The 99,010-nt window shown below is 65.4% G+C and carries 87 protein-coding genes and 4 pseudogenes; 38 read left to right on the top strand and 53 right to left on the bottom strand.

Annotated elements, in window-relative coordinates; genetic code table 11:
- The coding region (locus A5651_RS19120) for a DUF222 domain-containing protein (RefSeq protein WP_156663068.1) at positions 1–212 on the bottom strand (212 nt) is incomplete at its 3' end.
- 623 nt (positions 213–835) lie between these two features.
- Here A5651_RS19120 and A5651_RS19115 point away from each other — a divergent pair.
- Positions 836–1,705, top strand: a complete 870-nt coding sequence (locus A5651_RS19115) for a DUF3592 domain-containing protein (RefSeq protein ID WP_197496680.1) — start codon at positions 836–838, stop codon at positions 1,703–1,705.
- 651 nt (positions 1,706–2,356) lie between these two features.
- Here A5651_RS19115 and A5651_RS19110 read toward each other — a convergent pair.
- Positions 2,357–2,839, bottom strand: a complete 483-nt coding sequence (locus A5651_RS19110) for a DinB family protein (RefSeq protein WP_082943856.1) — start codon at positions 2,837–2,839, stop codon at positions 2,357–2,359.
- Between the two features lie 346 nt (positions 2,840–3,185).
- A complete protein-coding gene (locus tag A5651_RS19105) occupies positions 3,186–4,601 on the bottom strand; it encodes an NAD(P)/FAD-dependent oxidoreductase (RefSeq protein ID WP_066984378.1) in 1,416 nt (471 codons plus the stop codon).
- 198 nt (positions 4,602–4,799) lie between these two features.
- Here A5651_RS19105 and A5651_RS19100 point away from each other — a divergent pair, with 198 nt between their 5' ends.
- Positions 4,800–5,984: a YbfB/YjiJ family MFS transporter gene (locus A5651_RS19100; protein WP_231988745.1), complete on the top strand. Its 1,185-nt coding sequence runs from the start codon at positions 4,800–4,802 to the stop codon at positions 5,982–5,984.
- Here the strand turns inward: A5651_RS19100 and A5651_RS19095 are convergent.
- Positions 5,923–6,849, bottom strand: coding sequence for a LysR family transcriptional regulator (locus tag A5651_RS19095; RefSeq protein WP_082943850.1), 927 nt, complete (start codon positions 6,847–6,849; stop codon positions 5,923–5,925). The genes A5651_RS19100 and A5651_RS19095 overlap by 62 nt on opposite strands.
- 139 nt (positions 6,850–6,988) lie before the next feature.
- On the opposite strand from A5651_RS19095, the gene A5651_RS19090 reads away from it, so the two are divergent.
- Positions 6,989–7,702 carry an SDR family NAD(P)-dependent oxidoreductase gene (locus A5651_RS19090; RefSeq protein ID WP_066984372.1) on the top strand — a complete coding sequence of 238 codons (714 nt, stop codon included), beginning with the start codon at positions 6,989–6,991 and terminating at the stop codon, positions 7,700–7,702.
- Positions 7,689–8,075 carry a nuclear transport factor 2 family protein gene (locus tag A5651_RS19085; protein ID WP_231988744.1) on the top strand — a complete coding sequence of 129 codons (387 nt, stop codon included), beginning with the start codon at positions 7,689–7,691 and terminating at the stop codon, positions 8,073–8,075. Before A5651_RS19090 ends, A5651_RS19085 begins: the two co-directional genes overlap by 14 nt.
- A gap of 11 nt (positions 8,076–8,086) precedes the next feature.
- On the opposite strand, the gene A5651_RS19080 is transcribed toward A5651_RS19085, so the two are convergent.
- Positions 8,087–8,974 (bottom strand): MBL fold metallo-hydrolase, encoded by an 888-nt coding sequence (locus tag A5651_RS19080; protein ID WP_231988743.1) that lies wholly within the window; start codon positions 8,972–8,974, stop codon positions 8,087–8,089.
- 182 nt (positions 8,975–9,156) lie between these two features.
- Here A5651_RS19080 and A5651_RS19075 point away from each other — a divergent pair, with 182 nt between their 5' ends.
- The 5 genes from A5651_RS19075 to A5651_RS19055 all read left to right on the top strand — a co-directional run bounded on the left by A5651_RS19075 (position 9,157) and on the right by A5651_RS19055 (position 13,973).
- Positions 9,157–9,834: an SDR family oxidoreductase gene (locus tag A5651_RS19075; protein WP_066984368.1), complete on the top strand. Its 678-nt coding sequence runs from the start codon at positions 9,157–9,159 to the stop codon at positions 9,832–9,834.
- A gap of 78 nt (positions 9,835–9,912) precedes the next feature.
- Positions 9,913–10,491, top strand: coding sequence for a dihydrofolate reductase family protein (locus tag A5651_RS19070; RefSeq protein WP_066984365.1), 579 nt, complete (start codon positions 9,913–9,915; stop codon positions 10,489–10,491).
- Positions 10,492–10,595: 104 nt separating this feature from the next.
- A complete protein-coding gene (locus A5651_RS19065; protein ID WP_066984362.1) occupies positions 10,596–11,669 on the top strand; it encodes a S1C family serine protease in 1,074 nt (357 codons plus the stop codon).
- Between the two features lie 253 nt (positions 11,670–11,922).
- Positions 11,923–12,570 (top strand): FKBP-type peptidyl-prolyl cis-trans isomerase, encoded by a 648-nt coding sequence (locus A5651_RS19060; RefSeq protein ID WP_197496679.1) that lies wholly within the window; start codon positions 11,923–11,925, stop codon positions 12,568–12,570.
- A gap of 269 nt (positions 12,571–12,839) precedes the next feature.
- A complete protein-coding gene (locus A5651_RS19055; protein ID WP_066984442.1) occupies positions 12,840–13,973 on the top strand; it encodes an NAD(P)/FAD-dependent oxidoreductase in 1,134 nt (377 codons plus the stop codon).
- Positions 13,974–14,029: 56 nt separating this feature from the next.
- Here A5651_RS19055 and A5651_RS19050 read toward each other — a convergent pair whose 3' ends face one another.
- From A5651_RS19050 to A5651_RS18955, 20 genes are all read right to left on the bottom strand, one after another.
- A complete protein-coding gene (locus A5651_RS19050; RefSeq protein WP_197496681.1) occupies positions 14,030–14,803 on the bottom strand; it encodes a transporter substrate-binding domain-containing protein in 774 nt (257 codons plus the stop codon).
- Positions 14,804–15,013: 210 nt separating this feature from the next.
- A complete protein-coding gene (locus A5651_RS19045) occupies positions 15,014–16,678 on the bottom strand; it encodes an ATP-binding protein (protein ID WP_231988742.1) in 1,665 nt (554 codons plus the stop codon).
- A 94-nt stretch (positions 16,679–16,772) separates the two neighbouring features.
- A complete protein-coding gene (locus tag A5651_RS19040) occupies positions 16,773–17,567 on the bottom strand; it encodes an alpha/beta fold hydrolase (protein WP_231988741.1) in 795 nt (264 codons plus the stop codon).
- Positions 17,564–18,814, bottom strand: coding sequence for a cytochrome P450 (locus A5651_RS19035; RefSeq protein ID WP_066984353.1), 1,251 nt, complete (start codon positions 18,812–18,814; stop codon positions 17,564–17,566). Before A5651_RS19035 ends, A5651_RS19040 begins: the two co-directional genes overlap by 4 nt.
- Positions 18,815–18,904: 90 nt before the next feature.
- Positions 18,905–19,855, bottom strand: a complete 951-nt coding sequence (locus tag A5651_RS19030) for a VOC family protein (RefSeq protein WP_066984350.1) — start codon at positions 19,853–19,855, stop codon at positions 18,905–18,907.
- Positions 19,856–19,868: 13 nt separating this feature from the next.
- A complete protein-coding gene (locus A5651_RS19025) occupies positions 19,869–21,107 on the bottom strand; it encodes an FAD-binding oxidoreductase (protein WP_197496678.1) in 1,239 nt (412 codons plus the stop codon).
- A gap of 849 nt (positions 21,108–21,956) precedes the next feature.
- Positions 21,957–22,643 carry a helix-turn-helix domain-containing protein gene (locus tag A5651_RS19020; RefSeq protein ID WP_066984344.1) on the bottom strand — a complete coding sequence of 229 codons (687 nt, stop codon included), beginning with the start codon at positions 22,641–22,643 and terminating at the stop codon, positions 21,957–21,959.
- A 262-nt stretch (positions 22,644–22,905) separates the two neighbouring features.
- Complete coding sequence (locus A5651_RS19015; protein ID WP_066984341.1) at positions 22,906–25,593, bottom strand: fumarate reductase/succinate dehydrogenase flavoprotein subunit; 2,688 nt, start codon at positions 25,591–25,593, stop codon at positions 22,906–22,908.
- The gene (locus A5651_RS19010; RefSeq protein ID WP_066984338.1) at positions 25,593–26,339 is read right to left on the bottom strand and encodes an ABC transporter ATP-binding protein; all 747 of its coding nucleotides are present in this window, start codon (positions 26,337–26,339) and stop codon (positions 25,593–25,595) included. The genes A5651_RS19015 and A5651_RS19010 overlap by 1 nt, the downstream gene beginning before the upstream one ends.
- Complete coding sequence (locus A5651_RS19005; protein ID WP_066984335.1) at positions 26,336–27,199, bottom strand: ABC transporter permease; 864 nt, start codon at positions 27,197–27,199, stop codon at positions 26,336–26,338. Before A5651_RS19005 ends, A5651_RS19010 begins: the two co-directional genes overlap by 4 nt.
- Positions 27,196–28,611, bottom strand: coding sequence for an ABC transporter substrate-binding protein (locus A5651_RS19000; protein ID WP_066984332.1), 1,416 nt, complete (start codon positions 28,609–28,611; stop codon positions 27,196–27,198). Before A5651_RS19000 ends, A5651_RS19005 begins: the two co-directional genes overlap by 4 nt.
- Before the next feature lie 14 nt (positions 28,612–28,625).
- Entirely contained in the window at positions 28,626–28,853 is a 228-nt protein-coding gene (locus A5651_RS18995) for a ferredoxin family protein (protein WP_066984329.1), read from the bottom strand.
- Positions 28,853–29,701, bottom strand: a complete 849-nt coding sequence (locus A5651_RS18990) for a GntR family transcriptional regulator (RefSeq protein WP_082943849.1) — start codon at positions 29,699–29,701, stop codon at positions 28,853–28,855. The genes A5651_RS18995 and A5651_RS18990 overlap by 1 nt, the downstream gene beginning before the upstream one ends.
- Positions 29,702–29,827: 126 nt before the next feature.
- Positions 29,828–30,151 (bottom strand): DUF1330 domain-containing protein, encoded by a 324-nt coding sequence (locus A5651_RS18985; protein ID WP_066984326.1) that lies wholly within the window; start codon positions 30,149–30,151, stop codon positions 29,828–29,830.
- Between the two features lie 20 nt (positions 30,152–30,171).
- Positions 30,172–30,621 carry a hypothetical protein gene (locus A5651_RS18980; protein ID WP_066984433.1) on the bottom strand — a complete coding sequence of 150 codons (450 nt, stop codon included), beginning with the start codon at positions 30,619–30,621 and terminating at the stop codon, positions 30,172–30,174.
- A 351-nt stretch (positions 30,622–30,972) separates the two neighbouring features.
- Complete coding sequence (locus A5651_RS18975) at positions 30,973–31,266, bottom strand: hypothetical protein (protein WP_066984323.1); 294 nt, start codon at positions 31,264–31,266, stop codon at positions 30,973–30,975.
- Positions 31,267–31,290: 24 nt separating this feature from the next.
- Positions 31,291–31,704, bottom strand: coding sequence for a hypothetical protein (locus A5651_RS18970; RefSeq protein WP_066984320.1), 414 nt, complete (start codon positions 31,702–31,704; stop codon positions 31,291–31,293).
- A gap of 112 nt (positions 31,705–31,816) precedes the next feature.
- Entirely contained in the window at positions 31,817–35,749 is a 3,933-nt protein-coding gene (gene hrpA / locus A5651_RS18965) for an ATP-dependent RNA helicase HrpA (protein WP_066984317.1), read from the bottom strand.
- A gap of 21 nt (positions 35,750–35,770) precedes the next feature.
- Positions 35,771–36,652 carry a TIGR03854 family LLM class F420-dependent oxidoreductase gene (locus A5651_RS18960; protein ID WP_066984314.1) on the bottom strand — a complete coding sequence of 294 codons (882 nt, stop codon included), beginning with the start codon at positions 36,650–36,652 and terminating at the stop codon, positions 35,771–35,773.
- Between the two features lie 73 nt (positions 36,653–36,725).
- Positions 36,726–37,199, bottom strand: coding sequence for a peroxidase-related enzyme (locus A5651_RS18955; protein ID WP_066984311.1), 474 nt, complete (start codon positions 37,197–37,199; stop codon positions 36,726–36,728).
- Positions 37,200–37,320: 121 nt separating this feature from the next.
- Between A5651_RS18955 and A5651_RS18950 the strand changes: the two genes are divergently transcribed.
- Positions 37,321–37,968 (top strand): MOSC domain-containing protein, encoded by a 648-nt coding sequence (locus A5651_RS18950; protein WP_066984430.1) that lies wholly within the window; start codon positions 37,321–37,323, stop codon positions 37,966–37,968.
- Between the two features lie 4 nt (positions 37,969–37,972).
- Here the strand turns inward: A5651_RS18950 and A5651_RS18945 are convergent, their stop codons facing one another.
- The gene (locus A5651_RS18945) at positions 37,973–38,422 is read right to left on the bottom strand and encodes a DUF4383 domain-containing protein (protein ID WP_066984426.1); all 450 of its coding nucleotides are present in this window, start codon (positions 38,420–38,422) and stop codon (positions 37,973–37,975) included.
- A gap of 142 nt (positions 38,423–38,564) precedes the next feature.
- On the opposite strand from A5651_RS18945, the gene A5651_RS18940 reads away from it, so the two are divergent.
- Positions 38,565–38,876 carry a hypothetical protein gene (locus A5651_RS18940; protein WP_066984308.1) on the top strand — a complete coding sequence of 104 codons (312 nt, stop codon included), beginning with the start codon at positions 38,565–38,567 and terminating at the stop codon, positions 38,874–38,876.
- A gap of 202 nt (positions 38,877–39,078) precedes the next feature.
- Here A5651_RS18940 and A5651_RS18935 read toward each other — a convergent pair whose 3' ends face one another.
- From A5651_RS18935 to A5651_RS18925, 3 genes are read right to left on the bottom strand one after another with little or no spacing between them, the layout of a single operon-like run.
- The gene (locus A5651_RS18935; protein WP_066984424.1) at positions 39,079–39,435 is read right to left on the bottom strand and encodes an NYN domain-containing protein; all 357 of its coding nucleotides are present in this window, start codon (positions 39,433–39,435) and stop codon (positions 39,079–39,081) included.
- Between the two features lie 23 nt (positions 39,436–39,458).
- Positions 39,459–39,896, bottom strand: coding sequence for an SRPBCC domain-containing protein (locus A5651_RS18930; protein ID WP_066984305.1), 438 nt, complete (start codon positions 39,894–39,896; stop codon positions 39,459–39,461).
- Positions 39,893–40,225, bottom strand: coding sequence for a helix-turn-helix transcriptional regulator (locus tag A5651_RS18925; protein ID WP_066984302.1), 333 nt, complete (start codon positions 40,223–40,225; stop codon positions 39,893–39,895). The genes A5651_RS18930 and A5651_RS18925 overlap by 4 nt, the downstream gene beginning before the upstream one ends.
- Positions 40,226–40,315: 90 nt before the next feature.
- On the opposite strand from A5651_RS18925, the gene A5651_RS18920 reads away from it, so the two are divergent.
- The 3 genes from A5651_RS18920 to A5651_RS18910 are packed head-to-tail and all read left to right on the top strand — an operon-like array spanning position 40,316 to position 42,461.
- A complete protein-coding gene (locus tag A5651_RS18920; RefSeq protein ID WP_066984420.1) occupies positions 40,316–41,014 on the top strand; it encodes a DUF899 domain-containing protein in 699 nt (232 codons plus the stop codon).
- A 5-nt stretch (positions 41,015–41,019) separates the two neighbouring features.
- Positions 41,020–41,688, top strand: a complete 669-nt coding sequence (locus A5651_RS18915; protein WP_231988740.1) for a maleylpyruvate isomerase family mycothiol-dependent enzyme — start codon at positions 41,020–41,022, stop codon at positions 41,686–41,688.
- A 17-nt stretch (positions 41,689–41,705) separates the two neighbouring features.
- A complete protein-coding gene (locus A5651_RS18910) occupies positions 41,706–42,461 on the top strand; it encodes a DUF899 family protein (protein ID WP_066984299.1) in 756 nt (251 codons plus the stop codon).
- 6 nt (positions 42,462–42,467) lie between these two features.
- On the opposite strand, the gene A5651_RS18905 is transcribed toward A5651_RS18910, so the two are convergent.
- Together A5651_RS18905 and A5651_RS18900 are read right to left on the bottom strand one after the other, a co-directional pair.
- On the bottom strand, positions 42,468–43,385 hold the full coding sequence (locus A5651_RS18905) for an NADP-dependent oxidoreductase (protein ID WP_066984413.1): 918 nt from the start codon (positions 43,383–43,385) through the stop codon (positions 42,468–42,470).
- Between the two features lie 19 nt (positions 43,386–43,404).
- Complete coding sequence (locus A5651_RS18900; RefSeq protein ID WP_066984296.1) at positions 43,405–45,165, bottom strand: amidohydrolase family protein; 1,761 nt, start codon at positions 45,163–45,165, stop codon at positions 43,405–43,407.
- A gap of 110 nt (positions 45,166–45,275) precedes the next feature.
- On the opposite strand from A5651_RS18900, the gene A5651_RS18895 reads away from it, so the two are divergent.
- A complete protein-coding gene (locus A5651_RS18895; RefSeq protein WP_231988739.1) occupies positions 45,276–46,622 on the top strand; it encodes an SRPBCC family protein in 1,347 nt (448 codons plus the stop codon).
- Entirely contained in the window at positions 46,619–47,236 is a 618-nt protein-coding gene (locus tag A5651_RS18890; protein ID WP_066984293.1) for a TetR/AcrR family transcriptional regulator, read from the top strand. Before A5651_RS18895 ends, A5651_RS18890 begins: the two co-directional genes overlap by 4 nt.
- A gap of 257 nt (positions 47,237–47,493) precedes the next feature.
- On the opposite strand, the gene A5651_RS18885 is transcribed toward A5651_RS18890, so the two are convergent.
- The 4 genes from A5651_RS18885 to A5651_RS18870 form a co-directional block, all read right to left on the bottom strand.
- Complete coding sequence (locus A5651_RS18885) at positions 47,494–47,823, bottom strand: hypothetical protein (protein WP_066984290.1); 330 nt, start codon at positions 47,821–47,823, stop codon at positions 47,494–47,496.
- Between the two features lie 194 nt (positions 47,824–48,017).
- Positions 48,018–49,403 (bottom strand): pyridoxal-dependent decarboxylase, encoded by a 1,386-nt coding sequence (locus A5651_RS18880; RefSeq protein WP_066984288.1) that lies wholly within the window; start codon positions 49,401–49,403, stop codon positions 48,018–48,020.
- Positions 49,404–49,706: 303 nt separating this feature from the next.
- The gene (locus A5651_RS18875) at positions 49,707–50,891 is read right to left on the bottom strand and encodes an acyl-CoA dehydrogenase family protein (RefSeq protein ID WP_066984285.1); all 1,185 of its coding nucleotides are present in this window, start codon (positions 50,889–50,891) and stop codon (positions 49,707–49,709) included.
- Between the two features lie 51 nt (positions 50,892–50,942).
- Positions 50,943–52,775: a fatty acyl-AMP ligase gene (locus tag A5651_RS18870; protein WP_066984282.1), complete on the bottom strand. Its 1,833-nt coding sequence runs from the start codon at positions 52,773–52,775 to the stop codon at positions 50,943–50,945.
- Positions 52,776–52,860: 85 nt separating this feature from the next.
- On the opposite strand from A5651_RS18870, the gene A5651_RS18865 reads away from it, so the two are divergent.
- A complete protein-coding gene (locus A5651_RS18865) occupies positions 52,861–54,423 on the top strand; it encodes a class I adenylate-forming enzyme family protein (RefSeq protein ID WP_082943846.1) in 1,563 nt (520 codons plus the stop codon).
- 9 nt (positions 54,424–54,432) lie between these two features.
- On the opposite strand, the gene ripD is transcribed toward A5651_RS18865, so the two are convergent.
- Positions 54,433–54,972, bottom strand: coding sequence for an NlpC/P60 family peptidoglycan-binding protein RipD (gene ripD / locus A5651_RS18860; protein WP_066984279.1), 540 nt, complete (start codon positions 54,970–54,972; stop codon positions 54,433–54,435).
- A 229-nt stretch (positions 54,973–55,201) separates the two neighbouring features.
- Between ripD and aceA the strand changes: the two genes are divergently transcribed.
- The 3 genes from aceA to A5651_RS18845 all read left to right on the top strand — a co-directional run bounded on the left by aceA (position 55,202) and on the right by A5651_RS18845 (position 59,037).
- The gene (gene aceA, locus A5651_RS18855; protein WP_066984276.1) at positions 55,202–57,496 is read left to right on the top strand and encodes an isocitrate lyase ICL2; all 2,295 of its coding nucleotides are present in this window, start codon (positions 55,202–55,204) and stop codon (positions 57,494–57,496) included.
- A 69-nt stretch (positions 57,497–57,565) separates the two neighbouring features.
- Positions 57,566–58,273: a hypothetical protein gene (locus A5651_RS18850; RefSeq protein ID WP_156663066.1), complete on the top strand. Its 708-nt coding sequence runs from the start codon at positions 57,566–57,568 to the stop codon at positions 58,271–58,273.
- An 11-nt stretch (positions 58,274–58,284) separates the two neighbouring features.
- Positions 58,285–59,037, top strand: a complete 753-nt coding sequence (locus tag A5651_RS18845; protein ID WP_066984270.1) for a glutamine amidotransferase — start codon at positions 58,285–58,287, stop codon at positions 59,035–59,037.
- A gap of 8 nt (positions 59,038–59,045) precedes the next feature.
- Here the strand turns inward: A5651_RS18845 and A5651_RS18840 are convergent, their stop codons facing one another.
- Positions 59,046–60,701, bottom strand: a complete 1,656-nt coding sequence (locus A5651_RS18840) for an NAD-dependent malic enzyme (protein ID WP_066984267.1) — start codon at positions 60,699–60,701, stop codon at positions 59,046–59,048.
- Positions 60,702–60,802: 101 nt separating this feature from the next.
- Between A5651_RS18840 and A5651_RS18835 the strand changes: the two genes are divergently transcribed.
- Positions 60,803–61,468 (top strand): alpha/beta hydrolase, encoded by a 666-nt coding sequence (locus A5651_RS18835; protein ID WP_066984264.1) that lies wholly within the window; start codon positions 60,803–60,805, stop codon positions 61,466–61,468.
- Position 61,469: 1 nt separating this feature from the next.
- On the opposite strand, the gene A5651_RS18830 is transcribed toward A5651_RS18835, so the two are convergent.
- Positions 61,470–62,024, bottom strand: a complete 555-nt coding sequence (locus A5651_RS18830; RefSeq protein WP_082943845.1) for a M15 family metallopeptidase — start codon at positions 62,022–62,024, stop codon at positions 61,470–61,472.
- 28 nt (positions 62,025–62,052) lie between these two features.
- On the opposite strand from A5651_RS18830, the pseudogene A5651_RS18825 reads away from it, so the two are divergent.
- A pseudogene (locus A5651_RS18825) lies at positions 62,053–63,184 on the top strand (alkaline phosphatase family protein).
- On the opposite strand, the pseudogene A5651_RS18820 reads toward A5651_RS18825, so the two are convergent.
- A pseudogene (locus tag A5651_RS18820) lies at positions 63,176–63,451 on the bottom strand (ArsR/SmtB family transcription factor); the annotation flags it as partial. The pseudogenes A5651_RS18825 and A5651_RS18820 sit on opposite strands and share 9 nt — an antisense overlap.
- A gap of 381 nt (positions 63,452–63,832) precedes the next feature.
- On the opposite strand from A5651_RS18820, the gene A5651_RS18815 reads away from it, so the two are divergent.
- Complete coding sequence (locus A5651_RS18815) at positions 63,833–64,441, top strand: glycoside hydrolase (RefSeq protein ID WP_066984403.1); 609 nt, start codon at positions 63,833–63,835, stop codon at positions 64,439–64,441.
- A gap of 82 nt (positions 64,442–64,523) precedes the next feature.
- Here A5651_RS18815 and A5651_RS18810 read toward each other — a convergent pair whose 3' ends face one another.
- Positions 64,524–64,814: a DUF4333 domain-containing protein gene (locus tag A5651_RS18810; RefSeq protein WP_066984400.1), complete on the bottom strand. Its 291-nt coding sequence runs from the start codon at positions 64,812–64,814 to the stop codon at positions 64,524–64,526.
- Between the two features lie 127 nt (positions 64,815–64,941).
- Between A5651_RS18810 and A5651_RS18805 the strand changes: the two genes are divergently transcribed.
- Positions 64,942–65,316: an amino acid-binding protein gene (locus tag A5651_RS18805; RefSeq protein ID WP_066984258.1), complete on the top strand. Its 375-nt coding sequence runs from the start codon at positions 64,942–64,944 to the stop codon at positions 65,314–65,316.
- On the opposite strand, the gene A5651_RS18800 is transcribed toward A5651_RS18805, so the two are convergent.
- Positions 65,317–66,198 carry a hypothetical protein gene (locus tag A5651_RS18800; RefSeq protein ID WP_066984397.1) on the bottom strand — a complete coding sequence of 294 codons (882 nt, stop codon included), beginning with the start codon at positions 66,196–66,198 and terminating at the stop codon, positions 65,317–65,319.
- 70 nt (positions 66,199–66,268) lie between these two features.
- On the opposite strand from A5651_RS18800, the gene A5651_RS18795 reads away from it, so the two are divergent.
- Together A5651_RS18795 and A5651_RS18790 are read left to right on the top strand one after the other, a co-directional pair.
- Positions 66,269–67,186, top strand: coding sequence for an alpha/beta fold hydrolase (locus A5651_RS18795; RefSeq protein WP_066984255.1), 918 nt, complete (start codon positions 66,269–66,271; stop codon positions 67,184–67,186).
- Between the two features lie 4 nt (positions 67,187–67,190).
- Positions 67,191–67,589, top strand: coding sequence for a hypothetical protein (locus A5651_RS18790; protein ID WP_066984253.1), 399 nt, complete (start codon positions 67,191–67,193; stop codon positions 67,587–67,589).
- A 5-nt stretch (positions 67,590–67,594) separates the two neighbouring features.
- Here A5651_RS18790 and A5651_RS18785 read toward each other — a convergent pair whose 3' ends face one another.
- The 4 genes from A5651_RS18785 to A5651_RS18770 are packed head-to-tail and all read right to left on the bottom strand — an operon-like array spanning position 67,595 to position 71,513.
- A complete protein-coding gene (locus A5651_RS18785) occupies positions 67,595–68,884 on the bottom strand; it encodes a competence/damage-inducible protein A (RefSeq protein ID WP_066984250.1) in 1,290 nt (429 codons plus the stop codon).
- The gene (locus A5651_RS18780; protein WP_066984244.1) at positions 68,881–70,275 is read right to left on the bottom strand and encodes a cytochrome P450; all 1,395 of its coding nucleotides are present in this window, start codon (positions 70,273–70,275) and stop codon (positions 68,881–68,883) included. Before A5651_RS18780 ends, A5651_RS18785 begins: the two co-directional genes overlap by 4 nt.
- 49 nt (positions 70,276–70,324) lie before the next feature.
- Positions 70,325–70,804, bottom strand: a complete 480-nt coding sequence (locus tag A5651_RS18775) for an MSMEG_6728 family protein (protein WP_066984240.1) — start codon at positions 70,802–70,804, stop codon at positions 70,325–70,327.
- A gap of 7 nt (positions 70,805–70,811) precedes the next feature.
- Positions 70,812–71,513, bottom strand: coding sequence for a 2OG-Fe dioxygenase family protein (locus A5651_RS18770; protein ID WP_066984237.1), 702 nt, complete (start codon positions 71,511–71,513; stop codon positions 70,812–70,814).
- A gap of 36 nt (positions 71,514–71,549) precedes the next feature.
- Here A5651_RS18770 and A5651_RS18765 point away from each other — a divergent pair, with 36 nt between their 5' ends.
- Together A5651_RS18765 and A5651_RS18760 are read left to right on the top strand one after the other, a co-directional pair.
- On the top strand, positions 71,550–71,942 hold the full coding sequence (locus tag A5651_RS18765) for a PaaI family thioesterase (protein WP_066984234.1): 393 nt from the start codon (positions 71,550–71,552) through the stop codon (positions 71,940–71,942).
- Positions 71,943–71,962: 20 nt separating this feature from the next.
- Positions 71,963–72,826, top strand: a complete 864-nt coding sequence (locus tag A5651_RS18760) for an LLM class F420-dependent oxidoreductase (protein WP_066984230.1) — start codon at positions 71,963–71,965, stop codon at positions 72,824–72,826.
- 3 nt (positions 72,827–72,829) lie between these two features.
- Here the strand turns inward: A5651_RS18760 and A5651_RS18755 are convergent, their stop codons facing one another.
- The gene (locus tag A5651_RS18755) at positions 72,830–75,487 is read right to left on the bottom strand and encodes a glycoside hydrolase (protein ID WP_066984395.1); all 2,658 of its coding nucleotides are present in this window, start codon (positions 75,485–75,487) and stop codon (positions 72,830–72,832) included.
- Positions 75,488–75,708: 221 nt separating this feature from the next.
- Between A5651_RS18755 and A5651_RS18750 the strand changes: the two genes are divergently transcribed.
- From A5651_RS18750 to A5651_RS18735, 4 genes are all read left to right on the top strand, one after another.
- A complete protein-coding gene (locus A5651_RS18750; protein ID WP_066984227.1) occupies positions 75,709–76,443 on the top strand; it encodes an HAD family phosphatase in 735 nt (244 codons plus the stop codon).
- 87 nt (positions 76,444–76,530) lie between these two features.
- Positions 76,531–76,863, top strand: coding sequence for an aminopeptidase (locus A5651_RS18745; protein ID WP_066984223.1), 333 nt, complete (start codon positions 76,531–76,533; stop codon positions 76,861–76,863).
- 64 nt (positions 76,864–76,927) lie between these two features.
- On the top strand, positions 76,928–77,512 hold the full coding sequence (locus A5651_RS26085; protein WP_066984220.1) for a hypothetical protein: 585 nt from the start codon (positions 76,928–76,930) through the stop codon (positions 77,510–77,512).
- An 81-nt stretch (positions 77,513–77,593) separates the two neighbouring features.
- Positions 77,594–78,727, top strand: a complete 1,134-nt coding sequence (locus A5651_RS18735) for a nitronate monooxygenase (RefSeq protein WP_066984216.1) — start codon at positions 77,594–77,596, stop codon at positions 78,725–78,727.
- A 27-nt stretch (positions 78,728–78,754) separates the two neighbouring features.
- Here A5651_RS18735 and A5651_RS26080 read toward each other — a convergent pair whose 3' ends face one another.
- A complete protein-coding gene (locus A5651_RS26080) occupies positions 78,755–79,234 on the bottom strand; it encodes a hypothetical protein (RefSeq protein WP_066984213.1) in 480 nt (159 codons plus the stop codon).
- A gap of 225 nt (positions 79,235–79,459) precedes the next feature.
- Here A5651_RS26080 and A5651_RS18725 point away from each other — a divergent pair, with 225 nt between their 5' ends.
- Genes A5651_RS18725 through A5651_RS18715 form a run of 3 tightly spaced genes read left to right on the top strand, consistent with a single transcriptional unit; the run spans position 79,460 to position 82,152 of the window.
- Complete coding sequence (locus tag A5651_RS18725) at positions 79,460–80,725, top strand: cytochrome P450 (RefSeq protein WP_066984210.1); 1,266 nt, start codon at positions 79,460–79,462, stop codon at positions 80,723–80,725.
- A gap of 39 nt (positions 80,726–80,764) precedes the next feature.
- The gene (locus A5651_RS18720) at positions 80,765–81,487 is read left to right on the top strand and encodes a FadR/GntR family transcriptional regulator (protein WP_066984208.1); all 723 of its coding nucleotides are present in this window, start codon (positions 80,765–80,767) and stop codon (positions 81,485–81,487) included.
- Positions 81,484–82,152, top strand: a complete 669-nt coding sequence (locus tag A5651_RS18715; protein WP_066984205.1) for a sterol desaturase family protein — start codon at positions 81,484–81,486, stop codon at positions 82,150–82,152. Before A5651_RS18720 ends, A5651_RS18715 begins: the two co-directional genes overlap by 4 nt.
- 10 nt (positions 82,153–82,162) lie before the next feature.
- Here the strand turns inward: A5651_RS18715 and A5651_RS18710 are convergent, their stop codons facing one another.
- Genes A5651_RS18710 through A5651_RS18700 form a run of 3 tightly spaced genes read right to left on the bottom strand, consistent with a single transcriptional unit; the run spans position 82,163 to position 86,541 of the window.
- Positions 82,163–83,902, bottom strand: a complete 1,740-nt coding sequence (locus A5651_RS18710) for an AMP-binding protein (protein WP_066984392.1) — start codon at positions 83,900–83,902, stop codon at positions 82,163–82,165.
- Between the two features lie 5 nt (positions 83,903–83,907).
- Entirely contained in the window at positions 83,908–84,774 is an 867-nt protein-coding gene (locus tag A5651_RS18705; protein WP_066984204.1) for a cyclopropane-fatty-acyl-phospholipid synthase family protein, read from the bottom strand.
- 30 nt (positions 84,775–84,804) lie between these two features.
- Positions 84,805–86,541 (bottom strand): AMP-binding protein, encoded by a 1,737-nt coding sequence (locus tag A5651_RS18700; protein ID WP_066984389.1) that lies wholly within the window; start codon positions 86,539–86,541, stop codon positions 84,805–84,807.
- A 631-nt stretch (positions 86,542–87,172) separates the two neighbouring features.
- Between A5651_RS18700 and pks2 the strand changes: the two genes are divergently transcribed.
- Entirely contained in the window at positions 87,173–93,526 is a 6,354-nt protein-coding gene (pks2, locus tag A5651_RS18695; RefSeq protein ID WP_066984201.1) for a type I polyketide synthase, read from the top strand.
- 286 nt (positions 93,527–93,812) lie between these two features.
- On the opposite strand, the pseudogene A5651_RS26075 reads toward pks2, so the two are convergent.
- Positions 93,813–94,161: pseudogene (locus A5651_RS26075) on the bottom strand (MFS transporter); the annotation flags it as partial.
- Positions 94,162–94,613: 452 nt separating this feature from the next.
- Here A5651_RS26075 and A5651_RS18685 point away from each other — a divergent pair.
- Together A5651_RS18685 and A5651_RS26455 are read left to right on the top strand one after the other, a co-directional pair.
- A complete protein-coding gene (locus tag A5651_RS18685; RefSeq protein ID WP_066984196.1) occupies positions 94,614–95,618 on the top strand; it encodes a bifunctional 2-polyprenyl-6-hydroxyphenol methylase/3-demethylubiquinol 3-O-methyltransferase UbiG in 1,005 nt (334 codons plus the stop codon).
- Between the two features lie 58 nt (positions 95,619–95,676).
- Positions 95,677–95,862 (top strand): annotated as a pseudogene (locus tag A5651_RS26455) (hypothetical protein); the annotation flags it as partial.
- Positions 95,863–95,959: 97 nt separating this feature from the next.
- Here A5651_RS26455 and A5651_RS18680 read toward each other — a convergent pair.
- The gene (locus tag A5651_RS18680; RefSeq protein ID WP_066984193.1) at positions 95,960–97,435 is read right to left on the bottom strand and encodes an MFS transporter; all 1,476 of its coding nucleotides are present in this window, start codon (positions 97,433–97,435) and stop codon (positions 95,960–95,962) included.
- A gap of 147 nt (positions 97,436–97,582) precedes the next feature.
- Positions 97,583–99,010: thioesterase domain-containing protein (locus tag A5651_RS18675; protein ID WP_156663064.1), on the bottom strand; the 1,428-nt coding region annotated here is incomplete at its 5' end.

Genomic DNA, 99,010 nt, shown 5'->3' with positions numbered 1-99,010 from the left:
ATGGAGGCGCCCAGCTTCCAGGCCACCATCGCCGCCACCGACCGCGTCCCGGTGATGCTCCACAACCCATCGCGGTCAATCTCGGCGATGATCTCCACGATGCGGCCATCGATCGCGTTGCGCTGACCGCACAACTCCGCCAACTCCTCGAACAACACCTCCAGACGGTCGATCGGACGCACCGCCACCGCGGCACCTTCGGAGTCGAACATACATTCGATACTGCCACAGCACACCGACAAGAATGCCGGCCCATCCGGCGAGGGAGACGTCACACCTGAAAGGCCAACCAATAGGCGGCTGGGATCATCGCGAGGTAGACGGCAATGCCGACCGGTAGACCCAGCAGTGGCGTTTTGCGGAAGTCGTCACCTTTCGAATGGCCGGTGTGCCGGAAGCGTCAAAGTGTCTGTCGTACAGAAATTTCCGTTCCCGCCGCTCTCTGGCAAACGCAACAGTCACGTAATAGGCCTGTCAGGCCCGGGCTCATGAGCAGATGTCGCCAGCGCTCACCCTTGTCCGGGTTTCGGTGCCCAAGTCTGTACCTGGATGAGCAATCGCGCTGCAAGGATGACAACCGGCTGCACGCATAACCAGATTCGTTGCGCATCGATTGTTCGGATGTTCAGGCCAATGCCAGATTAAGCTTTGCCGCAGGCGTTGTTGCATGTCGGCAATCCACCGACGGCAAGCGGGCAGGCGGATAGAGGTCGCACGGATGAGTACGACGATGTTCGTCGTTGCGCTGGTTGCAGGAATTCTGGCGGCACAGCTGTTGGCATGGGGTTTGGTCTTCCTGTGGTTTCGCCGGCGCCGACGTGTCATCGCCCGGCGGTTGGATTCGCAGATCGCGGCCGAGGCGATAGTCCGTTCACCTGAGCCGGGCACCTACCGGGGAGCGACCGTCGCCGGATACCCGATCGTCAACAACGACGGGATGATTGCACTGACGCGGCGGGGACTGTTCTTTCACTCGTTGACCGGCAAGGTAATCGAGGTGCCCGTGGGCGACATCACCGGTGTACGGGAAGCCACGACCTTCAACCGGGCGATCAAGTCCGGGCGGCAACACCTGGTCGTCCAGACACCTTCCGGCGAAATCGCGTTCTACGTCCGCGACAATGCCGCCTGGATCGCAAGCCTCCTCACTGTCTGCGCGCCAACGAATGGTGCGGAGGGGTCGGCGGATGGATTTGTGGGGCAACCAGACTTGGACGCACCCGATTTCATTCGGAGGCGCCGCGGCTCCAAGGCGGTCTTGGCGGTGGTGTTCACGTCGATCGGGCTGGTGTTCGCGTTGACCGCCGGTATCAGCGCTGCAGTGGTCGCTAAGTCGATTTCAGCGGACCATTTCGCCGCTGGTACGGTCGTCGACCTCTCTCATGCCGGCAAGGGTTACCGTCCGGTCGTCGAATTCGTGCCGCCGGGTAGCGGCCCGGTCCGGTTCACCAACTGGCTGGGTTCCAACCCGCCGTCGTTCTACGTGGGAGACCATGTACCTGTCCGCTACAGCCCGGATAACCCGCAGGATGCAGTAATCGACCGATTCTGGCATATCTGGTTTCTGCCAACACTTTTCGGTCTTTTTGCCGCCCCTTTTCTCCTTCTCGGTATCACATTCGGCGCAACGAAGTTAGCGGCTCGTCGGCAGATTCATCGAGAATCCGAGAGCGGGGAAGCCAGCGGGAAAGACATACCCGTCTAATCGTCGTAGCTTTGGTATGCGCGCTCGGGCATTGCGGCGGCGGAGCTGGAGGGCGTTGCGGCTTGCCGACGAACGCTCAACACGTGCCGCCAGCGGAAGTCTGGACAAGGACATTACGTCACTGTGACGAAGTGGATCGGGGAGCACCGGGCTTCGCGACGCAATGCTCCACACATCAAAAGCACGACAGGTTGGACGAAACTGACGCGAAATCCACCGCGAGTGTAACTATTCGCTACGGCGCCCCTGCTTTCGGCCCGAATCCCTCCGATGCGCGCCGACCGTCAGATGTGCATAAGCCCTGCGGCCCAGAGCAATTCATCACTGTGACGTATCTAGGGAGCGCCGTGGGATGGAGGAGGGCTCGGAAAGAGGGGCCCACGATGTTGGCTGCGGTTATGAGACTGCGGCGTGAAGAGTGCCGAAATAAATGCGTCCGAACGTGTTTCCTGTCTCCGGCCTCCATGCATCTCTTCGAACGCTGGACGCATGAATGAGTGATGCGCAAATTTCAGGCACCCACGAGGGGCGGATACTTCATTCCGCGAAACCCGCGCTACTTCGCAATGCCGATAAGCCACATTATGTCAAGTTGAGCTTCATGCGCTGCCCCGCGATGCTACTGCTCCGATCGCCACCTCGTATGAGGTGTCAGACTCCGGTTGCGCCGTCGATACGTTCACGGATCAGATCAGCATGTCCGCAGTGGCGGGCATATTCGGCGATCATGTGGGTGTAGATCCAGCGCAGACTCACCCGGCCGCCCATGAACTCGCTGGTGTCATCGAGCCCACGCTCAGCACAATTGGCGCGTGCATGCGTGATTTCGTTCTGCCAGACCTCAATTGCGGCCCGATAGGACGAGGGCTCGGATACCTCGAAACCGCCGTCATGACCTTCGGGATGATTTCTCGGCCCGAAAATCGGTGGCGCCGCCTCGCCGGCAAGGACCCGGCGAAACCAATTCCGCTCCACCTCCGCCGCGTGCTGCATCAGTCCCATCAACGTCAAAGTTGACGGCGGTACCGATGCAACGCGTAGCTGTTCGTCGTGAAGACCTTCACACTTCAGCGCCAATGTCGCGCGATAGAAGTCCAGCCAATTCTCCAGCGTCGTGCGCTCATCACCAACCATCGGCGGCATCGGCCGCTCTATCGAAGCCACGCTTATCGATGCTGCCATCCCACCCCGACGCCAGCTCACCGCAGCCCGCGCGGCAGACGCCGGCCACTTTGCGCCTTCACTCTGCGAGGGAACACTGGGCGCAGCCGGGGCCTTCTCTGCCTACGACCTAGCACGCTTGCGCGGTGTGAGAGACGCGTTAGATCCCAGACGCCTCTTTCGATTTCAACGCGATCCGGAACGGCCGAGCCGCGACCCCTAAGCCGCGGGTGCCTGAATCTAGAGTTGTCCGAGGTCCTTCGAATCAGTCACGGCTTGTTCGCCGACTGCAGGCTTGAAGACTGATATCGCCGTCTCGCTACGCCGATTGGTCGCGCGGTGAATCCTCTTCGCGCGAATGGTAACTCTGATGCACAGGCGACTCCCACGTGTAGGGCTCCTCGGGATGTCCCGACCCGCCCAAGATGAACGCGCGGTCCCCGCGGTTGGCCCGCGCGATAGTCGCCAACCACGTCGCGACCGTGCTGAATCGGTTGCGCACCCCGGTGAGAAAGGCGATATGAATGAACCCCCACCCCAGCCATCCGAGCAGTCCGCTGAGATTGACCGGACCCGCCTGCAACAGCGCGTGGCCGCGACTGATGTAGGCCGCTGAGCCGAGATCGCGATATCGGTAGTCCTTGCGCTTGGCACCGGTCACGTCCCGCCGGATACAGGCCGCGGCATGTAGGCCGCCCTGCATGGCGTTCTCAGCGACACCCGGCAGGCCCTCGCGTCCGGCCAGGTCACCCACGACGAACACCTCGGGATGCCCCGGCACCGTCAGATCGGGGTTCACCGCGATACGACCCGATCGATCGGTGTTCCCGTCCAACATCTCTGCGGCGTGGCGAGCAAAGGGCACGGCCTCCACTCCGGCCGTCCACAGCACCGTGCGGGTGGGGTAAACCTCGGCGTCACCGCCGCGCTTGGGCGTGACGGTCACACCGTCGCGCCGGACGTCGGTGACGTGCACGCCGAAGTGAAGTTCGACACCCAGGTCCTCGAGTGTGCGCTGCGCCCGTTGGGCCAGCTCTGGCGAAAACGCTTTGAGAACGCGATCGCCGCCGTCGAACAGCAAGACCCGCGCGTCCTCGGGCCGAATGCTGTGGAACTCGTTAGCTAAAGCACGCGTTGCCAATTCGCGGATCTGGCCGGCCAGCTCGACGCCGGTCGGGCCAGCGCCGGTCACAGCGAACGTCAGCCACTCGTTTCGCTCGGGACCCGGCGGGAGTGACTCGGCGACCTCAAACGCGGCAAAGATTCGGCGACGGATGCTCAGCGCGTCATCGAGCGTCTTCATCCCGGGAGCCCAAACGGCGAATTCTTCGTTGCCGAAATAGGATTGGCGCATCCCAGCTGCAATGACGAGATAATCGTATTCCAGCTCGAAGGTCGACTCGTCGGGGCGACGAGCCGTCACGCGACGGTGGTCGGCATCCAGGCGAATCGCCTCACCGAGCAGAGTCTTCACGTTGCGGTGCTGCGCCAGTTCCTCACGCAACGACCGGCTGATCTGGCCGATGCTCAACGTCCCCGTCGCGCACTGGTACAGCAACGGTTGAAAGACGTGGCAGGCGGCCCGGTCCAGCAGTGTCACGTCGACGTCGACCCGTCCGAGACGCCGAGCACAGAACAAACCCCCGAAACCTCCGCCGATGATCAGCACCTTTGGCCGGTCATCGCGGTCGGCCCGGTCGGATGTGGCCTGCGCCGGTCGAGAGTCGTCAGTCACCCGACTTCACCCCCTAAATTGAAGTTCGGAATCCGCGGCCTTTCGGTAGAAAATCGAACGGGCGTCGATACAGCACCGGTACCCGTTACGGCGGCTTTTCTCACCCAGACCGGGGTCGCATGCCTGTGAGGCAACGCCTTCCAGCTGCGAGTAATCGCGTCCTGGCGCCTGTTATGGAATTCCGCCGACGATGGTCGAATGGCCTGGCATCGATCGCACCTCCACATCGCCCGCGGCGCAGCAGCGCTCGCGGCGGCCATGGGAATCGGCCGGTTCGTCTATACCCCGATCCTTCCGCTGATGACATCGCAGACGGGGTTGACTCCGGTAGGCGCGGGTGGTCTCGCGACTGCCAATTACGTCGGCTACCTCGGCGGCGCACTCGTAGGCGCGGCGGCACCGCGTGTCGTCCGGACGACCGCGACATGGCGGCTGTCGCTGGTTGCCGTAGTCGTCGGTCTGGCGCTGATGCCCCTGACGCGCAACGACTTTGCTTGGATAGCGATTCGCGCAGTCACCGGATTTGCGAGCGCTGTGCTGTTCGTCATCGCGGTCGACTGGATACTCGACCATTCCAGGGGCGGATCGGTGCAATTGTCCGGCTGGGGCTTCGGTGGCGTGGGCATCGGTATCGCCTTGTCGGGACTCGTCGTGGCAGTTCTCCCGGCCACCGGGTGGCGTGGGCTGTGGTGGGCGTCGGCCGCACTTGCCGCCGTGCTGGCGATGGCCGCATGGCATATGCGGGGCAGCGACGAGTTGTCCGTTGACACGAGGACCGCAGGCACCGGTTCACGGCGTTGGTTTGTGGTCCTACTGGCTTGCTACTCGTTGGAAGGCGTCGGCTACATCATCGCCGGTACGTTCCTGGTCGCCGCCATCGGCGAAGCTTCGCCCGGTTGGTTGTGCAGCGGCGCGTGGGTGATGGTCGGGCTGGCCGCCGCACCCTCGGCGGCGCTGTGGGCGAGGTTCAGCGCCAGGAGGTCACGTCCGGCACTGCTCATCGTGGCATTGCTGGCGCAAGCCGTCGGAATCGCGCTGCCTGCCCTCGTCGACGGCGTCGCACCGGCGTTGATCGGTGCAGTGTTGTTCGGAGGGACCTTCATCGGCATCAGCAACGTCGCGTTGGCGGCAGGACGGGAGCTTTCCGTCCCCGGTGCCGTCGCCGTGCTGACCGCCGGTTATTCGGTGGGCCAGATCGCCGGTCCGATCGTCGTGACACCCCTTCTGCACCACGGTTTCCGCAATGCATTGCTGACCGCGGCGCTAGTGGTCGCCGCGTCGGCGGCCACGGCAGCCTGGCTTCGCGTGGGCTGCCGAGAACTCAGCCCGCCGCCGCAGCGCGGTGCGGATCGTCCCGCGGCAGCCAGAAGCCTGGCTGGCTGACGTCTGGCCGATCGATTCCGGCCACGACGGCACCGGCGACTGCGCGGACCAACGGGTTGGGATCATCCCGACGCCACACGAGCGACCAAGTCCACATCGGAACCGGGCGCTCCACCGGGCGCCGTGTCATGTCCGGCGGCGACGCGTCGTTTTGGCCTTTCGGATTGTTCAGGACCGGCCGGCGGAGCCGGCGGACGTGGTCGAAGAAGGTCGCACCCGTCACTCCCCCGTCCTCGACACGAACTAGTCGCGCGCCCGACTCCCGGGCGAACTGCTCGGCGTACCGGTTCCACGACGACCAGGTTGACTCGTCGGAGTCCACCAGTACCGTCAGATCGCCCGCATCGACGGGCGACGCGTCCGGTCCGACATTCAACGCATACAGCCGGTCGGCGCCGATCAACTGTGCTTCGAGAGATAACGCCCGCAGATCTTTTCGCTCGACCCAACAAATCGCGAGATCCAAGCTGCCGTCCGCGACGCGAGCCGCCTGCGCATGCGAGGGCATCACCCACGTGTCCATGCGTACTTTCGCGACCGCAGCGGCCCGCTCTGCCCAGTTCGTCGGACACCATTGCACATACCCGATACGGATGGGCTCGGATGACGACAGGCCCAGGGCCTGCCGCCGCAGTTCGTCGGCCTGTCCGATGAGCGCGCGTGCCTGCGGAAGCAGCGCCGAGCCTGCCGCCGTCAGCGCGACCGACCGCCTGTCCCGGTCGAACAATTGCACCTTCAGATCGCGCTCGAGTGCCTTGATCTGCTGTGAGAGCGACGGACCCGCGATGCGAAGCCTTTGGGCGGCCCGGCCGAAGTTCAACTCGTCAGCCACTGTCACGAAGTAGCGCAGCTGTCGCAGCTCCACACGGTGCAGCGTAGTGCAGTAAGAGCCTGGGGCTACCAGTTGCGAGCGAAGCGGTCCCTTGTCCTGGGACTACTAACGGCTGGGCGGCGCGTTGCCGAGAGCAGCACCAAGAGCAGCCTTCACTGAAGGGAACACCACCATGACAACCACCCCCCGCGTCGCGGTCATCACAGGCGCATCGCAAGGAATCGGTGCCGGCCTGGTGGCCGGGTACCGCAAGCTCGGCTACGCCGTCGTGGCGAACTCTCGTACCATCACCGACAGCGATGACCCGATGGTGCTCGCCGTCCCCGGTGACATCGGTCAGCCCGGTGTCGGCGCACGCGTCATCGATGCCGCCATCGAACATTTCGGGCGCGTCGACACTGTGGTCAACAACGCGGGCATCTTCATCGCCAAGCCGCTGACCGAATACACCGACGGTGACTACGACGCCATCACCGGCGTTAACCTCCGCGGTTTCTTCGAGGTCTCCCGTGCGGCCGTGGCCCGAATGATCGAGCAAGGTGAGGGTGGTCATCTCGTCACGATCTCGACCTCGCTGGTCGATCACGCCAACTCCGCCGTCCCATCCGCTTTGGCGTCGCTGACCAAAGGCGGCTTGAACGCGGCCACGCGCGCCCTGGCGGTTGAGTACGCCTCTCACGGAATCCGCTCCAACGCAGTTGCTTTGGGCATTATCAAGACGCCGATGCATCAGCCCTCGGACATCGATGCTCTGGCGGCACTACACCCCGTCGGACGCATCGGTGAAGTGGGCGATGTCGTGGACGCCGTGCTCTATCTGGAGAATGCGCCGTTCGTCACCGGCGATATTATTCACGTCGACGGTGGTCAGAGTGCAGGCCACTGACGTGGACGCTGCGCAGGTCGTTGCCTCGGCCATGGACGAATGGAAGGCCGGAATCGACACCCACGATCCCGGCCGGGTTTCGGCGGTGTTCACCGAGGACGCGGTGTTCCAGGGTCTGCGGCCCTACGGGGTGGGCCGGCAAACGGTGGCCGAATATTACGACTCGCAGCCTATCGGGATGACGGTCACCTACCGTGTGCTTCAAAGTCGCTCTCTTGCAGGCGAAGTCGTGCTCGGATATCTGGCCGCGGTGTTTGGTTATGTCGATCGGCCTGCGGTGAAGTTGGCCATCGGCGTGGTGCTCACACGTTCCGACGACACGTGGCAGATAGCCCAATACCAGGCATCGCCTCTTGCCGAGAACGACGGATGAGGAAACAGACTTCAGTCTCGGGGAGGACCGGGATCGCCGACCGGCCGCAGTGCCGACCAGAACCCTGCCTCTGCAGTCACGAGTCGCGCACCGATTCCGGCCTCCTCGAACGCATGCCGCACAACAGAGATGTCCTCGCTGTAGATCGACCACCCCGTGATATGGGCGATCACCACTTGCGGCACTCCCAGCACCACAGCCACATCGGCGGCGCGGGGTCCGGTCAGGGTCAGGGGTCGCCCTTGGTTCTTGGTCGACAGCCGGGAAGCTCCGGCGAACAGCACGCCGACGTCGAGGTCGGGAAATCGCTGCATGATCTGAGCCGCCGGCTCCAGCGAGGCGTTGTCGCCGCTGATGTATACCGTGGGTAGGTCCGCCGATTGCAGGACGAATCCGGTGACCTCTGCGTTGACGTGCCCCGAAGCGTCACGGGTGCCGTCCAGCGGGCCGTGGATAGCAGGCACCGCAGTGACAGTGATCGGCGAGGAGCCATCGCCGCGGGCTACCTCGGTGTGCGCCCACGTCGGCAGTCCGACCGCGGGTGGGCCCAAGCGTGACGCAGCGCCGGGCCCGGTCAGCAGCAGTGGTACCGCGATGCGTGCCCATGTGCGGCCCGCGACATCGAAATTGTCGTAATGGTCGTCGTGGCTCAGCAGAACCACGTCGACGGGGCCCAGGTCGTCGGCGCTGACAGCAGGCGGCAGCACTTTGGTCATGGTGCCGTAGTCGCGTGGTTCGTCGAAGGTGGGGTCGGTGACGAAACGCGTTCCGCCGTAATCGATCACCACAGTGGGACCCCCCACGACGCCGATGGCGAATCGCTGGCGCGCCGCACCGATCGCTCTGCTCATCGGGAAGTGTCCCCCGAGTCCGGCACCGCCCCTTGTCGCGGTTGGCATACCTGCTCCTTCGTGGTCGTGCTGGCGAGAGACTATCCGGCGCCGTTTACCGTTCTACCCAACGAAGCCACTCCATTTAGGGAATTCCACTGCGCTGATTAGGGTTAACGCAAAGACACCGGTGAACCGCCGGTCGACAACCGAGCCGTCACAGCTCGAACATCTGAGACCAAGGAATAATCATGAACGCCGAACACGTCACCGCACTGGTCACCGGGGCAAACCGGGGCCTGGGACGGCGATTTGCCATCGAGCTGATCGCACGCGGTGCCAAGGTCTACGCCGCGGCCCGCAACCCGAACTCCGTTGACATCCCCGGCGCCGTCGCGGTCCAACTCGACATCACCGACCCCGACTCGATCCGACGCGCCGCCGAACAGGCAGCCGACGTCAACGTGCTCATCAACAACGCTGGAATCTCTACCCGCGCAGGCCTCCTGGAAGGGTCAATGGAAGATATCCGAGCCGAGATGGAGGCCCACTACTTCGGCACCCTGCAGGTGACCCGAGCGTTCACACCGGTGCTTGAGCGCGATGGCGGCGGAGCGATCCTGAATGTGCTGTCGGTCCTTTCCTGGTTGCATCCGGCAACCAGCGGTGCTTACTCGTCGGCCAAGGCCGCCGCGTGGGCGATGACCGACGCGATACGGGACGAGCTCGCCCCGAAAGGCATCAATGTCACCGCCCTGCATGTCGGCTACATGGACACCGACATGGTGAGCTACGTTCCCGACGATCAGAAGGCCGATCCGGCAGCAGTGGCCAGGACGGCACTCGACGGCCTGTTCAGCGGCGAACGTGAGGTGCTGGCCGACGCTTCGTCACGCGACGCCAAAGCCAAGTTGTCGATGTCTGCCTAGCCGCGTCCGACGGTCGATGAGTTTCGTCGCGATTGCTGGTCTGTATCTCCAACACGCCATCAATACGAGGAGGGCCCGATGACCGCCACCTACACCTTCGACGTCTTTTCCAGCCTCGACGGTTTCGGTGGTGTCAGCGGTGGCGACTGGGGAGGATATTGGGGCAAGCAGGGCCCCGAGCTGCTCGACCACCGCCTCGCCCTGTACGACGAGCAGCAGCGGATGGTGTTCGGCGCCAACACGTATCGGTTATTTGCGCAGATGTTGGCCGAGAGCACCGAGCAGTCGGAGGTGCGCGACCCGTGGGTTACCCGGATGCGGCACCTGCCAGCGACGGTCGTGTCGACGACGCTGGAGGGGCCCCTCGACTGGCCTGACGCGACCATCGCCAGCGGCGACGCCGTCGACGTCGTCGCCGGCTTGAAGAAGGAATCCGACGTGCCGCTGCGCTCGCACGGCAGCTTGTCGATGAACCGGGCGCTGATGGCCGCCGGCCTGGTCGACCGTCTCCAGGTGACGCTCTTCCCCGTGATCACCGGTCAGACCGGCGATGACCCGATCTTCCAGGGGGCGGCCGACTTCGACCTCGAGTTGATCGAGAGCCGAACACTCGACGGCAATATCCAAGAGCTCATCTTCCGTCCGAGCCTGCACTGACAGGCAACAACGACCTTGATCGGCGGAACTCGTCCGCAAAACGCACCGTGTTCTCCTAACGTGTAGGCATCAACCAAAGCCCGAGTGAGCTGACCAACACGACGGTGCCGCGGCGCAAACCGTCACGCGCCGGACGCCTGCTACTCGTAGTCCTGGCCGTTGCGGCGGTTTCGGGCGGAGTGGGCACCGCTGTTCTGATGCGGATACACCATTCCCGCTCCGACAGCGATCCAGCCGGGCCCGCGCCGGGCTCAATCGAATACGTCGCCCAGCATGTCCTGCCCAGCGTGGTGAGACTGAACACGAGCATCGGGCGGCAGGGTCAAGACGGCTCCGGCGTAGTACTGACGGCCGACGGGACGATCATCACCAACGCTCACGTTGTTGCGACGCCCGTCAATATCCCGCCCGGCTCGCCCCGGCCCACCACCCGCGTCACGTTCTTCGACGGGCGCACGGCGCAATTCCGCGTCGTGGGCACCGATCCCAGCAGCGACATCGCCGTCGTCCGTGCCGAAGGTGTCTCCGATCTCTCCCCCATCACCGTCGGCGCATCGTCGAATCTTCGGGTCGGCCAGCCCGTGGTCGCGGTCGGATCGCCACTCGGGCTGGAGGGCACGGTCACCACGGGCATCATCAGCGCGTTGAATCGGCCGGTGTTCGCCGAAGGCGATGTCGCCAACCAGAACACGGTGCTGGATGCGATCCAAACGGATGCCGCCATGAATCCCGGGAATTCCGGTGGTGCGCTGGTCGATATGGACGGCCACCTGATCGGCGTCAATGCCGCGATCGCGACGATCGGTCTGGGACCGTGGGGCCCATCGGCCGGTTCCATCGGACTCGGTTTCGCCATTCCGATCGATCAGGCCAAGCGCATAGCCGACGAGCTGATGGCGACCGGCAGCGCATCGCACGGGTCCATCGGCGCGCAGGCCGTTGACGATCCCGCGGGCGGAGGCGCCAGGCTCATCGCCGTGGCGCGTGGCGGTCCGGTCGCGGCGGCCGGTATTCCCGTCGGCGCGTTGGTCACCCGGCTCGACGATCGTGTGATCGGCGGTGCGAACGCCCTTGTTGCCGGTGTGCGGTCCCGGTCGCCCGGCGACCACGTGACCCTGACCTATGTCGATCCAACGGGTGAGACAAAGAGCGCGAACGTCGTTCTCGGCCGCGCATAACGTCGGAAGGCACTCGGTGATCGACCGCCTGACCGACGCGCAGATGGTCGGCCTCGCGCTGGTGATCCTCGCACCAGCACCGCCGATGACTACGGCTACAAGCAGCTTGCCTACGAGCCCCTCCTCGGCGGCGGCCTCATCAAGCGCTGTCGGTGCCGCTGATCACGGCATTCGGGTTGCCCGCATTCACCGCCGCCAGCTTCGTCCTTCTCGTCGTGGTCGGCGTCTGGGGTGTGCCCCGTCGGGCTGTAGCGTGACGGCCGTGAAATTCTCCCGCAAGACCTCGGCCGCGCTCGCGGTGTCCGCCGCGCCGATCGCCGTTCTGCTCACCGGTTGCGGCTCCGACGCCGGCTCGTCGGCGACCACCACGTCGGCGACGACCACAGCGGCTGCCAGCGACGTCTTTACCGCCCCGTCGGTCGCCGACACGCCGGCAGCGGCAGCCATGTGCCCGACGGCAGCCCCGGCGGGCGGTACACCCGAATGGACCCAGCGCGGCGCTACCGGCAGCGTCTCGGTCACCGGATCGACGGACACGGCCGCACCGCGAATCGACGTCGAGGCGCCGTTCAGCGTGACCGAGACCCAGGTGCACACACTGCGGCCTGGCGACGGTCCCGTGGTCGCCGACAGGGCCAGCGTCTCGGTCTGCTACATGGGCGTCAACGGGCGCGACGGTGCGGTGTTCGACAGCAGCTACGAGCGGGGCGCGCCGGTCGATTTCCGGCTCGACGCAGTTGTGCCGGGATTCCAGAAGGCCATCGCCGGACAGAAGGTCGGGTCGACGGTCGCCGTCGCGATGACATCCACCGACGGCTACCCCGAGGGGCAGCCCAGCGCTGGAATCCAGAAGGGCGACAGCCTCGTTTTCGCGATCAAGATCCTCAGGGCTACAACCTGAGCCTCACCGCCCGAGCCGTGAGCGGCTCCCCGAAACGGTGGGCCGGCAAAAGACGCTCACTCAGTGGGCGCAAGTTCGCAGCCGGCCCGGCCGCTTCCTAGTGTCACACGCGTGACGGGAATTCGACCCGCACATGACGTCACACGCAGCGCGGTCGGCACTACGGCGATCGAGTCATCCGCGCAGCCCGGGCGGGGGCGACGGAATGAGAGCTAATGAGAAGCCGAAAGTAGTTGATCACAACGATGGTCGATGGTCGGGATCATCAGATGACCACGGTGCAAGTCGCAGTGGTCGGTGCGGGGACTGCCGGCGTCGCAATAGCCGTGAGCCTGCGCGACCGGGGTCTACGTCCGCTCGTAATCGAGAAGGCGGAGGTCGCGGCGTCCTGGCGTGGTCGGTACGACCGCCTCAAGCTCAACACCGGTAGGCGGTTTTCACAGTTGCCGAATCGCCCCTACCCCAAGGGAACCCCGACGTTCCCGCACCGCGACCAGGTGGTGGCTTATCTCGACCGGCACGCCCGCGAGGCGGGCATCGACCTGTTGTTGGGCACCGAAATACGGCGCATCGACTGGTTGGAGGGCGCGTGGCTGCTTCAGACGTCGACCGGTCGCATCGCCGCCCACCAGGTGGTGGTGGCAACGGGTCAACAACACACACCGCGAATTCCGGCCTGGCTAGGCAGCGACGACTTCAGCGGCGAGCTGCTGCACTCCTCGCAATATCGAAATCCCGAGCTGTTCCGCGGAAAGAAGGTCCTCGTCGTCGGCGCGGGCTCGTCGGGGATGGAGATCGCGCACGACCTGGCGACAGGTGGTGCCCAAAAAGTGTGGCTAGCGGTGCGGACACCGCCGAACATCATGTTGAGGTCGATGCCCGGGGGGCTGCCTGCCGACTGGATCGCGTTGCCGCTCTACCGTGCGCCGGTCCGCGTCGCCGATGCGATCGCCCGTGCGGCGCGCCGGGCCAGCCTGGGTGACCTGAGCCGGTTCGGGCTGCCCATTCCGCATGAGGGTGTGTTCGCCCGCGATCGCCGTCTGAGTCAATCCCCGACGCTTGTCGACATGGAGATTGTGGATGCCATCAAGGACGGTTCAATCGAAGTAGTGGGTGCCGTTGAGTCGTTCGACGCCGACAAGGTTGTGCTCCTTAACGGCTCCAGGCTGGACGCGGATGTCGTCATCGCCGCGACGGGCTACCACAGCGCTCTGGCGCCGCTCGTCGGCCACCTCGAGGTCCTCGACGGCGGCGGTAGGCCCCGCGTCATGGGCGAGACGGCGGCTGCTCCCGGGCTGCGGTTCGTCGGCTATCTCAGTCGGCCTTCGCTAATCGGCTATCTCGGCAGACAGGCACCGCGGGTGGCCAAGCGGATCGCCGATGAGTTGGCCGCAACGCGGTAGCGTCGCCCGCCGGGAGGAAGTGAGACCGGCCAAGAGACTTGATCGGCCGACAACTATTACGGCCCGAATACCCCGCCAAGATATTTCCGGCTCAGCGCTGCATACGTTCCGTCGTGCTGTGCGATGTTGAGCCACTGGTTGATCCACTGCTGCACGTCCGCTGCGGTTCGCGTGATGAGATAGGCCTTCTGCTCAAACGTGAATGGATGGTCAAGGCTCTGACCGCAGAGCCTCGGATTCTGACTGCTTTCCCAGCGGATCTCGCTGACGTCGGTGATCATGACGTCGGCCGCATTGCCGTCGATTTGCTCAAAGATCGTGTTGTTGTCCGGGTAGTTCAGCACCTGCGCCTTATGGATCTGGGCGTTGTCGAATTCTCTATTCGTACCACCGGGGTTGACCACCACACGGACACCGGGGCGGTCGATATCGCTGAGGGCCTGAAACTTCCACGTGTCGGTACAACGGACGATTGCCGCTTTGCCATCACGTAGGTAGGGGTCGCTGTAGATGGCATGCTTGGCGCGATCGAGCGTGATGCTGATTCCTCCCATGGCCACATCGCACTTGTTGTCCAAATCGCTGACCAGATCTGCCCACGCGGTTGACACCATGTCCACTCGCACTCCCAGTCGACCGGCCATGTCGTTGGCCATGTCGATGTCGAGTCCACTCCAATCGCCTTGCGGGTCGCGATACGTGAACGGTCGGTAGTCCCCGGTACTGCACACGCGGACGGTGCCGCGTTGCAATATTTGCGGCAGTCCGGCGGACGCCCGCGTCGCCGTCGATGTCGTTGTTGAGTCACATCCCGCCGTTAGTGCCAGCATCGCGACCAACCAAACCGCGATGAGCCACCCCGGCGTTCGCCGAGCGCCGGCGCCTCTAGCCATTCGCCTACCAAAACTGTTCGTCATCGACTCTCCTCGACAGGCTGGACGAAGAATTTTCTCGCGCCGTTCGTCGCCCGGATTTGCGGCGGACATGCCCACGACGTTAGGAAGCCACGAGATTGCCAAACTGCAGTGAAGCCATGATCCTCAACGCGATTCGAACGACGATCGTTGGCGACGATCGCTTGTAGGTAGCAGTGACGTATCAGGACCTGTGGCCAGGACTGCCGATTTGACGTCGAGTGGGATGACCACCACTAACGTCGTCCCGCTACCTGCCGGACTGGAGATGTCCAGGCGACCACCGAGCGCCTCGACGCGATCCTTGAGACCAATCAGTCCAGAGCCTTTGCCAACGACGGCGCCCCCGATCCCGTCATCACAGATCACGAGGCGGAGTTGGTCGTTCCCGGCGGTTACCCGGATGCTGACCTCGGATGCCTGGGAATGCTTGGCGGCGTTCGTCAGCACCTCCGCAACAACGTAATACGCGGCGACTTCAACCGCTTCCGGCATCCGGCGATCGACGTCGAGACCGAGATCGAGGGTGACGGGAATGGCGGATTGACGGGCGAGCGACTTGATCGCGCGGCCAAGACCGCCTTTCGACACGATGGCCGGATGGATGCCTCGCGAAAACTCCTGCAATTCTGTTGAAACAAGGCGTATCTCGGCGATCAGATGAGCAATTCGGTCGCGGAGATTTCGCTGCTCGGGGGGTATCGACGCCTCGAAATCGCGCAGTTGCAGCCCAAGCGACACTACCCGCTGTTGTGCGCCGTCGTGCAGGTCTCGCTCGAAGCGGCGTCGTGCTTGGTCGCCAGCAGTCACGATGCGGGCGCGCGAGGCGGTGAGTTCGGCGCGAGTTTGGGCGTTGGAGATGGCGATGGCCACCAGGTCGGCGAAATCGCCGATACGCGCTTCGATCTCCGGCGGCATGGGTTCCGACTGCGCCGAGCCGATCACTAGCGCACCCCATAGCCGGCGGTCCACGACGATCGGCGCACCGGCCGCCGACCGTATTCCGAGCTGGTTCATCCGCTCGGCGACGGACCCTGTGACGTGCTCGTAACTGTCCAGCCGCGCCGATTTTTCGGTGTGCCGGATGATCGTTGCGACGTTCTCACCGTCGAACGGAATCCGCTCGCCGACAAGCATCCTCGGCACTCGGTGCTCGCCGCGGCTGGCCAGGAGCACCGAGGCGCCGTCGCTGACATACCGCAGCAACACGACGTTGGCTACCCCTCCGAGAAATCGGGAAAGTTCGGCGACGGCGGTCGAATACACCTCGGTGGAGTCGACGCCGCGTGCGACCAACGTCGCGACTCGACGCAGCGCGGCCTGTTGCTCGGCGAGAGCAGCGACTTCCAGGAGGCGTCGCTCGGATTCTGCGGCACGCAGGCGGGCCTCGCGCGCGAGAACATTGGCCAGCAGCGCGATGGGCAGGAACACGAAGACCGCCACTACGTCGTTGATTTTCAACGGCGCCAGCCCGGCCGTGGCCACCAGGTGGAAGTAGCCATACACCAGGGCGCTCGCCAGCGATGTTGCTACCGCGATCGGAAAACCCCATCCAGCTGAGACGACCAGCACGCCGAGCAGGAACAGCGCTCCGAACGCGGTGTTCGATGCAACCTCTCGGAGAACATGAACCATCAGCGTCTCGGCGATGATGAACGCCGCAGCCACAATGATCCCTAGCCACAGGGGTGGCGCCGACGGCCGCACCACCATCGCCAACAGCCGGCGGCTGAGCCGCCGCTGGCCACTCACCGCTTTTACTGGCAGCGCGCAGTCATGGTTCTTACTCATCGACATCCAGCTGACGCGGCTCCGATGAGGCTGAACGGCGAAGCGGTTGAGACGAGGCGGCCCCTGGCGGCGCGATGCCGCGGTTCTCCCCCGCTCAAGCAGTGAGGATTGCATTGGCCACATCGTCAGGGTGGGTCAGCATACTGCTGTGCGTTCCAGGAACGACGATGGGTTCGACACCCACCCGGGCGGCAAATTCAGCCGCTGGCCGCGGCAGCGCGCAATCGTTGTCGCTGGCGATGTAGGTGGCGGGAATGCTCAGACTCTCCGCATCAACGTCGAGAGCATCGAGGAAGTAACCGCCGGATTGTGTGGTCAACAGGTCGGCCACCAACCGTTGCAGCTCCGGGACTTCGCCTTGCATAAGTAGCTGCTCGACGAGGTCCAGGCTCGGCGCCATGGCGCGGCACGGCGATTCGCTGATCAACCGCAGCATCAACTCACGCGTGTTGGGCGGATACTCCTCGACGAGGGATCTGCCGCGAAGCGGCGCAAATGCGTTGTAGTAGACGATCTTGGCGACCTGGTCAGCGAGCATATGAGCGGCGCCAGTGGCGGGATAGCCGCCCCAACTGTGCGCAACCAAGATGACGTCGTCGAGGTCGAGCCGACGCACCTCGTTGACGACGTAATCAACCGCGTCTTTGAGCTTGTAACCTGACGGATCATCGCCGTCGCCCAGACCGGGAAGTGTCAGGGTGACCGCCCGATGGCTCGCCGCCCGAAGCCGTTTCGCAACCGGTCGCCAGGACCAGGCCCCATGCCAGCCGCCCGGAACCAGTACATAAGTCAATACTTGCGTCACGGTTTGCCTTTCGGTGTCGAGAAGCGGAAAGGGTGCACGGCAATGGGCCCGCGCGAGCCCCGGCGGTTTTCGGGCCGAAATCACTTCAGGGAATAGCGGATCGGCAGGTGTTTAAGGCCACCGACGAGTGTCGTCGCGGACAATTCGGCCTCGCCGGCGAGCTCGATCGATTCCAGCCTGGGGAGCAGTTCGCGGTAGAGACTGCTGATCTCCATCCGCGCCAGCGCGGCGCCGAGGCAGAAGTGTGCACCGTACCCGAAGGCCAGGTGTTTGTTGGGATCGCGGCTGATGTCGAAGCGGAACGGATCGTCGAAGACCTCCTCGTCGCGGTTGCCGGACACGTAGGCCAGATACACCGACTCTCCTTCGGCGATGTCGACCCCCCGAACCGTGGTGGCGGCGGTGGCTGTGCGCATGAATTCCTTCACTGGGGTGGTCCACCGGATCATCTCCTCCACCGCCGTCGGCATCAGCATGAGGTCCTGTTTCAATCGCCCTAGCTCACTGGGGTTTTCGATGAGCGCACGCAGCCCACCGGAGATGGCGTCCTTGGTGGTGTCATGGCCGGCGCTGGCGATGATCACGTAATAGGAGGCGGTGTCCACATCCGAGAGCGGTTCGCCGTCGATGCGCCCGTTGGCGATGGCTGAGGCGAGGTCACCCGTGGGCCGGTGGCGGCGCGACGCGGTCAGCGTAGCGAAGTAGTTGAGGAAGTCCTGCATCACCGCGAGTACAGCCTCGGGCTCTTGACTTCGCTGGTATTCGGGGTCATCGCGGCCAAACATCTCCTGGGTCAGTAACTGCATCCGAGGAAAGTCCGATTCGGGAAGACCTAGCAAGGACAGGATTACGTAGAGCGGAAAGTCGGCTGCGATATCGGTGACGAAGTCGCACTCAGGTCCGATCTCGCGCATCTTGTCGACATAGCGCTTGGCGAGCTCGTCCACCTGCGCCTTGAGGACACCCATTGCCTTGGGGCGGAACCAGTCCGCGGCGATCGAGCGCACCTTGCGGTGGTATGGGTTGTCCATCTGGACCAGAGTGCGCATGCCCGTCCCGGCTTCCTGCTGTGCCTTGCGCAGATCGTCGGCATCGGCGGGTGTGAGTAGTGGGCGGGGCGCACTGATGAATCGGTCACTGTCGCGCTCGATCGCCATGATGTCAGCGTGCTTGGTGATCGCCCAGAACGGCCGATACGGCGGATGATCCACCCACACAATCGGATTGTTTGCCCGCAGCTGTCGTAGCGCCGTGTGCAATCGCTCGTCGTCGGCGTACGCCGACGGGTCAGCCAGAACCTTGGTGGCTTCATGCATTGTGAGTGCGTTCATGTGAATTACTCCCTCTGGGGTCGTCAGAACTCGATAGATCAAAGCTCATTGGCCGCCGGCAACGCGCCCGTCCTCGTCCGACGCAGATCCTCAGAGCCCGATCGGCTCGAGGCGACCGAGGATCTCCCCGCGCCGTGCCTCGAATTGCTCCGGTAGCTGAAATCCTTGGCCTAGCTCCTGCGGCGACTCGTCGCAGTTCCAGCCACCCTCGTTGTGTGTCACTGCAAGTTCAAAGAGGGCGCCGCCGGGTGACCTGACGTAAACCGACTTGAAGTACTTGCGGTCTCGAACTTCGGACACATCTGTGTAGCCCGCACCCTCGATCTCAGATTTCAGCTCGCTCTGGTTCTCGAGAGTGTCCGCGTTCCAGGCGAAGTGGTGAATCGTTCCGGCGCCGTGAGTCCACGTGCCCGGCTCATCTGTGCGGTTGATAACAAGCTCGACCGCGCCGCCGAGCGCGGACTTGCCAGCCTCCAACGCAAACCGGTTACCTTCGCTCAAGCCCTCGCGAGCGCCGAGGTGATTGGCGGCGAACTCGACCGCGGTGTCCGGCCCCGTCACGTGTACGCCGACGCCGTAAATTCCGTGAACGGCGTACTCCTCGGGCACACCGCTTCCGCTGTAACCACGACGAGGGTCGTCGGCGACCTCGACCATCTGGTATTCGATGCCGGAGGGATGCCGGAACAGCACTCGGCGTCGATCGAACACGGTCGCGTCCCGCACGTCCGCGACGCGCTCCTGCAACCGGGAGGACCAGTAGTTCAGCGAACCCGTAGGGACGGCGAGCAATACCTCACGTGCCTGGTTGGTGCCACGTCGGCCGTAGATCCCGGCCTGGGCAAATGGGAACGTGGTGAGCACCGCGCTCGGGTCGCCGTCGGCGTTGCTGTAATACAGGTGGTAGACCGGGATTGTCCCGTCGAACAGCACCGTTCGTTTGATCAGCCGCAGCCCGAGCGCCTTGACGTGGAAGTCAATGTCCTCTTGCGCTCCGTTGACCGACATTGTGACGTGGTGACTATCGATGATGTACGACATTCGATCGCTCCTTCTAACTGATGCTGGGAAGGGGAATGGCGGTGAAGACACCGTCGGGGTCGTAGTGCTTCTTTGCGGTGACCAGTCGAAAGGCATTCTCGCCGTAGGCATTTGCGATCTGATCGTGGTCCTCGGGTCTGAGCAGGTTGGTGTAGCCGCCAGGAAGCGCGTGCGGGGCAAGCGCGGCCGAGACCGCGTCCGCCCAGGCGCGATGACGGGCGCTGTCGCCGCCTTCCCAGCCGGCGACGATCTCGACGACGAAATGTGGGCTGCGGTTCCCGAACGCGGTCTGGTCGGGGGCGACCCGAGTCGATGCGCCGTGACAGGGGTGGATCGGGATGACGCTGCGCGGCGAGGTCAGCGTCCGCGCTGCCTCGACCAGCGCCTCGATGACCTCGGGCGTGTATCCCGCCACAGTACGAGTTCGAACCTCCAGGCCCAGTCCGGGGACATATCCCACGTCTAACAGGCCCAGCACATCGCCGTAGGTGATGGACCCAATTCGGGTTATCAGCGGCGTTCCGAGCGTAGCGAGCGCGTCGACGGCGGCTTGGCCGCAACGATGATCACCACTCCAGACCGGCACAACATAAACAGCGGGATCGCCGTCCGGGCCGGACATTATGCCGCTTTCCACGGTCAGCTCGTCCGGTGCGGTGGACATCACCTCACTAAGTCCACGCCACACCGACGCTCCCTGCGACCACGGATACACGATCATCCCGCCGATCAATCGGTCGAGCGGATGCAAGCGCACCCGCATGGAAGTGACCACGCCGAAGTTGCCGCCACCACCGCGCAGTGCCCAGAACAGCTCCGGCTCGTGAGTCGGGTCGGCTGTGACGATTCGGCCATCGGCCAGAACGACCTCGGCGCCGAGCAGGTTGTCCAGCGCCAGTCCGAAACGTCCGTTGAGCGGTCCGTAGCCCCCGCCAAGTGTTAGGCCGGTCATGCCAACGCCACCGCAGACACCGGTGGCGGCAACCAGCCCGTGCGGCGCGACCGCGTCGATCAAGTCAGCCGCTAAAACGCCGCCACCCACCGTTGCGACCCGCGCCCTGGTATCGACGGTGACACTTCGCATCCCGGACATGTCGATCACCAAACCGCCGTCACACACAGCGCGGCCCAACCAGTCATGGCCGCCGCCGAGCACCGAGAGCCGCAACCCGCGGGCACGCGCCACACGGACGGCTTCCTGTACGTCACGCGGTGAGGCGGGCCGCACGATTACAGCCGGACGATGTTGCACCGCCGAATTCCAAATCAAAGGCGTACTTTTGGGCACCTGCACCGGGGCTGAACCAATTCGGCTCGCCAGATCGTTGGCTGCGGCTGTCACGTCGGTTGTATTCATCTGTCTCCTACGGGTTGGCGACGACGTCCAGCACGCCTCGCCTGACACGACGGCCTCTAGCGCCCGCTGCAATGCCTGTTTTACGTAGTCGCGGGGGTTGAATCACGTTGCGACGAAATCTTGTTCGCGGACCGCGGCGCTATCGCGGTAATAGTTAACGAGATTCGGGCTTTGGGATGCTTCATGTCATTCCCGTGCCGCGCAATGGCCTCCCATACTGGCGCCATCACAGCGATGGGAGACGCGAAAATGCAGCCCCTGCCCTGAGATTCGAGCAGTTTCAGCAACACCGCGGTACCACTCTTGGCTGTCATTGCTCCCGTCACATTTGTGACATTAAGAAGCGGCGGGGACCAACCCCGAGCCTGCGCCCACTGGGTGGGCTTCTCGCAGGTCACCCTTTCGCGGTGTAGAAGCGTCTGGTTTGAGGATAGTGCGCTGTGTGATGAACGTGATCAGCCATGCGATGATGAGAGCATCCACCATCCACACACCGAAAGGCGTTCAGACGAGTCGCGGCGAGTCATCGTGCAGCGCCGAACCACGACGTTATCGACGGTAAGTGCTGCGGTCGCCCAAACCCTCACTTAGGAAAAGGCTTTGATACTGCCCAATCTGCGGGTGAACGCGAAGCGAAGGACTGGCCGCCCAAGGTGCAGCCCCGCGACAGGCGCCGAAACCGCTGCCGCCGCATTGCACACTAGTGACGCTAAGAATTGACCTTGCCCAGCGGCAAACCGGCGCTCACTCAGTGAGCTTTTCTCGGGCGGACACCGTTTCAGGGGCACGAATGAGGCTGGCGATACGGGCGCCGGTGGCCCTTGTCGCAGCCAGCAGTCCGAGCGGTGGGCGGCGTTCCGCGACAAGCGCCGACACGGCCGCCGCTCCATTGTTTCCCAGCGGAATCGCCACCGCGACACAGCTTAGATTTGCCAGCACCTCGCCGGCATCCACGATCGGTGCGGCGCGGACCAATTCACTGTGGGCACGCGCAGCCGCCGTGCCGGGCGGTACCCGAGCTCCGGGTTCAGCTATGAATCCCAACGGAATCCGAGCCTCCACCGCGTCCAAGAATACTGCTTCGCCACCAATCACCGCAGATAGCTGAACAGCGGCGCCAGTGGCCATTGCGAGTTCGGCGATCGGCCGCCGGGCGGCCACCCGCAGTCGACGCTCCGGGCTCACCCGTGCGCCCAGCCCCAGCAAGCTCGCGCCGAGCCGATACCGGTTACCTTCGCGACTGACCGCTCCCACTGCGATCAACTGCTGCAGCAGTCGACGTACCGTCTCCCGCGGTATCCCGCTCGCGTTCGCCAGGTCGAGCAGCCGTACCGGTTCCAACGCACCGACGTGGTCCAACAGCTCAAATGCGCTCTCGATAACCCCGCGACCGTCGATGCGACGAGAGCCGGACGCCACAATGGCAGTCATATCATCGGCCGGGCCAGGCAACTCTCACCACCAATCCGATCAGCTTGTGCTTCGTGGATCCGACGCCCAACATCGCACCTTTGCGTTATTGAACGCGCGAACACGTGCCGATCATCCCGCACGATCGCAGTTGAAGAAATTGCGCTAGCGGGGGGAACGAAGTGCTGCTGCCGAGGATGACGGATCGACAAACCGTTGGAATTCGTCGTTGAAATCCTTTTGCGATGTCGGTAGCGCCTCGAACTGAGCCGCGCCCGCCGCGTCAGTTCCTGGCAGCGAGCGCGCGGCGAGCGTAGGCCCGCACGTCGGCGTCACCGTCGTCCAGCGCGCCGGTCAGCGCCTCGCGGGCGGCGGCCTCAGAATCCGCCCACCGGGTGAGGCTCAGGACCGCCGCCTTGCGGACGTCGAGGTGCGGGTCTGACAACGCCCGCGACAGCGGCGGCACCGCGGCCGACGGAGACGGTGCCCCCGCCAATGCCCGTGCAGCGCCTTGGCGTATCTGCCACGCCGACGCGGCCAGCGCCTGCTCTACCGTGGACACGTCGGCGTCGTCCCACCCGATGAGCCCGATCGCGGCCAGTGCGGCTGCGCGCACCAGCGGGTCGTCGTCGACCATCAGCGCACGCACGGTCTGCGCGCCCGCGCGCAGCGTTCCCAGCCCGTTCGCGATGGCGATCCGGACTTCGCGGTTGGCGTCCCGGTAGGCCGTGGCGACGCCGTCGACGTCGTCGACGGACACCAGCGCGCGCACCGCCTCGATGCGGACCCGGTGGTCGTCGTCGGTGAGCGACCGCCGGTACTGGTCACGCTCCCCTACCCTGCGCGAACTCAACACGTAAACGACCGTACCGCGCACGACGGGATCCCCGGAGTCGACGTGCGGGCGTAACGCCACGGGATCGGGCAGCACCTCGACGAGTTCGCGGATGCCGTTCGCGGCGATCCTGCGAACATCGGGATGCGGATCGCTGAGCGCCTCGACCAATGGGACGGCGTAGCCGTCGGCCAGATGTTCGGTGAGGACGTCGACCGCGGTGCGCCGCACGCCGGGATCGGGATCGCCCAGGAAGGGCACCAGATCGGCGACGGTCGGCTCGTCGAGGGCCAGGACATCGGCGATGCGCGGCGACGGCGGCGGCTCCGCCGAGTCGTCGCGCACCCGCGACACCTCGGTGGCCGGTGCCTGACCACCGACGAGGTCGGGTTGACGCACGGCGATGGGTTCGGTTTCACCGCTGGGCAAGTCGTCGAACCCGGGCACCGGGACGAAGTACGGTGCGACGGGCCGCTTGAGGAACTCGATGTGACCGTCCCTGGTCTTGCGCAGGTTCAGGTGGTAGCGCCAGCCGCTGTCATCGCGGTCGGGCAAGTCGCTGCGGTCGTGATAGAGGCCCCACCGGGATTCGGTGCGCGTCAGCGATGACCTGGCCGCCATTTCGGCGCAGTCGCGGATGAACGAAACCTCCACGGCGCGTAGCAGTTCGTGTGGTGTGACTGCCCCGATGGCTGCGATCTCCTCGCGCATCCGGTCGAATGTCTGCACAGCGATCGAGAGCTTCGCTGCGGTCTTGGGCGGAGCGACATAGTCGTTCACGAAGCGCCGCAGCTTGTACTCGACCTGCGTCTGCGGCGGTCCGTCCGGATGGCGCAGCGGCCGGTAGATCAGATCATGCGCCTCGGCGATCTGCTCTGACGGGAGATGTTGCGGCGCGGGAATATCGGTGACGGTCGATGCGGCGTCGGTGCCGGCCAACTCGCCGTAGACAAACGCCCCGATCATGTAGTTGTGCGGTACACAGGCCAGATCGCCTGCGGCGTACAGGCCGGCAACCGTGGTGCGAGCGTGCTCGTCGACCCAGACCCCGGATGCCGAATGCCCGCTGCACAAACCGATTTCGGAGATGTGCATCTCGATATCGTGCGTACGGTAGTCATGTCCGCGGTTGGCGTGGAATGTGCCGCGAGTGGGTCGCTCGGTGGTGTGCAGAATGCCTTCCAGCGCCGTCAGCGTCTCGTCGGGCAGATGCGTGACCTTGAGATAGATAGGGCCGCGGGCCGATTCGATCTCCTTCTTCACCTCGGCCATCATCTGGCCCGACCAGTAGTCGGAATCGACGAACCGTTCGCCGTTGGCGTTGACCTGGTAGCCGCCGAACGGGTTGGCGACGTAGGCGCAGGCCGGCCCGTTGTAATCCTTGATCAGCGGGTTGATCTGGAAGCATTCGATGCCCGACAGTTCCGCGCCGGCATGGAACGCCATCGAGTAGCCGTCACCGGCGTTGGTCGGGTTCTCGTAGGTGCCGTACAGATATCCCGACGCCGGCAACCCCAGCCGACCGCACGGCCCGGTGGCCAGAATGACGGCCTTGGCGCCGACAAGGACGAATTCACCGGTGCGGCTGTTGAGCGCGGCGGCGCCGACCGCCCGACCGTTGTCCGTCAAGACCCGTACCGGAGCGATTCGGTTCTCGATGCGGATCTTCTCCCGCATCGACTTCTGGCGAAGCACGCGGTAGAGCGCCTTCTTGACGTCCTTGCCCTCGGGCATCGGTAGCACGTAAGAGCCTGACCGGTGGACACGGCGCACCGCGTACTCGCCGTGTTCGTCTTTTTCGAACTTGACGCCGTAGCGCTCCAGCCGCTGCACCATGGCGAATCCGCGCGTGGCGGTCTGATAGATGGTGCGCTGGTTGACGATTCCGTCGTTGGCGTGGGTGATCTCGGCGACGTAGTCTTCCGGGGTGGCCTTCCCTGGGATGACCGCGTTGTTGACGCCGTCCATGCCCATCGCCAGCGCTCCCGAATGCCGCACATGCGCCTTCTCCAGCAGCAGCACCTGGGCGCCGTTCTCGGCGGCGGTCAGCGCGCCCATCGTGCCCGCGGTACCGCCACCGATGACGAGCACGTCGCAGTCGAGCCGAACCGCGTCTTCGATTGCCGGGATATCCATCAAGCCGCAAGCTCCGCCGAATGATCCAGTGCCGCAACAACCTGTGATCTCAGCGGCGTTCGGGACACCTCCGCCACACGTGGGGATGGCACGTCGATGAGGGCGCGCAGAGGCTCTCCGGCACGGCCGAGCACCGCGATGCGGTCGCCCAGCAGCAGCGCCTCATCGACATCGTGGGTGACGAACACGACGGTCGTGGGGTGTGCCCGCCAGGTGTCGATCAGCAGGCGCTGCATGGTCGCGCGGGTCTGGGTGTCCAGCGCACCGAACGGCTCGTCCATCATCACTGCGCGCGGCGCGCCGGCCAGCCCGCGGGCCAGCTGAACCCGTTGGCGCATACCGCCGGACAGGCTCTTCGGCAAGTAACGCTCGAAACCGGTGAGCCCGACGTCAGCGATCCACTTGAGGGCCTCGTCGCGCCGGTGTTCGCTCGGCCGCCCCGCCAACTTCAACGCCAGTTCGATGTTCGACTGCACTGTGCGCCAGGGCAACAGCGCGTTGTCTTGAAACACCATCGCGCGGTCACGGGAGGTGGTGCTCACCCGGGCGCCGTCGGCGATCACCTCTCCCCCGTCGGGGCGCAGCAATCCTGCCAACGCGCGCAGCACTGTCGACTTGCCGCAGCCCGACGGACCGGTGAGCACGAGGATTTCACCTGGTCTGACATCGAGATCCAACCCGTCGACCACGGGCGCACCGCCGTAGCTCAGCACCACATCGCGCAGGGTCAGGCTCATACCGGTCATCGGTTGTTCTCCTCGCCGCGGGGCAGCCAGCGGGTGACGCGGCGGCCAACCAGCTCGACGGCGGCCGACGTCGCGAAGCCGAGCACGCCGATGGTGATGATGCCCACGAAGACATCGGGATAGGCCAACACGGTGTAGGCCTGCCACGTGCGGTAGCCGACTCCCAGTCGGCCCGAGATCATCTCGGCGGAGATGACGCAGATCCAAGCGACGCCGATGCCGACCGACAGGCCGCCGAACACGCCGGGCAGGATCCCGGGCAGCACCACCTTGGTGATGACGTCCCAACGGTTTCCGCCCAGGGTGCGCACCGAGTCCTCCCACAAGGTGGGCAGAGCGCGTACCGCATGACGGGTGCTGACCATGATCGGGAAATAGGCGGCCAGGAACGTGATGAAGACGATTCCGGCCTCATCGGACGGAAAGAGCAGGATCGCGACCGGAACGATCGCGATGGCGGGGATGGGCCGGGCCAGCTCGGTCAGCGGACCGAAGACGTTGCCGAACTTCGGGGAACGACCGAGCAGGATTCCGGTGACCACGCCTGCCACCGCGGCGAGCGCAAACCCGGTCAAGATCCTGATCAACGACTGGCCGAGGTCCAGCCAGTAGCTTTGGGTGCCGAGCTTCGCGCCGAACGCGGTGACGACGTCGGTGACCGACGGCAGCGTGTCGAATCGTAGCCAGAGCCGAACGTCGTTGACCGTCAACACCTGCCATAGTGCGACCGCGGAGGCGACCGAGGCGATGCGGATCAGCCAGGAGATCCACGCTTGGCGCGGCTTGACAGGCTGAGCCGGCGCCGTCGGTACGGCCACAGCGGGCTCATCGGGTGTGAGCACCGCGGGCGGGGCGGTCATACCGCACCCGCCAGCGCCTGCTGATAGTCCACCACCGCTGCGCCCTGGTGTACCTGGGTGTAGCGGCCGGCGCCGGCGGCGGTCCCGAACGGCAGGTAGTTCGTGCCGTCTTTCACCCAGACCGACTTGTCGGCGAACCACCGTGTGCCGTACTCGGTATCGGGCACGTAGGCCACTCGCACCTTTTCGCCGCGGGCGGTGGCTTCGCGTACGGCCCGCAGCAGGCAGGCCGGGTTGGCGGCGGGCTGGGTGGCGTCCTTGCCGTCGATCCACACCTCGCCGGCGAGCTTGGCGTCGGTGACGGCGACGTTGCAGACCGGGTCCTGACCGCGGACCGCGTCCGGGTTGGCGGCGTCGTTGAGTGCCGCGTCGTAGTTCTGTCCGCGGTCGGCAAAGGCCTTGCGGATCGCGGTGTCGTCGACGAAGCCGTCGACGTCGAGGTCGGCAAAGTCGCCGATCGACTTCAGGTACGGAATGTCACCCTTGAGCGCCTGCACCAGTGAGGGTTTCAGCGTGGTGTCGAAGCTTGTGCCGCCTGGCCCGTTGTACAGGTACACCACCTCTGCGGGCAGCCCGCTGCCCTCGGCCACCAGCTTGGCCGACTCGAGGGGATGCTGATTGAGGAAGTCGGTGGCGTCCAGCTGGGCCTGCAAAAAGGCGTCGACCACTTCGGGATGCTGCTTGGCGTAGTCACGGCGGATGACGACGCCATGCCAGGTCGGGTAGTTGCCTTCGGCGCCGTCGTAAAGCAGCTTGGCCTTGCCCTGATAGACCAGCAGTCCCGGCCACGCGACGAATTGCGAAAGCGCTTGCGCCTGTCCCGATTCCAAAGTCGACGCGCCTACCTGCGGCTGCTGGTTGAGCACTTCGACGCCGTTCTTGGGGTCGATGCCCGCGTTGTCCAGCGCCCGCACCAGCGTGCCGTGTCCGGCCGACCCGACGCTGGCGGAGACCTTCTGTCCCTTGAGATCTGCGACGCTGGTGGCCGTCGAATCCGGCCGTATGACCACCATATTGAGCGAACCGGTGGGACTGTAACCAGTGACCGAAACCAGTTCGGTACGAGCACGCTCGTTGGCCTGCGTCTTGGAGCCGTTGATCAGCATCGGGTAATCACCCATCGAGCCGATGTCGATCTTCTCGGCGACCATCTGCGCGGTGATCGGTGCGCCTGTGTCGTAGTCCTGCCAAGTCACGTTGTACTTCTTGTGGTTGGACTTACCGATATCCTCGAGTCGATGCTCGAGAAAGCCTCTGGCGCGCAACAAGGTTCCGGCGGTAACGGTGTTGATGGTTTTGGACTGGTAACCGACGACGACGTTGACGGTGTCATCGGATTGCGATGCCGAGTCCAGCGAGCAGCCGGCAAGCGCAAGAGAGAAGACAGCGGCTGCGGAGAGTATGCGTTTCATGTGCGTGTCCTTGGTCAGCGGATGAGGTAGGGCATGTTGACGAAGACGGCGCCGGTCGGACACCGGGCCGCACACGGGCCGCAGTACCAACACTCGTCCACGTGCATGTAGGCCTTGCCGTTCTCCGGGTTGATGGCCAGCGAATCCAGCGGGCATACCTCTACGCACAGCGTGCATCCCTCGATGCACAGCGACTCGTCGATCGTCACCGGTACGTCGACGCGTTGGTTGACCTGAGCCATCACTGTCCCCTCAAAAGATTGCCGCGCAGTGTGATTCGATCACCACGCATGCGGATGTACTCGAGATCGACAGGCCGCCCGTCGTCGAGATGGGTGAGCCGCTCGAGCAGCAGCATGGCGGCGGTGTCGGGAATCTGCAGTATCGCCGCTGAATGCGGTTCGGCCGCCACCGCTTCGACGGCCAGACCGGCCGAACCGAGACGCTGTCCGGTGACCTGCTCGATGAGCGCGAAGATGTCGTTGCTCTCAAGGTCGTGTTCTGCCACCTGCGCACCGATGTCGGGTGCCAGGTAGGTCATGTCCAAGCTCAGCGGCAGCTCACCGAGGTATCGCAGCCGCTCGATGAAGACGACCGGTTCGCCGGGACTGAGTCGGAGCTTGCCTGCGACCGAGGGCGGCGCGGCGAGCGTCATGGTGGCGCGTACCTCGTTGCGGATGTCCCCGTAGCCCTTGAATGTCTCTTTCAAGCCGACCAGCGCGTCGAGCCCGTGGTCGTACTTACGGATCGCGACGTGCGTGCCGGTTCGGGGCCCGCGGTCGATGAGGCCTTCGTCTTTCAATGTGGCCAGCGCCTCGCGGACGGCGTTGCGGGACACGAAGAACTCCTGCGCGAGTTCGTTTTCGCTCGGCAGCCCGTCGGAGTAGCCGCCGGCGTGGATCTGGTGCCGCAGCACGTCGGCGACCAACCTGGCCTGGTCGGCGCGCGGTCGGCGAAGCGGGGTCGGCTCGGCTGTCGGATTGGGAGAGGTCACGGTCACCTCCTCACGGGCTGATCGTCGTGTGACTGACCTGTGCGGTGACCGTAACGGGGTTCGTCCTTCACACCGATACGTGCCGGCGGCGAACATCGCCGGCCGGGACCAATGCGCCGGTCGCTATGGGCGAAAACCTGCGGTTTTACGGCGAGGCGAAGCGATTGCGCCACCCACCGGGCCGTGGGGACATTTCAATCGTGGTGAGCGAAAAACGGTCCTCTACTGGGCTTTCAGCAGGGGCCGCAGATCGTCCAGGCGGTCGAAAAGGTGCCATACGTAAGACGACGTCCCGTTTTCGCGGTGGGCGTGCAGATCGGCCAGTTCTGGGTCGTCGCAATAGCTTTGGAAGGCGTCCTTGGACTCCCACTCGACGACGATCAGGACCGTGCGGGGTTCGATGTCGCCGGTCACCGACTCCCGGAACCGGCCAAGCGCGACCACCCGGCCGCCATGCTTGGCCACCTCCGCCGGTGAGCGCTTCGAATACGCCAGGTATTCGTCACGGTCGGCGACATCGAACAGGTTCAGCGCGTACACGGCCACGGCCGTGACGCTACCTCGCCCTAGCGCTTCAGTGACCCTGGCGGCCAATCCACGCCGATTTCATCGCAGATCGGCGGGATGATGATCAGCGCTCCGCGCGGGCTGCAGAACGGTGTGCCCGGCGGCTTCGTCAACGGCGCCGGCGGAGGGCCCGCAGGCGGCGGCGGAGGCGCAACCTGTTGTGGCGCGCCGCCCGACCACGAGTAAAGCGTGCTGGTCGCGACGTCGACGATGCCGTAGGAGTTCCAGTACCAGTCGTGGCAGACGTTCCAGTCCCAGCTGAGCACCTGGCTGCCCGGGATCGCGGGATCTCCGGGGCACCAGTGCGTGCACGTCATACCGCCGGGGCAGTTGCCGCCGTTGTAGCTGGGCCCCTCGGCGGTCGAGGTGCCCGCGCCCAGCGTCAGGCCGGTCACCGCAACGGCGCCGGACACGGCGACCGACGCTGCGAATCGCGAGATTCGGTTCATTGGGTTCCTTTCGTTGGGCGCCGCCTTCGCCGGCATCGCCTGGTGCAGCCAAGTACAGCGGCAACGGCCTGCTACCGATCCCAATATCCGTCCCCGCGCCGGTGACCGTGCGGTTTCGGACGCCAGCGGCCGCAAAACCCCGCGATTTCGCACAGTCGCGGGCCCGCGAAACCAGTGCAAGACGGTGCCGTCGACGGCAGATAATTGAGTGATGTCGATGGTGCAGGATGCGCACTCGTCGAGGCGGCTATCAGCGGGCCAGGTCTTTGTTGACGACACCGCATCGAGACTGCCGTGGTGGCGAAGAAGTACGAGTAAGGCCCGCCGTCAACGCAGTCTCAACGCCGAGTCTCAGGACGACGCGCGATCGCGTGCCTTCTCCAGCTCGGCCACCAGCGCATCTACCTCAGCACGTCGCTCGGCGGGAACCTTCAGCGAGTAGAACGTGCCGACGTTGACGATTACCTGCAGCAGCTGCTCCTTCTCGCTGCCGAACAGTTTCTTGCGCCGGCTGAATTCCTCGATCTGCGTGCCGGCGTACTTGTCGGCGGGATTGCGCCCGCGCGAGGAGTTCGCTCGCAGCTTCTCGACCCAATTGCCGTCGACAACAATGCTTTCGCCGTCTATCCCATCGATGCGGAACATCCGGTGATCGTAACGGGCGATCGCTCACCCGTTAGGGCAACTGGTCGTCGGGATGAACAGCGACCAGCACCACCCCGGCGGAAGCGGCGGCGTCAGGTTCGGCGGCGGCGGTGGCGGGGGCGGCGGCGTGGCTCCCTCGAAGATGTTGTGGGCGACGTTGCCTTGGCCGCTGTAGACGTACCAGTAGGTGTGGCAGACGCTCTCATCCCAAACCACCGGGTAGACACGCTTGTTGCCGGTCTCCACCGGTGGGTCGCCGGGGCACCAGGTGCAGGGGCCCTCCGGGCTGTTCTCGGGGCATCCGGGCCACGAGCCGAGTGGCAGCGATCCGCCCGGCAGCGCCTGCGCGGTGCCCTCGGCAAGTCCTGCCCCGCCGAGCGCGATGCCCGCCGACAGCAGCGCCCCCGCAATAATCCGTGTGCGCTTATGGGTGCTCATGTGTGGAGGTCCCTTCGCCGTGGCGAATTCATGCTCTGTATGCCGTATCGCTCGTCGGGTGACGAACGTTGCGGTTAGTACAGCGCCGTGGGATCGCTACCGATCCCAAGAATCAGGCGCCGCCCGCCACGGCGTCGATCGCCCGGTAGATCCGCTGCTCGCTGACCGGGCGCGGCGTGCCGAGCTGCTGGGCCCATAGGCTCACCCGCAACTCCTCGATCTGCCATGCGATGTCGCGCACCTCGGGGGACTCCTGCCGCGCCACGGGCAGCGCCTGCACCACGTCGTCGTAGGCGTCCTCGACGGCGTGCACCTGCCGCATGCGCTGGCGGTCGGCCTCGACACCATGCGGCAGCCGCTCGAGGCGGCGGCGGATCGCGGTCAGATAGCGGACGAGGTCGGCGAGCCGGGCTCGCCCTGTCGTGGTGACGAATCCCGGTGCCAGCAGTCGGTCCATCTGCGCGCGGATGTCCTCGATCGCCTCGGCCTGGGCCGCCTGCGGCTGAGCGGGCAGCAGCAGTTGCACGTCGTGCTGGGCGGCCAGCACCTTGGCGACGCCTGCGACGATGTCTATGCTCGCCGGCACCAATTCGTTGGCCACCCGGTCTCGCAGCGCAGCGAAGTCGGCCGCCGTCCATGCCGGCGCGGGCACCAGGGCATCGACCGCGGCGTCGGCGCAATCGTCCAACAGTGCCGACAGGGACCCGTCGGGGTTCGCGCCGAGCGTCAGACGGGTGCGCAGATCGAGCTGTCGTTCAAGAGATTTCATCGGCGAGGCGACGCTCAGCCGCACCAGGCGTCGCGTCCCCGGCCCCATGTGTCGCTGCTGCTCCGCCGCGGTTGCGAACACACGCAGATCCACCGCGGCGGTTGCGTCGACGAACGCGGGAAAGCCCCGGACCGTGCGACCGCCCACCGTGCGTTCGATGCTGCGCGGAAGCTCGTCGACACCGTCGGGCCAGCCGCGCAGTCCCGCGCGTTCGAGTTCACCGCCGACGGCGCTGGCGACCGCCGACTGGGCCGAGCCGGCCAGCCGCTCCTGCAGCGCGGCCAGATCCTTGCCCTTGGCGACCTCGGTGCCGTCGGCAGACTCGACCGAGAACGTCACCCGCAAATGGGCGGGCAGCTTGTCCAGGTCGAAGGCGTCGATGGGCACAAGAACGCCGGTGCGGCGGCGCAATTCGCGCTGGAGGGCGTCCAGCAGCGGCTCGTCGGCGGGGTTGATCGCGGCCATCACCGCGCGGGCGGTGTCGGGAGCGGGGACGAAGTTGCGGCGCAAGTCCTTCGGCAGTGAGCGGATGAGCTCGGTGAGGAGCTCCTGCCTCAGCGCCGGCACCTGCCACGCGAACTCGTCGCCGCCGAGGCGCGCCAGCACGTCGATGGGGACGTGTACCGTCACGCCGTCGTCGGCGGCGCCGGGTTCGAACCGATACGTCAGCGGCAACGTGACATCGCCGGCCTGCCAGGCGTCGGGGCGCCCGGCGCTGGAAGTGTCGTCGGCGCGGAGCAGGTCATCACGGGTGAACGTCAGCAGGTCAGGTGTCGTGTGGCGCTGCTTCTTCCACCACGCGTCGAAGTGGCGCGCGGAGACCACAGCGGCGGGAACGCGGGCATCGTAGAACGCGTAGATTTCGTCGTCGCCCACGAGTAGATCGCGCCGCCGGGCCCGCTCTTCCAGTTCCTCCAACTCGGCGCGTAGCCGCGCGTTGTCGCGGAAGAAGTGGTGACGCGTCTCCCACTCCCCTTCGACGAGGGCGTGGCGAATGAACAGCTCGCGGGCCAGTGGCGGGTCGATCGGACCGTAGTTCACTCTGCGGCGCGTCACCAACGGAAGGCCATACAGCGTGACCCGCTCGAAGGCCATCACCGCCCCGCGCTGGGCGTCCCAGTGGGGCTCGCTGTAGCTGCGCTGGACCACATGGGCCGCGACGCGTTCGACGTCCTCGGGCTGAATGCGTGCGGCGGTGCGGCCGAACAACCGGCTGGTCTCGACCAGATCGGCGACGACCACCCAGCGGGGCGGCCGTTTGGTGAGTGCCGACCCTGGCGCCAGCACGAAGCGAGCATTGCGTGCGCCCTGGAACTCGCGCGAATCACCTTCTCGCAGACCGATATGCGACAAGAAGCCCGCGGTCACCGCGGCGTGAACCCGCGCGGGGTCGGCAGCAGCATCTTGCTCCCGGATTCCCATGTCGCGGGTGATGCTGCGCAGCTGCCCGGAGAGGTCCTGCCACTCCCGAATGCGGAGGTAATGCAGGAACTCGTCACGGCACATGCGGCGAAACGAGTTGCCGGACCGCTCCTTCCGCTGCTCTCGTAGGTAGCGCCACAGGTTGAGGTAGGAGATGAAATCGGAGTGTTCATCGGCGAATCGGGCGTGCTTCTGCCGGGCGGCTTCCTCCTTGTCGGCCGGGCGTTCACGTGGGTCCGGAATCGCGAGCGCGGCCGCCAGCACCAGCGCCTCGCGGACGCACCCTTCGGCGTCGGCCTGCAGGATCATTCGGGCCAACCGCGGATCGATGGGTAGTTGTGCGAGCCGGCGGCCGACGGGTGTGATCGCGCCCTTGTCGTCGAAAGCGCCCAGTTCCTGCAACAGCTGCACACCGTCGCGGACGCTGCGCCGATCGGGTGGGTCGAGAAACGGAAAGCTCTCCATGTCCCCGAGGTGAAGAGCGGCCATCTGCAGGATCACCGCGGCGAGGTTCGTCCGCAGGATCTCGGGATCGGTATAACGAGGCCGCGACGCGAAATCCTCCTCGGAATAGAGGCGGATGCACACACCCGGCGCGACACGTCCCGAGCGGCCCGCCCGCTGCGCCGCTGACGCCTGCGAGATCGGTTCGATCGGAAGCCGTTGAACCTTCGTCCTGCGGCTGTAGCGCGAGATGCGTGCGGTGCCCGGGTCGACGACGTAGCGGATGCCCGGCACGGTCAGCGACGTCTCGGCGACATTGGTGGCGAGCACGATCCGGCGACGGGTCCGGTGCGGTGTGAAAACCCGCTGTTGTTCGGCGGTCGGCAGCCGCGCGTATAGCGGCAGCACCTCAGTGAGCTCGTCGACGACGGCACGCAAAGCCTCCGCAGTATCGCGGATTTCGCGCTCGCCGGACAAGAACACCAGGACGTCGCCGGGCGGCTCTGAGGCGAGCTCGTCGATGGCCCCGACGATGGCTTCCGTCTGGTCGCGCACCTCGGTACGCACGACTTCGTGGTCAGGATCATCGGGGTCGTCCTCGTCTGAGGACACGACCGGGACTTCCAAAGGGCGGTAACGGATTTCGACGGGATACGTGCGGCCGGACACTTCGACGATCGGCGCACCGCCGCTGGATCCACTTTCGGCACCGCCGAAGTGCGCGGCGAAACGCTCCGGCTCGATCGTCGCCGAGGTGACGATCACCTTGAGATCGGGTCGGCGGGGCAACAATTCGCGCAGGTAACCGAGAAGAAAGTCGATGTTGAGGCTGCGCTCGTGCGCCTCGTCGATGATGAGCGTGTCGTAGCGCAGCAGCCGCCGGTCGCGCTGGATCTCAGCGAGCAGGATGCCGTCGGTCATCAGCTTGACCAGCGTGCGGTCGCTGACCTGGTCGGTGAACCGCACCGAGTAGCCGATCACATCGCCCAGCGGGGTGCTCAGCTCGTCGGCGATGCGCTGCGCGACCGTGCGGGCGGCGAGCCGCCGCGGTTGGGTGTGGCCGATGGTGCCGCGGATGCCGCGGCCGAGGTCTAGACAGATCTTGGGCAGCTGGGTGGTCTTGCCTGACCCGGTTTCGCCGGCCACCACGACAACCTGGTGCGCCTGGATCGCCGCGGCGATCTCGTCGCGTCGCGAGCTGACCGGCAGGTCCGGATACGTGATCGTGGGCAGCGCGGCCTGCCGGGTGGCGACCAGCGCCTCGGCGCGAGTGATCTGCTCGGAAAGCTGGCCTAGCTTGTCGGGGCTCGCACCGCGCAGGTTCTTCAAACGTCTGCGCAGCCGAGCGGCGTCGCGGATGGCCAGCCCGTCGAGGCGGCTCCGCAACTCCGCGACGGATGGTTCGGCCACTCCGGCAACGATAGCGACGGCCTAGGTCTGCCGCGGCAGCAGTTCGGCCGCGAACGTTTCCACGAAATTTGCGCTGTCGATCTCTCCCGCCGGCCTGATGACGAACTTGGTCAGCCCTGCCGCAATGTAGTCGTCGAGCCGTCGATGCAGGGTTGGCCAATCGGCAGCCACCAGCTCGGCGGGATCTAGATCGGGGCGGCGTTTGCGCACCGCGGCGAGCACCGGCGCAGGCAGCTCCCCGTTGCCGACGGCGAGATTGATGCCGTAGTGGTCCGGTTCGATGTCGCGGCCGGCATCCTCGGCTGCTGCGATGATCGCCTGGCGTGCTCGGCCCGCCTCGGCCGGAGTCAGGAAGCTGCCCAACCAGCCGTCGCCCAGTGCACCGATACGGTGGAACGCCGCCGCGGTGGCCCCGCCGATCCAGATATCAAGCGGCGGATCCGGTTTCGGGAGCACCCGGACATCTCGGACGGTGAAGTATTCACCGCGGAACGTCACGTCGTCCTCGCGCAACACCGTGCTCAACAACCGCAGTGACTCGTCGAAGACGGCCGCGCGCTTACCGTCGGGCACCATGAACAGATCGCGCTCGACCGGAAGCGCCGAGCGCAGACCGAAGACGGGCAGCACCCGTTTGGGTGCGATAGCCGCCAGCGACGCCAGTTGTTTGGCCACCAGCACAGGATGTCGGCCCGGTAGTACCGCCACCGAGGTGCCCACCTTGAGCCGCGTGGTCCGCGCGAGCGCGACCGCCATCCCTACGAACGGGTCGACCAGAGGCGAATACACCAGCTCGGAAAACCACAGCGAGTCCACGCCCGCTGTCTCGAGCTGATCGACGACATCAACCAGCCGATCGGGGCCCGGACTCGGGCCAAGGCCGACACCGAAACGGATCTTCACTCGCGCCTCCTCGCGTCACCGGTCTCCATCGCAACACGCGAGGAGCGCCGTTTGTGCCGCGGGTGGGCCGCGCTCAGTACTGCGGGACGCCGGTGTATTCAGGATTGGGCGGCACCGCCAGGGCGATGCCGATCCGGTTGGTCGCGCCGATGAAGGCCGCGATCGAGATCGCCTCCAGGATTAGGTGGTCATCGAGCCTGAGTTGGCGTAACCGGTCGAAATCACCGTCGCGAATGGACTGCGGATCGTTGTTGACGGCCACGGCGAGATCGGCCAGTGCGTGTTCGCGCTCGGTCAGTTCGGCGACCTGGTGGTGATCGATGGCCACCCGCTGGCCGAACGACCAATCCCCCGCGACTTTGCCGAGCTTGTTGGCGTGGTTGGTATGGCAGTGGGCGCAACGGTTTTCACCCGAGACGACTGTCGCGATCACTTCGCGTTCACGCGCCGTGAGCCCGCCGTTCTGGAGGTCCTCGACCTCTGGCACGTCAAGGCGCGAGATGCGGGTGGGGGTGAGCGCGGCACGGGGTTCGGCAGTGGTCGTCATGGCCCGACGATGCCCGTGACCGCTGGAGGAACCAACCTTTCCGCCACCGCAGATTCAAATGCCGGCGGTGGCCGGACTGCGGCCTCGCAGATGGGCCCCATACGCTGTGCCGGTGGCACATGTGTTGTCGGTCAACATCGCACGAGTCCGGGAGAACCCCGACAAGCCGTCGCGCTCCACGGGCATCGACAAATTGGCGACACAGGAACCCGTGCTGGTGCGGCCGCCGGGACCGATGCGCGGCGGTCTGGGCAGCGGCCTGGTCGGCGACACGATCGGCAACCCCAAACTGCACGGCGGCGACGACCAAGCGGTGTACGCCTACGCGCGAGAAGACCTGGACGAGTGGGAAACCCGGCTGGACCGTCCGCTGATCAACGGCATGTTCGGCGAGAACCTCACCACGACCGGCATCGACGTCACTGGCGCGCGCATCGGCGAACGCTGGCGCGTCGGCGACGACGGGCTCGTCCTCGAGGTGTCCGCGCCGCGCACCCCATGTCGCACCTTCTCGGCGTTCTTGCAGCTGAGGAATTGGATCAAAACGTTTACCGACGCCGGGAAACCCGGCGCCTACTTTCGCGTCATCTCGCCGGGCACGGTGCGCGCCGGTGACGCGATCATCGTCGACTACCGGCCCGATCACGACGTGACGATCGATCTCGTGTTCCGCGCCAGGATGTCCGATCCGACGCTGCTGCCGCAGTTGTTGGACGTCGAGGCGCTCTCGTCGGAACTCAAGGCATACGCGCGCCGTCGCGTGAGCTGAGAGGCTATCGGGCGTTTCGGGTCGAGGGCGTGTGCAGGTCGGCAAGCGAGTTCCGCCAGCCGCCGTCGATCCGGATCTGGATCACGGCGACGGCTATCATCACGGCGGCGGTCACGAAGTGCACCACCGCATCGACGGTGTTGTTGGGAAACGTGAACACGTAGGCGACCTGGTGGGAAAAGAGTGCCCAGACACCGGGCAGCGCTCCCGCCACCGCGCCGATGAGCAGGTACAGCACCGACCAGGACTTGCGCAGTGCAAAGACGAAGCCGGGGGCGAACAAAGCGAGGCCCGCGACCGCGTGCCACCCGTTGTAGTCCATCCCCAGCAGTTGAACGGTCGGCGCGCCGGGGCCCGTCGCAAAGCTGGGTTCCATGATGAGACCGACGACCGCCTGAATGACGTGGAACGCGGCGATGATCAGCACGCCGATTTGGGCGAAACTCCACTTCACGGGCACCTCCGGACGTTGTCGGTAGGTCTTCATCCTATACTACGCTCGGTAGTAGATGTAGCCAAGCGCCTCACCTCGACCGCAGGAACCGGCTGCGCGGGTTACGCTGATCCGGGCCGGTCGAGACGTTCGGAGAGCTGAGATGGTGACTGTAAAGCGCGGTGCGGTGCTGGTTGGGTTTGCTATCGCCCTCGCCGCCGGACCGTTGGCCGTCGCGTCACCCGCCGCGGCCGAGACCACGTGCCCATGGGGCACGAAGCCGACCCGCTTCGAAGGCGTCTGCATCAGCGGCGGAGGTGGTGGTGCGGCCGCGCCGCTCCCACCGATTCCGCCTCCGTCGAATGCCGGGCCTCACATTGTCAATAACCCGAACGGCTTCGATTCGGTCAACGGCATCCCGTGCTCGCCCGAGCACTACGGCACGTGCTACGGCATGAGCCAGAACCCGGGCTGACGCCGCTTACGTATACGAACCGGCGGTGTGCGCGCAACCGGCACACAGAGCCGCCTAAATGACAGCTGCGCCAAGGGGTTTCGAGGGCAGCGGCCACGGCGACGCAGTCGTCGCGTACGCCGTCGCAGCGGGCGCAGCGCGAATCGACCGTTTGCGCAGGCGAGGACGTTCACCGCGACATTGTGCTTCTGCGGAGCGGCAATCAGCCTGCGGGATCGATGAGGTCACGGAAACCGGCGGCTGGGCACACCGATGCGCCTGCGCGTCGGACCCGCTCGGCGAGAGCGCCATCCGATGTCACCACGGTGAGGTCGTGCGGGGCATCGTCGGCGTAGACGAGTCGGACGATCTCGTCGTCAGCGGAATTGGGTGCTGCCCGCGGCGCGTGCGCTATCTCGATCACCGACGACATGATCGGCGGTGACATCGGTTTCTCGAAGACCACAGTCACTCGGCGGTCATCGGCCGATGCCCAGCGGTCGAGCCGGTTCACCAAGCGGGCCATGGCCTGTCGGCGGTCCTTCCACCAGCCGTCCGGCCTGCTGCCGATCACGTTCATCGCGTCGACGATCCAGCGCTGCGTCACCCGCGACCGCCCAACGCCGCTGCGAGCTGGTCGACGGTAAGAGCCCAGCCGCTGTCGAAGCTCTCCAATTCCTCTGGCGGCAACAGAGAATGCTTGAGCGACATGAGCGTCTCGCCGTCACCGACCGGTTCGAAGGTGACGGTGACGACGCTGTCGGTGGCTTCCGGCCAATTCGAGTTCGTCCATGTGAAGCGCAGCAGCCGGGGCCGATCGATCGCCAGGAACCGGCCGCTGATCACTACGCGGGTACCCGAGTCGTCCACGTCGAAGCGCACCGTGCCGCCTACGTGAGGTTCCACGGTGACGTCGAGAACCCGGACCGGTCGCGGGCACATCCACTCCCGCAACGCTTCCCGGTCGATCCACTCATCGAAGACGACGTCCGGCGGGGCCGGCATGACCCGTTGGAGACGGACGGTTGCCGCGTCGCTCATCGCATGTCTTTCTTGCGGCGCAGGCGCGCAGACAGCGCGTCGGCCCGCGCGGTCCAGAATTCCGTCTGCTCGTTGATCCACTGCTGGGCGCTGCTCAACCCGTCCGGTCGCAGAGACAGCCAGTGCTCACGCCCGCGAACTTCGCGGCGGACCAACCCCGCCGACTCCAGCACGCCGATGTGTCGGGAGACGCCCGCGAACGTCATCGGCAGCGGTGCGGCCAGGTCGGAGATGCGGGCGTCGCCCCCGCGCAGCGTTTCCAGCAGACGGCGCCGCGTTGGATCCGCAAGCGCCGCATAGGCGCGGTCCAACACCTGATCTTCAACCATTCTGTTGACTATAACCACGGCCCGTGATGTGCTGGGCGATGTTATTCAACTGAAATGTTGAACGATCTTCGACACACCGAAGGAGATCACATGAACACGCCGCCGATAGTGTCCGCGCAGGAGTGGGAGGCCGCTCGAGCCGAAATGCTAATCAAGGAGAAGGAGCACACCCGCGCGCGTGACGCGCTCGCCGCGATGCGCAGGCGAATGCCCTGGACACCTGTCGAGAAGACCTACGAGTTCGACGGGCCGGACGGCAGGGTCGGCCTGCTGGATCTGTTTGCCGGCCGACGCCAGCTGATCGTCTACCGCGCGTTCGTCGATCCCGGCGTCCACGGCTGGCCCGAACATGGTTGTGTCGGTTGCTCGTTGATGGCCGACCACATCGGCAGCCTGGCACATCTGAATGCCCGCGACACCACGCTGGTGTACGTATCCCGCGGATCGCAGGCCGATCTCGCCCGCATCAAGGCGAGCATGGGGTGGGACCACCCCTGGTACACCATCGTGCCCGGACCCGACGCAGCGTTCGACATCGACTTCGGTGTCGCTGAATGGCATGGCACCAACGCGTTCATCCGTGACGGGGACCGCATCTTCCGTACATACTTCATCGACGACCGCGGCGACGAGGTGTTCGTCAACACCTGGAACTTCCTCGACATGACCGCCCTTGGGCGCCAAGAGGTCTGGGAGGATTCCCCCGAGGGTTACCCCCAGACCAAACCCTACGAATGGTGGCGCTGGCACGACGAGTACGGACGCGAAGAGCCCACGGAGGAACGGTGATCGATGTGACGACTGCCCACCCGCTCCGGGTGGCCGAGATCTATCAGGACACCAAGGATCGGATCATGGAACTGGTCGGCGGTCTCGATGACGCCGGGCTGAACACCTCGGTACCGGCCTGCCCCGGCTGGTCGGTGCGCGATGTCGTCGCCCACCTCGCCGCTGTCGCCGACGACTGGGCGGAGGGACGGTTGACGGGCGCGCCGAGCGATGCGCAGACAGCCGACCAAGTTGCGCGCTTCGCGGGCCAGGACGTGACGGAGATCGACGCGGTCTGGGCCGATGCGGTGGCCCGGCTTACCTCACGCGCCGCGAACGATGGCCTGGAGCCGCCGGTCGGCGATATCGCGTGCCACGAGCACGACATCCGCGCTGCGCTGGGCACACCGGGGGCCCGCGGCTCGGACGCGGTCCACTACTCGTCGGACCGCTTGCTCGCCAACCTTCGGACGCCGGTGCCGTTGCGCGTGAAGGTGGAGGACGCCGAGTATCGCAGCGGGCCGGAGGGTGGACGGGAATTATCCTTATTCACCACACGGTTCGAGGCTCTACGTTGGCGCACCGGTCGGCGCAGTCGGAACCAGCTGGCCGCGATGGACTGGTCGAGCGACCCGGCTCCGGTACTCGATCACCTGTTCTTGTTCGGCCCCGCCGAAGCAGACGTCGTCGAGTAGCCCGAGGGAGAGAGACGGTGAAAAGCGACTCGCCACACCATGATTCCGTCAGCAATGCGCCGACGCCGCCGCCCGTTGACCGGGCGGCCTTCGAGGCTGCCCTCGCACGCCTGCGCGTTCGCGAGAAGGCGCACATTCGCCAGGGTGACGAGCTTGCCGCGGCGCGCCGACGCCTGCCCATGGTGGAAGTCGACGCCGGTTCCGAACTGACGGGACCGGACGGGCCGGTCACATTACTCGAAACCTTTGACGGGCGCAGGCAGCTTTTGGCCTATTACTTCATGTGGCATGCAGGAAAGTCGGCGCCCGAGCAGTGCGAAGGATGCACGTGGGTGACCACGCAGGTGCAGGAGTTGTCGTACCTTCACTCCCGCGACATCACCTACGCGGTGTTCTGCCAGGGGCCGTACCCCGAAAGTGCGCGCTACCGCGAGTTCATGGGCTGGCAGATGCCGTGGTATTCGGCGCTTCCCTCCCTCGAGACGCTTCTCGTCGGCCGCATCCCCGGCATGATGCACATCGTGTGCTACCTGCGCGACGGTGGTCGTGTTTTCGAGACGTACTGGACGACGCGACGCGGCGTGGAGGCGATGGACTACAGCCTGGCCTTGATGGACCTCACGGTGTACGGACGTCAGGAGCCGTGGGAGGACTCGCCGCCCGGGTGGCCGCAGGACTGGCAGGTCGACGGTTCGAACACGCGGATCGACGGCCGGCCCATCCCGCAGTGGTCGCGGCTTGCCGAAGGACGGTCCGACACCCTCGGCGGGTAGCGCCGGCTACTCGGCGACCCGGATGACCGTCTTACCGTGTGCCCGGTGAGCAGGGTCGAATGCCGCCGGCGCCTGATCAAGTGAGAACACCGCGCCGACAGCGGGTTTCACTGCGCCTTCCTGCATTTTTTGCGCCAGCGCCGCCAGCCCGCGGCGGTCGGGCTCGACGATGAAGAACACCGCCCGTCCCTCCTCGGGTAGCACACTGGGGGGTTCGGCGATGGTGACCAGCGTGCCGCCCGGACGCACCAGAGGTGCGGAGCGGTCGAGGATCTCGCCGCCGAGAACGTCGAACACGACGTCGACCTGCCCGACGTCGTCCAGTCGGTCCTGCTGCAGGTCCAGAAACTCGTCGGCTCCGTGGTCCAGCACCGTCTGCCTGTGGGCGCTCCGTCCGCTGCCGATCACCCGTGCTCCGGCCTGAGCCGCGAGCTGCACCGCGATCGATCCGACTCCACCTGCCGCGCCGTGGATCAGGACGGTCTGCCCGGCGGCTAAATGCCCGTGGTCGAACAGGCCCTGCGAGGCGGTCAACCCCGGCATCGGCACCGCCGCCGCCCCGACGTGGTCGACATCGGGCCACAGCGGGGCGAGGTTACGCGCCTCCACCGCAACATATTCCGCGAGCGTGCCGTTGCGGCACCAATCCGTGAGCCCGAAGACGGGCTGGCCGACCTCGAGCCCCGTGGTGCCGAAACCCAACTCGGCGACCACTCCGGACACTTCGTGCCCGGGCACGGTCGGCGTCCGGTCCCGGCCCGCGCGGTCGGTCCATGTGCCCGGCCAGCTGAGTTCGTCGGGGGTGAACGACGCGGCATGGACCTTGACGACGACGTCGTTCTCCGCCAAATGCGGGTAGGGCAACTCGGTCACCGCGAGTGCGGCGACGCCGGCGGCGCGGTCGTTTGCGACAACGGCTTTCATGCAGCGAGATTCGCCGGGCTCATCGCGCCCCACGGACCAGACGGCCGGGACGTGCGCCGCTGTCGACACCGTTGCGTCGCGTCACGACGCCGCTGACGATCGTCGCCGTGTAGCCGGACGCTTCCTGGACCAGACGCTGACCGCCCGCGGGCAGGTCGTAGGCCATCCGCGCGGGGTGCAGCGTCAGCGCCTCCATGTCGATGACGTTCACGTCGGCCTTCTTGCCGACCTCGATCACACCGCGATCGGACAGCCCGAACAGCTGCGCGGTGTCGTGAGACTGCTTGCGCACCACGTACTCCAGCGGAAGCTTTTCGCCCCGACGCCGATCGCGGGTCCAATGGGTAAGCAGGAAGGTGGGATACGAGGCGTCGCAGATCATGCCGCAGTGAGCACCGCCGTCCGACAACCCCACCACGCCCGCGGGATGCAGCAGCATTTCGCGGATTGCGTCATGGTTGCCGTAAAAGTAGTTGTAGAACGGCAGCATCAGCATCGACGTGGCGTCACGCTCGAGCATCAGGTCATAGAGCACCGACAGCGGATCTTCGCCACGGTCGGCGGCGATCTTCTCGACCGCGCGATCGGGCGTCGGCTCGTAGTCGGGCGGATCGCCGAGTGCGAAGATGCGGCCCAGCGAATACTGAACAAGGGCGAACATGTTGTCGAACAACAGGTTCGGGTCGGGTGGCAGATCGTCCTCGCTGAGGATCGCGGCCTTGACGGCCGGATCGGCGAGACGTTGCGCCAGCTCCTGCCTGTCGCATTCGGCTTTCAGCCGGCGGAAGGTCGGTCGGTGCGTGAAGGCGTGGTGCCCGGGGAAGCCGAACAGCATGCCGAACGGCCGCGCGGCGATCTGCGGGTACAGCTCGGCTCCGGCGGCATGAGCGTCCGCTGAGATCTCGAGCTGTTCGCGCCACAGATCGGGCGCGGCGTCGACCTGGATCATGCCGAAGGAGATCGGGCGGTCGATCTCGGCGCCGAGGCGTCGCATCCACTCGAGTTCCTTCTTCGGCGCGATGATGTCCTCGCCGGCGACGCCCTGTGGTGCCAACTCGAACACCGCCCGTCCACCGGCGGCCATCGCCCGCCCGAGCCCGAACAACTCGTCCTCCGCGGCGAATGTGCCGGGGACCGGCTCGCCGTCGATGGCCCGGTGGCCAAGGGTGCGTGACGTCGAGAAGCCCAGTGCGCCGGCCTCGATGCCTTCCTGCACGATGCGCGCCATCGCGGCGATGTCTTCCGGGGAGGCCGGCTCGTTGCGGGCGCCGCGCTCCCCCATCGCGTACGCACGAACCGCTCCGTGCGCGATCTGGCTGCCCACATCGATCGCGAGATCCTGCTTCTCGATCACGTCCAGGTATTCGGGGTAGCTCTCCCAGCCCCAGGAGATGCCCTCGGTGAGCGCGGTGCCTGGGATGTCTTCGACGCCCTCCATCAAGCCGATCAGCCAGTCCTCCTGGCCTGGCCGCACCGGCGCGAAGCCGACGCCGCAGTTGCCTGCGACTACGGTGGTCACACCGTGTCCGCTCGATGGTTCCAGCAGGCTGTCCCAGCTGACCTGGCCGTCGTAGTGCGTGTGGATGTCGACGAAGCCGGGCGCGACGATCTTGCCCGTCGCATCGATCGTCTCTGCCGCGTTGCCTTCCAGCGGCGCATCGTTCGGGCCGCGGCGACGGAGTTCGACGATCTTGCCATCCTTGACAGCGATATCGGCGGTGAACCTGTCTGCGCCCGTGCCGTCGACGACGGTGCCGCCGGTGATCTTGAGGTCGAACACGATAACTCCCTATCTGCCCGTTGCTTCTGCCCCACGCAGCCGGTCAAGCCGCTACGGTCGTCAATGTAACACCGTTACAGACGGGTGGCGCCGGATCAGGAGGGTCGGTCGTGACGCACACAGCGCAGGAGATCGCCGCCGACGGACGCGCCGCTGAGACGCACCGCGAAGACGCCATCGGCACCCCTCCGAAAGGGCCCACACTGGTGCCCGCCGAGCGGTACTACTCCCCGGAATTTGCGCGGCTCGAGGTCGAGCGCATGTGGCCGAAGGTATGGCAGGTCGCGTGCACCGTCGACCACGTCGCCGACCCCGGCGACTACTTCGAATACCGGTGCGGGCCCCACTCGGTACTGGTCGTCCGTGCCGACGATGGTGAGCTTCGCGCATTCCAGAACGTGTGCCGCCACCGCGGCAACTCACTGTGTTCGGGGGCCGGAGCCGGCCTTCGGGAATTGAAATGCGGCTATCACGGGTGGACGTGGGATCTCGCCGGTGCGCTCAAGCGAGTTCCCCACCGCAAGGGCTTCGGCTCACTTCACATGTCCGACTACCCCTTGCTCGCCGCGCGCGTCGACACCTGGGAACGTCTCGTGTTCGTCAACCTCGACCCCGACGCCATGCCCCTGGCCGATTACCTGGAGGCCGTACCGCAGGACACCGCGTGGTGTGGCCTCGGCGACTTCCGTTGCTACGCCACCATGACGGTGGAGGTCGATGCCAACTGGAAGACGATCGCCGACGGTTTCAGCGAGACCTACCACATCCGAACGCTGCACCCCGAACTGCACAGGTGCATGGACGACGTATATGCGCCCCAAGTGATCTGGGGCCACACCGGCAAATCCGAGCAGATGTACGGGGTGGCGAGCCCGCAGATCAAGGAGCCGCTATCGGACGCCGATGTGTGGGACGCCTACGTGACCACACAGGGTGCGCTGATGGGCGTCGAGGAGGGCACTCCGTACCCCGCCGATCAGTCGGGGCGGCCGGCAAAGGATGTGATCGCCGACCGGACAAGGGATTTCGCCGCTGGACGCGGAGTCGACCTGAGCTGGGCATCGACCGATCAGATCATGCAGTTGCGGCAGTACAACATCTTTCCCAACATGTCGCTGCTGACCAACGCCGATCATCTGACGGTGTTGGTGGCGCGTCCGGGGCCCGACCCCGACCATGGTGAGCTGGTCATGATTCTGTGGACCCGGATGGCCCCCGGTGCGCCCCGCACCAAGCCCGCCGACATGCGCTTCACGGCCGATGAAGCCCACCCCGGACTGGTCCTGACCCAGGACATCGCGGTGCTGGCCGGGCTTCAGCGAGGTCTTCACCAGCCCGGCCTCACCCACCTCACGCTCTCCAACGAGGAACGCCGCGTGATCAACACCCACAGCATCCTCGAACACTATCTCGACCTTCCGGAGTCCGCGCGGATGAGGGTAGGCGAGGCGCCGTGAGGGAAGGGCTCGACGCCGAGACGGTTCTCGACACCGCGGCCCGCTTGATCGAGCTCGACGGTGTCGACGGCTTCACCATGCGCGGTCTTGCCGAAATCCTCGGTGTGGCAGTCACTTCCATCTATTGGCATGTCGGCGGCCGGGACAAGCTGTTCGACAGCCTGGTGGACCGGCTGGTGAGCCAGATGGCGCACCTGCCTGTTGAGGGCGCCGATCCCGTCGAACGCATCGCGTCGCTGGCCCGGTCGCAGCGCACAGTGCTCATCGAGCGACAACACCTGCTCGCCATCGCTCACGAACGCGACCGGACACCGCGTCTGTTTCTGCCGGTGCAGCAGACGCTGGCTTCGGAGCTGGCGCGGCTCGGCGTCACCGGAACCGACGCCGCGCTGATTCTGCGCGCGATACAGGTCCATGTGATTTCGTCTGCGGTGATGCAGTTTTCGGCTGTGCGCGGCGCCAAGCATGACGAAGAAGATCCCTCGCTGTGGACCGACGACTGGCCCGACCGGTCGCTGGTTGAGGCGCTGCAATCCCCGACCGACTATGACGCCGTCTTCGACTACGGGCTCAACGCGCTGCTGGCGCCGCTGCGGAGTCGTGTTACCGGGTAGTCCTAATCATGCCGGCGCGACGCTCGGTGCGGGAAGCTGTCGGACATGATGGAACCCGCACCCCGTCCAGAAGAGCTCGGCGGGTTGTTTTGCGTCCTGGCGGCTGTGGCACTGGCGGCCATCATCCGCGGGGGGTGGTCGGCTGGTCCAGGTGACCATGGTGGTCTCTGGTAGTGATGCCCGGCGTCGCCGGTGTGCTGATGATGCCGCTGTCCGACTATTACGGCTGAGAAGTACTCGCCCCGTTTCGGGATAAATTAACCGATCGCGCCCGCGGGTTCGCCGCCGTCGTCGAGGCCAGGGCCGGACGGAGTGTCGGGCGGCAATATCAGTCCCGGGTCAGTGCCGGTTCCGCCCGCATCCTGGCCGACGGCCGAGGAATCGGGGACCCCCGCCCCCTCGGGTATCGCTGCGACATCGGGAGCTGTCTGCGGGCCGGTGTCCACACCGGTGCCGCCCGCCGGGGAGGCGTCATCCCACTGTGAGCCATCGTCTCCGGGTTCGGCCTTGAACGAATGTGACTGCGCAAAGACGCCACTGGGGCCCGGGGTGGCGGCGGCGGCCGGCGCGGATACAGCGAGCGCCACGGCTGCTACTGCGAGAGGTGCAAGCGCTGTCGAAGCGACCATTGAGCGCATTGCGGAATTCATCATGTGCTCCCTCATCCAAAACATGACCGGCGCTGAAACGCCGCACGCATTGAATAATGACGGCGCGGTAGAGGAAATTTCTCAAAATGCGCTACTAATCCGTTGGTAACGGCGCTGCACAGCCGAAATTCTCACCCTCGAGCCACGGCTGCTGCCGCGGCAGCGATCGCCGCCGCGGACCGGTCAATATCGTCGTCGGTCGTCGACCAGTTCGAAATCGAGACGCGAAGCACATACCGGCCGTCCCATGTGGTTCCGCCCAGCCAGCATGTGCCGTCGCGCTGAACGGCCGCGACCGCGGCGCGGTTGGCGTGGTCACCACCCGGCAATTGCAGCAGCACCTGGTTCAGGACGACATCGTTGACGATCCGGGCGCCGGGAATGGTCGCGAGCCGCTCGGCCATCCGGCGTGCCTGAGCGCAGTTGCGTTCGATCAGTTCGGCGATCCCGGATGTGCCCAGCGACCGCAGCGCGGCGTAGATCGGAATTGCCCGCGCCCGTCGTGAGCTCTCCGGTACGTAGTTGGTGTTGTCGCGCTGACCGGGATCGGCCACCAGGTACGGTCCAGCCAGGCGCATCGCGGCAACGTGCGCGTCGGCGTCGGCGACGATCGCCATGGCGCCGTCGTGGGGCACATTCAGCCACTTGTGGGCGTCAATGGCCCACGAGTCGGCGCGACCGACGTCCGTCGTCAGGTACCGCAGCGACGGCGCCGCCGCTGCCCACAGGCCGAACGCTCCGTCAATGTGCAACCACGCCCCGTGGCGGCCACACGCGTCGGCGACCGGTTCGAATGCGTCGAAGGCGCCCGAGGCGACATTGCCCGCCTGCGCGCAGACGATCGCCGGACCCGTTGACGCGGCAAGGGCTTCCGAAAGCGCCTCGGGCCGCATCCGGCCCTGCTCGTCGGCCGGGATACGGACCGGGGTTTCGGCGCCGAATCCGAGTTGGCGCAGCGCGGTGTAAATCGTCGCGTGGGCCTGCTCCCCGCAGAAGATCCGCACGGCTGGGGCGCCGATGAGCCCGTCGTCCTCGACGTTCCACCCGGCGTGGGCGAGCACTGTATGACGGGCCGCGGCCAAGCAGGTGGTGTTCGCGGCTTGCCCGCCGGTCACGAAGCCGACCCCGGCGTCGGCAGGCAGACCGAGAAGCTCCAGCGTCCACGCGGAGGCGATCTCTTCAATCGCGGCGGACGCCGGCGACAGCGAGTGGAAGGCGGCGCATTGATCCCACGCTGAGACAAGCCAATCGGCCGCCAGCGCGGCGGGCAGCGCCCCACCGATGACGAAGCCGAAATGACGCGGCCCCGCGCTGGCTACCAACCCGTCGTCGGCGCCGGCAACGAGGGCGTCTATCACGGCGCTGGGATCCTCACCGTCACGCGGCAGCGCGCCACCGAGCGTCTCGCGCACGCCTGCCGCGTCGACGCGGGCGGCCACCGGACGTTCGTCGAGCGTGCTGAGAAATTCCCGTGCGTGCTGCGCGGCCGTGGACAAGGCAGCACTTCGATCGCGCATGGCAGAACCCTATCGGTCTTTGGTTCGGACACGCCCGTGGTGTCCGCCGCGCCCACGCGAAATCGGTTGTGCCACGGGACTGCATTGCGCGGAAACTTTCAGATGACGACTGGTGTACTTCAGTGTCGATCAACGTGATTCGTTCGTTGTTGAGCGAACGAGGAATTGTGCACACGGCGTTTGAGTGGAACGAAGCCCCGGGTGAGGCCGGGCCCGTGGTAATGCAGCAGTGCACGGCGGCGTGCCACGCCGTGGTGAGGGCCACGACCTCGTCCACGAATTCCAGGAAATCGAGTCGACCGATTACAAACCGAACTGGTCGTCGATGATGCCGAGCCAGATCTGCGCTACGTCGATCGCCACTTTCTCGCTGATGAACGCGTGCTGGGTGCCTGTGTAGATGTCGCGGAACGCCCGCTCGAGCCGGCTGCCTTCGCGGATGGAGCTGGTGCCAGCGACCAGATGCGCCCATTCGGCGCATCCGCGCGCCACATCGGTAGCGTAGACCGCCGCGGCCCGCATGTCCGCACGCAGCGTCGGGGTCAGTTCTTCGCCTGTGGCGACTGCGGATTCGACGGTGGTGAAGGCCTGCAGCACCAACAGGCGGGCGGCGCGCCACGCCGAAACGTGGCGGGCCAGGCCCTTCTGAAACGTCGGGCGGCTCGCCAGCGACGCCATGTCGCTCATCCGGTATTTGGTTGCGGCCAATTCTTGGACATCGTCGAGCATGCTCTTGGCCACGCCGAGCGCCCACGATGCGTGACCAGCGGCCGTGACTGGCATCAGCCCCATGCGCGTGGCCGGTGAATGTCCCCGCATCGGCTCACGGGAGAACAGGGCGAAGGTCCGGCGTGCGGGGACGAACACGTCGTCGGCGCTGTAGTCATAGGAGCCGGTCCCCTTGAGCCCTTGAACGAACCAGCCGTCGTTGAACGAGATCTCCTCGCGCGGCACGACGGCCACCTGCATATCCGGCACGCCCTCGCTGACCCAGCGCATCTGCCCGTCGTCCATCGGGAAGAATCCGGCAGCGACGTACTGGGAATGGCCAATTCCCGAACCGAAGCTCCATGAACCACTCAACCGGTAGCCGCCGTCGACCGCGGCGCCCTGGCCGTTCGGGAAGTACTGGCCCCCCATCGTGACGCGATTGTCGTGAGCCGTGAACACCTCGGCAAACCCGTCGTCGGGAAGGTATGCCGCAGCGGCGAACGACGACGGCATGTTCGCGATCCCGACCCAGCCGAACGAGCCGTCCTGCCAAGCCATCTCCATCCAGGTCTCGATCATCTCCGCAAACGAAGGCTCCACGCCGCCGGCGGGCCGCGGGTTGAACGCAGACAGCAGACCCGACGACCACATCGCCTCGACAATCGCAGGGGTGAGGGTGCGCTGGCGTTCGGACTCGGCGGCTTCGGATTGCACCATGTCCCGCATTCCGCGCGCAAGTCCGACAACCCGGTCGGCCGTTTCGGTTATCGACGTCATTTTGTTGACCCTAGTGGCGGGCCGAAGTGCCTACCGCGAGGTTGGGTGAAACTACGACGCGACCGGGCCGAAGTGGCCCCGCAGATATGCGGCACGGCATGCTCTTCGGGCCAATTTGCCGCTCGTCGTGCGTGGAATCGTGCCCGCTGACACGATCCGGATGTCGGCGACGGCGAGGCTGAGTCGACGCGACACTTCCGCCCGTATCGCGTCGATCGCGGGTGCCAAGTCGGCGCCCCGGTTACCCGACGCCCGCTCAGCGACGATCACGAGTTGTTCGCCCGCATCGGAGGCCACGGTGAACGCGGCGGTATATCCGCGCCGCACGAGCGGCGAGGCCTGTGCGGTCGCGTTTTCCACATCCTCTGGGTAGATGGTGCGGGCGCCGACGACGATTAGATCCGCGAGGCGACCGGTGACATACAGCTCGCCGTCGAGGTAGAACCCCACGTCGCCCGTCCGCAACCAGGAGGCTCCTGCCGGGACGCCGTTGGCGCGGCTGCCCGGACCTGAATCCGATTGCAGGACTGCGCCGAAAGCTTGCTCGGTTTCCTTCGGACGCCCCCAATATCCGCCACCGACGTTGTCGCCGTGCAACCAGATCTCGCCGACCCGCCCGTCGGGGATCTCGGTGCCAGAATCGGTATCGACGATCACACACCACTGGCTGCGTGCGATCCGACCGCACGAAACGTGTTCGGCGGCACCGGGACTGCCTGCGTCGACCCGCACGGCCTCGCCCCGTTCCAACAGCTCGCGGTCGAGGTGGGCCGCGGTCGCTTTGGCGGCCGGTGGAATCGTGGCCACGAACAACGTGGCCTCGGCGATTCCGTACGACGGCTTGATCGCTGTCGGCGGCAGACCGTACGGCGCGAATGCGCGATTGAAGGCTTCGACGGCGGTGGTACTCACGGGTTCGGAGCCAAGGATCAGCACCACGTTACGCAGATCGACGTCAGCGCCCGCAGCGGGTATACCCCGCTGAGCGGCGTACTCACAGGCGAAGTTGGGTGCGGCGGTGACGACGCGGCCCTGCCGGGAGGCGTCCGACAACGCGCGGATCCAGCGCGCGGGCCGCCGAATGAATGCTGCAGGCGACATCAGGGTGGAGTGGCCGCCGTAAACCGTGGGGAAGCCGATCATCGACAGCCCCATGTCGTGGTAGAGCGGTAACCAACTGCAGCCGTGGGTGTTTCGGTCCAGCAGATCGATGGACAGAATCATCTGCGTGAGGTTGGTGCCCACCGCTCGGTGGGTGATCTCGATGCCGACCGGATCACGCGTCGACCCCGATGTGTACTGCAGGTGAGAGATGTCCAGCGCATCGAGATGGACCGGAGTGAGCGCTTCGCCCGCCGAATCGGGAACAGTGACGATGACGATGACGCGCGGTCTGGGCGTCAACCCGGTCTCGTCCAGCGCCGCGGTGACGCCCGCCGATGCGGCGGACGTGGTCAAAATGACGGATGGGCGGGAATCGTGGAGGGCGACGGCCAGACGCTCGGCGTGCCCCTGCAGTTCCGGTGCGAACAGCGGCACGGCGATGGTCCCGGCCTTGATCGCCGCGAAGAACCCGGCGATGTAATCGAGGCCCTGCGGAGCCAGAATCGCCACCCGGTCCCCGCGGGAGGCGAAGCGCTGCACCTCCGCGCCGATCGCCCGCATCCGGACGCCGAGTTGGGTCCAGGTGATGTCGGCGACGATCCCGCTCTCCGAGCGGGTGTGATCCAAGTAGCGGTACGCCACCGTCTCGCCGACGTTGGCGATATTGCGTTCGATGAGCGAGATGAGCGTGACATCGGGCGGCAGCGCGATCTTCCCATCGGTGTCGAGCACGTCCTCGATCCGCCAAAGCCCCTTGTGAACAGCGGGTTCGGTCCTCATGTCCCCTAGGATAGTTTGCTGTTACCAGCAGTTGCAGTAATGAGGCGTGTGGTCATGGTCACGTGCCATCGGAGAGGATCGGCGGGTGACAGATTTCCGCCCGACTGTGCCCGAACTCCTCCAGCGAAGCGCGCGCGAGTTCGGCGAGCAGACCTATGTCATCACTGCGACCGAACGGCTCACCTATGCCGACGCGGAGGCCCGGTCGGCGCGGATCGCGCGGTGGCTGCTGAACGAGGGTGTGGGCAAGGGCACCCGGGTCGGTCTGTTCTTCGCCAACGGTGTCGAGTGGGTGCTGTGGTGGCTTGCCGCGTCACGGATCGGGGCGCTGGTCGTACCGCTGAGCACGATGTACGCCCCCGCGGAGCTGGCCAAGGTGATGCGGCTGGCCGACATCGCCGTGCTGGTTGCGCCGGACCGTGTGCTCAACATCGACGTCGCCGACCGTTTCGAGGCGGCGTTGCCGGGGTTGCCGAACCAGTCGACCAAGCGGCTGACGCTGGCCGCGGTTCCGTACTTGCGTCGGATCGTGTTGACCGGTGACACCGACCGGCGCTGGGCCACCCATCTGCACGATAGTCTGCAAACCCTTGTGCCGCCGGGCATTCTGGCGGCCGTCGAAGATGAGGTCTCACCGGCCGATCTGGCCGTCATGGTGCACACCTCCGGATCCACCGCGGACCCGAAAGGCGTGGTGCACACCCACGGCACCCTGGTCAGGCAGACCTCGACATGGCCCGCCGCCATCCGAACAGTCACGGGTTCGGCGTCGTCGGCGCAGATCCTGTGTGCCATGCCGTTCTTCTGGATCGGCGGACTGCTGGCCACCACGGGCGCGCTGCACGAGCCGGTGGCCCTGCTGGTGCTGCCGCGACTCGATGCCGGGGCCGCGCTGGATTTGATCGAGCGCGAGCGCGCCACCGGGATGGTCGGATGGCCAGCGTTCACCCAGCGCTTGCGCGAGCACCCGTCGTTTGCTTCCCGTGATCTGTCCAGCGCGCCGATGCTGCGCGACGGGCCGCTCGATATCGCGATGACCGATGTGCCCGACGGATTTCCTGTGCACCGCACCATGTCTGAGACCGCGGGCGGCTTCGCGTTCACCGAGATGCGCATCGTGGACGACAACGGTGATCCGGTCGGGGACGGGACCGTCGGCGAGTTGCTGATCCGCGGGATCGGGGTGATGGCCGGATACAACAAGCGCGAGCGCTGGGAGACGTTCGATGACGACGGCTGGTATCACACCGGCGACCGGGTGTACCGGCACGCCGGTGATCCGCGGCTGTTCTATGTCGGCCGCAGCAGCGAACTCATCAAGGCCGCCGGAGCCAATGTGTCGCCCCTGGAGGTGGAGGCGGTCGTCGAACGGTTCGACGACGTGGCGCAGTGCGTGGTCGTTGGGCTCGACGACCCGGTGCGGGGCCAGGAGGTGTGCGCGGTCGTCGTTCCCGCCGTCACCGCGCTCGACGTGGACTCGCTGGCCGCGCGTACGCGTGAACAGTTGTCGGCCTACAAGGTTCCGACCCGGTGGGTGCTGGCTTCCAGCGCGGTGATCCCGACCCTGCCCAGCGGAAAGCTCAATCGCAAAGGGCTGCAGTCGATGGTCATCGACGGATCGCTGGAAACCGTGCGCCCCAACCAGTAGGCCGTCGGCTTAGCCGATCACCCGCACGAGATACGGCGTCATATTGGCGGTCCGCACCGGCGACACCGTCACGCCCTGGTCGCCGGCTTCCAGCATCTGCCCGTTGCCAAGGAACATCGCCACGCTCTGGTTACCGTTGGGCCCGTAGAAGATCAGGTCACCGGGCAGCGCCTGCTGCGGCAGCACCTTGCGGCCCGCGTTGTACTGCGCCCCGGAGGACCGCGGCAACTTGATCCCGACACCGGCGTAGGAATAGACCATCAGACCGGACGCATCGAAGCCGACATTGCTCTCGAGCGGGTTCAGGCCGACCACATGTCCCTGAGGGTCGAGGCCGAGGGCGTTGGCCGCAGGGCCGCTGCCCCGGGTCGGCCCGTTGGCGTCGCCGCCACCGAACGAGAAGGGCACGCCTCGCTGGGACAGGCCGCGCTGGATCACGTACTGGATTGCCTGCTGGTAACTCAGCGGTCGGGTGATGTCAGCGTGCGCCAAACCCGGCGTCGCCATCAACACGGCAAGACCGACCACCAAGGCGAAAATGCGTCTCATGTTTTCAGCTGTCACTTTCTTCGTTCACCGCGACCACAGATTGGGTGACCCGTTGGTGGACGGTTGTCACCACAGCTACTTGTACAACCCGGCGCCTCCAGCGGCAACGCGCCGCAGGGCACATCACCAATGAGCGGCCATACCGTGACGCAACGGTGACTGTCGGGTCGTGAAGGGCCGCCGTGCGCATTCGGCACTATCGGCCAAACGTGCGCCGTACTGTTGGGGAATGGCCATCGTCGAAGCTGATGCAGCGCCCCAGACCCCGTTCGAGCAGGATGTCGCCGCCGTGCAGCGGTATTTCGACAGTCCCCGATTCGAGGGGATCATCCGTCTCTATTCGGCACGCCAGGTCGTCGAGCAGCGTGGCACAATCCCGACCGACTATCCCGTCGCCCGTGAGGCTGCGGCCGACTTCTACGACCGGCTGCGGGAATTGTTCGCCCAACGCAAGAGCATCACCACCTTCGGGCCGTACTCCCCCGGCCAGGCCGTCACGATGAAGCGCATGGGCATCGAGGGGATCTACCTCGGCGGTTGGGCCACCTCCGCGAAGGGCTCCACCGACGAAGATCCGGGCCCCGACCTCGCCAGCTATCCCCTGAGCCAGGTGCCCGACGAAGCTGCGGGGCTTGTGCGGGCGCTTCTCACCGCCGACCGCAACCAGCAATACCTGCGCCTGCGGATGAGCGACGAGCAAAGGGCCGCAACGCCTGCCGTCGACTTCCGCCCGTTCATCATCGCTGATGCCGACACCGGCCACGGCGGGGATCCGCACGTGCGCAACCTGATTCGCCGTTTCGTCGAAGCCGGCGTGCCTGGATACCACATCGAGGATCAACGTCCCGGCACGAAGAAGTGCGGACATCAGGGCGGCAAGGTCCTGGTGCCGTCCGACGAACAGATCAAACGGCTCAACACCGCGCGTTTCCAACTCGACATCATGGGTGTGCCCGGCATCATCGTCGCGCGCACCGACGCCGAGGCGGCCAACCTCATCGACAGCCGTGCCGACGAGCGCGACCAGCCGTTCCTCCTCGGCGTCACAAACCTGAAGATCCCGTCGTACAAGTCCTGCTTCCTGGCGATGATGCGGAGCTTCTACCAGGCGGGGATGACGCACATCAACGGACATTTGCTCTATGCGCTGCCCGAAGGCGAATATGCTGCAGCCACCAGTTGGCTTGAGCGCCAAGGCATTCTGGATCTCATAGCCGACGTCGTCTCGACTTGGCGGCAGGAAGGTGACGAGGCGGTCGACGTCCTTTACGACAAGGTCGAATCCCGCTTCGTGGAGGCGTGGCAGAACGATGCCGGGCTGGAGACCTACGGCGAGGCGGTCGCCGATCTTCTCGAGTTCCGCGAACGTGAGGGTGAACCGCTCGAGATGAGCGCCGCGGAATGGCGGAAGTTCGCCGAGAAGGCGTCGCTGTACGAGGCCCGCGCGAAGGCGCAGGAACTGCGGGCGGACGCGGGATGGGACTGTGAGAAGGCCAAAACCCCCGAGGGGTACTACCAGCTGCGCGGCGGCATTCCGTATGCGATCGCGAAATCGCTTGCCGCAGCGCCGTTCGCTGACATCCTCTGGATGGAAACCAAGACCGCGGACCTGGTCGATGCCAAGCAGTTCGCCGACGCGATCCACGCCGTGTACCCCGACAAGATGCTGGCCTACAACCTGTCCCCGTCGTTCAACTGGGACACCACGGGCATGAGCGACGACGAAATGCGCCGGTTCCCTGAGGAAATCGGCAAGATGGGCTTCGTCTTCAACTTCATGACCTACGGCGGTCACCAGATCGACGGCGTGGCCGCCGAGGAGTTCGCCGGCGCGCTCAAGCAGGACGGCATGCTCTCGCTCGCTCGCCTGCAACGCAAGATGCGACTGGTGGAGTCGCCCTACCGCACGCCGCAAACCTTGGTGGGCGGCCCCCGCAGCGACGCCGCGCTGGCTGCATCCTCCGGCCGCACCGCGACGACGAAGGCCATGGGCGAAGGCTCAACGCAGCACCAGCATCTGGTGCAGACCGAAGTGCCCAAGAAGCTGCTCGAGGAGTGGCTGGCGATGTGGGGCGAGCACTACCAGCTCGGCGAGAAGCTGCGCGTGCAGTTCCGTCCGTTGCGGCCCGGCGGCGAGGTGCTCGAGCTCGGCATTTACGGCGGCGGCGACGGCGACGAGAAGCTGGCCAATGTGCTCGTCGACCCGATCAAGGACCGCAACGGCCGCAGCATCCTGACGGTGCGCGACCAGAACACCTTTGCCGAACAGCTGCGGCAGAAGCGGTTGATGACGCTCATTCATCTATGGCTCATCCACCGCTTCAAGGCCGACGCCGTCTACTACATCAAGCCGACGGAGGACAACATCTACCAGACCGAAAAGATGAAGTCCCACGGCATCTTCCGCGATGTCAACAAAGACGTCGGCGAGGTCATCGTCGCCGAGGTGAATCAGCCACGCATCGACGAACTTCTGGCCGCCGACCACGAAGCGCTGATGCGGCTGATCCGCAAGGAGGACTGACCGCTCACGGTGATGATCGGTCACAAACAGGTGCACGTGGCATCTCCATCGGCCCGTTAGTCTTCCTGTATGGGGCGTGTGAGCCGTCTGATGGAACGTCGCGCCCTTCGCCGCGCCGCCGACCAGGCACTCTTGACGTCGCTGGTAACTGCGTCGGCGCGCCCGGCCGGCAGCGCCCTCGAGGAACCGACGACCGAACCCATCCCAGTGGACAACTTCGAGACCTCCCCCGAACCCGCCGAGCCACCTGCGCCCGCGGCTGCCGAGGCGGCCTACGCCCTGCCCAGTCACGGCTTCGCCATGGCCCGTGTGCGCAAGCAGCCGTGGTACCGAGCCAAGCCGACGGTGGGCGCGCTCGTCGCGGGGATCGTCGTCGCCGTGGCGCTGGGCGGTTGGCTCGTTTTCCGCAGTCGGGCCACCACCGCCGAACAGTCGACGACCGAGGTGCCGACCAGTGTCCTACCACCTGCGCCGAGCAAGTCGCCGCCCCCGGCGGGTACGGCTCCGAAACGCGCCGCGACTCCCCCGCCGCCGACGTCTTCGCCGCCACCACCGCCTGCGTCGTCCCGGCCCACCAACTCGGCGCCGCAACGCCAATACTCGCCGCGGTACATCGATTCGTCCCCGACACAGAAGCCGAGGGTCGACGTCACCCGGGCGCCGATGAGCGTCGCTCCCGTCCCTAAACCGGTCGCCGGCAGCGAGTCCAACATCCCCGGCGACGCGCCCGACAAAGAGGGAGGCAGTCGCCGTAGCGGGTGCTTCGGTTTCTGTTGACGAGGACGACCATGCCGACCGACACCGATCTCCCCTTCCTGTTGCTCTCCATTCGGGGAGAAGACGCGGCTGCCGACGACGAGTACCAGGCGATGATGCGGTTCGCCGGCCTCGACGAGACCGCGATGCCGCGAATCCGATTGACGCACAGCCCGTTAGGCGATATCGATCTCGACGACTGGTCGGGCATCATCCTCGGCGGCGGCCCCTACAACGCCAGCGATCCACAGGAAGCGAAGAGTTCGACGCAGCAGCGCGTCGAGGGCGAGTTGCTGGCGTTAATCGATCGCATTGTCGATCGCGACTTCCCGTTCCTCGGATGTTGCTACGGCGTCGGGATGCTCGGCGCGGTCATCGGGGCCACCGTTGACCGCAGTTACCCCGAACCGGTGGCCGCAGTGACGATCACGTTGACGTCGGCGGGCCGGCAGGACCCGTTGTTTGCCGAGCTGCCCGAGGTTTTCGACGCGTTCGGTGGCCACCGCGAGGCGGCCAGCGCATTACCGGCCGACGCGGTGTGCCTGGCATCCTCACCCGATTGCCCTATCCAGGCGTTCCGTGTCGGCTCCAACACCTACGCGACCCAGTTCCATCCCGAGCTGGATCTAGCGGGGATCCTGACCCGCATCGACGTCTACAAGAACCATGGCTACTTTGCACCCGAGTCCGCTGAGGCCCTGAAAAAGGCTGCCCGCCAACGTCATATCGTGCATCCGCCAACCATACTGCGGCGGTTCGTGCAACAGTACCGCCGGCCGAGATAACGAGAGGCTCAGCCGCGGTACTCGGGGGTCCAGTGCACGTCGGCGATGCGTTGGGCCAATTCGTCGTCGCTGCGCACCGGTGCGATGCCTTCGGCGATGGCCTGGCGCCCCACGGCATGGGCGATGCGCCACGCCACGTCGGAAACCTCAGACCACGAAGGCAGCAGCGGCGCAACAGGATCGGAAAGGGCAGGCGATGCCTCACCGAGCGTGGCCGCGGCCACCCGCATCATCTCGTCTGTGACGCGGGTAGCTTGGGCCGCAGTCACCGCAAGCCCCATGGCCGGGAAGATGTACACGTTGTTGCACTGGGCGATAGGCCGCGCCTGGCCGCCGCGCTGCAGAGGCGCGAACGGCGAGCCGGTGGCGATCAATGCGCGCCCATCGGTCCAGTGGTCCAGCTCGGCCGGGTGTGCCTCGGCGCGGCTGGTCGGGTTGGACAGCGGAAAGATGATGGGCCGCTCGGTTTTTCCCGCCATCTCCCGCACGATCGGTTCGGTGAAGGCCCCCGCCGCGGTGGACAGTCCCAGCAGGATCCCGATGTCCTCGTGGTGGACGACGTCGGCAAGCTGGGCGGGGCCAGACAGGTCCCAGCCCGCTACGCGGTCCACCGGCTGCGCGAACTGTCGTTGGCCTCTCGTCAGGTCAGTGCGGTCGTCGGTGAGCAGGCCGTTGACGTCGACGACCCAGATCCGTGCCAACGCGTCGGCTTCGGACAATCCTTGGGCGATCATCTCGCGCTTCACCATGTCCAGCACGCCGATGCCCGCAGACCCGGCCCCCAGCATCAAGACCTGCTGCTGTGACAGCGGACGGCCCGCGACGTTCGACGCGCCGTGTAGAGCGCCGAGCGTCACTGCGGCGGTGCCCTGGATGTCGTCGTTGAACGTCAGCAGCTTGTCGCGATAGCGCTCCAGAATCGGCAACGCGTGCGCGGTGGCGAAGTCCTCCCACTGCAGCAGCACGTCGGGCAACTGCTCCTGAACGGCCGATACGAAATCGCCGATGAAGGAGTAGTACTCGTCGTCGCTGATCCGCCGGTGTCGCCAGCCGAGGTACTGCGGATCCTCGAGGAGCTCGACGTTGTCGGTGCCGACGTCGAGCACGATCGGCAGGGTGCAGGCCGGGTCGATGCCGCCGATGAGGGTGTAGAGCGACAACTTCCCGATCGGGATGCCCATGCCCCCGATGCCCTGATCGCCGAGGCCGAGAATGCGCTGTCCGTCGGTCACCACGATCACCGCCGGGTTGCGGTGGGGACGGTTGTCGATCACCTCGGCCAGCCGGTCGCGGTCGGGATATGACACGAAAAGCCCGCGCGGGCGTTGGTAGATCTCGCTGAACCGCTGACACGCCAGTCCGACAGTGGGGGTGTACACGATCGGCATGGTCTCGGTGATGTGATCCCGCAACACGCGGTAAAAGAGGGTCTCGTTGCGGTCCTGCAACGAGCGCAGGTAGATGTGCTTGTCGAGATCGTCTCGGCGCCGGCAGAATTCGTGCCAGCAGTGGTCGCTCTGTTGGTCGAGCGTCTTCTCCGCGGTGGGCAGCAGGCCCAACAGGCCGTACTTGAGACGCTCGTCGTGGGTGAACGCGGTGCCCTTGGTGGTCAGCGCGTCGAACAGCTTCGCTTGCCCCGTCAGTTCGCCACCCGATGCGGGCATTGGGCCGCCCCCTCCTGCCGATTGCCTGCCTCACACGCTAGCGGGGAACGGCAGAATACAGCGAGAGACAGCGAGAGACGGGCAAGAGATAGCCTCGAGGGATGCAGACCGTCGAGTACGCCCCGGGCCGGCGGGCCGACCTTCTCGGTGACCCGACGCAACCCACCGTGCTGATCTGGCACGGCATGCAAACCGACTCGCGCACCGCGATCCGGCCGCTCGCGCAGTTTGTCGCAGAGCATGGGCTGTCGGTCATCGCCGCCGACTGGAACGCTCATGCGGCCGACGGGGGTCGCGACGATTTACTGCAGTCGCTGCGCTTCGCGCAGCAGCGCACGAGTGAGGGACTCACGTTGGTCGGCTGGTCGATGGGTGGTCTCGCGGCAGCGGGCCTGACGGTTCAGGCCGAGCGCCATGATGTCTTTCTGCGTCATACGGTCTGCCTGGCGGGCGCGTTCATGGCAACCGACCCGATCTCCGGGCGCTCCCCGGCCGCCGAGCTGGGCAACACCGATCGGCGGTCATTCTTCTCGCTGCTGCACGGAATCGGCGACGACGTCGTTCCGTTGTCGGCCAGCAGGCAGTTCGGCGCAGAACTCGAACGCCACGGCTGGCCCGTCGAGGTCGTCGAACTCGACGCCGATCACGGCTCTATCGCAGGCGCCCGTTACGACTCTGCAGCCGACCGGTATCACGCCGCCGACGATCCAGGCACCCTCGCGGTGGCCAAGGATGTGGCGGCCCGCATCGCAGCCGTGTCGCGCTGACTTACCCCGCCGCATTCGGCTTCAACGGCGGGCAGGTGCCGTCCTTGTCGGCGGCGAGCTCGAAATGCCAGACCTCGTTGGCATAGATCTGACACAGCCCGAACCGAGATCCGTTGCGGATCAACCACGTATCGGCCTGCACGGGTCCCACGTCGACGGCCTTGCCGACGACGTGCTGCGAAATCTCGGGTGAGGCGACGAATTGCGCTGCGGCTTCCGGGCTTCCATACGTGCGCACGCCGTCGTCGAACAGCCGCTTCTGAAACCCCTTGGTCCGCCACCCGGACGTGATCTGCATGTCGATTCCGTCGTCCTTGGCCTCACGGGCGGCGGCCTGGATAGCGGCCAGCAACGGCGGATCCAGCCAGGTGATGACCGGGTTCGTCGTCTCGAACGGCGACAGGGTGTGACCATCGGGCAGGTATCCGCCGATCGTGTCGGTGGCGGCGGACCCGATGGAGAACGTCTCGCCGTCAGGGGTCGCGTGCGCTGTGGCGCAGGCCACCGAGAGCATGGCCACGCCGATGCCCGCAACCAACGTCATCCGCAGCGGCATAGCGCAAAGAATATGGCAGGCTCGCATGGTGGACCTGCCGCAGCCGGACCCGCGCGCCGCCATCTGCGGACGTCGTGCCGTCCGTACTAGCCGCAATGGGGGTCGCCGAGTTCGACCGCAGGATCGACGTCGCCGCCGAGGTCCGCGGTGCCTGTGTGCTGCTGGTCGACGGACTGGGTGCCGACTTGCTCGACGCATATGCCGACGACGCGCCGGTGATGGCGGCGCTGCGGGGCCGGACGCTGCAGGCGGGCTTCCCGTCGACGACGGTGGCCGGACTGGCCGCCGTCGGCACCGGGTGCCGCTCGGGTGAACACGGGCTTGTCGGGTTGTCGTTCCGGCTGCCCGGTGTCGGGTTGATCAATCCGCTGCGGTGGCGCCCGCACCCGCGCGGCGGTGACCTTCGCGACGCCGCACCGCCCGAGCAGGTACAGCCGCTGCCGACGACCTTTGAACGGGCGGCCGCCGCGGGGGTCGCGGTGAGCGTCGTATCTGGCGCCGAGTTCACCGGCTCGGGTCTCACCCGTGCGGTGCTGCGGGGTGGTCGATATGTCGGGGTGCTGGCACTCGGTGATTTGGCAGCCGGCGTGCATACCGCTGTCGCCGACGGTGGCTTCTGCTACGGCTACCACGGCGAGGTGGATCTGATGGGCCATCTCTACGGTCCCGGTTCTGCGGCGTGGCGCATGCAACTGCGCGAGGTGGACCGACTGGTCGAGTCCATCGTCGAGGGCCTTCCGCCCGGCGGGCTGTTGGCGGTGGTGGCGGACCACGGCATGGTGGCCGTCGACGACAACGCGGTCGACATCGATGACAGTGCCGATCTGCTCGACGGCGTGGCGGCCATCGGCGGGGAGCCGCGGGCGCGGCACGTCTACGTCGACGACGGCGCCGCCGAGTCGGTGCTCGCCGCGTGGCGGGAGACGCTCGCCGACCGCGCGTGGGTGGTCTCCCGCGACGAGGCCGTTGCGGCGGGGTGGTTCGGTGGACCGGTCGGCGACGCTGTCCTGCCGCGTATCGGTGATGTGGTCGCGGCGGCCCGCGACTCCGCAACGATGGTGCGGCGCACCGTGGAGCCCGTGTTGTCGTCGTTGGTCGGCCACCACGGCTCGCTCACGGATGCCGAGCAGCGCATACCTCTGTTACTGGCCCACGGCTGAGATTCGCGCCCGGTCGTACCGCTTGATCCAGTGCTCGGCGATGACCCTGATCGGCTCGGCGTTGAGAAAATGCAGCTTTTCTCTGCCCCGCCGCTCGGTGATCACCAGCTCGGCCGCCTCGAGCACCGCCAGGTGTTTGGCGACCGACTGGCGCGCCATCGTCAGCGTCGAACAGAGCTCGCGAAGGCTCTGGCCGTTGCGCTCATTGAGGCTGTCGAGGAGGCGGCGCCGGCTCGGGTCGGCCAGCGCCTTGAACACGTTGTCCATCGCGCGGATTCTTTCACGTCATGCAGCCATACGGCTGCGCGAGGAGATAGGCACCTACCCGGCTGCTTGTCGGTGGTCAGGGCGTTTTCTTTGCTAAAGCTGCGGTTGTTGGTCTGGTTTGCCCCGGCGATGTGATGGGCCGGTCGGGGCGTTCGGGGTCAAATTGGTTCAGCACCGGGGTCTATGGTCGAAAATTACTGCAGTGCAATGCTTTAGCGCAGATCTGATTCGACAGGCGCCCTTTTTGGGTACGCCGGAATTGCTTGCAGCACAGCATTGTTCGAATGATTACTGAAGTGAATCAGACCACTGCAGTGCGGAGTAGTGAAGGGTGTCACAGATTTTGGGACCCAAATTGCAGCTCTGTTAGTGTCCGACGCCATGTTTGCTGTCGCTACCGCATCGCTGCTTACGCTCGTCCAGCAGCTGTCCGGCACGCCCTACATCTCCGGCGGAGATTCGGCCGCAGGAACGGACTGCTCTGGTCTGGTGTCGTTTGTCACCAACGCCGCGACCGGCCGCCCCATCTACGGCGACCGGTTCAATACCGGCAACATCGAGGGCGCTCTCAAGGCGCGCGGCTTCCAGTACGGCACCAAGCCGGGAGCCCTGAACGTGGGATGGAACGGCGGCCACACCGCCGCGACGCTCCCTGACGGGACGCCGGTGTCGTCCGGAGAGGGCGGCGGAGTGAAGGTCGGCGGCGGGGGCGCCTTCCAGAGCCAATTCGCCAAGCACATGTATCTCGAGGTGGCGCAGCCAGAAGCGCCCGCGCCCGAGGAAGCCCTTCCGCCCGGCGTCCTGCCTCCGCCTCCAGAGGCCCCGCTGCCGCCGGAGGGTCCCGTCGTCGGGGTCGGGATGGAGGCTCCGCTTCCGCCGCCTCCTGGTGCCGAACTGCCCCCACCGCCCGGTGCCGAACTGCTTCCGCCTCCGGGCGAGTTGCCGCCGCCTCCGGCTGGGGAGGTTCCCCCGCCGCCGGTCGTCGCGTAGGTACCATCGCGCACGAAATACCTTCGCGCAGAACGACATCCGGCGGTAACGGCCGAAATCGATTGGGCCCGAAACGAAAATCTCAGCTCGGTCTGGACTGGACGTAGAACTCGACGTCGTCGCCCTCGACCTTGGTGACCTTCATGTGGGCGGTGTACGGCGTGCCTTCGGGACCGGTGAATTTACAGTCGAATTCGACTCCGACTTCGGCGTCCACACCGTCGGGACACGTGACGTCCTTCGGCTTGAACTTCGTCTCCCGCGAAACGACGTCGACCACCGATTTGGCAGCGCCGTTCGGATCGATCTTGGATCCGCAACCGCTGACAACGACTGCCAGCACGGCGGCAACAGCCGGTAATGTGCGGCGCACCGTCGCAGTATGGCAGAAAGGCGGCGAGCAGCAGTCCATTTCGCGAGCCGTCGAAAGGTGCGACCGCCGACGGTGCGATTCCGCCAGACCAGGGCCAGAATTGGTAGTGCGACGAAAGGACCCGGTCATGGCAACCGACCTGACGCTCTACCTGGACGACCAGCCCGGCGAGCTGGCACGCATCGGTGACATCCTCGGCCGCGCCGGCGCCAACATCTCTGGATTGTGCGCGGTCACCAGCGGTGGCGGGCAAGCCGAGCTGCACATCCTCGTCGACGATGCGACGTCGGCATTCGAGGCTCTACAAGGTGCGGGCATCCAGATCGCAGCCGAGCAGGAGGTGCTCGTACTCGACATCGAGGACAGGCCCGGCGCGCTGGGTGAGGCCGCCCGTGAGCTCGGTGCGGCTCGAGTGAACCTCACCCTGGCCTACCTCGCGACGAAAACCCGGCTGGTGCTGGGCGCCGACAACCTCGCCGACGCTAAAGCCGCCGTGCAGTGATCACGTCGTGCGTTCGGCCTGCCTCAGGCGCGCTTTGACTTCTTTGACCGACTCAGCGGCGGTTCGGCTGGCCTGCTTCGCCGCGTCGTAGGCCTTTTCGGCCGCGTCGAGGTTGCGCTCGGCCTCCTCGAGCCGCTGCCGCATCTCGTCGCGGCGAAGCCGGGCAACCGCCAGATCCGTTTGCCTGTCCGACATTTCGTTGTCGGCGTCGTCCTTGGCGCGCTCGGCAGCGGCCAACGCCTCGCGCGCCTCGGCGGACTGACGCCGCGAACGTTCCTTAACAGTCGAGATACCAGTCGAGATTTGCGTCTTCTGTCGACTGGTACGGAAGGTTCGGTGATCGGTGTCGGGCGTGGCTTCCGCTTCGGCCTTCTCTTTGGCCTTGCCGCTTCGCGCGGCGGCGGAGACCGCGATCGACGCGCCGAAGTCGCCGAAGCCCGACCACTGTTCGGCCTTCGCCAGATGTCCGAGGCGGTCGGCGACATCGGGGTCGGCGATCGCCGCCTGCAGCGTCGCGGTGACATCCTCGCGCAGCGATGCCGTCGGGTTCGTCACCTCCGCGCCGTCGATCGCGGCACGGGTGAGCTCGTCGACGAGCGACCGTTGTTCGGCGGACAGCTCGCGGATCGCGGCGCCGTCCATCGCGGCGTGCGCGGAGCGCAAGCGCTCCCCCAGATCGATCAGCGAACGCTTGGCGTCTGCATTGGTATGCGCGAGCACATTGACGACCCAGGCGGCGGTCGTCGGCCTGCGCGCTGAGGAAAGCTGCTTCACCGCCGCGGAGTCACCGCGCTTCTTGGCCGCGGCGGCAAGCTTGGAGCGGAGGGCGGTGAACTCCTCCGGCCTGGCTTTGTAGAGTTCGTCGAGCTCGTCAGCGGCCATGACGCCATGATGCGCCATCGACGCGGGAAGCCCGGCGGGGCGCTCGCAGGCGGCATGAGACACTTTGGCCATGGTTGTCGCAATCGATCGCCCCAAGCTCGAGGGAAACATCGCTGTCGGCGCGGACCGCAGGATCGGGTTCGCCGAGTTCGGTGCTCCGCGGGGCCGCGCCATCTTCTGGCTGCACGGCACTCCCGGCGCCCGCAGGCAGATCCCGACCGAGGCGCGGGCCTACGCCGAGGAGGCCGGCATCCGGCTCATCGGGATCGACCGGCCGGGCATCGGGTCGTCGACGCCGTACCAGTACCCGAACGTGCTCGCCTTCACGGAGGACATGAAGACCATCGCCGACACGCTGGGTGTCGACAAGATGGCTGTCGTCGGCCTGTCCGGCGGTGGCCCGTACACGCTGGCGTGCGCCGCGGCGATGCCCGACCGGGTCGTGGCGGTCGGCGTCGTCGGTGGTGTCGCACCCGCGACCGGGCCCGACAGCATCGGCGGCGGCTTGATGGGCAACCTTGGAACGCGTGTCGCGCCGGTGCTGCAGGTGGCCAAAGTTCCGATCGGTGTGGTGGCCACCACGCTGATCAAACTCATCCGGCCGGTCGGCGGGTTGGCCGCCGACCTGTACGGCCTGGTGTCGCCACCGGCCGACCGTGCGCTGCTGGCCCGCCCCGAGATCAAGGCGATGTTCCTCGACGACCTGCTCAACGGCAGCCGCCGGCAGATGGCCGCGCCGTTCTACGACATCGTCGTATTCGCGCGCGACTGGGGATTCCGGCTGGACGAGGTCAAGGTGCACGTGCGGTGGTGGCACGGCGACGCCGACCACATCGTGCCCTTCGCGCACGGTCAGCATGTGGTCTCGCGGCTGCCCGACGCCGAGCTCTTCCCCATGCCGGGCGAAAGCCACCTCGGCGGGCTGGGCCGTGCCGAGGAGATCTTGCGGTCGATGCTCGAGCTTTGGGACAAGGCCGGCGCACACTGACACCATGAGGGCCATCGTGCTGCTCGCCCAGAGCGCCGCGTTGGATCAGGCGGGCACGGTTCATGCTCTCGGCCTCGGTTGGACGGCGAGTTCGACACCCGTGCCGCAGCATGCGCTTGTCATCTTCGTCGAGGTCGAGTGGTCAGAGCTCAACACGTCGTTCCCGATCCGCGCCGAGCTGGTCGACAGCGACGGTGTTCGGGTCGCACACACCGAACACGGGGTCATCAAGGCCAAGCACAAACCTGTCCACCCCGAGGGCACCCCGGTCACCATCCCGTTCACCGCCACTATTCCCCCGCTGAAGCTCGTCGCAGGACAGCGTTACCAGTGGCGGGTCTCGATCGACGACGAGATGCACGAGGACTGGCTGGCCGGCTTCACCGTGACAGATGAGAACTGATTATCTCAATCCTCAAGCAGCGCAGGGTCTTTCACGCTGAGAAGTACTCGTCGTAGTAGGTGCATCGCGACGGTCGTCGACCTCTCCCGGATATCAGAGCGGTTTCCGGGGAGCAGCAGGGTTCTCGTCAGCGTCGCGCCGTCGGCAAGCATCACCGAAAAGCACACTGTCCCTACGGGTTTGTCCTTCGTGCCGCCGCCGGGCCCGGCGATGCCGGTGGTCGCCACGGCGGTGTCGGCGTCGAAGCGACGCAGTGCTCCGGCGGCCATCGCCTCGGCGATCGGCTCCGACACCGCCCCGTGCGATTCGATGAGCGCGGGATCCACGCCCAGCATGTCCGCCTTGGCTTCGTTGCTGTACGACACCACGCCCCCCATGACGTATGCCGATGACCCCGGAATGTCGGTGAGACGCGCCGCGACCAGTCCGGCCGTGCACGACTCGGCAGTGGCGATGCGGCGCCCGGCAAGCAGCTCTGCCACCTGGTCGTCGACGAGGCTGCCGTCTTCCGAAAAGATATGGCGCGCATGGTGTTCGCGCAACACGTCCAGCAATTCGGCGTAGACGGATGCGGCGTCGGATTCATACCGCGTGACGATTTCGAGCTCACCCCGCCGAAGGCAGGTGGTGATCTCGAGCCGATCAAAGCCATCGATCCGAACCTCGGCCTCGCGTAGCGTCTCGGCAAGTGCGGACTCCGGAAGTCCGAACATGCGCACCATCTCCTGCCGGTACTGTGTCCGGCCCGCGATCGCCTCCTGCAGCGCAGGCGTTTTCAGCGCGGTGTGCCACATCGGCTGCAGCTCTCGCGGCGGACCCGGCAGCACCAGGACTGTGGGCGCGCCCGGCACCACGACTCCTGGAGCGGTGCCGACCGGGTCGAGCACCGTCGCACCTACGGGCACCATGGCCTGCTTGCGGTTGGCCGCCCGCACCGCATCGAAGTCGAGGTCGGTGTATCGCCCGCGCAACCGCATGAGGATGGCGGCGATCCGCTCCTCGAGGTCGTCGTCGAGCACCAGTTCGCGGCCGCAGAACTCGGCCACGACCGCCACCGTCATGTCGTCGGCCGTGGGGCCGAGGCCGCCGCTGGTGACGATGAGGTCGACCCCCGCGTCGGCGAGGAAACGCAACGCCGCCGTGATGTCATCGGGCCGATCACCGCAGATCGTGATGTGGGCCAGCTCAACGCCGAGCTCGAGAAGCCGGTCTGCGAGCCAGGGGCCGTTGCGGTCTGCAACCCGTCCGGTCAAAACCTCTGTCCCGGTGACAACGATGCCGGCGCGTGCACTCACGGATCATGCATACACGCATGCATACGGGAGGGCGAACCTGACGCCGCGTCAGCGGTCGTCGTCACGGGGTGCTTCATCGCGCGTACCCGCACCCGTGCCCCGCGGTGCGGCACGAGAATGACGTGTTTGACCTTCTGCCGTTCGCCGGTGGCCGTGGTGGTGTCCAAATCGACGCGGCGAAGAATCTCCCGTAACACCACCCGCATCTCGACCATCGCGAAAGTGGCGCCAAGGCAGCGACGATTGCCTCCGCCGAACGGCAGCCATTGGGTCGGCCCCGGCGTAGCGCCGAGCATCCGATCGGGAACGAAGCGATCGGGCTGCGGGTACTGCTGGGAACTGCTGTGCACCAACCCGATTCCCGGCGCGACCATGACACCGGCGGGCAGCCGGTAGCCGGCCAGCTCGACCGGCTCCTTGAGCACGCGGCCGACGTCGAAGACCACCGGGCGGATCCGCAGCGCCTCCTTGGCGACCGCGTCGAGGTATTCGTCATCGCTCCCCTCGGCGGCGCGCACCGCCTTGTCGAGAATCGCCGGGTGGCGGGTCAGTCGCTCCAGTGCCCAGGACAGGCCGGTGGCGGTGGTGTCGTGGCCCGCGACGAGCAGCGTGATGAGCTGGTCGCGCAGTTCCCGATCGGTCATGGCCGGGCCACCCGCACTGCTACCGTCATGCCCAGCCCGCACCAGCATCGCGAGTGCATCGGTGCGAGCCTCGAGGTCGGGATCGGCTCGGCGGTCGGCGATCTCGGCGTAGAGCAGCCGATCGGCTTCCTCCATGTTGCGGCGCAGCGACCGCCACAGCCCAAGCCGCTGCAGGTTCGGGTTGGCGATGGCCAGCGTCGCCCATGGCGTCACATTGAGCAGCTTGGGCATCACGGCGCGCAGGGCCGCCAGGCGAGCCGGGTCCGAGGCGCCGATGACCGTCCGCAGAATAACCTCGAGCGTGATCTCCGACATCTTCGGTGCGACCGGGAACTCGGTGCCCACCGGCCAGGTCGCGATATTGTCCGCCGCGATCTCGGCCATGACGGTTGTCTGCCGAGCGACCGCGTCGCGGTGAAAGGCGGGCAGCATCTGTCTGCGTCGCTCGCGGTGAACATCGTCGTCGATGACCAACACCGAGCTGGAGCCCAGCAGGCCGGCCAGCATCGAGTTCGCCTCACCCGCGTGAAAGACGCTGGGGTTGCCCGCGAAAACCTTTTTGATCTCGGTCGGATCGTCCAGGTACACGAGCGTGCCCATGGTGGCGATCCGCATCGTGAACACGCTGCCGTAGCGCCGCCTACACGCCGAGATGAAGCGGGGCCAGTAGCGCGCCATCAATGCGGCCTGAAGGGGTGCGGGCAGTCGCGGGCCCGGCGGCAATTGCTCGCGCGCGGGGGCACCCATGTCCCGAGCATACGAGCCAACGTGCCTGTCGAGGCCGAAAGCGGCGTGATCACACCGGGACTCGGCGGCCCCGATCCGAGCCCGGCCACACATAGGGCAAGTCGTCGGCCACGTCGGGGAAGAACCGACGATAGAACTCGGGGTCCTTGCGGACCAGCGCGGCCTGGTGGCTGCGGTGAAAGTCCCGGTCGCCGAGCCACGGCGGCAGCTCCGCGGCCGTCGCCAGCTCGGCTTGTGTACGCACCGTCCGAGTCCCTATCGCCTGTGTCAGATCGCCGACGAGGGTGGCCGCACAGGTGTCCGCCCTACCGCTTTCGCACCACACCGCGCAGACGTCGAGCCCGTACCGAACGAGCGCCTCTTCGTAGCCCGCCCACATGGCAGCGGCGGGGTGATGGCGCCATCCGTAGCCCGCGACGGTCAGGGCACGCAGCACTTGGATGGTCTCGACTCGCTGCTTGCCGAGACGACGAACATCAAGCACCCGCGCCGAATCGGTGAATCCGGGGTACGGGAGGAATGTCTGCATCCGAAAGTCACCGGTACGGCGTGAAGGTGACGACGAGAACGTCGCGGCGCGCCGGTCGTGCGGGATCGAGCGGCCGGATCGGTGAGACGCGATGCAGCGTGCACCGGTCGTCGCCAACCAGCATGGTGCCCGGCTCACGCAGTGTCGTCTGCAACAGCGGCGTGCCCGACGGGTCGCAAACGGTGCTCTGGCCGCCCGAGGCATTCTCCCGCCCGATGAGCAGCGAGGTCACCAGGGTGACACCGTCGCGGTGCAACCCCTCGGGCGTCGGGTCGCCGGCGCCACCGGCCGTGCTCAACACCCGGAACGGCGTGACCTTCGCGCTCCATACGGCGGCATCGTCGAGGGTGATCGCGATTCCGCCCAGGAATGTCAGCAGTCGATGCAGCAGCGGATCTTTTGCGAATGCCGCGGTCAGCGGCTCGAAGGCGCGGCCGCGATCGATGTAGAGCGGGTTGGAGTTCTCCGGCTGAACGAACTCGTCATGCGGCAGAAGGCGGACGGAGCCGTCGGCGGCCGAATACTGGAAGTGCCCGTAGCGCCGCAGCCGGTTGATGCCGAGTTCGGCGGCGTAGCTGTCGGGCGCCAGGGCTTCCCAGTGCCGGGCAAAGCGAGGCCAGTCTATGGCCTCGACGCCCAACGTTGATGACAGCTGCTGGCTTGAGAGCACCTGCACAAGCGGCGACTGGCGTCCGGCGAGGAGGGTCACCCGGCTCGGATACCCATCTCGATTACTGTCATTCGCGTGACGGCGCCGAAATCCCTGCGCGAGCTGTTCAACCAGATCGGGTTGCGGGAGGTGGCCTCCGGCGACGGAACCGTCGTGATGGAGATGCCCGTCGATGAGCGGGTGACGAACACCGCGGGCGGGCTGCAGGGTGGTCTGATCGCCACGATGGCCGACGTGACGGCGGGGCAGCTGGCCGCTCGCAGCACGCCGTTCGGCCATGCGATCGCGACCACCGACCTGTTCATCCGCTACCTTCGGCCGATCAAGGTCCGCAACGGACCCGCGCGGGCTGTTGCCCGGATCCTGCGCACCGGCAAGCGGTCCGTCGTAATCCAGGTCGATATCTTCCGCGGCGACGACGGCGAGTTGGGCGCGACAGCCACGGTCAACTTCGCCGCGGTCGGATAATCGGAGAGGACTGCAACAGCATGGATCTGACGGGCGTGGGCATCTGGAGTCACCAGCTGCGATACGGCGACAAGGGCCAATCGGCCGATGCCGCAGCCGAATTGGCCGAGCTCGGCTACACCGCGCTGTGGATACCCGACGTCGGACGGACACCTGTACTCGACTCGGTCGAGCACCTGCTGTCGGCGACGAACGACATCGTGATCGCCACAGGGATTCTCAACCTCTGGATGAACGACCCGGCCGACGTGGCGGCCTCCTACGCGGCGTTGACCGGCGCGCACGGCGAGCGGTTCCTGATGGGCATCGGCGTCAGCCACGCGCCGTTGATCGACGCGACCGAGCCGGGCCGCTACCGCAAACCGCTGGCCGCCACCGCCTCATTCCTCGACGCCCTTGACAGCGCCGAACACCCGGTGCCGGCAGGCGCCAGGGTGCTCGCGGCGCTCGGGCCGAAGATGCTGCAGCTGGCCGCCGACCGCTCCCGCGGTGCCCATCCCTACCTTGTCTCCCCCGAGCACACCCGCTACGCCCGCGAGGTGTTGGGCGAGGGCCCGCTGCTGCTGCCGGAGCAGACGGTCATCCTCACCGACGACGCCGACGAGGCGCGCGCCATCGGAACCGGTTGGATTCGGCGGTATCTGGCCATGCCGAACTACGCGAACAACATGCTGCGGCTCGGCTTTTCCCGCGACGAGGTGGCATCGGTGAGCGACCGGCTGTTCGACGCGATCATCGGGTGGGGCGACGAGGCCGCGGTGGCGGGGCGGGTGAACGAGCACTTCGCCGCCGGCGCCGACCACGTGTGCGTTCAGGTGCTGAGCGCCGACCTGAACTCCTACCCCCGCGAGGAGTGGCGCCGCCTCGCCGCGGCGCTGCGCTAGTAGCTAGCCGATCGGCACCACGGTCGGCGGCGTGTTGTAGCCGGCGACGCGGACCCACTTGGCATCCGTGCCGTCGGTCGGTACGACGCCGTGCACGTCGACGGTTTCTCCGGGGAACACGGTCACGTAGTTGTCGCTGTACTCGATGGGCAGGATCTCGTCGCCGTTCGGGGCGGCCAGAATTTCTGCCCGCTCGAAGAACGCCACCCGCTGGGTGGGGTTGTGCAGGCGGATGGTCACGCCGTTCTCCCCCGCGGCGTCGTTGTGCTGTGCGCTGATCTGCAGCGGTACCCGCGGCATCCAGTTCAGCGCGGTCATGTCTGCCCAGCTCACCTGCTTCAGTTCGAACGCCCAGTCGTTGGTCGGGTCGCCGAGTTCGTCGCGCTGTTGTGACTGCCAGTAGACGTTTTCGGCTTGGACCCCACCGTCGTCGTCGAGCACCTCGCACCGCACGAAGAACACGGACGAGTCGCGCACGACCCTCGGCAGGGTCATCGCCTCGGTGCTGCTGCCAGAGGCGACGCGCAGGTTGTCGGTCGTCCGGTCATCGCGCAACTTGCCCTGCAGGTCGTACATCCGGACGCGGACGCGCAGGTTCGACCGGTCCTCCGGCGTTTGGTTGACCAGCGTCACGTGTGCTGTGGTGTGGTCGCCGGTGGCGTAGGAGTCGAACACCACAGACAGCGGCCGCAGTCCCTTTTTGGCGCCGTAGTAGGCGCCACCGGGCCGTAGGTAGTAGTCGAAGATGTTGCCGAAGAACGACGGCCAGTGGTTGTTGAGCATCCAGTAAATCGTCATCTTGTGGCTTGCCCACCCGTTGGCGGCAAACGCCTCGAACTGCGCGCGCGTCGACTCATAGTGCGCCAGTTGGGCTTTGCGCGTGAATTCCTCGGCGTCGTCAGACGGGCCGTAGCGCCGGTCGACCGCCCGTTTGATGCTCTGCAGGGTGGCGTTCTTCGGGTTGGATCCGGCGTGGAAGTACCAGGTGTCGTTGATGGGCCACAGCTTGTCGGGCGGAATGAACTTCTTCAGGCTTTCGAACGGCGGGATGTGCTCGTTGTCGCCCTGTTCGGCAGTCGATCCTCGGGTTGCTCCGTAGCGCCCGCTGAACCAGTAGCCCGGCGGTCGCCAGCTGTACGGGCCTGCCATGTGGATGCCGTCCCAGTCGCGCTCGCCGGTGGCATCCCGCGCCAGCGACGAGACGGTGTCGACAATGGCGTTCTGCCAATGTGAATCAGCAAGTACCGCATGGTATCTCGCCAGCACGTCGGCCGGTGGTTTGCCGTCGCTGCCGTTGGCCCAGATGAATACGGACGGGTGTGACCGCAACATCAGGATCTGCGACCGCAGGCTTTCGGTGGCGACCCGGCGGTCCTCGTCGTCCCACTGCGACCACTTCTCCCATTGGTTGCAGCACATCCAGCCGAACATGAGCGGGATGCCGAGTTCGTCGGCCTTCTCCGCGATGTGCTCGCCGGGGAACTTGCCTTCCAGCCGCACCATGTTGAGGCCGAGATCCTTGACGTAGCGCAGGATCGCGTCCTCGCGGTCCTGGTCATAGGCGTACAAAAGGTCTGGCGTGTATGCCGCGCCTCGAACCAGAAGATCGCGCCCGTTGACCGTCAGATAGAAGTTCCCGCCCTTTCCGAGATCGGGGAAATCGCCGTCGCTGTCGCGGTGCTGAACGACCGTACGGATCCCGAACCGTTGGTCGGAGGAGTCCGAAACCTGCCCGGACTGGGTGAATTCCAGATGCAGGTCGTACAGATTCGGGTCGCCGAGCGTGTAGGGCCACCACAGGTCGGGGTGGTCCACCGTCAGGTCGTCGAACTGGTCGGGGCTGAAGGTGACTTCACGCTGCTCGCCCGCCAGCAGCGTCATCGGCTGTTCGACGTCGATGGTGGGTTTACCGGGCCGGCTGATCGTCGCGCGTAGCACCCCGCGGACCCGGTCGGTGGAGTAGTTGCGGACCGAGCCGTAGATCGACAGCCGCGCGGAATCGGTCCGCGGCAATGGCAATTCGGTGTTGACCACCGACGGCCCGAGAGCCACCTCGCCCGCTGTCTTGAGGTAGACCGGCTTCAAGATGCCCGCATTACGATCGGACACAAACGAATTGCCCCGCTCGGGGTTCTTTCCCGGGCCTTGGTAACCGAGATAGTTCCAGTTGATCCAGTCCCACCAGCTGTCGGCGAGTTCGACGCCGTTGACGTCCTGCAACGCCCGCTCGGGGGTTACCTTGATGGCCAGCGTGTTCGGTTCGCCGGGGCGGATCCAGCGTGCGACGTCGAGTTCGTGAGCGTTGTACATGCCGACGATCTGGGTGTTGCCCGCGACCAGGTGCCCGTTGAGCCAGACCTCGGCGCGGTAGTTGATGCCGGGCAACTCCAGCAGGTAGGTGGTGTGGCCGGCGGGCGCGGTGAACGACGTGCGGTACCACCAGTCCTGCTTGTAGAGATCCGGTGGGACCTCGTCGACCAGGTTCTTGCCGTAGTACAGGTCGGGAAACGTGCCGTCGTCCTGCAGCGCCTGCAACACCGACGACGGCATGTGGCGCACGCCGTGCCAGCCCGGCGTCGGATGGTCCGCGCGCGAAATCGCCGCACCGTCGCTGCCCACCCGGGTAGCCGACGCCAGCTGCCAGCCGTCAGACAGTTCCATCCGGTCGGGCGGCTGCTGAGGCCTGACGAAGCTGGGCAGCGATCCTGCACAGGTCAGCAGCAGCAAGACGATGAGGATTGCGGAGAGTGTCCTGCGACGCCGGGGCGGTATGGCACTCTCCTCTCGGTCGCTTCGGACGCCTCGCATACACGTCATCGAAGACACTACGGTCGACGACGCACCCTGAGCTGATTGTGAAGTAGAACCGTAGTCTCTGCGACATGATCGCGGAGTCGTCGGGTCGGGTCGCCGAGATCGCTGCAAGCCCGCCGGGAGCCCGGGTCGGTGCGTTCTTCGACCTGGACGGCACGCTGGTGTCCGGCTTCACGGCCACGGCCCACGCCGGTGATCGGATCCGGCGCAGACAGGCGCGCATCGGCGAGATCCTCGGCGTGTTGGAGGCGTCGATCAGATATCGCCTGGGCCGCATGCAGTTCGAGCGTCTCATCGTGCGGGCCGCGGGCTACCTGAAGGGTGAGTCGTTGCGCGAGCTCGACGCGCTCGGTGAGACGTTGTTCGTCCGCCATATCGCGGGGCGGGTCTACCCGCTGATGCGTGAGGTGGTGGCCGCACATCAGCAACGCGGCCATACGGTGGCGCTGTGCTCGTCGGCGCTGACGATCCACGCCGAACCGGTGGCCCGCGCGCTGGGCATCAGCCGGGTGCTGTGCAACCATTTCGAGGTCGACGAGAACGGTCTGCTGACCGGCGGCATCGTGCGCCCGGTCATCTGGGGGGCCAGCAAAGCCGATGCGGCACAGCGGTTTTGCCGCGACAACGGGGTGGACCTCGCCAGCAGCTTCTTTTACGCCGACGGCGGCGAGGACGTCGCCTTGATGTCGGTGGTCGGGCATCCGCGGCCGGTCAACCCGCGCGCCGGCTTGGCGGCTGCTGCAGCGGCCAATGGTTGGCCGGTGCTGCGCGTGACCGCCGAAGGCCGAAAACGTCGAGTTTGATGGCGGCGCCCGTGGGCAATCCCTGAGCCGGATCGCCGGCCATGTCGGCCATCCACGCCATTTTCCTGTGAGAAACGAGGGCCGAACGTGAATGCGCGTCGCTTGATCCTGATCGTGGGTGCGGTGATCCTCATCGCCGGTGTGATCGCCTTGCTGGTGCCGGTGTCGATCACCGGGGACGGCAAATCGATCGGCTGCGGCAACGCCGTGGCGGCCGACACCTCCGCGGCGGAATCCGCCAACGGCCAGACCGTCGCCGAGGTGCCGATCCTCAACCAGATCGTGCCGCACACCGATTACGTCGCCGAGTGCAACCACGCGGTGTCGAGCCGGCGGTCGTGGTCCATCCCGCTGGCAGTCGTGGGACTGGTGGTGGTCCTGGGTTCGCTGATAGTGCCGCGGTCGCGCACTGTTTCGTAAATCACGGTTCCGGGCAGTCCTAGAAGCACGCCGAGACATCCCATCGATCAGGTAGGGGGCAGACGTGTCGAGCGACCAGGAACAGACACAGGACAAAGACCAGGAACAAGACGAGCAGCAGGACGACCGGCCGCGTACCGAAAAGCCCGAGGTGCAGGACGAGCACGAAGAAAAGGCCCGGGAGATGCGGAAGGAGTACGTGGAAGAGCGTCCCACCGTGATCATGCCGGGCAGCGGCGGCACTGTGGCGGGCACAGCCGTCAACGAGTGGCTCGACGACGAAGGGAACCCGAAGTTTTCCGAGGAGTCAGAGTCGAAAGGCGGCAAGCCGGACGGCGACGACTCAGGCGCCCGGTCAGACGGCGACGATGACGGCAAGTCATATGACGAGACGGTCCAAGAGGACAAGGAACGAAACGAGAAGATCGTCAAGGCGCACGAAGAGGCGAAAGACGACAGCAAGGACGACTCCGACACCGAGGACAACGCTTCGACCAAGGACGACGCAGACACCAAGGACGACGCAGAGACCAAGGACGACGCAGACACCAAGGACGAAGCAGACACCAAGGACGAAGCAGACACCAAGGACGACGCAGACACCAAGGACGCAAACACCAAGGACGACTCCAAATCGGCGTCGGCGTGATGCCACCCGTGTGACTTGCCGGACCAGGGCGTACTAAACTAGAACACGTTTCAGTTCGCTTACCGCGCCCAAGGAGCAGGCATGCACACGGCCATCTGCGACGACCTCAACATCGAATTCCCGATCTTCGCCTTCACGCACTGCCGTGACGTCGTGGTGGCGGTGAGCAAGGCGGGCGGCTTCGGCGTGCTCGGTGCCGTCGGCTACACGCCCGAGCAACTGGAGATCGAGCTCAAGTGGATCGACGAGAACATCGGCGACCATCCTTACGGCGTCGACATCGTCATCCCCAACAAGTACGAAGGCATGGACGCAGCGGACCTGTCGCCGGAGGTGCTCAAGAAGACCCTCAATGACCTTGTCCCGCAAGAGCACATCGATTTCGCCAAAAAGATCCTCGCCGACCACGGGGTGCCGGTCGAGCACAGCGACGACGACGCGCTGCAGCTGCTGGGGTGGACCGAGGCGACGGCCACGCCGCAGGTCGAGGTGGCACTGCAGCACCCGAAGTGCACGCTGATCGCCAACGCGCTGGGCACGCCGCCTGCGGACATGATCAAGCACATCCACGACGAAGGCCGCAAGGTCGCCGCGCTGTGCGGCTCGCCGTCGCAGGCCCGTAAACACGCCGACGCCGGCGTCGACATCATCATCGCCCAGGGCGGCGAGGCCGGCGGGCATTGCGGCGAGGTGGGCTCCATCGTGCTGTGGCCGCAGGTGGTCAAGGAGGTGGCCCCGCTTCCGGTGCTGGCCGCCGGCGGCATCGGCAGCGGCCAGCAGATCGCCGCGGCCTTGGCGCTGGGCGCGCAGGGTGCCTGGACCGGCTCACAGTGGGTCATGGTCGAAGAGTCGGAGAACACCCCGGTCCAGCACGCCGCTTATGTGAAGGCCAGCAGCCGCGACACCGTGCGCAGCCGGTCGTTCACCGGCAAGCCGGCGCGGATGCTGAAAAACGACTGGACCGAGGCGTGGGAGGACCCCAACAACCCCAAGCCGCTCGGAATGCCGTTGCAGTACATGGTTTCCGGCATGGCCGTCGCCGCCACCCACAAGTACCCGAACGAGTCGGTCGACGTGGCGTTCAACCCGATCGGTCAGGTCGTCGGTCAGTTCACCAAGGTGGAGAAGACGTCGGCCGTCATCGAGCGCTGGGTGCAGGAGTATCTCGAGGCGACGAACCGGCTCGACGAACTCAACGAAGCCGCTTCCGTTTGATTCGCGGCTCGGCCGCGGGCGCCTGAGCTACGGCGTCGGCGGCGCCGCGTCCACCGGCGGTGCGGCCTCCGGTGCCGGTTCCTGGGGAAGCGGCGTACCGGGTGGCGCCTGCGGCCCTGCCGGTAGTCTGTTCGTGGGCATCGCCTTGGGGTCAAGCGGGCGCTGGGTCAGCAACAGGATCGCGTCCTTGCCGCTGATCTCCTGGGTCTGAACGGCGTGCCACAGGTCGCGCAGATATGACGTCGTTCGTCCCTGACCGGGGTCGAGCGGCACATTTGTGGTGCCCGGCGGCAGGTTCTGCGGGCTCGACAGATGCGGAACTTCCGCCGGCTGCGAGGGCGGCTGGTCCGCGGGGGCGACCTCGGCGGCCTGCGTCGAAACGGACCGCTCCGCGGCGGGTGACGGCGGCGGAGCCGGGGTGTCGGGATCGGCGTGTGCGGCGGGCGCGGCGAGCATCAACGCGCCGGCTGCCACGGACAGCGACCACAGTTTGACGGTCTCTTTCATCACTGCTCCCCCTCCGCTTCGCAGCGCGTTACCGATGCTTCAGCCGTGGCGCAAAGATTGTTACACCTGAGCATTATGTGACCAAGTCGTCAGTTATCGCATCCGGTGGAGAACACGTTTCAGTTGAGACTTCCAGGAAAGTTCTCGCAACTCCTTCACCGCGCCCGATCTGTGGTGTAGGTATGCCTTACGGACACTAGACAACGTCGTATGAGGAGTCCATTGATGCCAACTCCGAACCTCCCACGCGGGTTCGACTTCACCGACCCTGACATCTACGCCGAGCGACTGCCAATCGACGAGCTGGCCGAAATGCGTCGGGTCGCACCGATCTGGTGGAACGAGCAGACGAGAGGGAACCTGGCCTTCGGCGACACGGGGTACTGGGTGGTGACCAAGCACAAGGACGTCAAGGAGGTGTCCCGGCGCAGCGACGTGTTCTCCAGCAACAAGAAGACCGCGCTGCCGCGCTACCGCGACGAAGCCGATGCCGCTTCGCTGGAGGGAGGGAAGGTCGTCCTGCTCAACCAGGACGCTCCGCACCACACGCATTTGCGCAAGATCATCTCGCGGGCGTTCACGCCGCGTGCCATCGAGTCGCTGCGCGAGGAATTGCGGGTACGCGCCCACAACATCGTCACGGAAGCCGCCGCCGTGGGCTCCGGCGACTTCGTCGAGCAGGTGTCGGCCGAGCTTCCGCTGCAGGCGATCGCGGGCCTGATGGGTGTTCCGCAGGAGGATCGCAAGAAGCTGTTCCACTGGTCGAATCAGATGGTCGGCGACCAAGACCCGGAATACGCGAGGAACGACCCGACGGCCGCCTCGGTCGAGCTCATCATGTACGGCATGCAGATGGCCGCCGAGCGAGGCAAGAATCCCGGCGATGATCTCGTCACCAAGCTCGTCCAGGCCGACGTCGAGGGACACAAGCTCACCGACGACGAATTCGGGTTCTTCGTGATCTTGCTCGCGGTGGCAGGCAATGAGACCACGCGCAACTCGATCACCCAGGGAATGATGGCCTTCACCGAATTCCCGGACCAATGGGAGCTTTTCAAGGCCCAGCGGCCGGCGACCGCCGCCGACGAGATCGTGCGGTGGGCGACGCCGGTGACGTCGTTCCAACGCACGGCGCTCGAGGACACCGAGCTGGGCGGCGTGCAAATCAAGAAGGGCGACCGGGTGGTGATGTTCTACCGGTCAGCCAACTTCGACGAAGAGGTGTTCGACGATCCGTACTCGTTCAACATCCTTCGCGATCCCAATCCGCATGTCGGTTTCGGCGGCACCGGTGCCCACTACTGCATCGGCGCGAATTTAGCGCGGATGACGATCGATCTGATCTTCAACGCGATCGCGGACGAAATGCCGAACCTGACTCCCATTTCCAAACCCGAGCGGCTGCGGTCAGGATGGCTGAACGGCATCAAGCATTGGCAGGTCGATTACACGGGTAAGTCCGCCGTCGCCAGTAAGAGACAATTGGTCTGACCACTTGACCTTTAGCCGGTGATCGGCCATGCTGGCCGCATGGCCCTACAACCTGTGAACCGGCGTTCGGTGCCCGAGGACGTGTTCGAGCAGATTCTTGCCGACGTGCTCAGCGGCGAGATGCAACCCGGCCAGGCCCTGCCCAGCGAGCGTCGCCTCGCCGACGTCCTCGGGGTGTCCCGCCCCGCCATCCGCGAAGCGCTCAAGCGGGTGTCGGCGGCCGGGCTCGTCGAGGTGCGTCAGGGCGACGCGACGACGGTACGGGACTTCCGCAGGCACGCCGGGCTCGACCTTCTCCCCCGGCTGCTGCTGCGCGCCGGCGAACTGGATGTCTCGGTCGTGCGCAGCATTCTCGAAGCGCGTTTGCACAACGGGCCGAAGGTCGCCGAGCTCGCCGCGATACGCCGCAACCCCGAGCTGGTTGCGCTGCTCGACGACGCGATCACCGACCTGGAATCCGCACGCGATCCGGTCGAGCAACAACGCCATGCCCTGAACTTCTGGGACCACGTCGTTGACGGGGCCGACTCCATCGTGTTCCGGCTGATGTACAACACCCTGCGGGCCACTTACGAGCCGGCGCTGCCGGCGCTCGCCACGGTGATGACCGCCGAGGTGGGTCGGCCGCAGGCCTATCGCACCGTCGCCGATGCGATTGCTGCAGGTGACCCCGCCGGCGCCAGAAAGGCCGCGATCGAGCTTCTGGAACCCGCCACCGCGGCGATGCTGGCCGTGCTCAACGATCTGGAGGAGCAGCCGTGACCGTCAGCACCGATCGCACGTCCCGTCGGGGATTCACTCTGCATGATGCGGTGCGCGAGTTCGTGAAACACCCGTCCCCGTGCGTACTCGGCACCATGCTCGTGGCTGCGCTGGCCGCGCGGATCGTGGTCGGCGACTGGCAGCTCACCGACGCCGTCATACCGGTGGCGATGCTCGCACTGTTTCCTTTTCTCGAATGGACCATCCACGTGGTCATCCTGCATTGGCGGCCGAAGAGGATCGGCCGGCTGACAATAGATCCACTTCTCGCCCGTGAACACCGGCGCCATCACGTCGACCCGCGCACCGTCGCGTTGATCTTCATCCCGTGGAAATCGCTGCTGTGGGTGGTTCCGCTGGTGATCGGCGTTGCGCTGCTGGCGTTTCCGCGAATCGGCCTTGGGCTCACGTTTCTGGCATTCATGACGCTGCTCGGCCTTGGTTACGAGTGGACCCACTATCTCATCCACAGCGACTACAAACCGAAAACCACTGTCTACCGGGCGATTTGGCGGAATCACCGGCAACACCACTTCAAGAACGAGCACTACTGGTTCACAGTTACCAGCTCCGGCACGGCAGACCGTCTACTGGGCACCTACCCGGACCCGGGCAGCGTGGCCACGTCGCCGACCGCTAAAAACCTTCACGCGATCGAGGGCTGACTCCGCGTCGCTAGGCGTCCAGGCGGGCAAACTGACGGTGCCGGTACTGCTCGACGCATGTCGCGCGCCTGACTTTGCCGCTAGTGGTGATCGGTATCGAGCCAGGAGACACCAGAACAAGGTCGGCAACGCCGACACCGTGCGAATTCGATATCGCCGAGGAAACGTCACGCTTGACGGCGGCGAGTTTCTCCGCAACCTCCTGGTCAGACTCGCCGCGCTTTTTGGCCTCGATGATGACGACCAGCTTCTCCGTGTGACGATCCGGAACTGCTATCGCAGCGCACCTCCCCCCCGTGATCTCTGAGATCGTCGCCTCGATGTCATCCGGAGAATGGTTGCGGCCGTACACGATCAGCAGATCCTTGATGCGGCCGATGATGAAGAGCTCGTCATCGAAGAAGAAACCCTGATCTCCGGTTCTCAGCCACGGCCCTTCGGGTGTGCCCGCCGACGGAGCGACAAGCCTCCCGCCAAACGTGGCCTCGGTTTCTTCGGGTTTCTGCCAATAGCCAAGTGCGACGTTGTCGCCGTACACCCAGATTTCGCCAGACGTGCCCGCCGGGCACTCGGTCATGGTGTCGGGGTCGACGATCCGGACGATCGGCGATTGGGGTACACCGTAGCTGACAAGCGCTGTACCGCTTGGCCTTTCGCATTTCCGCGCGTGGCCGAGGGTCAGTTCCTCGGAATCGAAGTGCACGACCTTCGGCCGTTGCTGCGGAGGGCCGGTTGTGACGTAAACCGTCGCTTCGGCGAGGCCGTATCCGGGCCTGATCACTGAATCGCGGAGGTTGAAGCGAGCGAACCGATCGGTGAAGCGTTTGATGGTCGCGGGGTTGATCCGCTCGCTGCCGCTGCCGATGCCGCGCACGTGCCCGAGATCCAGCCCGGCCATGTCATCGTCGGAAGTCTTTCGCGCCGCCAATTCGAAGGCGAAGTTCGGCGCCGACGAGAAAGCGTAGCTGTTACTTGCAAGCAACTGCATCCATCTGGCGGGCCGCTGCAGGAACGCCATCGGACTCATCAACACGGCGTGAAGTCCCGCCATGAGCGGCGCAAAGATTCCCACCATCAGACCCATGTCGTGGTAGAACGGCAACCACGAAACGATGGTGGTGTCACGCGGTGGGACTCGTCCGTGGTCGGCAAACAAATCGCCCATCAACTGCCGGAAATTGGTGAACAGGTTGGCGTTCGACACCATCACCCCCGCCGGCGCGCGAGTGGATCCAGAGGTGTATTGCAAGTAGGCGACGGTGGGGTGATTTCCATGGCCGGCCTCGGATCGCTGCGGCGCATCCAAATCGAGCGAATCGACAGCGACAATTGCTGGAGCGGCTCCGCTGCTCTGCCTCTGGACGGATTCCGCGACGTTGCCGACGACGGCGGACGTCGTCAACACGACGGTGGGCGACGAATCGCGAAGTACTGAATCGACTCGCTCGTCGCTGACGCCACCCATCGGCACGGAAAGCGGTACAGCGATGAGTCCCGCCTCCAGAGCACCGAGGAAAGCAACGATGTAGTCCAGTCCCTGCGGCGCCGATATCACCGCCCGGTCCCCGGGCGACCCGTGACGTCTCAGCTCCGCAGCGACGTTCAAGGTGCGCCGATACAGCTGTGACCACGTCAGGGTTTCGGCGACACCGTTCCAGTCCTGCTCGTAGTCGATGAAGGTGAATGCCGTTTCGGTGGGCTGCAGACCGGCACGTTCACGCAGCACGGCGGCGACGGAAGGCTCGCTCACTATGGTCACACCTTCCGCAGGGAGATTCGGTACAGATTCGCGTGCGACAGGCGAAACTGCCTGATCGATGCTTCGAGATACCGCTCGTAGGCCGTCACCTTCTCCGCGCCGACCATCTCCACAGCAGTGCTCTCGTTGGCGCGTAGCCTCTCGAGCCAGGCTGAACAGGTGCGCGCGTAGTGTTCCCGGTGATTCAGCACAGACTGAATCTCGAACAGCTTCTCGGCAGCATGTGCTATCTCTGCGAGCCTCGGCGGGTCCGATTCCGGAAATATGTGCTGCGCTATGAACAAGCAGTCTTCCAGCCCTTGCTGATCCATGACGACGTTGCCTTTGCCAATCGTCTGCAGCGCCAGGCCCGCCCCCGGTTTGAGGGACTCATAACACATCTCGAAGAATCGCCGGTAGGCCGCGACTTTGTCTGATCGGGCCCAGCCGAACTTGACGAAATGCTCCATGGCGCCAATCGAAATGGCAGCGTCATACGGTTCGTCGGGTACGAAATCGGCCCAGTCCCGGACATGCACGACCAGTCGAGGATCATCCAGCCGCTCGACACGATGAGCCTGCGCTTCACTCAACGTCAGGCCGGTGACGTGCTGGACCCCGTGGTGGCTAACCAACCGCTGCATGACCGAACCCCATCCGCAGCCGATATCCAGCACCCGTTCACGGCCAGGCGCGCCGGATTCTGTGGCTAGATAGTCGATCTTGCGCATTTGCGCCGAGGCGAGATCATCGTGTTCGCCATCCCACAAGGCGCACGAATAGGTCATCGACTCATCGAGCCAGAGTGAGTAGAACTGATTGCTGATGTCATAGTGGTGCTGAATGGATTCAGCCGATGCGCCACGCTCGCTGATCGTTGACATATCCCCTCCGTTAATCGGTTGATCCCCCGCCTACGCGTCCAATCGTGCGAACTGCCGGTGCTGGTACTGCTCCACACACGCCGCACGCCTGACCTTGCCACTTGTTGTGATGGGTATCGAACCTGGTGCCACCAGCACCAAGTCCGCGACACTGAGACCGTGCGTGTTGGAGACCGCCGACGTGACTTCTCGTTTGACGGCCGCGAGCTTCTCTGCGACGTCACTGGAGTCGCCACGCAGCTTGGCTTCGACGATCACAACGAGCTTTTCGGTCTGTCGGTCCGGAACCGCTATCGCCGCGCATCGGCCCCGTGTGATCTCTGAGATCGTCGCCTCGATGTCGTCTGGAGAATGGTTGCGGCCGTACACGATCAACAGATCCTTGATGCGGCCGATCACGAAAAGCTCATCTTCGAAGAAGAATCCCGAGTCGCCGGTGCGCAGCCACGGTCCTTCAGGCGTGTCGGCGGACGGACTGACGATTCTTGCGCCAAACGTAGTTTCGGATCCTTCGGGCTTCCCCCAATAGCCCTGTGCGACGTTGTCGCCGTGAACCCAGATCTCGCCGACGATTCCCGCCGCACATTCGATGCCCGTGTCGGGATCAACGATGCGAACCATCGGCGAACGCGGCGTCCCGTAACTGACCAGCGGTGTACCACCGCCGTCCTCACACCGTTCCGCCTTGCCTGCTGTCAGTTTCTCGGAATCGAAGCGCACGATAGCCGGTGGCTCGGCCCCGACGCGGGTCGCCACATACACCGTTGCTTCCGCGAGGCCATAGGACGGTCGTATCGCCGCCTCGGGCAGATTGAAGCGCGCGAACCGCTGGGTGAAGCGCCGTAGCGTCGCCGGGTTCACCCGCTCACTACCGGTGGTGATGGTGAGCACGTCCGAGAGATCTAGCCCGGCCATGTCTTCGTCCGACGTTTTGCCTGTCGCAAGTTCGAACGCGAAGTTCGGCGCGGCCGTATAGGACCGACTATGGGTTGCCAGCAACTGCATCCAGCGAGCTGGGCGCTGCAGGAAGGCCACCGGGCTTGTCAGCACGGCGGGGAGCCCGAGCAGAATCGGCGCGCAGAGTCCCAGGTATAACCCCATGTCGTGGTAGAAGGGCAGCCACGACACGATGGTTGTGTTGGGCGGGGGGACCTTGCCGGTCTCGAAGAAGTAATCGGTCGCCGCCTGCTCGACATTGGCGAAAATGTTTCTGTGCGACATCATGACGCCCGCCGGCGAGCGGGTCGATCCGGAGGTGTACTGCAAGTACGCCGTCGTCGGATGCTCCTCGCGTCCGGCACGGAATCCCGGCGGAGCATCAAGATCGAGCGAGTCGACCTCGATGACCGACAGAGCCGATCCGCAGGATTGCATGCTGACGTGGTCGGCCACGACGCTTGAGACGGTGGACGTGGTAAGAGCTATCGTCGGCGACGAGTCCTGTAACACGGAACTAACACGGTCGTCGGTGACGCCACCTAGTGGAACCGATAGCGGAACCGCGATACGTCCTGCCTGTATCGCCCCGAAAAACGCGACGATGTAGTCGAGCCCCTGCGGAGCCAATATCACGACGCGGTCGCCGGTCGACCCATGGCGTTCGAGTTCCTGGGCAAGGTTCACTGTTCGCCGATACATCTGCGACCATGTCAGGCTTTGGGCAGCGCCATTCCAGTCCTGCTCGTAATCGAGAAACGTCCATGCCGTGTCATTGGGCTGGAAACTGGCGCGCTCGCGCAGCAGGGCCAACAGAGAGGTCTCAATCACCCGCGTCAGGTTACCGTTGCCGTTGCCGTTGCACTGGCGAACCCGCTGTTTGCTAGCCACGAGTCATTGTTCCCAGCTGTCGAGGCGCCCAACGGGTGCTTCGACTCACTTCTTTGACGGCGATTTCAGACACCGGTACCAATTACTAGCGGGCGCGTCAATGACGAGAAGCCCCGCAGCAAATGTAGGCCGGTGCCACACCGCGACGCTTTGCTGCGGCCCGATGCCTCGTGGGCAGACTGGCGGTTGCCGAAGTTCGGGTGAACCGGACCTTGCCCTGGCCGGCGATTTGACGCCAATCACCGCAGGCAGCAACCCGCGCGTATTGTCGGCAGCAACCTCGCGCGCCACCGCGCGGGACATGACAGCCATAGCCATCGACGTGCCTGGTCGGCTCCCACGACCTCGCCCATCCCCGGCAGTCAGCTCTGCCTTCTGAACCGATTGCTCCGATTTCGAGACAACAGACCACGGGGGAAATAGCGTTATGGTTTGTGACCGCCTGCCTAGGCAATCAATGGCGCTGAGGAACCACCTCAGGGCGCCGTCGTCAGTAATCTGCTGACCACAGTGCACGGGTGGGGGCTACTATCCGGGCGGGGCGCAGCAACCGTTTCAACGCGGAGGGGAAATGACGTCATTCAAGTCTGTGGACGACTCACTGTCGGGCTCAGAGTCAGTCGCGACTTCGTCCACCATGGGCACCACACCTGTCACTCCAATTGCCGTCATCGGCATGGCGTGCCGCCTCCCGGGGGGCATCGACTCCCCCGAGCAGCTGTGGGAGGCCTTGCTGCGAGGCGACGATATGATCATCGAAGTCCCCCCCGACCGCTGGGACGCCGACGAGTACTACGACCCCGAGCCGGGAGTGCCGGGTCGGTCGGTGTCCAAGTGGGGCGCGTTCCTTGATGACTTCGGAGGCTTCGACTCCGACTTCTTCGGGATCGGCGAGCGGGAGGCCACCGCAATCGACCCTCAACATCGCCTGCTGCTGGAAACGTCTTGGGAGGCAGCTGAGCACGCCGGTTTCGACCCAGAACGGTTGGCCGGGTCGCGGACCGCTGTGTACGTGGGCTTGACGCACGGCGATTACATATTGCTGGCGGCCGATGCCCACGCCTTGGAGGGCCCCTACGGATTCCTGGGCAACAACTACAGCATGGCGTCCGGCCGAATAGCCTATGCGATGGACCTGCATGGTCCAGCGATAACGGTGGATACCGCATGCTCGTCCGGCCTAGTCACCGTGCACATGGCATGTCGCAGCCTGCAAAACGGCGAATGCGACGCCGCGCTCGCCGGGGGCGCCACGTTGTTCCTGGATCCACGGAAATCCTCTGCGGGGTCGGCGGGCGGCATGCTGTCGGCAACGGGACACTGCCACGCGTTCGACGTCGCCGCGGACGGCTTCGCGTCTGGGGAGGGAGCCGTGATGGTGATGCTCAAGCGGCTGCCCGATGCGCTGCGCGACGGTGACCGGATCCTGGCTGTCGTGCGCGGCACCGCCCTTAACAATGACGGTCGCACGGTGAATATCACCACGCCCTCACAGCCCTTGCAGGTCAAGGCTTATCGAGCCGCTTTGGCCGCGGCGGGCGTTGACCCCAACACCGTCGGCATGGTGGAGGCACACGGCACGGGCACCCCCACCGGCGATCCCATCGAATTCGGTAGCCTGGCAGAGGTCTACGGCATTGAGGGGCCGTGCGCGCTCGGTGCGTCGAAGACGAATTTCGGTCATACGCAGTCGACTTCGGGCGCCTTGGGGCTGATGAAAGCGGTGCTGGCCGTGCAGCACGGTGTGGTCCCGCAGAATCTGCACTTCACCAAGCTGCCCGACGAGGTCGCCCGGATTGAGAGCAATCTCTTTGTGCCGCAGGAGAATACGGCTTGGCCAACGAATGGTCAGACACCTCGACGGGCAGCGGTTTCGGCGTACGGGTTCTCGGGAACCAACGCCCACGCCATCGTGGAGCAAGCTCCGGCAACCATCGAAACCGAGGTGCACACCAACGGCAGCTCAGGCGCGGCAGCTAAGGAGCCGCTGCTGTTCCCGCTGTCGTCCACCTCGGCCGACGAACTGCGCAAAACCGCGGCACGGCTGGCCGACTGGGTGCAAGCCCATGGCGATGTGGCGATAGCGGACCTGGGCTACACGCTCGCGCGTCGACGTGCGCACCGCCCGGTACGTACCGGCGTGATCGCGAGCAACCGGGCAGAACTCATTGACGCTTTGCGCGAGGTAGCCCGCGACGACACCCCGTATCAAGCGGCAGTCGGTCGCGATGGTCGCGGTCCGGTTTGGGTGTTCTCCGGCCATGGGTCGCAATGGGCCGGGATGGGAACCGAGCTGCTGGCCAAAGAACCCGTGTTTGCCGCCACCATCGCGGCTATCGAGCCCCTGATCGCTGCGGAGTCCGGGTTTTCGGTGACTGCGGCGATGACGGCTCCGGAAGTCGTGACAGGTGTCGAGCGTGTGCAGCCGACCCTGTTCGCCATGCAGGTCGCATTTGCGGCAGCCATGAAGTCCTACGGGGTGCGCCCCGGCGCGGTGATCGGTCACTCCCTGGGAGAGACCGCCGCAGCGGTGGTCGCTGGCGCGTTGTCGCTGGAAGACGGAGTGCGTGTCATATGCCGCCGCTCGCGGCTGATGTCCCGCATCGCCGGCTCGGGGGCGATGGCGAACGTGGTATTGCCGGCCCAGCAAGTGCTCTCGGAATTGATGGCCCGCGGAATCAACGACGTGGTCATCTCGGTGGTGGCGTCCCCGGAATCCACAGTGATCGGCGGAGTGCCGCAGACCGTCCGCGAACTGGTCGCTGAGTGGGAGGAGCGCGACGTGATGGCCCGCGAGGTCGCCATCGACCTCGCGTCCCATACTCCGCAGGTCGAGCCCATTCTGAGCGACCTGTCCGAGGCGCTGGTCGATGTGGCTCCGCGTACTCCGGAAATCCCGTTCTACTCGACGAGCTTGTTCGACCCACGCGAGGCACCGGTGTGCGATGCCCGCTACTGGGTCGATAACCTGCGGCGCACGGTGCGGTTCGCCGCGGCGGTGCAGGCAGCTATGGAAGACGGCTACCGGGTCTTCGCCGAGCTGGCGCCCCACCCCCTGCTCACCCACCCACTCGAGCAGAACGCCCGAAGCCTCGATGTGCCGCTGGCCGCTCTGGCAAGCATGCGTCGCGAGCAGGAACTGCCGCACGGGCTGCGCGGTTTCTTGGTCGACCTACACAGTGCGGGGGCCGCGGTCGACTTTGCCGCGCTCTTCCCGCATGGGCGGCTGGTGGACGCACCGTTGCCGACGTGGACGCACCGTCAGCTCCGGCTGAGCCGCGACAGTCAGGACGTCTCGCCGACGCACGGCGGCTGCACCATTTCGGTGCATCCGCTGCTGGGCCCGCATGTGCGCTTGCAGGAGGAACCGGAGCGTCACGTCTGGCAAGGGGAGATTGGCACCGCCGCTCAACCCTGGTTGGGCGATCACCAGATCCGCAATGTGGCCGTGCTCCCTGGTGCCGCGTACTGCGAGATGGCGTTGGCGGCCGCGCGCACGGTGCTCGGCGAGGAGTCCGAGGTCCGTGACATGCGCTTCGAGCAGGCGCTGCTGCTGGACGAGGAGACCACCGTTGGCGCGTCGGCATTGTCGACGGCGCCGGGTGCTTTCGACTTCACCGTGGAGACGAACAACGAGGGCGAACAGACGCGGCAAGCCGCAGCAGTTCTGCATTCCTCGTCGGATGAGCAGCCCCCCGCACACGACACCTCGGTGCTACTTGCCGCACATCCGGGTCGTGAAGATGGGGATGTGGTGCGCGAGCGCATGGACCGGCGCGGCGTCCAGTACGGTCCGGCGTTCGCCGGCCTCGGGGCCGTGCACACCGGGGAAGCAGACACCATGCTTGCCGAGGTAGCGCTACCACGCCAGATCAGGTCGCAACAAGTCGCTTACGGCGTGCACCCGGCGCTGCTCGATGCCTGTTTCCAGTCCGTCGAGGCGCATCCCCACATCCAGGCGTTGGGTGAAGGGATGCTCGGGCTTCCATTGGGGATCCGGCGACTTCGCTCCTACACAGCCGCGCGAGATGCTCACTATTGCCTCACCCGGGTGACGAAAGTCGATCTTTCCGGAGTGGAGGCCGATATCGAGGTGCTGGATGAGCGCGGGACAGTCATGCTCGCCGTCGAGGGCCTGCGATTGGGCACCGGAGCCTCCGAAAAGGGCAATAAAGCTCGGCTTCTGGCCGAGAGACTGCTCGACATCGAATGGCAGCCGCGAGCACTGCCTGAGATGGAGTACGCCGATGCCGGAAACTGGCTGCTGATCAGCACCACCAATGCAGACCAGTTGTCCACGAGTTTGACCGATGTCCTGAAAGGCCAAGGGGCGCAATGCACCACCATGTGCTGGCCACGGCAGGCCGACCACGCATCGAACGCTGCGCTGCTCAAGGACCATTTGCGTGCCGGCGGATTCACGGGAGTGGTGATCTTCACGGGACCCAAAAACGGTGACGCCGAGAACCAGTCCCCGCGCTTGGGCCGCGAGTATGTGGAGCATCTCGTGCGTATCACCCGCGAATTGCCCGACCTCGCAGGAGAGCCGCCCCGCCTGTACGTCGTGACTCGCAACGCCCAGACCGTCGAGGCCGGGGATCGGCCCAACCTCGAATTGGCCGGGCTACGGGGTCTCGTGCGCGTGATCGGCACCGAGCATCCGCACTTGCGGGCCTCTCAGATCGATGTGGACGCTAACAGCGACGCAGAGCAGCTGGCACAGCAATTGCTCTGCGAGCTCGAGGAAGACGAGACTGCCTGGCGGAAGGGCCAGTGGTACGTCGCGCGGCTGTACCCGGCTCCATTGCGACCGGAAGACCGCAAAACGACGATCGTGAGCCATGAGCAAGACGGGATGCGTCTGCAGATCCGTACGCCCGGGGATCTCGAGTCGGCGGAACTGGTTGCCTGCCAGCGGGTTTCGCCTGGACCAGGAGAGATCGAGGTGGCTGTCACAGCGTCCAGCATCAACTTCGCGGACGTGCTGGTGGCGTTTGGTCGTTACCCGTCCTTCGAGGGGCGGCTGCCGCAACCGGGAACAGATTTCGCCGGGGTGGTGACCGCGGTCGGACCCGACGTCACCGATCACAAGGTCGGCGACCACGTCGGCGGCCTCTCCCCCAACGGCTGCTGGGCCACGTTCATAACCTGTGATGCCAACCTGGCCGTCACCCTGCCGGCCGGCCTGGCCGATGGTGACGCCGCCGCGGTAACCACGGCGACCGCCACCGCCTGGTACGGCCTGCACGATCTAGCCCGCATCAAGCGCGGCGAGAAAGTGCTCATCCACTCCGCAACCGGCGGGGTCGGCCAGGCAGCCATTGCGATCGCCCGCGCCGCGGGTGCCGAAATCTTCGCCACCGCAGGAAGTGACCAGAAGCGGCAACTGTTGCGCGACATGGGTATTGAGAATGTTTACGATTCGCGCAGCGTCGAGTTCGCTGACCAGATTCGCCGTGATACCGAGGGATATGGCGTCGACATCGTTCTCAACTCGGTCATCGGAGCCGCCCAACGCGCTGGCGTCGAATTGCTGGCATTCGGTGGACGATTCGTCGAGATCGGGAAACGTGACATCTATGGCGACACCAAACTGGGATTGTTCCCATTCCGTCGCAATTTGACGTTCTACGCCCTCGACCTGGCGTTGCTGTCATTCAGCCATCCGGAGCGGCTCCGGGAGTTGTTGGACACGGTGTACAGGCTCACTGTGGACGGCGTACTCCCGATACCGGAGAGCACGCACTATCCGCTTGCCGACGCCGCCACTGCCATCCGGGTGATGAGCGCCGCCCAACACACCGGCAAACTCATCCTGGACATCCCAAGCGCAGGCACCAGCAGCGTGGTTGTGCCGCCAGAGCGAGTGCCGGTCTTCCGCGAAGACGGCTCGTACATCATCACCGGCGGTTTGGGCGGTCTAGGGTTGTTCCTCGCCGAGAAGATGGCCGCGGGCGGATGTGGGCGCATCGTGCTCACCTCGCGCTCCGAGCCCGATCCGAAGGCACTGGAGACGATCGAGTTCATCCGCGCGATCGGTGCCGACGTGGTGGTCGAGTGTGGCGATATTACCCAGCCCGAAACGGCGAAACGTCTGGTGACGGCGGCGACTGCCACCGGGCTGCAACTGCGCGGCGTGCTGCACGCGGCCGCGGTGATCGAGGACGCCGTGTTGACCAACATCACCGATGCGCTCATCGAGCGTGATTGGGCTGCAAAGGTTTACGGCGCCTGGAATCTGCACACTGCCACGGCCGACCAACCGCTTGACTGGTTCTGCTCGTTCTCCTCCGCGGCCGCCCTGGTGGGATCGCCCGGGCAGGGCGCGTACGCCGCCGCCAACAGCTGGCTGGATGCGTTCGCCCATTGGCGGCAGGCTCAGGGCCTCCCGGCAACCGCGATCGCATGGGGCGCCTGGGGCGAGATCGGTGCCGCTACCGCCTTGGCGGAGGGGACCGGCGTTGCCATCGTGCCCGACGAAGGCGCGTACGCGTTTGAAGCGCTGCTGCGCCACAACCGACCTTATTCCGGCTACGCGCCGATTATGGGGACGCCGTGGTTGGCCGCATTCGCCCAGCACAGCCCGTTCGCCGAGGCGTTCCGCTCAACAGCGCAAACGGCAGGGTCGAGCAAGTTCCGTGCCGAGCTCAGCGAGCTCCCCCAGGATGAGTGGCCTACACGGTTGCGGCGTCTGATCTCCGACCAGGTCAGCCTGATCTTGCGTCGCAACGTCGACCCAGACCGTCCACTCGCCGAGTACGGCATGGACTCGCTCGGCGCTCTGGAACTGCGCACACGCATCGAGACCGAAACGGGGATACGCCTCACTTCCTCCAATATGACGGCGACCATTCGGGATTTGGCCGGAATACTCTGCGAACAGCTGATACCCGCGGAAACCGCTGACGTCGACGCGTCGGCTTAGTTTGACCCTCAGGATTGCGTTGCTGCAGCAGCCATTTCGGGTCAGATCATGCCGCCGTGTGAATGGCTAGCTCGAGTACACGGACCGACTCGGACGAGAGTTCTCACGTAGAGGCGATGCTCGCTCAAACGTGAGCGCACTGGAACCACGGCCGTCATATTCCGGCGAAGACCTCGAGCGACCGCCTACCGGCCGTTTGCCTCGAAGGCTCTCTTACCTCCTGCGGCTCTCCCAATTGCCGGGCGGTGTAGCCGATGAACATCGCCGCTGCACCGTTGAGGAGGACGACACCCTGCAGCAGCCGAGCCACGACGAGGGCGCCCCCGTTCCAGGCGATGCCACACATGATCGAGGTGATCGTGAACAGCGCGACGCCGGCGATGGAGGTGCGCCTGCGGCCGAAGGTGTCTTCGAGCCGCCCGCCTCAAAAGAATGAGTCCCCCGAAGGTCAGAAGGTAAGCCGTGATCACACAGCTACGCGCGGCGTCCGACAGGCCTAGGTCGGCTTGAATCGTTGGAAGTGCGAAGACGGCGATCGGGCCGTCCATCGCCACCATCAGCTCGATGCCGCCGAGTGCAATCGCCGACGCGATCAGCTGGCGAGAACGCAGCGAACTAGGAAGGCCCTTCCTCATCGAGCGCCGCGGGGGTCGCCGGTAACCGAAATCGTTCGCTCGGCACACTCGGCTTTCCGCAGTGGTGGTGACCCTCTCCATCGTCAAGAGCCCCCATATCGGACCACCCATAGCAAAGGTTCGCTGCTTACCCGTTGTTCTGGGACTGCCACGTGACCTCGCAGGCTTGCTCTCTGGGCCAATCAGAAGACAAATCGCATTCAACCGGGAACAGGGGCGGTTGCGCCCTACTCAGCTGTCCCCATTAAGCGCGTACGGACCACCTGACTCATGGCCGGCCTGCCGTTCGTGTCGTTGCGCGCAGAGCAACTCTCGCGGCACGTTGATGACATCGGTGTCAGCGGTTCGACTGCCCGTGCGACCGCGGGGTGAGTCGGGGCGGCGATGGGACAGTCCATCCATGGCTGCGCCCGGGTTCGTACTACGATCGGAGCAACTGATGGGGAGGGATCATGGTGGAGAACGCGGCACTGGGAAAAGTGGACGACGTGCGGACGATGTACGAGGCCTATCCATACCCGAGCCCCACTGTGGGAGATTCGCTGATACCCGACGTCGCGAATAGTTTCTATACGCTTTTCGGCGAAAGTGACCTGGCTGGCAAACGGATATTGGACGCCGGCTGCGGCACCGGTCAGCGCCTTCTCGCGGTGGCTCGACGTTACCCCAAAGCCGAATTTGTCGGGCTGGACATGACAGCAGCGTCACTCGCGGTCGCCCGAGCCCTCAGCGAGCGGCATGGCATCCGCAATGTCGAATTTCGCCAATCCGAACTTCTGGAATTCAGCCCCGGATGCACGTTCGACATCATCACGTCGATTGGGGTTGTACACCACCTGGAAGAGCCGGGCCGCGGGATGGAATTTCTCACGTCGTTACTCAGTGCGAATGGGCTCCTGATCCTGTGGTTGTATCACGCGCTCGGCGAGCATCAGCGACTACTCGACCGGCAGACACTCTTGACGCTGTGGAATCGGGCCGAGGGTTTCGATGCAGGTTTACAGGTCTTGCGGGAATTGGGCGTAAACCTTGAAGTCAAGCAATACGGTAGCTCCGCGGCGCAGTCAAAGTCGGAAGTCAGCCAGGTCAGTATCGATGTGGATGCTTACCTCCATCCAATCGTCAATGCATATCGGTTCGAAGAGATTTTCCGCTTGCTCCGCGATCGCACGGGGCTCGAGTGGGCCGCGATCAATAACATCAATCTGCTGGACTCCAGCAAGTTGATCGATCTTCAGGAAGTAGAAACGGGCGACATGCGTTACCTGTGCCAGACACCAGAAGACCTCTTTACAGCTGAATCGTTGAGGAAGCGGTTTCGGGCCCTGGGACGGGTAGAGAAATTGCGAGTTCTGGAGAACGAACTCAAGCCCACAGGCTTTACGGTACTCAGTGGACGAGGTGGCTCTCAGCAGCATTTGTCAGCGAGAGTGCAATCGAACGTAATTCCCCTCTAGGTACGATCTTTGGCGGCGGACGGATCGATCACCAGAGGCGTCAAGTTTGAGTCGCGTAAACAACCGCGCCTACACCGGCTACGCACCGATCATCGGGACGCCGTGGTTGGCCAGCACAGCCCGTTCGTCGAGGCGTTCCGCTCAAAGCGCAAGCGGCAGGCTCGAGCAAGTTTCGTGCGGAACTGAGCGAGTTGTCCCGGGAGGAGTGGCCCGGCAGCTGCGGCGTCTTGTCTCCGACCAAATGCCCCAGTGCGTCGGCGCGGCCGCGTCGGCGCGGACCGTAAGTCGAAACCCGAGGTCACAGGATCTTCCGAATCGAGGCCAAGACCTCGAGCGACCGGCTACCGGCCGTTTGCCTCGAGGGCTCGCTTGACCTCCTGCGCCTCTCCGACTTGCCGCGCGGTGTAGCCGATGAACATCGCCGCTACACCGATGAGGAGGACGACACCGGCCAGCCATAGCAGTCCGTAGGTGAAGCCGTGGTCAAGCGCATTTAACTGCGTGGCGTCCATAGCGCTTACTGGTCCATTGCTGCCGCCGAGATACAGCGTGCGCGCCGAGATGACAGCCTGGATGACTACGAGCACCACCGGCCCACCCAGGTTCATCACCACCCCTGCGATCGCGGATGTGGGACCGATCCGGTCGGGGCCGACGCTGGCAATCACCGCCAACGTCAGCGGAACGCTGATCAGACCGAATGCGACGCCGCCGACGACGATCGGCACCATCAGATTCGGGAAAAACGGCACACCTCGATTCAGCGTCGAGCCGTACAACATCGCACCCAACATCAGAATTGCACCAGCAATCACCACCACCCGCGGAGGGAACCGGTTTACCAGCTGCGACGACGCGCTGACGCCGATGCCCATGGCGATTGCGTACGGGATGAAACATATCCCCGCATGCAGCGCGCTGTAACCCATGATGTCCTGCACGTATAGCGCGACCAGCACGCTAAGGGTGAACACCACTCCCCCGGCAAAAAACATAGCCGCGAAGGTAGCCAACCGGTTGCGGTCGAGAAACAAGTCGAACGGCACGATGGGGTTCTCCGCAGTCCGCTCCACCAGGATGAAAGCCCCGAAAGCGGCCAGCGCCACCACACCCAAGCAGATCGCGGCGGGCGACCGCCACCCCTTCTCCGGTCCCAGTGACGAGCCGAAAACCGCCGCGGTACAGAACAGGGTCGCCAGAACCGCGCCAGTGACGTCGAGCTTCATCCGTTCTTTCTGGGTTTCCGGCAACGTTTTGATCGCTAAGAAAATCACCAGCAGCCCGATCGGAACATTCACCAAGAACGCCAGTCGCCACGCCACGTCGGCGAGCGCCCCGCCTACCACTAAACCGAGGACCCCGCCGACCCCGGCCATCGCGCCGAACACCGCCGTTGCCGCATTGCGCGCCGGCCCTTTCGGGAACACGGTCGCCACCAAGGCCAAAGCGGTAGGGGCGATGACCGCGCCGCCCATGCCCTGCAGCAGCCGAGCCACGACGAGGGCGCCCCCGTTCCAGGCGATGCCACACACGATCGAGGCGATCGTGAACAGCGCGACGCCGGCGATGAAGGTGCGCCTGCGGCCGAAGGTGTCTCCGAGCCGCCCGCCCAGAAGTATCAGTCCCCCGAAGGTCAGAAGGTAAGCCGTGATCACCCAGCTACGCGCGGCGTCCGACAGGCCTAGGTCGGCTTGAATCGTTGGAAGTGCGAAGACGGCGATCGGGCCGTCCATCGCCACCATCAGCTCGATGCCGCCGAGTGCAATCGCCGACGCGATCAGCTGGCGAGAACGCAGCAAACTAGGAAAGCGCTTCATGGGGCGCCGCGGGAGCTCGCCGGTAACCGAAGTAGTTCGTGCAGTACCCTCGGCTATCCGAAGTGGCGGTGAACCCCCTCCATCATCAAGACCCCCCATAGCGGACCACCCTATCGCGATGCTAATTCGTTCACGGTAAGTGCGGCCTTAGGTTTCTAGGGCAACTTTGAGCTGTTCGCTGTACAGTTCGAGCGTTTCGGGGGTCATCAAATCGTCGTGTCCGCAGGCGACGGGGTGGACGGTGATGTCGCCGCTGATGTATGGCTGCCAATCTTGGGGATGGCATAAATTGTTCTCATCGTCATCTTGGGTGGCGGAGAAGATGATCACATCGCCGTCGAATACATCGGGCACATGGTTGCGGAGATGAATTTGGTTAGCGATATGGTTTTGGACGGCGAACTCAAGGATTTGTCTGGGCGGTAGAACAAACTCAACGAGTTTTCCTTGCTGGCGGATCAATTCCTCGGCCTGGGGGTAGGTGAGCGAATCTGTCTGGTCGGGCATGTCGATCTCGTTGTAGCGCAGGAAACGCTCGAGCAGGCGACTGCCGACTAGGCTTTCGTCGTAGAACGCTTGGTTGTGGCCGTTGACGTTCAGTGTTGGGTCCAACAGCACCAGATGGTGAACGTCACAGCCGCGTCGGCGTAGTTCAGTGGCGAGCTGGTGGGCCACGGGACCCCCAAACGACCAGCCTAGGAGGTTGTAGGGACCCTCGGCGTAGATGGCTTGGAGTCGATCGGCATAGTTTTTGGCCATCTCGCTGATGGACGCGGGTTCGGCTTCGCCGTCTTGGGGGATTTGGTTGATTCCGACTATTGGACAGTCCAGATAATCGCCCAGGATTCGATAGGCATAGCTTTGCCCGTGGCCTTCGTGGAGACAGCACAGCGGTATGCCGGTGCCTTTTTTGAGGATCTCCACAGGAACTAGTTGCAGCGCGCTGTCATCATTGCCCAACTGCTGACTCAGCCCGCGCACCGACGGCGCTTGAAACAGCGTGCGTACCGCGAGATGGGCGTCCAATGTCGTGTTGATCACCGAGATCGCCCGCATCGCGGCCAGCGAATCCCCACCGAGGTCGAAAAACGAGTCGTCGACCCCGACCCGTTCCAAACCGAGGACCTGGGCGTAAATACCGGCCAGGATTTCTTCGATGGGGGTTTCTGGGGCGCGGTAGGCGACGCGGTGGTATTCCGGTGCCGGCAGGGCGCGGGTGTCGAGCTTGCCGCTGACCGTCAGCGGCAACGCCTCGAGGGTCACTATCGCCGCGGGCACCATGTAGGCCGGCAGCCGTTCACTCAGTTTGGCGCGGACTTCGATCGGGTCGGCTGTGCCGGTGATGTAGCCGACCAGGCGTTTGTCGCCGGGGCGGTCTTCGCGGGCGATCACCGCGGCTTGGTCGACACCGTCGACAGCATTGAGCGCGGCTTGGATCTCGCCCAGTTCGATGCGGTAGCCGCGGATCTTGACCTGCTCATCAGCACGGCCCACATACCGCAGCTGTCCATCGGCACCCCAGGCCACCAAATCCCCGGTCCGATACATCCGGGTGCCCGGCGCCCCGAACGGGCA

The organism is Mycobacterium sp. 1274761.0 (assembly GCF_001668615.1).
In the GTDB taxonomy this organism is placed as follows: Bacteria; Actinomycetota; Actinomycetes; order Mycobacteriales; family Mycobacteriaceae; genus Mycobacterium.
Note: the sequence above shows the minus strand (reverse complement) of the source record. Positions and strands in the feature narration are given on the sequence as shown.

Excerpts from the sequence above, each read along its gene's own strand:
- A5651_RS19110 (WP_082943856.1), bottom strand. The coding sequence starts at position 2,839 with ATGGTTGGTGATGAGCGCACGACGCTGGAGAATTGGCTGGACTTCTAT.
- A5651_RS19100 (WP_231988745.1), top strand. The coding sequence starts at position 4,800 with ATGGCCTGGCATCGATCGCACCTCCACATCGCCCGCGGCGCAGCAGCG.
- A5651_RS19090 (WP_066984372.1), top strand. The coding sequence starts at position 6,989 with ATGACAACCACCCCCCGCGTCGCGGTCATCACAGGCGCATCGCAAGGA.
- A5651_RS19080 (WP_231988743.1), bottom strand. The coding sequence starts at position 8,974 with ATGCCAACCGCGACAAGGGGCGGTGCCGGACTCGGGGGACACTTCCCG.
- A5651_RS19075 (WP_066984368.1), top strand. The coding sequence starts at position 9,157 with ATGAACGCCGAACACGTCACCGCACTGGTCACCGGGGCAAACCGGGGC.
- A5651_RS19070 (WP_066984365.1), top strand. The coding sequence starts at position 9,913 with ATGACCGCCACCTACACCTTCGACGTCTTTTCCAGCCTCGACGGTTTC.
- A5651_RS19055 (WP_066984442.1), top strand. The coding sequence starts at position 12,840 with ATGACCACGGTGCAAGTCGCAGTGGTCGGTGCGGGGACTGCCGGCGTC.
- A5651_RS19050 (WP_197496681.1), bottom strand. The coding sequence starts at position 14,803 with ATGCTGGCACTAACGGCGGGATGTGACTCAACAACGACATCGACGGCG.
- A5651_RS19045 (WP_231988742.1), bottom strand. The coding sequence starts at position 16,678 with ATGAGTAAGAACCATGACTGCGCGCTGCCAGTAAAAGCGGTGAGTGGC.
- A5651_RS19035 (WP_066984353.1), bottom strand. The coding sequence starts at position 18,814 with ATGAACGCACTCACAATGCATGAAGCCACCAAGGTTCTGGCTGACCCG.
- A5651_RS19030 (WP_066984350.1), bottom strand. The coding sequence starts at position 19,855 with ATGTCGTACATCATCGATAGTCACCACGTCACAATGTCGGTCAACGGA.
- A5651_RS19020 (WP_066984344.1), bottom strand. The coding sequence starts at position 22,643 with ATGACTGCCATTGTGGCGTCCGGCTCTCGTCGCATCGACGGTCGCGGG.
- A5651_RS19015 (WP_066984341.1), bottom strand. The coding sequence starts at position 25,593 with ATGGATATCCCGGCAATCGAAGACGCGGTTCGGCTCGACTGCGACGTG.
- A5651_RS19010 (WP_066984338.1), bottom strand. The coding sequence starts at position 26,339 with ATGACCGGTATGAGCCTGACCCTGCGCGATGTGGTGCTGAGCTACGGC.
- A5651_RS19005 (WP_066984335.1), bottom strand. The coding sequence starts at position 27,199 with ATGACCGCCCCGCCCGCGGTGCTCACACCCGATGAGCCCGCTGTGGCC.
- A5651_RS19000 (WP_066984332.1), bottom strand. The coding sequence starts at position 28,611 with ATGAAACGCATACTCTCCGCAGCCGCTGTCTTCTCTCTTGCGCTTGCC.
- A5651_RS18995 (WP_066984329.1), bottom strand. The coding sequence starts at position 28,853 with ATGGCTCAGGTCAACCAACGCGTCGACGTACCGGTGACGATCGACGAG.
- A5651_RS18990 (WP_082943849.1), bottom strand. The coding sequence starts at position 29,701 with ATGTTCGCCGCCGGCACGTATCGGTGTGAAGGACGAACCCCGTTACGG.
- A5651_RS18980 (WP_066984433.1), bottom strand. The coding sequence starts at position 30,621 with ATGAACCGAATCTCGCGATTCGCAGCGTCGGTCGCCGTGTCCGGCGCC.
- A5651_RS18975 (WP_066984323.1), bottom strand. The coding sequence starts at position 31,266 with ATGTTCCGCATCGATGGGATAGACGGCGAAAGCATTGTTGTCGACGGC.
- A5651_RS18970 (WP_066984320.1), bottom strand. The coding sequence starts at position 31,704 with ATGAGCACCCATAAGCGCACACGGATTATTGCGGGGGCGCTGCTGTCG.
- A5651_RS18955 (WP_066984311.1), bottom strand. The coding sequence starts at position 37,199 with ATGACGACCACTGCCGAACCCCGTGCCGCGCTCACCCCCACCCGCATC.
- A5651_RS18940 (WP_066984308.1), top strand. The coding sequence starts at position 38,565 with ATGGTGACTGTAAAGCGCGGTGCGGTGCTGGTTGGGTTTGCTATCGCC.
- A5651_RS18935 (WP_066984424.1), bottom strand. The coding sequence starts at position 39,435 with ATGAACGTGATCGGCAGCAGGCCGGACGGCTGGTGGAAGGACCGCCGA.
- A5651_RS18930 (WP_066984305.1), bottom strand. The coding sequence starts at position 39,896 with ATGAGCGACGCGGCAACCGTCCGTCTCCAACGGGTCATGCCGGCCCCG.
- A5651_RS18925 (WP_066984302.1), bottom strand. The coding sequence starts at position 40,225 with ATGGTTGAAGATCAGGTGTTGGACCGCGCCTATGCGGCGCTTGCGGAT.
- A5651_RS18920 (WP_066984420.1), top strand. The coding sequence starts at position 40,316 with ATGAACACGCCGCCGATAGTGTCCGCGCAGGAGTGGGAGGCCGCTCGA.
- A5651_RS18905 (WP_066984413.1), bottom strand. The coding sequence starts at position 43,385 with ATGAAAGCCGTTGTCGCAAACGACCGCGCCGCCGGCGTCGCCGCACTC.
- A5651_RS18880 (WP_066984288.1), bottom strand. The coding sequence starts at position 49,403 with ATGCGCGATCGAAGTGCTGCCTTGTCCACGGCCGCGCAGCACGCACGG.
- A5651_RS18875 (WP_066984285.1), bottom strand. The coding sequence starts at position 50,891 with ATGACGTCGATAACCGAAACGGCCGACCGGGTTGTCGGACTTGCGCGC.
- A5651_RS18870 (WP_066984282.1), bottom strand. The coding sequence starts at position 52,775 with ATGAGGACCGAACCCGCTGTTCACAAGGGGCTTTGGCGGATCGAGGAC.
- ripD (WP_066984279.1), bottom strand. The coding sequence starts at position 54,972 with ATGAGACGCATTTTCGCCTTGGTGGTCGGTCTTGCCGTGTTGATGGCG.
- aceA (WP_066984276.1), top strand. The coding sequence starts at position 55,202 with ATGGCCATCGTCGAAGCTGATGCAGCGCCCCAGACCCCGTTCGAGCAG.
- A5651_RS18850 (WP_156663066.1), top strand. The coding sequence starts at position 57,566 with ATGGGGCGTGTGAGCCGTCTGATGGAACGTCGCGCCCTTCGCCGCGCC.
- A5651_RS18845 (WP_066984270.1), top strand. The coding sequence starts at position 58,285 with ATGCCGACCGACACCGATCTCCCCTTCCTGTTGCTCTCCATTCGGGGA.
- A5651_RS18840 (WP_066984267.1), bottom strand. The coding sequence starts at position 60,701 with ATGCCCGCATCGGGTGGCGAACTGACGGGGCAAGCGAAGCTGTTCGAC.
- A5651_RS18835 (WP_066984264.1), top strand. The coding sequence starts at position 60,803 with ATGCAGACCGTCGAGTACGCCCCGGGCCGGCGGGCCGACCTTCTCGGT.
- A5651_RS18830 (WP_082943845.1), bottom strand. The coding sequence starts at position 62,024 with ATGCCGCTGCGGATGACGTTGGTTGCGGGCATCGGCGTGGCCATGCTC.
- A5651_RS18815 (WP_066984403.1), top strand. The coding sequence starts at position 63,833 with ATGTTTGCTGTCGCTACCGCATCGCTGCTTACGCTCGTCCAGCAGCTG.
- A5651_RS18805 (WP_066984258.1), top strand. The coding sequence starts at position 64,942 with ATGGCAACCGACCTGACGCTCTACCTGGACGACCAGCCCGGCGAGCTG.
- A5651_RS18800 (WP_066984397.1), bottom strand. The coding sequence starts at position 66,198 with ATGGCCGCTGACGAGCTCGACGAACTCTACAAAGCCAGGCCGGAGGAG.
- A5651_RS18795 (WP_066984255.1), top strand. The coding sequence starts at position 66,269 with ATGGTTGTCGCAATCGATCGCCCCAAGCTCGAGGGAAACATCGCTGTC.
- A5651_RS18790 (WP_066984253.1), top strand. The coding sequence starts at position 67,191 with ATGAGGGCCATCGTGCTGCTCGCCCAGAGCGCCGCGTTGGATCAGGCG.
- A5651_RS18780 (WP_066984244.1), bottom strand. The coding sequence starts at position 70,275 with ATGGGTGCCCCCGCGCGCGAGCAATTGCCGCCGGGCCCGCGACTGCCC.
- A5651_RS18775 (WP_066984240.1), bottom strand. The coding sequence starts at position 70,804 with ATGCAGACATTCCTCCCGTACCCCGGATTCACCGATTCGGCGCGGGTG.
- A5651_RS18760 (WP_066984230.1), top strand. The coding sequence starts at position 71,963 with ATGGATCTGACGGGCGTGGGCATCTGGAGTCACCAGCTGCGATACGGC.
- A5651_RS18755 (WP_066984395.1), bottom strand. The coding sequence starts at position 75,487 with ATGGAACTGTCTGACGGCTGGCAGCTGGCGTCGGCTACCCGGGTGGGC.
- A5651_RS18750 (WP_066984227.1), top strand. The coding sequence starts at position 75,709 with ATGATCGCGGAGTCGTCGGGTCGGGTCGCCGAGATCGCTGCAAGCCCG.
- A5651_RS18735 (WP_066984216.1), top strand. The coding sequence starts at position 77,594 with ATGCACACGGCCATCTGCGACGACCTCAACATCGAATTCCCGATCTTC.
- A5651_RS26080 (WP_066984213.1), bottom strand. The coding sequence starts at position 79,234 with ATGAAAGAGACCGTCAAACTGTGGTCGCTGTCCGTGGCAGCCGGCGCG.
- A5651_RS18725 (WP_066984210.1), top strand. The coding sequence starts at position 79,460 with ATGCCAACTCCGAACCTCCCACGCGGGTTCGACTTCACCGACCCTGAC.
- A5651_RS18720 (WP_066984208.1), top strand. The coding sequence starts at position 80,765 with ATGGCCCTACAACCTGTGAACCGGCGTTCGGTGCCCGAGGACGTGTTC.
- A5651_RS18705 (WP_066984204.1), bottom strand. The coding sequence starts at position 84,774 with ATGTCAACGATCAGCGAGCGTGGCGCATCGGCTGAATCCATTCAGCAC.
- pks2 (WP_066984201.1), top strand. The coding sequence starts at position 87,173 with ATGACGTCATTCAAGTCTGTGGACGACTCACTGTCGGGCTCAGAGTCA.
- A5651_RS18685 (WP_066984196.1), top strand. The coding sequence starts at position 94,614 with ATGGTGGAGAACGCGGCACTGGGAAAAGTGGACGACGTGCGGACGATG.
- A5651_RS18680 (WP_066984193.1), bottom strand. The coding sequence starts at position 97,435 with ATGAAGCGCTTTCCTAGTTTGCTGCGTTCTCGCCAGCTGATCGCGTCG.